This is a genomic window from Streptomyces sp. NPDC001348 (assembly GCF_053597535.1).
Genome location: NZ_JBSFIK010000001.1, coordinates 54676 through 149734, shown reverse-complemented (window position 1 = coordinate 149734; position 95059 = coordinate 54676). Strand labels below are relative to the sequence as shown.

Annotated in this window: 83 protein-coding genes; 52 read left to right on the top strand and 31 right to left on the bottom strand. The window is 71.9% G+C overall.

The features are described 5' to 3' along the window. On the bottom strand, positions 1-354 hold a 354-nt coding region (locus tag ACWC21_RS00705; RefSeq protein WP_450876630.1), incomplete at its 3' end, for an ABC transporter ATP-binding protein. Between the two features lie 133 nt (positions 355-487). Beyond that, entirely contained in the window at positions 488-1660 is a 1173-nt protein-coding gene (locus ACWC21_RS00700) for a PP2C family protein-serine/threonine phosphatase (RefSeq protein WP_450876628.1), read from the bottom strand. A gap of 163 nt (positions 1661-1823) precedes the next feature. Between ACWC21_RS00700 and ACWC21_RS00695 the strand changes: the two genes are divergently transcribed. Beyond that, a complete protein-coding gene (locus ACWC21_RS00695) occupies positions 1824-3077 on the top strand; it encodes a GNAT family N-acetyltransferase (protein ID WP_450876626.1) in 1254 nt (417 codons plus the stop codon). Positions 3078-3142: 65 nt separating this feature from the next. On the opposite strand, the gene ACWC21_RS00690 is transcribed toward ACWC21_RS00695, so the two are convergent. Next, positions 3143-3577: an ANTAR domain-containing response regulator gene (locus ACWC21_RS00690; protein ID WP_450876624.1), complete on the bottom strand. Its 435-nt coding sequence runs from the start codon at positions 3575-3577 to the stop codon at positions 3143-3145. A 470-nt stretch (positions 3578-4047) separates the two neighbouring features. On the opposite strand from ACWC21_RS00690, the gene ACWC21_RS00685 reads away from it, so the two are divergent. Genes ACWC21_RS00685 through ACWC21_RS00660 form a run of 6 tightly spaced genes read left to right on the top strand, consistent with a single transcriptional unit; the run spans position 4048 to position 13438 of the window. Beyond that, positions 4048-6564, top strand: coding sequence for a glycosyltransferase (locus ACWC21_RS00685; RefSeq protein WP_450876622.1), 2517 nt, complete (start codon positions 4048-4050; stop codon positions 6562-6564). Next, positions 6561-8264, top strand: coding sequence for an ArnT family glycosyltransferase (locus ACWC21_RS00680; protein ID WP_450876620.1), 1704 nt, complete (start codon positions 6561-6563; stop codon positions 8262-8264). The genes ACWC21_RS00685 and ACWC21_RS00680 overlap by 4 nt, the downstream gene beginning before the upstream one ends. Continuing rightward, positions 8261-9583: an alkaline phosphatase family protein gene (locus tag ACWC21_RS00675; protein ID WP_450876618.1), complete on the top strand. Its 1323-nt coding sequence runs from the start codon at positions 8261-8263 to the stop codon at positions 9581-9583. The genes ACWC21_RS00680 and ACWC21_RS00675 overlap by 4 nt, the downstream gene beginning before the upstream one ends. Beyond that, on the top strand, positions 9562-10767 hold the full coding sequence (locus tag ACWC21_RS00670) for a hypothetical protein (RefSeq protein ID WP_450876616.1): 1206 nt from the start codon (positions 9562-9564) through the stop codon (positions 10765-10767). Before ACWC21_RS00675 ends, ACWC21_RS00670 begins: the two co-directional genes overlap by 22 nt. Further along, on the top strand, positions 10764-11921 hold the full coding sequence (locus tag ACWC21_RS00665; protein WP_450876614.1) for an endo-1,3-alpha-glucanase family glycosylhydrolase: 1158 nt from the start codon (positions 10764-10766) through the stop codon (positions 11919-11921). The genes ACWC21_RS00670 and ACWC21_RS00665 overlap by 4 nt, the downstream gene beginning before the upstream one ends. Beyond that, on the top strand, positions 11918-13438 hold the full coding sequence (locus ACWC21_RS00660; protein ID WP_450876612.1) for a fibronectin type III domain-containing protein: 1521 nt from the start codon (positions 11918-11920) through the stop codon (positions 13436-13438). Before ACWC21_RS00665 ends, ACWC21_RS00660 begins: the two co-directional genes overlap by 4 nt. Before the next feature lie 28 nt (positions 13439-13466). Here ACWC21_RS00660 and ACWC21_RS00655 read toward each other — a convergent pair whose 3' ends face one another. Both ACWC21_RS00655 and ACWC21_RS00650 read right to left on the bottom strand, forming a co-directional pair. Further along, the gene (locus ACWC21_RS00655; protein ID WP_450876610.1) at positions 13467-14285 is read right to left on the bottom strand and encodes an Fpg/Nei family DNA glycosylase; all 819 of its coding nucleotides are present in this window, start codon (positions 14283-14285) and stop codon (positions 13467-13469) included. A gap of 466 nt (positions 14286-14751) precedes the next feature. Next, entirely contained in the window at positions 14752-15240 is a 489-nt protein-coding gene (locus ACWC21_RS00650) for a ribose-5-phosphate isomerase (protein ID WP_450876608.1), read from the bottom strand. A 225-nt stretch (positions 15241-15465) separates the two neighbouring features. Between ACWC21_RS00650 and ACWC21_RS00645 the strand changes: the two genes are divergently transcribed. Beyond that, positions 15466-16890, top strand: a complete 1425-nt coding sequence (locus ACWC21_RS00645) for an amino acid permease (protein WP_450876606.1) — start codon at positions 15466-15468, stop codon at positions 16888-16890. 69 nt (positions 16891-16959) lie between these two features. Here ACWC21_RS00645 and ACWC21_RS00640 read toward each other — a convergent pair whose 3' ends face one another. Beyond that, positions 16960-18888 carry a serine/threonine-protein kinase gene (locus ACWC21_RS00640; RefSeq protein WP_450877013.1) on the bottom strand — a complete coding sequence of 643 codons (1929 nt, stop codon included), beginning with the start codon at positions 18886-18888 and terminating at the stop codon, positions 16960-16962. A gap of 266 nt (positions 18889-19154) precedes the next feature. On the opposite strand from ACWC21_RS00640, the gene ACWC21_RS00635 reads away from it, so the two are divergent. Both ACWC21_RS00635 and ACWC21_RS00630 read left to right on the top strand, forming a co-directional pair. Then, positions 19155-19868 (top strand): LPXTG cell wall anchor domain-containing protein, encoded by a 714-nt coding sequence (locus tag ACWC21_RS00635; RefSeq protein ID WP_450876604.1) that lies wholly within the window; start codon positions 19155-19157, stop codon positions 19866-19868. A 61-nt stretch (positions 19869-19929) separates the two neighbouring features. Beyond that, positions 19930-21258 carry an FAD-binding oxidoreductase gene (locus ACWC21_RS00630; protein ID WP_450876602.1) on the top strand — a complete coding sequence of 443 codons (1329 nt, stop codon included), beginning with the start codon at positions 19930-19932 and terminating at the stop codon, positions 21256-21258. Here ACWC21_RS00630 and ACWC21_RS00625 read toward each other — a convergent pair. Then, a complete protein-coding gene (locus ACWC21_RS00625) occupies positions 21245-21823 on the bottom strand; it encodes a biotin transporter BioY (RefSeq protein ID WP_450876600.1) in 579 nt (192 codons plus the stop codon). The two genes, ACWC21_RS00630 and ACWC21_RS00625, sit on opposite strands and share 14 nt — an antisense overlap. Positions 21824-22266: 443 nt before the next feature. Here ACWC21_RS00625 and ACWC21_RS00620 point away from each other — a divergent pair, with 443 nt between their 5' ends. The 10 genes from ACWC21_RS00620 to ACWC21_RS00575 all read left to right on the top strand — a co-directional run bounded on the left by ACWC21_RS00620 (position 22267) and on the right by ACWC21_RS00575 (position 34384). Further along, the gene (locus tag ACWC21_RS00620; RefSeq protein ID WP_450876598.1) at positions 22267-23514 is read left to right on the top strand and encodes an ROK family protein; all 1248 of its coding nucleotides are present in this window, start codon (positions 22267-22269) and stop codon (positions 23512-23514) included. 168 nt (positions 23515-23682) lie between these two features. Then, positions 23683-24747, top strand: a complete 1065-nt coding sequence (locus ACWC21_RS00615) for an ABC transporter substrate-binding protein (RefSeq protein ID WP_450876596.1) — start codon at positions 23683-23685, stop codon at positions 24745-24747. Continuing rightward, positions 24744-25604 (top strand): ABC transporter permease, encoded by an 861-nt coding sequence (locus ACWC21_RS00610; protein WP_450876595.1) that lies wholly within the window; start codon positions 24744-24746, stop codon positions 25602-25604. The genes ACWC21_RS00615 and ACWC21_RS00610 overlap by 4 nt, the downstream gene beginning before the upstream one ends. Then, positions 25580-26296 carry an ABC transporter ATP-binding protein gene (locus ACWC21_RS00605; RefSeq protein WP_450876593.1) on the top strand — a complete coding sequence of 239 codons (717 nt, stop codon included), beginning with the start codon at positions 25580-25582 and terminating at the stop codon, positions 26294-26296. The genes ACWC21_RS00610 and ACWC21_RS00605 overlap by 25 nt, the downstream gene beginning before the upstream one ends. A gap of 168 nt (positions 26297-26464) precedes the next feature. After that, complete coding sequence (locus ACWC21_RS00600; RefSeq protein WP_450876591.1) at positions 26465-27799, top strand: LLM class flavin-dependent oxidoreductase; 1335 nt, start codon at positions 26465-26467, stop codon at positions 27797-27799. Between the two features lie 33 nt (positions 27800-27832). Then, positions 27833-28735 carry a TauD/TfdA dioxygenase family protein gene (locus ACWC21_RS00595; protein WP_450876589.1) on the top strand — a complete coding sequence of 301 codons (903 nt, stop codon included), beginning with the start codon at positions 27833-27835 and terminating at the stop codon, positions 28733-28735. A 121-nt stretch (positions 28736-28856) separates the two neighbouring features. Next, positions 28857-30233, top strand: a complete 1377-nt coding sequence (locus ACWC21_RS00590; RefSeq protein WP_450876587.1) for an amino acid permease — start codon at positions 28857-28859, stop codon at positions 30231-30233. 136 nt (positions 30234-30369) lie between these two features. After that, the gene (locus ACWC21_RS00585; RefSeq protein ID WP_450876585.1) at positions 30370-32550 is read left to right on the top strand and encodes an MMPL family transporter; all 2181 of its coding nucleotides are present in this window, start codon (positions 30370-30372) and stop codon (positions 32548-32550) included. 5 nt (positions 32551-32555) lie between these two features. After that, positions 32556-33749 carry a sensor histidine kinase gene (locus ACWC21_RS00580; protein ID WP_450876583.1) on the top strand — a complete coding sequence of 398 codons (1194 nt, stop codon included), beginning with the start codon at positions 32556-32558 and terminating at the stop codon, positions 33747-33749. Continuing rightward, positions 33746-34384: a response regulator gene (locus tag ACWC21_RS00575; RefSeq protein WP_389141545.1), complete on the top strand. Its 639-nt coding sequence runs from the start codon at positions 33746-33748 to the stop codon at positions 34382-34384. The genes ACWC21_RS00580 and ACWC21_RS00575 overlap by 4 nt, the downstream gene beginning before the upstream one ends. Positions 34385-34404: 20 nt before the next feature. On the opposite strand, the gene ACWC21_RS00570 is transcribed toward ACWC21_RS00575, so the two are convergent. Further along, the gene (locus ACWC21_RS00570; RefSeq protein WP_450876581.1) at positions 34405-35016 is read right to left on the bottom strand and encodes a histidine phosphatase family protein; all 612 of its coding nucleotides are present in this window, start codon (positions 35014-35016) and stop codon (positions 34405-34407) included. Between the two features lie 177 nt (positions 35017-35193). After that, positions 35194-36678 carry an FGGY-family carbohydrate kinase gene (locus ACWC21_RS00565; protein WP_450876579.1) on the bottom strand — a complete coding sequence of 495 codons (1485 nt, stop codon included), beginning with the start codon at positions 36676-36678 and terminating at the stop codon, positions 35194-35196. 136 nt (positions 36679-36814) lie between these two features. On the opposite strand from ACWC21_RS00565, the gene ACWC21_RS00560 reads away from it, so the two are divergent. Genes ACWC21_RS00560 through ACWC21_RS00545 form a run of 4 tightly spaced genes read left to right on the top strand, consistent with a single transcriptional unit; the run spans position 36815 to position 40370 of the window. Beyond that, the gene (locus tag ACWC21_RS00560; protein ID WP_450876577.1) at positions 36815-37630 is read left to right on the top strand and encodes a DeoR/GlpR family DNA-binding transcription regulator; all 816 of its coding nucleotides are present in this window, start codon (positions 36815-36817) and stop codon (positions 37628-37630) included. After that, entirely contained in the window at positions 37627-38655 is a 1029-nt protein-coding gene (locus ACWC21_RS00555) for a 2-hydroxyacid dehydrogenase (RefSeq protein WP_450876575.1), read from the top strand. Before ACWC21_RS00560 ends, ACWC21_RS00555 begins: the two co-directional genes overlap by 4 nt. 30 nt (positions 38656-38685) lie before the next feature. After that, positions 38686-40113, top strand: a complete 1428-nt coding sequence (locus ACWC21_RS00550) for an FGGY family carbohydrate kinase (RefSeq protein WP_450876573.1) — start codon at positions 38686-38688, stop codon at positions 40111-40113. Positions 40114-40163: 50 nt separating this feature from the next. Continuing rightward, positions 40164-40370: a hypothetical protein gene (locus ACWC21_RS00545; RefSeq protein ID WP_450876571.1), complete on the top strand. Its 207-nt coding sequence runs from the start codon at positions 40164-40166 to the stop codon at positions 40368-40370. A 3-nt stretch (positions 40371-40373) separates the two neighbouring features. On the opposite strand, the gene ACWC21_RS00540 is transcribed toward ACWC21_RS00545, so the two are convergent. Next, positions 40374-41036 (bottom strand): mycothiol-dependent nitroreductase Rv2466c family protein, encoded by a 663-nt coding sequence (locus ACWC21_RS00540; protein WP_450876569.1) that lies wholly within the window; start codon positions 41034-41036, stop codon positions 40374-40376. A gap of 137 nt (positions 41037-41173) precedes the next feature. Between ACWC21_RS00540 and pepN (ACWC21_RS00535) the strand changes: the two genes are divergently transcribed. After that, entirely contained in the window at positions 41174-43762 is a 2589-nt protein-coding gene (gene pepN / locus ACWC21_RS00535) for an aminopeptidase N (protein WP_450876567.1), read from the top strand. Between the two features lie 195 nt (positions 43763-43957). Further along, positions 43958-45007, top strand: a complete 1050-nt coding sequence (locus tag ACWC21_RS00530) for a hypothetical protein (RefSeq protein WP_450876565.1) — start codon at positions 43958-43960, stop codon at positions 45005-45007. Between the two features lie 83 nt (positions 45008-45090). On the opposite strand, the gene ACWC21_RS00525 is transcribed toward ACWC21_RS00530, so the two are convergent. After that, positions 45091-46278 (bottom strand): glycosyltransferase, encoded by a 1188-nt coding sequence (locus ACWC21_RS00525; protein WP_450877011.1) that lies wholly within the window; start codon positions 46276-46278, stop codon positions 45091-45093. Between the two features lie 159 nt (positions 46279-46437). Next, positions 46438-47265: an NAD(P)H-binding protein gene (locus ACWC21_RS00520; protein WP_450876563.1), complete on the bottom strand. Its 828-nt coding sequence runs from the start codon at positions 47263-47265 to the stop codon at positions 46438-46440. Positions 47266-47431: 166 nt separating this feature from the next. On the opposite strand from ACWC21_RS00520, the gene ACWC21_RS00515 reads away from it, so the two are divergent. Continuing rightward, a complete protein-coding gene (locus ACWC21_RS00515; protein WP_450877009.1) occupies positions 47432-47977 on the top strand; it encodes a TetR/AcrR family transcriptional regulator in 546 nt (181 codons plus the stop codon). On the opposite strand, the gene ACWC21_RS00510 is transcribed toward ACWC21_RS00515, so the two are convergent. The 5 genes from ACWC21_RS00510 to ACWC21_RS00490 form a co-directional block, all read right to left on the bottom strand. After that, a complete protein-coding gene (locus tag ACWC21_RS00510) occupies positions 47974-49131 on the bottom strand; it encodes a serine hydrolase domain-containing protein (protein ID WP_450876561.1) in 1158 nt (385 codons plus the stop codon). The two genes, ACWC21_RS00515 and ACWC21_RS00510, sit on opposite strands and share 4 nt — an antisense overlap. A 98-nt stretch (positions 49132-49229) precedes the next feature. After that, positions 49230-50987: a TIGR03767 family metallophosphoesterase gene (locus ACWC21_RS00505; RefSeq protein WP_450876559.1), complete on the bottom strand. Its 1758-nt coding sequence runs from the start codon at positions 50985-50987 to the stop codon at positions 49230-49232. 260 nt (positions 50988-51247) lie between these two features. Continuing rightward, entirely contained in the window at positions 51248-51715 is a 468-nt protein-coding gene (locus ACWC21_RS00500; protein WP_450876557.1) for an NUDIX hydrolase, read from the bottom strand. A gap of 9 nt (positions 51716-51724) precedes the next feature. Beyond that, positions 51725-52600 (bottom strand): pyridoxamine 5'-phosphate oxidase family protein, encoded by an 876-nt coding sequence (locus ACWC21_RS00495; protein WP_450876555.1) that lies wholly within the window; start codon positions 52598-52600, stop codon positions 51725-51727. A 2-nt stretch (positions 52601-52602) separates the two neighbouring features. Further along, positions 52603-53049, bottom strand: coding sequence for a VOC family protein (locus tag ACWC21_RS00490; RefSeq protein WP_450876553.1), 447 nt, complete (start codon positions 53047-53049; stop codon positions 52603-52605). A 117-nt stretch (positions 53050-53166) separates the two neighbouring features. On the opposite strand from ACWC21_RS00490, the gene ACWC21_RS00485 reads away from it, so the two are divergent. Then, the gene (locus ACWC21_RS00485) at positions 53167-53703 is read left to right on the top strand and encodes a CGNR zinc finger domain-containing protein (RefSeq protein ID WP_450876551.1); all 537 of its coding nucleotides are present in this window, start codon (positions 53167-53169) and stop codon (positions 53701-53703) included. A 30-nt stretch (positions 53704-53733) separates the two neighbouring features. Here ACWC21_RS00485 and ACWC21_RS00480 read toward each other — a convergent pair whose 3' ends face one another. Both ACWC21_RS00480 and ACWC21_RS00475 read right to left on the bottom strand, forming a co-directional pair. Further along, positions 53734-54501, bottom strand: coding sequence for a hypothetical protein (locus ACWC21_RS00480; protein WP_450876549.1), 768 nt, complete (start codon positions 54499-54501; stop codon positions 53734-53736). Between the two features lies 1 nt (position 54502). Then, positions 54503-55036, bottom strand: coding sequence for an RNA polymerase sigma factor (locus ACWC21_RS00475; RefSeq protein WP_450876547.1), 534 nt, complete (start codon positions 55034-55036; stop codon positions 54503-54505). Positions 55037-55426: 390 nt separating this feature from the next. Between ACWC21_RS00475 and ACWC21_RS00470 the strand changes: the two genes are divergently transcribed. Further along, positions 55427-56464 (top strand): aspartate-semialdehyde dehydrogenase, encoded by a 1038-nt coding sequence (locus tag ACWC21_RS00470; RefSeq protein WP_450876545.1) that lies wholly within the window; start codon positions 55427-55429, stop codon positions 56462-56464. Between the two features lie 63 nt (positions 56465-56527). On the opposite strand, the gene ACWC21_RS00465 is transcribed toward ACWC21_RS00470, so the two are convergent. Together ACWC21_RS00465 and ACWC21_RS00460 are read right to left on the bottom strand one after the other, a co-directional pair. Beyond that, positions 56528-56875 (bottom strand): type II toxin-antitoxin system PemK/MazF family toxin, encoded by a 348-nt coding sequence (locus tag ACWC21_RS00465; RefSeq protein ID WP_450876543.1) that lies wholly within the window; start codon positions 56873-56875, stop codon positions 56528-56530. Continuing rightward, positions 56862-57092, bottom strand: coding sequence for a ribbon-helix-helix domain-containing protein (locus tag ACWC21_RS00460; protein WP_450877007.1), 231 nt, complete (start codon positions 57090-57092; stop codon positions 56862-56864). The genes ACWC21_RS00465 and ACWC21_RS00460 overlap by 14 nt, the downstream gene beginning before the upstream one ends. A 107-nt stretch (positions 57093-57199) precedes the next feature. Here ACWC21_RS00460 and pepN (ACWC21_RS00455) point away from each other — a divergent pair, with 107 nt between their 5' ends. Then, a complete protein-coding gene (gene pepN, locus ACWC21_RS00455; protein ID WP_450876541.1) occupies positions 57200-59776 on the top strand; it encodes an aminopeptidase N in 2577 nt (858 codons plus the stop codon). A 65-nt stretch (positions 59777-59841) separates the two neighbouring features. Here pepN (ACWC21_RS00455) and ACWC21_RS00450 read toward each other — a convergent pair whose 3' ends face one another. Further along, positions 59842-61302, bottom strand: coding sequence for an FAD-dependent monooxygenase (locus ACWC21_RS00450; RefSeq protein WP_450876539.1), 1461 nt, complete (start codon positions 61300-61302; stop codon positions 59842-59844). A 115-nt stretch (positions 61303-61417) separates the two neighbouring features. On the opposite strand from ACWC21_RS00450, the gene ACWC21_RS00445 reads away from it, so the two are divergent. After that, the gene (locus tag ACWC21_RS00445; RefSeq protein ID WP_450876537.1) at positions 61418-61990 is read left to right on the top strand and encodes a TetR/AcrR family transcriptional regulator; all 573 of its coding nucleotides are present in this window, start codon (positions 61418-61420) and stop codon (positions 61988-61990) included. Positions 61991-62057: 67 nt separating this feature from the next. Here the strand turns inward: ACWC21_RS00445 and ACWC21_RS00440 are convergent, their stop codons facing one another. The 3 genes from ACWC21_RS00440 to ACWC21_RS00430 all read right to left on the bottom strand — a co-directional run bounded on the left by ACWC21_RS00440 (position 62058) and on the right by ACWC21_RS00430 (position 64706). Next, positions 62058-62318 (bottom strand): hypothetical protein, encoded by a 261-nt coding sequence (locus ACWC21_RS00440; protein WP_389141592.1) that lies wholly within the window; start codon positions 62316-62318, stop codon positions 62058-62060. A 63-nt stretch (positions 62319-62381) separates the two neighbouring features. After that, complete coding sequence (malQ, locus tag ACWC21_RS00435; protein WP_450876535.1) at positions 62382-64460, bottom strand: 4-alpha-glucanotransferase; 2079 nt, start codon at positions 64458-64460, stop codon at positions 62382-62384. After that, complete coding sequence (locus tag ACWC21_RS00430; RefSeq protein ID WP_450876533.1) at positions 64461-64706, bottom strand: hypothetical protein; 246 nt, start codon at positions 64704-64706, stop codon at positions 64461-64463. A 174-nt stretch (positions 64707-64880) separates the two neighbouring features. Here ACWC21_RS00430 and ACWC21_RS00425 point away from each other — a divergent pair, with 174 nt between their 5' ends. Genes ACWC21_RS00425 through ACWC21_RS00415 form a run of 3 tightly spaced genes read left to right on the top strand, consistent with a single transcriptional unit; the run spans position 64881 to position 67464 of the window. Continuing rightward, positions 64881-65414: a PadR family transcriptional regulator gene (locus ACWC21_RS00425; RefSeq protein ID WP_450876531.1), complete on the top strand. Its 534-nt coding sequence runs from the start codon at positions 64881-64883 to the stop codon at positions 65412-65414. Further along, entirely contained in the window at positions 65411-66109 is a 699-nt protein-coding gene (locus ACWC21_RS00420; RefSeq protein WP_450876529.1) for an ABC transporter ATP-binding protein, read from the top strand. Before ACWC21_RS00425 ends, ACWC21_RS00420 begins: the two co-directional genes overlap by 4 nt. Beyond that, positions 66109-67464, top strand: a complete 1356-nt coding sequence (locus tag ACWC21_RS00415) for an ABC transporter permease (RefSeq protein WP_450877005.1) — start codon at positions 66109-66111, stop codon at positions 67462-67464. Before ACWC21_RS00420 ends, ACWC21_RS00415 begins: the two co-directional genes overlap by 1 nt. Before the next feature lie 88 nt (positions 67465-67552). Here the strand turns inward: ACWC21_RS00415 and ACWC21_RS00410 are convergent, their stop codons facing one another. Next, positions 67553-68089 carry an HNH endonuclease gene (locus tag ACWC21_RS00410; RefSeq protein ID WP_450876527.1) on the bottom strand — a complete coding sequence of 179 codons (537 nt, stop codon included), beginning with the start codon at positions 68087-68089 and terminating at the stop codon, positions 67553-67555. A gap of 309 nt (positions 68090-68398) precedes the next feature. Here ACWC21_RS00410 and ACWC21_RS00405 point away from each other — a divergent pair, with 309 nt between their 5' ends. The 15 genes from ACWC21_RS00405 (at position 68399) to ACWC21_RS00335 (ending at position 88234) form a co-directional block, all read left to right on the top strand. Beyond that, positions 68399-69499: a mechanosensitive ion channel family protein gene (locus ACWC21_RS00405; RefSeq protein WP_450876525.1), complete on the top strand. Its 1101-nt coding sequence runs from the start codon at positions 68399-68401 to the stop codon at positions 69497-69499. Between the two features lie 82 nt (positions 69500-69581). Continuing rightward, positions 69582-70199, top strand: a complete 618-nt coding sequence (locus ACWC21_RS00400) for a Uma2 family endonuclease (protein ID WP_450876524.1) — start codon at positions 69582-69584, stop codon at positions 70197-70199. 201 nt (positions 70200-70400) lie between these two features. After that, a complete protein-coding gene (locus ACWC21_RS00395) occupies positions 70401-71612 on the top strand; it encodes an ROK family transcriptional regulator (RefSeq protein ID WP_450876522.1) in 1212 nt (403 codons plus the stop codon). A 74-nt stretch (positions 71613-71686) separates the two neighbouring features. Then, complete coding sequence (locus ACWC21_RS00390; protein ID WP_450876520.1) at positions 71687-73030, top strand: ABC transporter substrate-binding protein; 1344 nt, start codon at positions 71687-71689, stop codon at positions 73028-73030. Positions 73031-73032: 2 nt separating this feature from the next. Beyond that, positions 73033-73974: a carbohydrate ABC transporter permease gene (locus tag ACWC21_RS00385; RefSeq protein WP_450876518.1), complete on the top strand. Its 942-nt coding sequence runs from the start codon at positions 73033-73035 to the stop codon at positions 73972-73974. Position 73975: 1 nt separating this feature from the next. Continuing rightward, positions 73976-74869, top strand: a complete 894-nt coding sequence (locus tag ACWC21_RS00380) for a carbohydrate ABC transporter permease (RefSeq protein ID WP_450876516.1) — start codon at positions 73976-73978, stop codon at positions 74867-74869. 113 nt (positions 74870-74982) lie between these two features. Beyond that, positions 74983-76248 (top strand): 6-phospho-beta-glucosidase, encoded by a 1266-nt coding sequence (locus ACWC21_RS00375; protein WP_450876514.1) that lies wholly within the window; start codon positions 74983-74985, stop codon positions 76246-76248. Beyond that, positions 76239-77210 (top strand): N-acetylglucosamine kinase, encoded by a 972-nt coding sequence (locus tag ACWC21_RS00370; RefSeq protein ID WP_450876512.1) that lies wholly within the window; start codon positions 76239-76241, stop codon positions 77208-77210. Before ACWC21_RS00375 ends, ACWC21_RS00370 begins: the two co-directional genes overlap by 10 nt. Positions 77211-77345: 135 nt before the next feature. Next, the gene (locus ACWC21_RS00365; protein ID WP_450876510.1) at positions 77346-78791 is read left to right on the top strand and encodes a hypothetical protein; all 1446 of its coding nucleotides are present in this window, start codon (positions 77346-77348) and stop codon (positions 78789-78791) included. 14 nt (positions 78792-78805) lie between these two features. Continuing rightward, positions 78806-79810 carry a glutamate ABC transporter substrate-binding protein gene (locus tag ACWC21_RS00360; RefSeq protein WP_450876508.1) on the top strand — a complete coding sequence of 335 codons (1005 nt, stop codon included), beginning with the start codon at positions 78806-78808 and terminating at the stop codon, positions 79808-79810. 73 nt (positions 79811-79883) lie between these two features. Next, positions 79884-81215 (top strand): hypothetical protein, encoded by a 1332-nt coding sequence (locus ACWC21_RS00355; RefSeq protein WP_450876506.1) that lies wholly within the window; start codon positions 79884-79886, stop codon positions 81213-81215. Beyond that, positions 81212-83749, top strand: coding sequence for a tetratricopeptide repeat protein (locus tag ACWC21_RS00350; RefSeq protein WP_450876504.1), 2538 nt, complete (start codon positions 81212-81214; stop codon positions 83747-83749). Before ACWC21_RS00355 ends, ACWC21_RS00350 begins: the two co-directional genes overlap by 4 nt. 3 nt (positions 83750-83752) lie before the next feature. Further along, a complete protein-coding gene (locus tag ACWC21_RS00345) occupies positions 83753-85111 on the top strand; it encodes a PP2C family serine/threonine-protein phosphatase (RefSeq protein WP_450876502.1) in 1359 nt (452 codons plus the stop codon). Between the two features lie 99 nt (positions 85112-85210). Beyond that, entirely contained in the window at positions 85211-86593 is a 1383-nt protein-coding gene (locus ACWC21_RS00340; RefSeq protein WP_450876500.1) for a vWA domain-containing protein, read from the top strand. Between the two features lie 69 nt (positions 86594-86662). Further along, positions 86663-88234 carry an FHA domain-containing protein gene (locus ACWC21_RS00335; protein ID WP_450876498.1) on the top strand — a complete coding sequence of 524 codons (1572 nt, stop codon included), beginning with the start codon at positions 86663-86665 and terminating at the stop codon, positions 88232-88234. Between the two features lie 15 nt (positions 88235-88249). On the opposite strand, the gene ACWC21_RS00330 is transcribed toward ACWC21_RS00335, so the two are convergent. Next, the gene (locus tag ACWC21_RS00330) at positions 88250-89257 is read right to left on the bottom strand and encodes a methyltransferase domain-containing protein (RefSeq protein WP_450876496.1); all 1008 of its coding nucleotides are present in this window, start codon (positions 89255-89257) and stop codon (positions 88250-88252) included. Positions 89258-89342: 85 nt separating this feature from the next. Here ACWC21_RS00330 and ACWC21_RS00325 point away from each other — a divergent pair, with 85 nt between their 5' ends. Further along, on the top strand, positions 89343-89747 hold the full coding sequence (locus ACWC21_RS00325; protein WP_450876494.1) for a globin: 405 nt from the start codon (positions 89343-89345) through the stop codon (positions 89745-89747). A gap of 11 nt (positions 89748-89758) precedes the next feature. Here the strand turns inward: ACWC21_RS00325 and ACWC21_RS00320 are convergent, their stop codons facing one another. From ACWC21_RS00320 to ettA, 3 genes are read right to left on the bottom strand one after another with little or no spacing between them, the layout of a single operon-like run. Further along, positions 89759-90433, bottom strand: a complete 675-nt coding sequence (locus tag ACWC21_RS00320) for a hypothetical protein (protein WP_450876492.1) — start codon at positions 90431-90433, stop codon at positions 89759-89761. Beyond that, positions 90430-90840, bottom strand: a complete 411-nt coding sequence (locus tag ACWC21_RS00315) for an acyl-CoA thioesterase (RefSeq protein WP_450876490.1) — start codon at positions 90838-90840, stop codon at positions 90430-90432. The genes ACWC21_RS00320 and ACWC21_RS00315 overlap by 4 nt, the downstream gene beginning before the upstream one ends. 6 nt (positions 90841-90846) lie before the next feature. Further along, complete coding sequence (gene ettA, locus ACWC21_RS00310) at positions 90847-92511, bottom strand: energy-dependent translational throttle protein EttA (protein ID WP_450876488.1); 1665 nt, start codon at positions 92509-92511, stop codon at positions 90847-90849. A gap of 242 nt (positions 92512-92753) precedes the next feature. Here ettA and ACWC21_RS00305 point away from each other — a divergent pair, with 242 nt between their 5' ends. Both ACWC21_RS00305 and ACWC21_RS00300 read left to right on the top strand, forming a co-directional pair. Next, on the top strand, positions 92754-93266 hold the full coding sequence (locus tag ACWC21_RS00305; RefSeq protein WP_450876486.1) for an HAD domain-containing protein: 513 nt from the start codon (positions 92754-92756) through the stop codon (positions 93264-93266). Between the two features lie 194 nt (positions 93267-93460). Then, a complete protein-coding gene (locus ACWC21_RS00300) occupies positions 93461-93946 on the top strand; it encodes a hypothetical protein (RefSeq protein WP_450876484.1) in 486 nt (161 codons plus the stop codon). Positions 93947-94087: 141 nt separating this feature from the next. Here the strand turns inward: ACWC21_RS00300 and ACWC21_RS00295 are convergent, their stop codons facing one another. Continuing rightward, positions 94088-94993, bottom strand: a complete 906-nt coding sequence (locus ACWC21_RS00295; protein WP_450876482.1) for a serine hydrolase — start codon at positions 94991-94993, stop codon at positions 94088-94090. Positions 94994-95059: the final 66 nt, after the last annotated feature.

Sequence of the window (95059 nt, the reverse complement as noted above, 5' to 3'; positions counted from 1 at the left end):
GTGGCCGGCGAGACGGGTCGGCAGGACGACGTTCTGCTCGACCGTGAGGGAGGGCAGCAGGTTGAACGCCTGGAAGACGAAGCCGAGACGGGTACGGCGCAGCGCGGTCAGTTTGTTCTCGCTCATGCCCGTGATGTCCGTGCCGCCGAGGAGCACCTTCCCGCTGGTGGGGCGGTCCAGGCCGGCCGCGCACTGCAGGAACGTCGACTTTCCCGAGCCGGAGGGCCCCATCACCGCGGTGAAGGTGCCGTGCGCGAGGGTGAGGTCGATGCCGCGGAGGGCCTGGACGGCCGCGCCGCCCCGGCCGTAGCGCCGGGTCACTCCGTGCAGTTCTACGGCCCAGTGGCTTGGCATGGGGTCCTTCCCGTCCGTCGTCGAGCTGACGTCCCGACGCTACGGATCCGGAGGGCACCGGGACCATGAGGACGGCTGGCGGGTCCAGGCGGGGGAAAACCCCACTCCTCGCCGGTGGGAGGACCGAGCCGGCTCAGTGTGCCGCCGGGGAGGCCTCGCGGCAGATCAGCAGCAGCGCCCGGTCGTCGTTGACGTCCTTCGCCACCGCCTCGATGAGATGCCAGGCCGCCCCGTGGAAGCCGCCGGCGACATAGCGGTCGGCCTCGCCGGTCAGGCGGTCGATGCCCTCGACGATGTCGCGGTCGGAGGTCTCCACCAGCCCGTCCGTGAAGAGCATCAGCACGTCGCCCGGGCGCAGCGAGCCCTTCACCGGGTCGAACTGGGCGCCGTCGTACACACCGAGGAGCGGGCCCTCGGCGGCCTTCTCCTCCCAGCGCCCGCTGCCCGCGCTGAGCTGCAGCCCCGGGGGGTGGCCCGCCGAGTACAACTCGTAGTCCCCGGAGTCGAGATCCAGGACCAGGTGGATCGAGGTCGCGAAGCCCTCCTCCCAGTCCTGTCGCAGCAGGTAGCCGTTGGCCGCCGGCAGGAAGGCGTGCGGTGGCAGGGAACCCAGCAGCCCGCCGAACGCCCCCGACAGCAGCAGCGCCCGCGAGCCGGCGTCCATGCCCTTGCCGGACACGTCCGTGAGCACGACTTCCAGCGTCCGCCCGCCGTTCGTACGGGCCGCCACCACGAAGTCGCCCGAGAAGGACTGCCCGCCCGCGGGGCGCAACGCCATCTCCCGGTGCCAGCCCTGCGGCAGCTTCGGCAGCTTGCTCTGCACCCGGATCCGCTCGCGCAGGTCGAACAGCATGGTGCCGCCGCGCCGCCAGGGCACGCCCACCCGGCTGCGGAACTGCGCGGTGAGCAGGCCGAAGAACCCGCAGGCGGCGACGACCAGCACCACACCCGGCGTGACCCTGGACGGACCCTCGGTGTAGGGCCCCAGTTGCACCGACTCCACGATCAGCGCCGTGGCCGCCGCCGCGTACAGCCCGAGCAGGCTCGCGGGACGCAGCAGCAGACCGCCGGCCACGATCGGCAGTACCAGCGTGGCCGGTGAGCACCACACCGAGTTGGCGAGGGTCATCGCCGCGAGCACCGGGATGATCAGCAGCAGTCCGGCCAGCGCGATCCAGTCCGAGCCGTCGCCGCGGAAGTAGTCCACCGCGCTTCTGCGCACGCCGACGCGGGCCCGGTGCCACTGGATCTTCCACCGGGCCGTGAACGTCTCGGCCTTCGCGCGCCGTTCTCGTCCTGCTGCCATTAGTTCGGGACCCTATCCATCGGACCAGCCGCTTGGCACGGGAGGTCCGACTTATCCCCCGTCCGGGGCTCAACGTCACAGTCAACTTCACCGGATGCCGTTCCGCCGCAACCCTGCGGAAATTCGGTCGCCCGCTCCGAGAACGCGCTGGTACGCATGGTGCATGGGAACAGACCTTGCGAACAGCCCTACGGCGGTACCGCGGGCCCTGCGCCCGGGTGAATGGGACGAGTGGTACGACAGCCTGCTCCGGGCCTTCGGCGGGGTTCCGGAGGCCGCCGAGGAGCGGGAGTTGTGGGCTTCGCTCACCGAGACCGGACGTTCGATCGGTGTCTGGGACGGTGACGCGGTCATCGGCACGGCGTCGGCCTTCGACTTCCGGCTGACGGTGCCCGGCGGGGCCTCGGTGCCGGCCGCCGGGGTCACCATGGTCAGCGTGGCCGCCACGCACCGGCGGCACGGTGTGCTCACCTCGATGATGCGGCGTCAGCTGGACGACGTACGGTCCTGGGGCGCGCCGCTGGCGGTGCTGACGGCTTCCGAACCGGTCATCTACGGGCGGTTCGGGTACGGCGTGGGGACGTACCACGTCAACGCGCGGATCGACACGACCCGGGTGCGGCTGTCGGTACCGCCCGGCACCGACGGCGTACGGCTGCGGTACGCCGCGCCGGCCGACGTCCTCGACGCGTGCGAGGCCCTGTACGCCCGGCGGGTGCCACTGCGCCCGGGAATGGTGGCGCGGGCGCCCGGCTGGGAACGGCTGGTGCTGCTGGACCCGCCGAGTGAGCGGGACGGAGCGTCGCCGTTGCAGTGCGTGGTCGCCGAGCGGGGTGGGGAGTTGGTGGGGTACGCCCGCTTCCGCGTCAGGCCTGCCTGGGAGCCGGCCGGGCCCAGGGGGACGGTGTCGCTGGAGGACATGGAGGCGCTGGACCCGGCGGCGCACGCCGCGGTGTGGCGGTTCCTGTTCGGCATCGACCTGACCTCGGTGATCGACGCGCGACGGCGGCCGGTGGACGAGCCCTGGCAGTACCTGGTGTCGGACGTCCGGCGGTGCGAGCTGCTGGTGCGGGACTCGCTGCACGTGCGGCTGGTGGACGTGGGCGCGGCGCTCGAGGCGCGTACCTACCGGACGCCGGTGGACGTCGTGTTGGAGGTCGAGGACTCCTTCTGCCCGTGGAACGCCGGGCGTTGGCGGCTCATGGGGGATGCGAAGGGCGCGTCGTGCGCGCGGACCACGGACCCGGCCGATCTCGCCCTCACCGTGCGTGAGTTGGGGGCGGCATACCTGGGTGGTGTCTCGCTCGACTCGCTGGCGGGGGCCGGGCTGGTGCGGGAGCTGCGGGACGGTGCGCTGGCCAAGGCGTCGGTGGGGTTCGGGTCGGCGGTCGCGCCGTGGCTGCCGCACGGGTTCTGAAGGGTGGTGCAGAAGGCGTGGTGCCGGCCCACGGGCCGGGCAACGGAACGCACCGGCACACGGGGTCAGCCGCTGGGACCGGTACGGACGTGAGCGCGCGATACGGGTGCCGGGGGCTGGGGAGCCATCGGTGGCAGACCGGCGATCTGCTGGAGGACGTCGGCCGCCACCGCGCGGACCTTTCGTCGTTCCCGCTGGGATGTGGTGACGAGAATCCCGAAGGCGTCGACCTCGTCGCAGCCGTGCAGGACCATGAGTGCGCCCTTGGCGCGTTCTATGAGGGCGCGCCCTTCCAAGGCCTCCTTGAGCTGCTGGTTCTCGGTGCGCAGGGTCTCCAGCGCGGAGGGCGCCGCGGGCGGAAGGACGTCAGGGAAGTCTCGCCGCAGTTGCTCGCCGAGACTGGCCAGCGCCGACACCAGGACACCGACGGTCGCGACGACGGCCGCCATGCGCTCGCCTTTGTCCGATGTCTGACCGGCTTCATACGGGTCTGACTTCATGCGCACATGTTGGCCATAAATCACATCGGCGAACCAGTCTTCCCAAAGGGTTAATTTAGGTGTAACCGACGAAGGCCGGATTCCGGGCCAACACCCCCGGAATCATGCGTTCCGGCTTGGCTTTTCGTCTCGCGATTCTACGCAAATGGTGTCAAAGCGACCATCTTGCGTGAACGTTGTGGAAAATATTCACGGATTAACACCAAACACTCCACAAACACTGACGGGCACCGCTAGCCTCGTCCCGGCGTCGCACCCGCCCCCCACGTGCTTGCCGTCCACTGCTCCTGACCATGGACCAGGCGAGAACCGCGAAGGTTCTCAGCACGTTCCCCTTGCCGCGTCGAGACCGTACGCCGACAGGGGTCGCCGTACTCCTTCACGCCCGCTCACGGGACCCCGGAGACGTCGGCCGCTGCTGTGCTGCGCGGCTGTCCCGGTTCCCGCGTTCCCCAGGGGGGACCCCTCAGATGGCGCAACTGACCTCTGCACCCGTCGAAACCGGGACCGTCGAACTCGGTGGCGGACTCGATGCCGCCCCACCCCGGCTGACCCTCGTGATACCCACCCGAAACGAGAAGGACAGCGTCCCGCTGCTGCTGGCGCGGCTGGCCCCGGCACTGACCGGGCTCGACGCGGAACTGCTCTTCGTCGACGACAGCGATGACGAGACCCCGGGCGTCCTCGCCGCCCTCGCCCCGGACTGCCCCGTCCCCGTGCGGTTGCTGCACCGCCCGCCCGGTTCGCGCGGCGGCGGCCTCTCCGGCGCCGTCGTCGCCGGCACCCGGCACGCCAAGGGCGACTGGGTCCTGGTGATGGACGCCGACCTGCAACATCCGCCGGAGGCAGCGGCCCTGCTGGCGCGCACGGCGATGCGCGGCGGCGTGGACATCGTCGTCGGCACCCGCTACGCGGGCACCGGGTCGAGTGCCGGGCTGTCCGGCACGTCCAGACTGCTGACCTCGACCGCCACGACCCGGATGGTCAAGGCCGCCTTCCCGAGACGGCTGGCGACCGTCAGCGACCCGCTGAGCGGCCTGTTCGCGTTCCGCACCGACGCGGTGGACCTGAACAGACTCAACCCGCTCGGCTTCAAGATCCTGCTGGAGATGCTCGTCCGTCACCCGTCGCTGCGCGTCGCGGAGGTCGCCTACGCCTTCGCGCCCCGCGAGGCCGGCAACTCCAAGGCCTCCTTCCGTGAGGGTCTGGCCTTCCTCCGGCACGTGGCACGGCTCCGCCGCGACCGGCTCGTCGGCCAGCTCCGCGAGAAGCCCGCCGACCGCAGCGCACGACTTCGGCAACTGACGCGATTCCTGGGATTCGGGCTGGTCGGGCTCTCCGGGGTCGCGGTCAACACCGCCGCGCTGTGGCTGCTGTTCGACCGGTTCGGGGTGCACCATCTGGTCGCTGCCGCACTGGCCACCCAGGCATCCACCACATGGAACTTCCTCCTGGTGGAGGGTCTGGTCTACCGGGGCCGCGGCTCCGGCAGCTTCAAGGGCCGCGCGCTGCGCTTCTTCTCCCTCAACAACCTGCTGCTGCTCGGACGACTCCCGCTGCTGCAGGCGCTGGTGGTGTCGGGGCTGGGCGTGCTCACGGCCAACGCGGCCACGCTCGTCATGCTCTTCCTGCTGCGCTTCCTGGTCAGCGACCGCGTGATCTACGGAACAGGCGCGGCCAGGGCAGGCGGCCGCGACCCGGTACGGCTGCTCGTCGACCCCGGCCCGGTGGCCACCGCGGCGGGACTGCACCGCGCCGGCGGTCGCAAGCGGTCGACGTACCTGCCCTACCGCTACGACGTGGCCGGCACGGTCACGATCGGCTCCCAGATCCGCCTCCCCGAACTCGAGTTCTTCCGCGCCCAGTGGATCGCGGACGACGAGGTGGACATCGCCGTGCGGGTCGGGGACGTCGGCCGTCGGTCCCCGCATCGCCGGGCCTCGTTGACCCAGCAGGCGCAGCCCGCCGAACCGGCCGCGATCCGTTACGAGGAACACCTCGGACGCTTCGGCGCGAACTTCAGCGTGCGTCTGGGGAAGCAGATCAGGGTGGAGATCGGACCACTGCTGGCCCGCTCGCCGCACGTCGTCTACACCAACGTGCTCGAGGCGCTGCTCCGGTTCGTCCTGATCTCCCGCGGCCGTATGCTGCTGCACTCCGCGTGCGTCGAGCTGGACGGCGTCGGGGTGATGCTGTCCGCACTGACCGACACCGGCAAGACGGCGACCGTCCTGCGACTGCTGCGCGAGCACGGCGGGCGGTTCCTGTCGGACGACATGACGGTGGTGGACGCCGACGGCAACGCGGTGTGCTTCCCCAAGCCGCTGACGATCAGCTCGCACACCCTGCGCGCGGTGAACGCCAACGACCTGACCCACGCCGAGTGGCGCAGACTCAACCTGCAGAGCCGTCTGCACTCCAAGGGGGGCCGCTCGCTGGCACTCGCCCTGGCCCGCTTCAACCTGCCGATCATGGGCATCAACGCGGTCACCCAGATCCTGGTGCCGCCGCCGAAGTACAGCGTCGACCGGCTGGTTCCGTGCCGTATGGGCAGCACCACCAGGGTCGAGGAGCTGTTCGTCATCGAGCGCGGCATGCCCGGCCTGCGCGACCTCGACCAGGCCGAGGCGCTGGAGCGGATGCTCCTCAACACCGAGGACGCGTACGGCTTCCCGCCCTACCGCTACTTCGCCCCGGCGATCACCATCGGCGGGCTGACGTATCCGCAGCTCAAAGCGCTGGAGCGGGAGATCCTGGGCGGCTTCCTGTCCGGGGTGCGCACCCGGGTGCTGGCCTCGGACCGCTTCGGATGGGCCGACGAGATTCCCCGGCTGCTCGCCGAAGAGCGCGGAGGGACGCGTACGGACCTGAACGGCAGCACGCCGACGGCGGCCGCGCCGCAGCGGGCGGCCGAGGAGGAGGGGGCGCGGGCCGAGGCCTGGCCGCGCTGGGGAGTCCGCCTGGCCCCCGGGCCGATCGCGTCGTGAAAGAGCCCACCGAGTCGCTCGGTTCCCTCGAGACGGCCGAGGCCGGCATCGAGGGAACCGAGGTGAGGAGAACCACCGGGACTGCCGGGCCGGCCGACCCCCCTGGCCGGTCCGGCGCGGTGGTGGAGTCCAATGCGCCGGACTCCAGCACCCGGGAACCGGCCCGCACCGCCCGCCCCCGCGGCGGTGCGGGCCGGCCCGCTCGCGGCTCGGCGGCCCTGCTGCGGCTCGCCTCGGCGATACCGCTGACCGCCGTACTCGCCCTCGCCGCCGGCTTGCGCTTCTGGCGCCTCACAGCGGTGGGGTTCAACAGCGACGAGGCCGTCTACACCGGCACAGCCGCCTCCCTCGCCGGCAACAGCTCCCTCGGTTCCGTCTTCCCGGTGTTCCGGGCCCACCCGGTGCTGTTCCAGGCGCTGTTGTCACTGGTGCTGCGCGTCCACCTCAGCGACTGGACGGCCCGCGCGGTGCCCGCGGCCATCGGCGTGGCGGCGGTCGCCATGACGTACGGGCTCGGTGCCAGGCTGTACGACCGTACGGCCGGACTCGTCGCGGCGCTGCTGCTCGCGGTGATGCCGTACCACGTGGTGGTCAGCCGGCAGGTGCTGCTGGACGGGACCATGACGCTGTGCGCGACGGCGGCGCTCTACTGCGTCGTGCGTTTCGCCGAGTGGCCGGGCCGGCGGTGGTTGCTCGCAGCCGCCGGGATGATGGGCGTCACCGTGCTCGCGAAGGAGACCAGCGTCGTTCTGCTGGGCGGGCTGTACGCGTTCTTCGCCCTGACCCCGGCCGTACGGATGCGGTGGCGGCAACTGCTGCCGGCGCTGCTCGCGATGACGGTGGTGGCGGCGGCGTCGCCGCTGGCGCTGGCGCTGTCCGACCGGTCCCGCACAGGTGGCGCCTATCTCGTGTGGCAGCTCTTCCGCCGGCCGAACCACCCATGGACCTTCTACTTCACGTCCGTTCCGCCCGCCGTCGGCCCGCTGGTGCTGGTCGCGGCCGGCGCCGGGCTGGTCTGGCTGCGCCGGGAGAACACCTGGCGGGAGCGGCTGCTGGTGTGCTGGATCGGCGTCCCCATGCTGTTCTTCACCATCTGGCCGGTGAAGGGCTTCCAGTACCTGCTTCCCATCGCACCGCCGCTGGCGGTGCTGGCCGGCCGCACTCTGCGCCGTCTGCCGTCACTGCCCTGGCCGGAGATGCGGCGCGTCCGGCTGCCGCGTGCCGCGGCGGTGGCGCTGACCCTCGCCGTGGCGGCGAGCCTCGTCGTGCCCGCGTGGCAGCGGGTGGCCCCGTCCCATGACGGCACCTTCCTCGCCGGTTCCGGCGGGCTGCCCGGCGGGCGGGAGGCGGGAACGTGGCTGCACGTACATGTGCCGGAGGGCGCCCAACTGCTGGTGATCGGACCGTCGATGGGCAATGTGCTCCAGTTCTACGGACACCGCAGGGCGCAGGCGCTGTCGGTGAGCCCGGACCGCCGGAGCCGCAACCCTTCCTACGAGCCGGTCGCCAACCCCGACCGGGCGCTGCGCGACGGCGAGTTCCAGTACGTCGTGTGGGACTCCTACAGCGCGAAACGCACCCCCTTCTTCACCGGAAAGGCCCTGACGCTGATCAACCAATACCACGGGAGAGCCGTGTTCACCGCCCGAGGACAGGGCGGAAAGGCTCTGGTCGTCATCTACCAGGTGCGTGCCACATGAGGCGCAGGGCGGGAAGGCTGCTGCTCGCCGCACAGACCGCGGTGATGCTGGTCCTCGCGGCCGGCGCTCCCGCGGATGCGGAGGGCGCGCACCAGCCGAGAACCCCCGTACGGCACTTCGTCTACCTGATGCAGGGCGACCGGACCTTCGACCAGTACTTCGGAACGTATCCCGGTGCCGACGGCCTTCCCGCCGACACGTGCCAGGCACGTGACCTGGCCCATCCGCACAAGGAATGCGTCAAGCCGTACGCCCTGCACGGCAAGGCGGCACCGGCCGCGGCCCTCGCCGCGGGCAAGACCGTGATCGAGCGGCAGTACGACGGGGGGAAGATGGACGGCTTCGTGGCGGCGTACGAACGCCAGGGCCGGGACGGGGCCGCCGCCATGGGCCACTACGACCGGCGCGATCTGCCCTTCTACTGGAACGCCGCCGACCGCTACCGGCTCTTCGACCACTTCTTCGCCTCCGCCCGGCGGGGAACCCGGGCCAACCGCGCGTACTGGGTCGCGGGCGGCGCTGCGCTCTCCGGCCGCACGACGATCTTCGACCGGCTGCAGGCGGCCGGGGTGAGCTGGAAGTTCTACGTCGAGGACTACGACCCGAAGCAGACGTTCCGGCAACGCTCCAAGGGCGATCCGGCCACCCAGACGGTCCGCGTCCCGCTGCTCGACTCGCGACGGTTCGTGGACGACCCGAAGCTCCGGAGCCACATCGTGGACCTGAACCAGTACTACGTGGACCTGGAACACGGCAGCCTGCCCGCTGTCGCCTACATCGCGAGTTCGGGAGCGGGCGAGCGCTCGGCCCGTTCCGTCCCGGCGGGACAGCGGCTGGTGCGCAATCTGACCACACAGCTGATGCTCAGCGGCTACTGGAACTCCTCGGCGCTGCTGTGGTCGTACGACGGCTCCGGCGGCTGGTACGACCATGTCGCCCCGCCCCCGGGCTACGGCTTCCGTGTGCCGGCGCTGCTGGTCAGCCCGTATGTGCCCCGGGGCCGGGTGGACCACACCGTCTTCGACGCGACGAGCGCGCTGCGGTTCGTCGAGGAGAACTGGGGGCTGAAGTCGCTCGGCGGCCGGGACACCAAGGCGACCAGTCTCGGCCGGGCCTTCGACTTCCGGGGTGGACCACGACCGGCCGACCTCATCCCCGCCACGACGACGGCACCGGTCGCCCTGCGGCCGGTGCGGTCGGCGATGGTCTACGGCGTGTACGGCGGGGCAGTCGGCATCGCCGCCCTGCTGGTGCTGACTGCCGCGGTGGGGCAGCGGCTCACGAAGGGGGTGCGCTCATGGCGGCGCCGAGCACGGTGACGCCGGCCGGTCTCTGGCGCCGACGCGCACAGCGCGCGGCGGCCGTACTCGGCGCGCTCGTGATGGTGTGCACGGCGACCGGATCCGCTGCCGCGTACGTCGCCCTCGAGCGACGGCATCCGCACCGTGCTCCCGGGCCCGTCGCGCTCAAACGACCGCATCCGCACCGTAAGCCGTGGATGGTGACCGTGACCGTGCAGACCGTTCCGGTGCTCTCCCATGTGCGGTTCGTCTTCGACGGCACGCAGCTCGTCACGGACTCCCACGGCCAGGCCGAGTACACCGGATCGCACGACTTCGACGAGCACTCCCTGACGCTGGCCGACGCCGCAGTCAACACCGGGAACTGTCACTACCGCTTCGCCCGCTGGTTCGGCCAGCGGGACCCGGACCAGGCGTTCCGTCCGTCCGTCGAGGGGCTGCCGCTGCGCGCCGACTACACGGTCACCGCGGCCTTCTCCGCCCGCTACCCGGTCACCACCTCGTTCACCGACCAGCACGGCACTCCGGTCGCGGCAGGGCGGATCAGCTCGGCCACCATGAGGAGCGACACGGGAAGCAGGGTCGAGGTTCCGCCGGGCCATACCGTGTGGCTGGACGGACTGCTCCCCGTCTTCCGCGACAGTGTGCTCACTACGCGCACCATCTCGTACTCGCTGCAGAGCGTGATGGTGGACGGCACGAACACCGTCGACGCCGGCAAGCAGCGCTTCACCCCGGCGGCCTCGGGCAAGCCGGTCTTCGTCACGCAGTTCCACGACCTGACGATCACTGCCCACGACGCGATGCTCTCGGGCGCCACCGGTTCGGCGGCCAAGGTGACCATGCCGGACGGGACGGTGCGTACGGTCCCGTTCGGCAGGGACGGAAGGGCGACGCTGCGCGGGCTGCCCCGCGGCCATTACGCGGTCGACGTCAAAGCCGGCGGAGTGACGGCCGGCCAGGAGGTGCGGCTGTCGAAGGATCGTGCGGTGGACGTCCAGGTGATCGGCGACGAGGACCTGGTGGGCGTCGCCGTGCTCCTGCTGGCCACAGCGGTCGGGCTCGTGTTCGCCGGGCGGTCCGCGGCGCGCCGGGCCGCGGGGAGGACCAAACCCCGCGGGAAACCGCGCCTCCCGGAGGCGGGCGACCTGGCCGGGGAACCGCCCGGCGAGCCGTCCGGCGGGAAGGCGCTGCTGACATGAGACGCACCAGGACGGCAGTGGCCGTCCTCACCCTGCTGCTGGGGTTGCTGGGCGCGGTGCCCGGACAGGCCGCGGCGGCCGTCCGTTCCGGTGCGGGGGGCGGGAGCGTCCCGCTGCTCGCCTACTACTACCAGTGGTTCCAGCCGTCGTCCTGGCAGCGGGCGAAGACCGACTATCCGCAACTCGGCCGGTACTCCAGCGATGACACGGCGGTCATGCGCACGCACATCGCCTGGGCGAAGTCGGCGGGCATCAACGGATTCATCGTCAGCTGGAAGAGCACCCCGGTGAACAACCGGCGGCTGCGGCTGCTCATGTCCGTCGCGGCGACCGAGGACTTCAAGATATCCATCATCTACCAGGGCCTGGACTTCCGGCGTCACCCGCTGCCGGCGGCCAAGGTCGCGGTGGACTTCGCCTACTTCGCCAAGTCGTTCGCCGACAGCCCGGTGCTCTTCCGGCTGGACGGCAAACCGCTCACCGTGTTCAGCGGGACATGGGCGTACACGCACGCCGAGGTGGCGGGTATCACCCGGCCCGTGCGCGGCAGGCTGCTCGTGCTCAACACCGAGAAGAACGAACGGGGTTACGAGCGTCTGGCCGACGTCACCGACGGCGACGCCTACTACTGGTCGTCGGTGAACCCCGACACCAACCCGCGGCACGCCACCAAGCTCGACTCCATGGGCCGGGCCGCACACGACCACCACGGTTTCTGGGTCGCCCCCTTCGCACCGGGCTTCGACGCCCGGATGGTCGGCGGCAGCAAAGAGGTGCCGCGCAAGAACGGCGCGACACTGCGCGCCGAGTACACCGCCGCCGTCGGCTCGCACCCGGACGTACTGGGCCTGATCAGCTGGAACGAGTTCAGCGAGAACTCCTACGTCGAACCGTCCGTGGCCGATGGACGGCGCTATCTGGACGTGCTGCGCGAACTGCGCGGCGGGTCGGCCGCCGGACGGACGGCCACCCTCGCGAACGCGGCGCCCACGCCACGCCGGCACGCCGTCGCGCGGTTCACGTACTGGCCGAACCTGCTTCGGCTGGCCGGGTTCGCCACCGTCCTGGTGGCGGGGGTGACGCTGCTGGCCCGGCGTCGCCCGAGGAGCGGCACAGGCCGACCGGGAAGTCACACCGAAAGAAGCACGCCATGAGGAAACCGATCGTTTCACGGACAGGAGCCCGATCGCCGCGAAGACGCCTGACACAGGCCGTTGTTGTCATCGCCACCGGGCTCTGCACCGTCCTCGCCTTCACCGCCCCGGCCCACGCCGCGCTGCCCGGCGCCGACGCCCATCTCACCCGCGCTCCCTACCTCACCGACCTCACCACCACGTCGGTACAGGTCAACTGGGGGACCACCACACAGAGCAAGGGCAGCATCCACTACGGCCCGCTCGGCAACTGCTCGGCGTACGCGGTGACGTCCGGCAACTCCGGCTACCCGATGACGATCAACGCCGTGACCGAGTACCGCAATTCGGTGACCGTCGGAGGGCTGTCGCCGGGCACCACGTACTGCTACCGGGTGTACACCGGCGGCGGCGCTCCGGTGGACCTGCTCGGCACCCTGGCCACCCCCCGGTTCACCACCCTGGAAGCGGTCGGTTCCACCACGCCGTTCAGCTTCGCCGTGCTGGGCGACTGGGGCGACACCACCAACAGCGGCGTCGACGACGGCTCGGTCAACGTCAACCAGGCCGATGTACTGTCCCAGATCGGTCGCAGCGGGGTCCGGTTCGCACTGTCGGCGGGCGACGTCGCCTACCAGGGCGGATCGCAGACCAACTACGGCGACCTGAACCAGGCGGGCATCGACGTCAGCGCCGTCTTCGGCCCCCAGTACTGGGCACAGCCCGGCATGAGCGTCCCGATGTTCGCGGTGAGCGGCAACCACGGCCAGAACTCCACCTATCTGCTCAACTGGCCGACGGCCGCCGCCGCCACAGCCTCCGGCGGGACCTACGCCATGGTCGGCTACCCGTCGATCGACGGCACGAGCCCGGGCTCCTACCCGACGGCGTACTACGCGGTCGCCACGGGTGGGGTACGGATCTACATGCTGGACGCGGCCTGGGGCAACAGCAACACGGGCACCGCGACGGGTGGCACGTGCGGTTCGCACTGCGCGATCTACCAGGTCGACCACGACGCCCACTGGACGGTCTCCTCCGCCGAGTACCAGTGGCTGGCCTCCGATCTGGCCGCGCACCCGGGCGGTGTGAAGATGGCCGTCTTCCACTTCCCGCTGCGCTCGGACGACGCCACGGAGCCCGACGACAACTACCTCAACGTCTCCGCCGGGCCGTCCAGCCTGGAGTCGATGCTGCACGACAACGGCGTGGCCCTGGTGTTCAGCGGACACGCGCACGACTACCAGCGCAACACCGCACCGCCGGGCGGCGTGATCAGCTATGTCACCGGCGGCGGAGGCGCCAAGGCCACCCCGGTCAGGGGCGGCACGGGCTGTTCCGCCACCGACGCGTACGCCGTCGGCTGGTCGTACAGCAAGGCCAAGGGCTCGGCGTGCGGTGCGGCCCCGGTGCCGACCAGCGACGCGCACGTGTACCACTTCCTGAAGGTGACGGTCGACGGCAGTACGGTGACGGTGACGCCGACGGACTCCCTGGGCGGGACCTTCGACGTGCGGACGTACGACTTCTCGCAGTGACAGGGCCGGTCTGCCGGCGCCGGTGCTCTCAGGGGCGCTGGCAGGTCGGGCACCAGAAGAGGTTGCGGGCGGCGAGGCCGGCGGTGCGGATGCCGGTGCCGCAGATGTGGCAGGGCAGGGTGGCCCTGCGGTAGACGTACACCTCGCCGCCGTGGTCGTCGACGCGGGGCGGGCGGCCCATCGCCTCGGGGGTGTGCTCGGGGCGGACGGTGTCGATGCGGTTGTTGCGGACGCCCTCGTGCATGAGCTCGACGAGGTCGGCCCAGATCGCCCGCCATTGGGCGGGGGTGATGTCGCGGCCCGCGCGGTACGGGTCGATCCGGTGCCGGAAGAGGACCTCGGCGCGGTAGACGTTGCCGACGCCCGCGATGACCTTCTGGTCCATGAGGAGGGCGGCGATCGTCGTACGGCTGCGGGAGATCCGCCGGTAGGCGGCTTGCGGGTCGGCGTCCGGGCGGAGGGGGTCGGGGCCGAGGCGGTCGTGTACCGCCTGCTTCTCGGTGGCCGTGATCAGGGCGCAGGTGGTGGGGCCGCGGAGGTCCACGTACGAGGTGGCGTTGGCGAGGCGGAGACGGACGGTGTCGGTGGGCGGGGGTGCGGGGGCGTCACCGAAGGCGACCTTGCCGAAGAGGCCGAGGTGGATGTGGACCCAGTCCGTGTCCTCGGGGTCCCGGAAGCCGAGGAAGAGGTGCTTGCCGTGGGCTTCGGTGCGGGTGAGTTCCGTGCCGGTGAGCAGTTCGGCGGCGTCGGAGAACTTGCCCTGGGGGCTGGTGACGTGGAGGGGCGCGCCGGAGAAGTGGGCGGCGTAGTCGTGCGCCAGCCGGTGAATGGTGTGTCCCTCGGGCAAGGTTGCCGTCCCTTTCTCCGGGGCTCCGCCCCGGGTTCCGCCAGGGGCTGTCGTCCCTGGGCCCCGTTTCCACCCGGCCTTGGGCTCCGCCCCGCCCCCTGGGGGTTTCCCACCCACCCACCCGTGACAGCCAACTGGGAAGTCCCCCACCTGGGGCTCCGCCCCAGACCCCGGGGGTTTCCCACCCACCCACCCGTCTCGGACAGATGAGAAGTCGCCCCACCCTGGGGCTCCGCCCCAGACCCCGGCGGGGACTGCGTCCCCTGCACCCCTCGCGGGGCTCCGCCCCTGCACCCCCCGCAAGGCTCCGCCCCTGCACCCCCCGCAAGGCTCCGCCCCTGTACCCCCCGCGGGGCTCCGCCCCTGCACCCCGACGGCTCCGTCGGGACTGCTCAGCCCGTCCGGCGATTGCGGACGAGGCCGTTCAGGCCGAAGCGGGGGTCCGGGGGCGGCAGTCCCCGGTCGCTCAGTCCTGCTGGGGGTGGTGGGCCGGGATGGGCGGCAGGTCGCCCGTCGTCTCGTAGGCCGAGAGCATGTCGATCCGGCGGGCGTGGCGCTCGTCGCCGGAGAACGGCGTGCCCAGGAACGTCTCGACGAACTTGGTCGCCTCCTCCTGGGTGTGCATGCGCGCGCCCACCGCCACGACGTTGGCGTTGTTGTGCTGGCGGCCGAGGGAGGCCGTCTCCTCGCTCCAGGCCAGGGCCGCCCGGACGCCCTTCACCTTGTTCGCGGCGATCTGCTCGCCGTTGCCCGAGCCGCCGATCACGACGCCGAGGGAGTCGGGGTCCGCGGCCGTGCGCTCCGCGGCGCGCAGGCAGAAGGGCGGGTAGTCGTCCTGGGCGTCGTAGATGTGGGGACCGCAGTCGACGGGGTCGTGGCCCGCCGCCTTGAGCCATTCGACGAGGTGGTTCTTGAGTTCGAAGCCCGCATGGTCCGAGCCGAGATACACACGCATGGGACGAGTGTGACACGGGCGTTTCGGGGCAGCAGCACTCGGGTGCCGGGAGGGAAAAGTGTGAGTCAGACCATAGAACCTCAGGGGAACCTCAAGTAACGATCCGGAATCAAAGGTTCCCGAATTTCTTTGCCTCGGATTCACTGGACCGACTCGTACAAGGCCGCACAACGGCGTCCCCCCGCGTACGGGAAACCGCTCCACCGGCGCAAAGGAAATCCGTCCATGACCCCTGGTTCCGGACTTCAGGCAGGACTCAAGAACCGGCATCTGTCGATGATCGCCATCGGCGGTGTGATCGGTGCCGGACTGTTCGTCGGCTCCAGCACCGGTATCGCCACCGCAGGGCCCGGCATCCTCCTCTCCTACGCCCTCGTCGGCACGCTCGTGGTGCTGGTGATGCGGATGCTGGGCGAGATGTCCGCCGCCAATCCCACCTCCGGCTCCTTCTCCGCGCACGCCGACCGCGCGCTCGGCCGCTGGGCCGGGTTCTCCATCGGCTGGCTGTACTGGTTCTTCTGGGTGGTGGTGCTGGCCGTGGAGGCCACCGCCGGCGCCAAGATCCTCGCCGGCTGGATCCCCGCGGTCCCGCAGTGGGGCTGGGCGCTGATCGTGATGATCGTGCTCACCGCCACCAACCTGGTCTCCGTCGGCTCCTACGGCGAGTTCGAGTTCTGGTTCGCCGGGATCAAGGTCGTCGCGATCGCCGCGTTCATCGTGATAGGCGCCCTCGCCGTCTTCGGTGTGCTGCCCGGCGCGCACAGCGACAAGGCAGGCCTCGGCAACCTCACCGACCACGGCGGCTTCCTGCCCCACGGCCCCGGCGCCATCCTCACCGGTGTGCTGCTCGTCGTCTTCTCCTTCATGGGCAGCGAGATCGCGACGCTGGCGGCCGGCGAGTCGGAGGACCCGCAGAAGGCGGTCACCAAGTCCACCAACAGCATCATCTGGCGGATCGGCGTCTTCTACCTCGGCTCCATCCTGGTGGTCGTCTCCCTGCTGCCGTGGAACGACCCCTCCATCGAGAAGCAGGGCTCGTACGTCGCCGCCCTCGACTCGCTCGGCATCGCGCACGCCGGTCAGATCATGAACGTCATCGTGCTGACCTCGGTGCTGTCCTGCCTCAACTCGGGTCTCTACACCGCCTCGCGGATGGCCTTCTCGCTCGGCGAGCGCGGTGACGCGCCGAAGGCGTTCGCCCGGACCACCTCGCGCGGTGTGCCGATGACCGCGATCGTCTCCTCCGTCGTGTTCGGCTTCGTCGCCGTGTTCTTCAACTACAAGTACCCGGACACGATCTTCAACTTCCTGGTCAACTCCAGTGGTGCGGTCGCCCTGTTCGTCTGGCTGGTCATCTGCTTCTCGCAGCTGCGCATGCGGAGGATCATCCAGGCCGAGGCCCCGGAGAAGCTCGTCGTGAAGATGTGGCTGTACCCGTACCTGACCTGGGCCACGGCCGCGCTGATCGTGTTCGTCCTCGGCTACATGCTGACCGACACCGAGGGCCCGAACAGCGGGCGGACCACCGTACTGCTGTCACTGCTCGTGGCGGCGGTCGTGATCGTGGTCGCCGTGGTGAAGGAGAAGCTGGCCGCCGACCGCCGGCCGGTGGGGGGCGTCGAGACGGAGACCGACAAGGTGTCCGTCTGATCCGCCGGTACGTGTGAGCGTGCGAAGGGGAGGGAGGCCCTCGGGCCTCCCTCCCCTTCCTCCGTTTGTTCAAAGCACCGTGAAACTCTCCTTGACCGTGTCGTACGTCTGCACCGCCGAGCCCTCGTTCTCCGGCTGGTACCAGGTGTTGACCTGGTACGACTTCCCGTTCGCGTCGAAGCCGAGCAGCCGGGCGTGCCAGGGGACGCCCTTGAGCGTGAAGGTGTACTCCCAGACCACCGCCGGGTGGCCGTGGAAGGTCGTCTCCGCCAGGCGGATCTTGACGTAGTCCCGGCCCTGCCGGGCGTTCCGCTCGGAGGCACGCCAGGTGTCCAGCAGGTGGCCGCGGGCCAGGGAGGACTTGGCGACCAGTTCCTGGCGGCCGTCGGGAGAGGTGTAGTGCACCTCCGCACCGGTCTTCACGTCCCGTCGCCAGCCCTCCGGTGTCCGCCAGGCGTACCCGCCCGCCTCCCGGTGCGCGCCGGGCGGAAGGCTCCGCGGGCGGGAGGTGCCCTCGACGGTGGGTGACGGGCCGGCGGGTGTGGTGGAGGGGGCGGCGGAGGTCGCCGCGGACGTGGCGGGCGACGATCCCGCGTGTGCGTCGTCCCCCGGTCCGTCGGCCGAGGTGGCCAGCAGGACGGACACCACCGCGGCGACGGTGACCACTCCGAGAGCGGCGAGCAGCGCGGTACGACGGTGACCGTTGCGGGGGTCGGATCGCTCGCCCCGCTGGTGGTCGGCGGAACGGGCGCTCCGCGCGCCCGTCGCAGCGTGGTGTGCGCGGAGCTGGGTCACGGCCTGGGCGCGGTTGGGGGAGACACCGGGGCCGGCGCCTCGGACGGGTGGGCCTGCAGGGGCCGGGGCGGGCGCGGGCCCGGGGGCGGGTGCGGGTGCGGGTGCGGGTGCGGGCCCGGGGGCGGGTGCGGGCCCTGGGACGCCGGGCCCGGGGGCGGGCGCGGGCCCTGGGGCGGGTGCGGGCCCTGGGGCGGGTGCGGGCCCTGGGGCGGGTGGGGAGGCCGAGGCGGAGGCGGGGGCCTGCTCCGGCTCCGCCTCCGGGCCCGGCGTCCCAGGACCCGGGGCCGGCCGCAGCCCCGCCGCGTCGACGAACACCGGCGTGGGCCGCTCCTCCGGCACGGCCGCGGCCGGCGCCTCACGGGCCGCCGGGCCGTCCCCCGTCACCCGGAGGGTCGGCGTCGGGGCCGGGTAGGCCACCGGGCGCAGGGCCTCCTCGACCTCGGTCAGGTCCGGCCTGGTCGACGGTTCCTTCTCCAGGAGGGCGGCCAGGGTGTCGCGCAACGGACCGGCACCGGGAGGGAGTTCGGGTTCCTCGTAGAGGACGGCGTGCAGGGTGGCGAGGGTCGTGTCGCGGGAGAAGGGCGAGCGGCCGGCCAGGGCCGCGCACAGGGTGGCGCCCAGGGACCACACGTCGGACGGCGGTCCCTGGCGGCGGCCGGAGATGCGCTCGGGCGCCATGTAGTCGGGCGACCCGACCAGCATGCCGACCATGGTGAGCGCCTTGGCGTCCTGGATGGCCGCGATACCGAAGTCCGTGAGGACGACCCGGTCGCCGGCGGTCTCGACCAGGACGTTCCCCGGTTTGATGTCCCGGTGCAGCACGCCTCCGGCGTGCACCTGCCGCAGCGCCGCCACCAGCCCCAGCCCAATCCGTGCCGCCTCGCGCGGGCCGAGCGGCCCGTCGGTCGCCATGATGTGCTCCAGCGAGCGTCCGGCGACCAACTCCATGACAATCCACAGACGTTCGCCCGCGTCGACGACGTCGTAGACGCGGACCACGTTGGGGTGGTCGATCCGGGCCGTGGCCCGCGCTTCGCGCAGCGTGCGTTCCCGCCGGGTACGCGTGTCCTCCGCGTCGAGGCCGTCTATCCGCATCTCCTTGACCGCGACCTCCCGGTCGAGGATCTCGTCGGCGGCCCGCCACACCCGCCCCATTCCACCCTGGCCGATGCTCTCGGCCAGCCGATAGCGGCCCGCCACCAGTAACCCCGGAACACCACGGATCCCCGTGCGGCCCGCGTCTCCCGCGTTTCCCGTATCCCCCGCATTTCCTGCGCTTCCCGTATTCCCCGCGTTCCCCGTATTTCCCGTGTTCCCCGGCAATCCGCCGCACCCCCTCAACGACCGCCCCGTACGAAACACAATGGTCACACTTCGTGCGGTACCAGCATAGTGCGGAGAAATCTTGTGGTACCTCTTCAAGTACTGCGAATTCAGGCGCAGTTCCAGGGGGTTGCAAGGGGGCGAACATGAGTTCTCGTCGTAGTGCCGCGATCGCGGGATCGCTGCTCACGGCGTCTTTTTCGGCCGTGCTGGTGCTCACGTGCACGGCCGTGGCGGACGACCAGGGACCGGCAAGCGGTAAGGGGGGAAAGGCGGTTGACGCGGCGCCGGCGGGTGTCGGGCTGAGGACCACGCTGCCGTCCCGGATCTCCGTCGACAACAGCTCGCGGAAGACGGTGATCACCGCCACGGTGAAGAACGACGGAAGCAGGGACAGCGGTGCCATCGAACTTCTGGTGGTCGGTTTCGACGGACTGAAGGTCGACGACGTCAAGGGCTGCTCGGCGATCGCGGAAAAGGACCTGCCGAAAGGTTCGAACAGCGGCTTCTCCTGCCCGGTCGGCCCGCTCGCCGCCGGCAGGTCGAAGTCGTACGCGGTCGACGCCACGTACGACCTGGGCAAGAACGGGAAGATCTGCCTTCCGGTGCGGAGTTCCGACGGGAAGAAGACCTTCTGGCAGCAGGGACCGGTGCCGTTCGGGACGACCAATCCGTCACCGGACGCCCCGGCCACCCCGCTGCTGCTCGGCACCGACAACAAACCGGTGGGGCCGGCCGGCGACCAGCTGCCCAAGACCGGGGCGGGCGACGGCGTGCTGCCGCTCGGCGCGGTCGGCGGCGCCCTGGTCGCGGCCGGCGCGGCCGGGATGTGGTGGACCCGGCGACCGCGCCGGGACTGAGCCGGGCCGATGGCCGCATCACTCGACTTCGGCTTGAGGTGATGCGGCCATACTGTGCGCCATGACCTTCGTGGACGACACCGCAGACCTGCTCGCCCTCCGCCCCGACGACCCCGGCTACGACGAGGAGATCGCCGGTTTCCAGACCGGGTTAGCCCAGCGGCCCGACGTGGTCTTCCCGGTCTCCTCGGCCGACGACGTGATCGCCGCCGTACGGTACGCCGCCGCCGAGGGTCTGCCGGTCGGTGTGCAGGCCACCGGGCACGGGCTGCCCGACGCGTCGGAGGGCGGCGTGCTGATCACCACCCGGCGCATGGACCGGGTGACCGTCGACCCCGAGGCCCGCACCGCACGTGTCCAGGCGGGAGTGCGGTGGGGTCAGGTGGTCGCGGCGGCCGAGCCGTACGGGCTGGCGCCGCTCAACGGATCCGCGCCGGGCGTGGGCGCGGTGTCCTACACACTCGGGGGCGGACTGGGCGTCCTGGCCCGGCAGTTCGGCTACGCGGCCGACCACGTCCGTTCGCTGGACGTGGTCACGGCGGACGGCCGGCTGCGGCACGTGACCCCCGAGTCCGACCCCGACCTGTACTGGGCCCTCCTCGGCGCCGGGCACAACTTCGGCGTCGTCACCGAGCTGGAGATCGACCTCGTACCGGTGCGCACCGTCTACGGCGGCTCGCTCGCCTTCGACGGGCAGGAGGTGGACCCGGCGACGGTGCTGCGCGCGTACGAGGAGTGGACGCGGACCGTGCCGGACGAGCTGACCTCGGCCCTCGCCGTCATCCCGTACCCGGACGTGCCGGCGCTGCCGCCGCATCTGCGGGGGCGGTACGTCGTCTCGGTGCGGGTGGCCCACACGGGTGCGGACGGGGACGAACTCGTCGCCCCGCTGCGCCGGATCGGGCCGGTGCTCGGCGACTCGCTGCGGGAGATGCCGTACGCCGAGGCCCACACCATCTACAACGACCCGGACATCCCGAACGCCTACCACGGCGACAGCGCGGTGCTGCGCGAGCTGGACCCGACCGCCGCCGGTGAACTGCTGAAGCTCACCGGGCCGGGCGCGCCGGCCAGGTGCGTGGTGCAGGTGAAGCACCTGGGCGGGGCGCTCACCGAGCCCGCGCCCAACTCGGTGCCGTACCGCGAGGGGCGGTTCGTGCTGCAGCTGCTGGCCGCCGGCGACCGGGAGACGGCGCGGACGCTGCTGGACCCCGCCTTCGCGCTGCTGGCGGACGCCACCCTGGGCCGTTCGCTCAACTTCGCCTCGGGCGCCGGTGACCGGACCGAGGGGCTGTACGACGACGCGACGCGCAAGAGGCTCGCCGGTCTGAAGGCCCAGTACGACCCGGCGGACCTCTTCCGCAGGAACTACGCGATCAGCGCTCGATGAGCTTCCAGGCGGTGGGCAGCAGTCCCATCGCCAGGGCGGCCTTGAGGGCGTCGCCGATCAGGAACGGGGTGAGGCCGGCCGCGATCGCGGCGGACGCCGGGATGCCGGCGGCGTAGGCCAGGTAGGGGACACCGACGGCGTAGATGATCGCCTCGCCCAGGATCATCGTGCCCGCCGTGCGCCACACGCTGCGGTCGGCGCCGCGCCTGGCCAGCGCGCCGACCACGGCGGAGGCGAGCAGCATGCCGAGCACATAGCCGAAGGACACCGCGCCGGAGCCGGAGGTGCCGTCCGCGAACCACGGCACGCCGGCGACGCCCGCGAGCGCGTACAGCGCGAGGGAGAGGAAGCCGCGGCGGGCGCCGAGCGCGGTGCCGACCAGCAGGGCGGCGAAGGTCTGGCCGGTCACCGGCACGGGCGAGCCGGGCACCGGGACGGACAGCTGGGCGGCGAGGCCGGTGAGCACCGCGCCGCCCAGCACGAGCGCGACGTCGCGGACGCGCGAAGCGGGCAGCAGGTCGGCGAGGACTACGCCGGGGCGAGCGGTGGCGGTGGCGGTGCTCATGAGGACTCCGCGGAAAGTTGTGGGCAGGTGGGAACACCGTGACGCTATCCCGGTCACCTCGAGTCGATCACCGTCAGCGCTCGACAAAGGCTGGAACGAGGGCTTGGTGGGCTCCGGACAAAGGATGGCGCTTACACCGGGTACGGCGTGATACCGGTCACTGAGGCAGGGCGGTTTCGCTCACCTGACGGGGCGTCGGCCGACTGTGGGATCCCACCAAATGAACCCGAATGAACCCTACCGGTCTGGTGGGATTCACCTTTCCTGCCGTACCCTTCCAGCCATGGTTGCCCAAGCCCGGAACTTCACGTCGCGTCGCTACGTCGACCTGCGACGCCAGGGCACCGCGACCTGTCGCCGCCCCGGCTGAGGCGTGCGGAGCGGTTTCGGCACGCCTCGCCCCACGAGTCGTGTCGGCCCCCGTTCCTCAAGGACGGTCTCCCATGCCCCGTACCGCGGCACCCACCCTTGCCTCCCCCATAGCCCGCGCCGCCGACAGTGACCGGCGGCGTACCAGTGCCAGCGTCGTCCTGCGGTCCGTGCTGGAGCACGGGCCGGTGGCCCGCAGCACCATCGCACGGCTGACCGGACTGTCCCCGGCGTCCGTCACCGACTACTGCGCCCGCTTCACCGAACTCGGGCTGATCCGCGAGGCCGTCGCGCCCCGCCGTTCGAACGGGGTCGGCAGGCCTCATGTGCCGCTGGACCTCGACGACTCGCGGTTCGTGGTCGGCGGCGTGCACATCGCCGTGCCCTGCACCACGGTCGCCCTGCTGGACCTGCGCGGCCGGGTGCTGACCCGGCGGGAGCTGAAACACGAGCACACCGACCCCGGCCGGGTGCTGGCACGGGCCGCCGACGGGCTGACGGCGCTGCTCGCCGGGTCGCCGGGCACACGCCCCCTGGGGGTCGGTGTGGCGGCCGGGGGCTGGGTGGACCGGGACTCGGGGACGATCGTCGAGCACGCGCTGCTGGGCTGGCGGGACGTGGCGGTGCGGGAGGTGCTCGGCGCGCGCACCGGGCTGCCCGTCCATGTCGACGGGCACGCGCGGGCGCTGGTCAACGCGGAGCGGCTGTTCGGACGGGTCCGGGGCAGCACGAGCGTGCTGCACCTGTTCGTCGGCAACGTGGTCGACGCGGCCTTCGCCACCCAAGACGCGGTGCACCACGGGCCGCGTTCCCAGGCGGGCGCGATCGCACATCTGCCGATGCCGGGCGGCGGCGAGCCGTGCGACTGCGGGCGCGTCGGCTGCCTCCAGGCCGAGCTCGGCGAACGGACGTTGTGCCGGCGGGCCCGGGAGGCCGGAGTCATCGACGGGACGAACCCGATGCGTCTGGTCGGCGCCGCGGCGGCCGGGGACGCGGTGGCCACGCGACTGCTCGTGGAGCGGTCCGCGGCGACCGGGCGGGCGGCGCGGCTGCTGCTGGACGTGCTCAACCCCGAGACGCTCGTGGTGACCGAGGTGGGTGCCATGCACCGCGAGGACTGCCTGAACGCTTTGCGGGAGGCGGTCGGAGCGGAGCGCGCCGGGAATGTTTTCACGACGAGTTTCCCGGATACCGTGCTGGCCGTCGCGGGCGGATCCGTGGTTCTCGACGTGCTCTATCGGGACCCGCTGGGCCCTGAGCGGCAGCGCCACCTGAAGTCAGTTAATTCAGAAACTCCGAATGTTGACAGGCGGCGCTCATGACCGGGAACATCCTGGTCATGACCTGTCGCACCCTTTGTTGCTGACGTGTTGACGCGCCGTGAAGCGCGTATCTCCCCTGCGTGAATTCCCCCTTCCTCGGCCTTCTGCTGCCCGGAATTCCGCATGCATTCCCCTCTGCTTGCACAAAACAACTCAGGGAGCACTCCCATGTCTTCTCCGCCCGTTTCCGGCTTTGACCGCCGTCTGTTTCTCACCTCGCTGCTGGGCGCCACCGCGGCCGCCGCCGGACTGAGCGGATGCGCCGGCGGTGCCGCCGCCGACAGCGAAGGCGTCTCCACCAAGCCGCTCGCCGACAAGGTCCCGACGGGCACCAGCCTGAAGATCGCCTCGTATCAGAACACGCAGCAGTTGCAGTTCAAGCTGGCGAAGCTGCCCAAGCTGCCGTTCACGGTGTCGAGCTGGGTGAACCTGGGCGCCGGTCCGGACATCATCAACGCCTTCCGCGCCAAGTCCCTGGACCTCGCCAACAACGCGGGCATCCCGCCGATCCAGGCGCACTACCAGGGCTTCGCCGCGAAGATCGTGGCGATCGACATCACCCGCAAGCCCAACTACCTCTTCGCCACGAAGCCCGGCAGCGACATCCACACGGTCGACGACTTCAGGGGCAGGAAGCTCGCGTTCTCCCAGGGCCAGGCCCAGGGCGTCGTGCTGCTGCGGGCGCTGAGGCAGGCGGGTCTGAAGTACGGCGACGTGAAGCTGGTCCCGCTGACCAGCAACCAGTTCCTCACCGCCCTGCAGTCCGGGCAGGTGGACGTCGCCCCGCTCGCCAACAACCAGGCCCCGGCCTACCTGAAGCAGTACGGGAGGAAGGGAGCCCGCATCATCAAGACCGACGTCGTCGACCTGCTCAACCTGCTGTGGGCACCGCAGTCGGTGCTGAACGACCCCGCGAAGGCCGCCGCGATCGCCGCGTACATCCCGCAGTGGGCCAGGGGCCTGGTGTGGCAGTACGAGCACCCGGACGTCTGGAACGAGGAGTTCTACGTCAAGACGCAGAACCTGACCCTCGCCCAGGCCAAGGGGATCAGCGATCTCGCCAACAAGCCGCTGTTCCCGCCCAGCTGGGACGAAGCGATCAAGTGGGAGCAGGAGACCGCGGACCTGCTCGCCGAGGGCGGCTTCGTGAAGAAGTTCGACGTCTCCTCGCTCTTCGACCACCGCTTCGAGTCCATCGCGGCCAAGGCCGTACCCGCGGAGTACCGGAGGTGAGCGCCGTGACCACCACAGCGAGCGCGACCGCTGTCGCCGACGCCGAGGAAGAGGCCCACCGGGCCCACCGGGTCCGCCGGCGCCGCCGGCTGGCGCCCGGCCGGCGGCTGCCCGCCGCCCGGCTGATCGGCCCCGCCGTCGTCGTCGCCGTCTGGGCGATCGCCTCCGCCGCGGGAGCCCTCGACCCCGCCGCGGTCCCGGCGCCCTGGACGGTTGTGAGGACCACCGGCCACCTGTGGACCGCCGGCACCCTCCCCACCGATGTGCTGACCTCCCTCAGGCGGGCCGGGTACGGCTTCGCGATCGGCCTGACCGCAGGTGTCGTCCTCGCGCTCGCGTCGGGGCTCAGCCGGGTCGGGGAGGCGCTGATCGACGGGACGGTGCAGCTCAACCGGGCGATCCCGACCCTCGGTCTGATCCCGCTGTTCATCCTCTGGCTGGGCATCGGCGAGACCTTCAAGATCGCCATCATCGCGATCGTCGTCTACGTCCCGATCTATCTCAACACGCACGCCGCGCTGTCCGGCATCGACAGCCGGTTCGTCGAACTCGCCGAGGTCCAGGGACTGTCGAGGCTCGCGTTCATCCGCCAGGTCGTCATCCCCGGGGCACTGCCCGGATTCTTCGTGGGCCTCCGGCTCGGCGTCACCGGGTCCTGGCTCGGACTGGTGGTCCTGGAGCAGATCAACGCCACCAGCGGCCTCGGCTACATGATGTTCCAGGCGCAGAACTACGGCCAGACCGACGTGATCCTCGTCGGCCTGCTGATCTACGGCATCTTCGGCCTGATCTCCGACAGCGTGGTCCGACTCGTCGAACGGAGGGTGCTGTCGTGGCGCCGCACACTGAGCAGCTGACCCGCCCCACCGTCCAGCTCAGGGGCCTGACCAGGTCGTTCGCGGGCCGCACGGTCCTCGACGGCATCGACCTCGACCTGCCCGCCGGACAGTTCACCGCCCTGCTCGGACACAGCGGCTCGGGCAAGTCGACACTGCTGCGAGCGGTGGCGGGCCTGGACCACGGGGTCGAGGGCAGCGGGCAGCTCACCGCGCCCGAGCGGGTGTCCGTGGTCTTCCAGGACTCACGGCTGCTGCCCTGGCGCCGGGTCCTCGCCAACGTACTGCTCGGCAACGAGGGCAAGGACGCCGAGGACCGCGGCCGGGCCGCCCTCGAGGAGGTGGGCCTGAAGGGCCGCGAGCGGGCCTGGCCCGGTGAGCTGTCCGGCGGCGAGGCGCAGCGGGCGGCGCTCGCCCGCTCCCTGGTCCGCGAGCCCGAACTCCTACTGGCGGACGAGCCGTTCGGGGCGTTGGACGCGTTGACGCGCATCAGGATGCACCATCTTCTCCGGCAGCTCTGGGAGCGGCACCGGCCCTCCGTACTGCTCGTCACCCATGACGTGGACGAGGCGATCGTGCTCGCCGACCGGGTTCTCGTCCTGGAGCGGGGCCGCATCGGTCTCGACCTGACCATCGACCACGAGGTGCATACCCGCGGCGAGTACCGGTCGCGACTGCTCGCCGCGCTGGGCGTGACCGACGACTCCAGGTGACCGTCGGCTGCCGTGACCGTCCCTGGGGGCTTCCGCCCCCAGACCCCCGCTTCGGCCCTGAACAGGCCTCGTCCTCAAACTCCCCCAGAGGGGGCACCCCCAGACGGGCTGAATGCAGCCGGCCGGCGCTCGCAAGTCCTCCTTACTTGTCCGCAGCAAAGGACACCCATGCCCAGACAGCTCCACCTCAACGCGTTCCTGATGAGCACCGGCCACCACGAGGCGTCCTGGCGGCTCCCGGAGAGCGATCCGTACGCCCACGTGGACCTCGGCCACTACGTCAACCTGGCCCGGATCGCCGAACGCGGCACCTTCGACTCACTGTTCCTCGCCGACTCGCCCCAGCTCTGGGGCAACACCGCGCAGCGCCCGGCCGGCGCCCTGGAGCCGCTCACCCTGCTCACCGCGCTGGCCACGGCCACCGAGCACATCGGTCTGATCGCCACCGCCTCCACCTCCTACAACTCCCCGTACAACCTGGCCCGCAAGTTCGCCTCCCTGGACATCATCAGCGGCGGCAGGGCCGGCTGGAACATCGTCACCACCGCGGGCGCGGAGGCGGCCCGCAACTTCGGTCTCGACGCCGAGCCCGCGCACGCCGAGCGGTACGCCCGCGCCGCCGAGTTCCTCGACGTGGCCCTCAAGCTGTGGGACAGCTGGGAGGACGACGCGATCGTCGCCGACAAGGCCGCCGGAGTCTGGGGCGACGACGCCAAGGTCCATCCGCCCCGGCACAAGGGCACGTACTTCCGCGTCGAGGGCGCCCTCAACGTGCCGCGCTCCCCGCAGGGTTACCCGGTCCTCGTGCAGGCGGGCTCCTCCGCGGACGGCAAGGCCTTCGCCGCCCGGTACGCCGATGCGGTGTTCACCGCCCAGCAGACCATCGAGGACGCGCGGGGCTTCTACGCCGACCTCAAGTCCCGTACGGCGGCGGCCGGCCGGAACCCCGAGCACATCAAGGTGCTGCCCGGGATCGTCCCCGTACTCGGCTCCACGGAGGCCGAGGCGCGGGCGAACGAGCAGGTGCTGGAGGACCACATCGTGTACACGCACGGGGTGGGCCGCCTGGAGAGCCTGCTGCAGCTGGAGCCCGGCACCCTGGAGCTGGACGGTGCGCTGCCGGCCGACCTGCCTCCCGAGTCCGCCATCGAGGGCGCCAAGAGCCGCTACACGCTCGTGGTGGAGCTGGCCCGCCGGGAACGGCTCACCGTCCGGCAGCTGATCGGGCGGCTCGGCGGCGGGCGCGGGCACCTCACCTTCGCCGGGACGCCCGAGCAGGTCGCCGACCAGATCGAGCGGTGGTTCACCCAGGGCGCCGCCGACGGCTTCAACATCATGCCGGCCGTGCTGCCCTCCGGTCTGGAGGCGTTCGTCGAGCACGTCGTCCCGATCCTGCGCGCCCGCGGGCTGCTGCGCACCGAGTACGGCCCCCGCCGGACCCTGCGGGAGCGCTACGGCCTTCCCCGCCCCGCCAACCAGTACCTGACACCCGCGTTCGCCTGATCCATTCGCCTGACCCATCCGGAAGGACTCCCCATGACCATCGAGATCACCAAGGTCACCGCACGCATCGGTGCCAAGGTCTCCGGCGTCGACGTCTCCCGGCCGCTCGCCCCGGAGGAGGTCGCCGCGATCCGCGAGGCCCTCAACATCCACAAGGCGCTGGTATTCGACGACGTGCACCTCGACGACGAGGGCCAGCAGGCCTTCGCCCGCCACTTCGGCGACCTGACCACCGCCCACCCGACGGTCGGCGCCGTCGAGGGCGCACCGAACGTGCTGCCCGTGGACAGCGAGCGGGGCCGCGCCAACCACTGGCACACCGACGTCACCTTCGTCCTCAACCCGCCGCAGGCCAGCACCCTGCGCTCCATCACGATCCCGCCGTACGGCGGCGAGACCCTGATCGCCAGCTCGGCCGCCGCCTACCGCGACCTGCCCGAGCCGCTGCGCCGGCTGGCCGACGGCCTGTGGGCGGAACACACCAACGACTACGACTACGCGGTGCCCGACGAGGCGATCGACGAGGAGAAGGCCGCGCAGCGCGCCCAGTTCACGTCCATCAAGTACCGCACCGCCCACCCGGTGGTCCGCGTGCACCCCCTGACCGGCGAACGCGGCCTGTTCATCGGCGGGTTCGCGCAGCGGATCGTCGGCCTGTCGACCGGCGAGTCCCGGAAGGTCCTCGACCTGCTCCAGTCCTACGTCACCCGCCCGGAGAACGTCCTGCGCTGGCGCTGGTCGCCGAACCAGCTGGTCCTCTTCGACAACCGCATCACCCAGCACTACGCCATCGACAACTACGACGGGCAGCCGCGCCGCCTGAACCGGGTGACCGTCGCCGGTGACGTGCCGGTCGGCGTCGACGGCAAGGAGAGCTACGCGATCGAGGGCGACGCCTCGCACTACACGCCCGTACAGACACCCGTGGCCGCGTAACCGTACGCGCACCGTCCGTAGGACGGACGTCCGGATAGTGGGCGGCCTCTCCGCGCAAGGGGAGGGGCCGCCCACACTGTGGGCGTTTTTGCCCATCTATTGCACTGGACGAGCCGCGCCCATGCCCAGCACCACCGTCAAGACTCCGCCGGAGTCGGACACTTCCCTCTCCCACGGTCTCAAGCAGCGCCATCTGTCGATGATCGCCCTAGGCGGTGTGATCGGCGCGGGCCTGTTCGTCGGCTCCGGCGCGGGCATCGCCGCCGCCGGGCCGTCGATCGTCGTCGCCTACGCCCTCTCCGGCCTCCTGGTGATGCTGGTGATGCGGATGCTCGGCGAGATGTCGGCCGCGTACCCGTCGTCGGGTTCGTTCTCCGCGCACGCCGAGCGGGCGATCGGCCCGTGGGCGGGCTTCGCCGCGGGCTGGTCCTTCTGGGTGCTGCTGTGCACGGCGGTCGGCCTGGAGGGCATCGGCGCCGCGCACATCGTCACCGGCTGGCTGCCGGGCACCCCCGAGTGGGCCTGGGTGGCCCTGTTCATGGTGGTGTTCTGCGGCACGAACCTGGCCGCCGTCAAGAACTTCGGCGAGTTCGAGTTCTGGTTCGCCGCGCTGAAGGTCGGCGCGATCAGCCTCTTCCTGGTCCTCGGCGTACTGGCCGTCGCGGGCGTGCTGCCCGGCACCGACTCCCCCGGCGCCGCCAACCTCACCGACTTCCTCCCCAACGGCGGCGAGGGCCTGGTCGTCGGCCTGCTCGCCTCCGTGTTCGCGTACGGCGGCCTGGAGACGGTGACCATCGCGGCGGCCGAGTCGGAGGACCCGGTGCGGGGCGTGGCCGGTGCCGTCCGCACCGCGATGTGGCGGATCGCGCTGTTCTACGTCGGCTCGATGGCCGTGGTCGTCACCCTCGTCCCCTGGGACTCCCCTTCGGTCGTGGAGAAGGGCCCGTACGTCGCCGCCCTCGACCGGCTGGGCATTCCGGGCGCCGGCCAGCTGATGAACGTCGTCGTACTGGTGGCCCTGCTGTCCGCGATGAACGCCAACGTCTACGGTTCCTCGCGCATCGCCTACTCGCTGGTGCAGCGCGGCCAGGGCCCGCGGGTGCTGGCGAAGGTCTCCGGCGGGGTGCCGCGGATCGCCGTACTGACCTCCTGCGTCTTCGGTTTCGTCTGCGTGCTGCTGAGCTACTGGCGGCCGGACGACGTCTTCCCCTGGCTGCTGAACATGATCGGCGCGGTCATCCTGATCGTCTGGGTCTTCATCGCCGTCTCCCAGCTGCTGCTGCGCCGCCGCGTGGAGCGGGAGGCACCGGAGAAGCTGGCCGTCCGGATGTGGGCGTTCCCGGTACTGACCTGGGTGGCGCTGGCGGCCATGGCGGCGGTCTTCGTCCTGATGGCCCGCGAGCCCGGCACCCGAGTCCAGCTGTACTCGTCCGGCGGCATGACCCTGTTCCTGGCGGCGACCGGCTACATCCGGCAGCGGACACGCGCCAAGTCCTGACCTGCCCGAGGGAGACCCCCGTGAGGACGTGACTCACGGGGGTTTTCCCCTCCTCACGGGTCCACCGATCGGTGGACGCCGAGTTCAACCGGGTACCCGTGTCCCCCAACTACCTTGCACAGCAAGGCTGTGGGGCATGAAATCACTGACTGTGCGCATCGCGTGCTGGAGTGCGCGGCACCCTTGGAAGGCGGTGGTCGGCTGGGTGCTGTTCGTGGCGTTGTGCCTGGGTGTCGGCGGTGCCGTCGGCACGCACCAGGCGACGACCGCGGACTACCGGGTCGGCGAGGCGGGCCGTGCCGAGGCCATGGCGGCCGAGGGACACCTGGAGCGGCTGTCCACCGAGCAGGTGCTGATCTCGGCGCGCTCCGGCCCCCTGGACGACCGGGCCGCCTCCGCCGCGCGGAACCTCACCGCCCGGATGAAGCGGCTGCCCGAGGTCGCGGGCGTGGCCGCCCCGGTACGGTCCTCGAACGGTCGCCTCCTCATGGTCGAGGTGTCCGTCAAGGGCGAGGAACGGGACGCGAAGGACAAGGTCGGCGCCCTGGTCGCGCAGACCGGGGCCGTGCAGCGCGCCAACCCCGGGTTACTGCTCCAAGAGACCGGAAGTCCCTCCATCAGCAAGGGAGTCGACCAGCAGCGCGGTGACGACCTCGCTCTCTCCGAGAAGATCACGCTTCCGGTCACCCTGCTCACCCTGCTGGTCGCCTTCGGGTCCCTCACCATGGCCGCCGTACCGCTGCTGCTGGCGTTGTCGTCGATCGCGGCGGCCGTCGGGCTGGCGATGGTCACCTCGCACGTCTCGCCCGACGCGGGGGTCGGCACGAACGTGATCCTGATGATCGGGCTGGCGGTCGGCGTCGACTACACGCTCTTCTACCTCAAGCGGGAACGGGAGGAACGAGCCCGCTCGGGCGGCCGGTTGAGCAGCGAGGCCCTGGTGGAGCTGGCGGCGGCCACCTCCGGGCGGGCGGTCGTGGTCTCCGGGCTCGCGGTCGTCGCGTCGACCGCCACGCTGTACCTGGCCTCCGACGTGATCTTCTCGTCGCTGGCCACGGGCACGGTCGTGGTCGTCCTGGTGGCGGTGGCCAGTTCCCTCACCGCGCTGCCCGCGCTGCTGGTCCTGCTCGGCCGGCGTGCCGAGCGCCGGGCGCTGAGGCGGGCGGGGCGCGGAAAGCCCGCCCGGCGGCAGCGGGGCGAGGACGGCGGGCGGTTCTGGTCGGCGCTGCTGCGGCCCGCCGCCCGGCGCCCGCTGGCCGCGCTGTGCGTCCCGGTCCTCGCCCTGCTCGCCCTCGCCGCCCCGCTGGGCGGCCTGAAGATCACCGAGATGAGCCGGGACACGCACTCCCGGGAGATCCCCGCGATGCGGGTGTACGACCGCCTCAATGCCGCGTTCCCCGAGCACCGCGTCACCCACCAGGTTGTCGTACGGGCCACTGGCGCGCAGGAAGGTGACGTCACCGCCGCCCTTCGGGCGCTCGCCCGACGCGCCGCCCACGACCCGCTGTTCACCGGTGCGTCCCGGATCCGCACCTCCACCGACCACCGCACCAGCACCCTCGAACTCGGTGTGCCGTACCTCGGCAACTCCCCGCAGGCGTACGACTCCCTGGACCACCTGCGCGACACCTATCTGCCCGCCACCGTCGGCCGGATCACCGGCGCCGAGTACGGCGTGAGCGGCGACGTCGCCCGCTACACCGACTATCCGGCCCACCAGGACGGCAAACTCCCGCTCGTCCTGGGGGCGTTGCTGCTGGTGACCTTCGCGATGACCGTGTACACCTTCCGTTCCGTCGTCCTCGGCCTGATCGGTGTCGTACTGAACCTGCTGTCCGCGGCGGCGGCGCTCGGGCTGCTCGTACTCGTCTTCCAGCACACCTGGGCGGAGGGGCTGCTCGGCTTCCACTCCACCGGGTCGATCGGCTCGCGCGTGCCGCTGTTCCTGTTCGTCATCCTCTTCGGACTGTCCATGGACTACCAGGTGTTCGTGGTGAGCCGGATCCGTGAGGCGGTCCTCGCCGGCACCCCGACCCGGCAGGCGGTCCTCGAGGGGGTCCGCCGGTCGGCGAGCGTGGTGACCAGCGCGGCCGTGATCATGACGACGGTCTTCGCGAGCTTCGTCTTCCTCCACATCATCGAGATGAAGCAGATCGGCTTCGTCCTGGCGGCGGCCGTCCTGCTGGACGCGTTCGTCGTACGGATCCTGATCCTGCCCGCGGCACTGCTGCTGCTCGGCGAGCGCAGCTGGTGGCCGGTGCGACCGGCCTCGCGCACTCAACCCGCTCCCGACGGCGCACTGGTCGACGTACGTTGATCAGTATGACCGCCCTCGCCGAGCCCTCCGCCGACGCCTTCTGGGCCGTGTCGCTGCGCCGTTGGAACGCGGTGTGCTGGGTGCTGTTCGCCGCGATGGCCGTCGGGATCGCCGCGCTGGGCGGTTCCGGCCGGGACACCTACGCGGCGCTGGCGCTGCTGGCCTGCGTGGCGGTGAGCTTCGCGGTGCTGCACCGCTTTCCGGCGGGCCCCGTCGTACGGCCGCACGGCTACCTCGGGGTGCTGGTGACCGCGCTCGGCGGTCTGGCCTATCTGGGCTCCAGCTACGCGGCCCTGTTCATGGTGACGCTGCCGCACTACTGGATGTTCGGGCGGACCCGGCGGGCGTCGATGGCCTTCCTGGGACTGGCCACCGCCGGCACGCTCGCGGGCAGCTGGGTGCGCCAGGGCTGGTCGGCGGAGTTCTTCGGCGAGACGGCGGTGTCCACGCTGATCGTGGTCGCGGTGGGCGTGCTGATCGGGCTGTGGGCGCACTCGGTGGTCGAGCAGAGCACCGAACGCGCCCGTCTGATCGTCGAGTTGGAGCGCACCCAGGCCGAGCTGTCCGAGGCGCACCAGCGGCAGGGCGCGACCGACGAGCGGGAGCGGATGGCCCGGGAGATCCACGACACCCTCGCGCAGGGCTTCGCGTCCATCGTGGTCCTCGCCGAGGCCGCCCGGGCCGGGCTCGCCACCGATCCCGCCCGGACCGCCCGGCAGTTGCGGTCCATCGAGTCCACCGCGCGGGAGAACCTTGCCGAGGCCAGGGAGCTGGTCGGCTCGGGCAGGGAGCCGAGAGGCGCGGCGGCGGGATCCGTGGCGGACACCCTGCGCCGGATCCTGGCCCGGTTCGCGGAGGACACCGGGCTCACCGTGGAAGCCGAACTGGCCGACCTCGTCTGCGACCAGCCGACCCGGATCGCGGTGCTGCGCTGCACCCAGGAGTCGCTGGCCAACGTGCGCAAGCACGCCCGCGCCTCGACGGTGGGCGTGGTGCTGGCCCAGCGGCCGTACGGGGTGGAACTGGAGGTCACCGACGACGGCACCGGGTTCGTCGTCGAGGCTTCGACGGGATTCGGCCTCGACGGTATGCGCAAGCGGCTGGCGGAGCTGGGGGGCCGGTTGACGGTGACCAGTTCGGTCGGGGACGGGACACGGATCCTGGCGGTGCTGCCGTCGGACGGGGAGGGGGCGGCATGAGCGGGGACAGACTGCGGGTCGTCGTGGTGGACGACCACACCGTGATGCGGGCGGGGGTGGTCGCGCTGCTCGGCGGCGAGGAGGGCATCGAGATCGTCGGGGAGGCGGGCGACGGCCGGGCGGCCCTCGACCTGGTGGCCCGCCACGACCCGGACGTGGCCCTGGTCGACCTGCGGATGCCGAAGCTGGACGGGGTCGCCACGACCACCGAGATCGTCGCCCGCCACCCGCGCACCAGGGTGCTGATCCTCACGACGTACGACACCGACGCCGACATCGAACGGGGTGTCGAGGCCGGTGCCATCGGCTATCTGCTGAAGGACACCACCCGGGAGCAGCTCGCCGAGGCGATCCGGGCGGCGGCACGCGGAGAGACGGTGCTGGCGCCCCGGGTCGCGGAGAAGCTGGTCGCGCGGATGCGGCGCCCGGTGCAGGAGCCGCTGACCGCCCGGGAGACGGATGTCCTGGGCGCGGTCGCCGACGGGCTGACCAACGCGGAGATCGGCCGCCGCCTGGTCATCTCGGAGGCCACCGTCAAGACCCATCTGCTGCGACTGTTCGCCAAGCTGGACGTCAACGACCGGACGCGGGCGGTGGTGGTGGCGATGGAACGGGGGCTGCTGCGGCGGCCCTGAGCCAGGCCCTGATCCAGGCTCTACGGTTCGCAGGGCACGTTCAGCGACAGCAGCGACGTGGTGTCACCGTCGATGCGGACCTCGCTCACCGCCGCGTTCACCAGGCGCGGGAACACCCGGCGGTAGTCGGCCGGCGGGATGGACAGCAGCGAGCACAGCACCAGCCTCAGCAGGGTGTTGTGGGCGACGACGAGGACGCGCTCCCCGGGGTGGGCGGCGGAGGTGCGGCGCAGGGCGGCGGTACCGCGCCCGGCGGCGTCCAGGGGGTCCTCGGCGCCCGGGAAGGGGTGGGCGACCGGGTCGGCGCGGTAGGCGTCCGCCGCGGCGGGGTCCTCGGCCGCGAACTCGGCCAGCGTACGGCCCTCCAGTACCCCGAAGTCGCACTCCCTGAGGTCCGGTTCGCGCCGGGGGGTGAGTCCGAGGGCGCGGCAGGCGGGCTCGGCGGTGGCGACGGCCCGGGAGAGGGGGGAGGTGACGATCGCGTCGACCGGGTGCGCGGCGGCCCACCGGCCCAGCGCCTCGGCCTGGGCGCGGCCCGTGTCGGTGAGGGCGATGTCGCTGACCCCGGCGTAACGGTTCTCGGCGTGCCAGACGGTCTGCCCGTGCCGGGCCAGGAGGAGGGTGGTGGTCATCTGATCTCTTTCGTGGAAACCCCGCCCTTCAGGGCGAGGAGGAATCGAACCCCTGCGGAGAAGAGCAGGGGGCCGGTGTATGACCTCAACGGAGTACTCCGGGCGGGCAGCCGGCGACGAAGCAGGAATCCCTGCGGCGCGAGCCGTAGGAATCGCCCTCCTTCAGGGGGGAGGAAGTCAAGAGTCCGCAGTATCCCGGTCGAGACGGACGCGGGCGTGTGCGGCGACCGCGCCGGGCAGCCAGCCCCGGGTCCGGAGTTCGTCGACGAGGCGGGCGTACGGCTCGGTGAAGCGGGCTGTGCGCCCCGGGCGGGGTTCGACGACCGTGCGGATGCGGACCATGCGGTCGGTGACCTCGGTGAGCGTGGGCGCGGCGCCCGTGCCGTAGGCGGCCAGTGCGGCCATTCCCAGGGCGGGTTCGGTCAGTTCGGGTACTCGGGCGGGGCGGCCCAGGACGTCGGCGCGGAGCTGGTTCCAGTAGGCGCTGCGGGCGGCTCCGCCGGTGAGGGTGAGGGGGCCGTCGAGGGGGGCGCCGAGGTGGTGGAGGTAGTCCAGGCAGAGGCGTTCGGTGAAGGCCACGCCCTGCAGGAGGGCCGCCCACAGGTCGGCGTCCGACACGGGGTCGCCGAGGAGGAGGGCGGTGGCGTGCGGGGCGCGGAACGGGAAGCGTTCGCCGGGTGAGACGAGCGGGTAGGCGACCGCGTTCGACGGTTCGAAGGCGGCGGCACGGGCGTCCAGGGCGGCCGGGTCGGCGCGCGGGAAACGCGCGGTCAGCACTCCCGCGCCGACGCCGGAGGCGCCGCCGGGCAGCCAGCCCCCGTCCGGTGCACGGTGGTTGTAGACCACGCCCGCGGGGTCGTGGACCGGCTCGGCGGTGGCTCCCTTGAGCACCAGGGTCGTCCCGAGCACCGAGTTCCAGGCGCCCGTGCGCAGCGCCCCGGAGGCGATCTGTGCCGCGCACCCGTCGGTCATGCCGGCGACGACGGGTGTGCCGGCGGGGATGCCGGTGGCCTCGGCGGCGGCCGGGCAGACCTCGCCGAGGCGGGTGCCGGGGCGTACGACGCCGGGGAGCGCGTCCGCCGGGAGGCCGGGGACGTCCGGCCAGGTGTCGCGTCGGAGGTCGTATCCGGTCTTGAGGGCGTGGCTGGAGTCGGTGGGGACCGGGTGGCCGACGAGCCGGGCGTTGATCACGTCGGGCTGGTGGGCGGCCCGTGCGCCGCCGGTCCTTCCGCCGCCGCCCTTCGCGCCGCCGCCGGTCCTTCCGCCGCCGGCGTCGCGGAGCAGCCACAGCACCTTCGGCAGCGCCCAGGTGTCCTGCACCGCCAGCCCGGCGTTCCGCAGCCGCGCCGCCTCCGCCCAGGCGCGCCCGTCGTCGTACATCAGCGCGGGCCCGTCCGTGTCCGTCAGCAGTACGGTCCCGGAGGTGCCGCACACCGCGAGCCCGTCGACGTGGCTCACCCCGGGCAGTGCCTGCCGGGTGGCGGCGCACACCGCCTCCCACCACTCCCCCGGGTCCTGCTCGTGCCGGGGCCCGTCCCGCCGCCCGCGCCGCAGCGGCGCGGAGCCGCGGCCGACGGCCGTGCCGTCGCCCGTCACGAGGAGCGCGCGCACCCCCTGCGTCCCCAGGTCGATGCCCAGCCACGCCCCGGCCCCGGATCCCATCCCGACCTCCCACACATCGCGAGGTTTCCTGTGAACTTCCCACTCTGCACTGGGATTTCACCCTGCACGAGGGGTTGACCGCCTTCTTTCTCTGTTACACGCTCTGTTATCGGGTCGACTCGAGGTGTGGGAAGCGATGAGCACCAGCAACGCACAGCAGGGCCCCGCGGCCCGCCAGGCCGCCATGGCCGAACTCGTACTGGCCGACGGCTCGGCCACCGCGGCGGATCTGGCCGAGCGGTTCGGGGTGAGTCTGATGACCATCCACCGGGACCTCGACGAACTCGAACGGCAGGGTGTGGTGCGGAAGTTCAGGGGCGGTGTGACCGCCCAGCCGTCCGGGGTGTTCGAGTCGAACGTGCAGTACCGGCTGAAGACCATGCGGGCGCAGAAGGCGGCGATCGCCGAGCGCGCGCTGAGGTCGGTCGAGCCGGGCATGGCGGTGCTGCTGGACGACTCCACCACCGCGCTGGAGCTGGCGCGCCGGCTCCGCCTGGCCGACATCACCCCGCTCACCGTCGTCACCAACTTCCTGGAGGCGATCAACCTCCTCGCCGACCGGCGCGGCATCCGTCTGATGGCGCTCGGCGGCGACTACGACCCGCTGCACTCCTCCTTCCTCGGGGTGTCCTGCGTGGAGGCGGTGCAGCAGTTGCGGGTGGACGTGTGCTTCGCGTCGACGTCGGCCGTCCACGGGGGCCACGCCTACCACCAGGAGCAGCACATCGTCTCCGTGAAGCGGGCGATGCTCGACTCGGCGGCCCGCAACGTGCTGCTGGTCGACCACACCAAGCTGGGCCGGGTCGCCCTGCACCGGGTCGCGCCGCTGACCCGTTTCGACCTGCTGCTCGTGGACGACGGCGCCTCGCCCGAGGCGTTGCGCGACCTGGACGAACACAAGGTGCCGTACGAGGTGTGCGCCACGCGTCCGGAGGAGGGCGGGGACCGATGACCGGCGTCGACGGCGTGCGGGTCGTGGCCGCCGGTGACCACTTCGTCCTTCCGTCGCTGATCAGTGACGCGGTTCGCCGGGAAACCGCCTGCGCGATTCGGGAGTTGACCCTCGGCTGGCCGCTGGAGCCGTTCGGCCCGGTCGCCGAGGTCGGCGAGGCGAGCGACGCCGAGGACGAGCTGATCGACGCGCTCGCGGACGCGGAGGTGCTGGTCACCCAGATGGGTCCGGTGACCGCGCGCGTCCTGGAGGCCTGCCCCCGGCTGCGGCTGGTCGTGGTCTGCCGGGGCGGCCCGGTCAACGTCAACCTGGACGCGGCCAGGGCCCACGACGTCCGGGTGTGCTTCGCCCCCGGCCGCAACGCCGCCGCCACCGCCGAGTTCACCGTCGGTCTGCTCCTCGCCGCCCTGCGCCGCATCCCGCAGGCCCACGACCTGCTGGCCCGGCAGGGCAGTTGGGCCGGCGCGGCCTACTACACCTACGAGCGCAGCGGCCTGGAGCTGGAGGACCTGCCGGTCGGCCTGGTCGGGTACGGGGCGGTGGGCAGCCGGGTCGCCCGGGTGCTGTGCGCCTTCGGGGCGCGGGTGATGGTGTACGACCCGTATGTGCGCGGGGAGGTGCACGGGTTACGGCTGGCGTCCCTGGACGAGCTGCTGCGCCGCTCGCGGGTGATCACCCTGCACGCCCGGCTCACCGCGGAGACCCGCGGGATGGTCGGCGCCCGTGAGCTGGCGCTGCTGCCGCCCGGCGCGGTGGTGGTGAACGCGGCGCGCGGTCCGCTGCTGGACGAGGACGCGCTGTGCGACGCGCTGGAGAGCGGCCGGCTGTCGGCGGCGGCCCTCGACACCTACGCGGTCGAGCCGCTGCCGCCGCGTTCCCGGCTGTCGGCGCTGGCCGAGCGGGTCGTGCTGACGCCGCACCTGGGCGGGGCGAGCCGGGCGGTGGCGGAGAAGGCGGCGCGGATCGCGGCGGCGGAGGTGGGGCGCTGGGTGCGCGGGGAGCCGCTGGCGCACTGTCTGACGTGACGGTCGTACCGGCTCGGACCTGGGAGGGGCATGTACATCGGGATCGATGTGGGCACGTCCATGGTGAAGGCCGCCGCGTTCGACGGCTCCGGACGCCAGCTGGCCGTCGAGGCCCGTCCGGTGGGTCTGGAGCTGCGCGGCGGGAACGCGGAGCAGGACATGGCGGAGGTGTACGGGGCGGTCGTCGCGGTGCTCGGCGCGCTGACCGACCGGGTGCCCGAGCCGGTGGAGCTGGCCGGGCTGACCGGGCAGGGCGACGGGGTGTGGCTGGTCGACGCCGAGGGCCGGCCGGTGCGGCCGGCGGCCTCCTGGATGGACGGCCGGGCGCACGAACTGCTCGACCAGTGGCTGGCGGACGGCACCTTCGAGGCGGTGTTCCGGCGCACCGGGAGCGCCATGTTCCCGGGGTGTCCGGGCCCGCTGCTGGCCTGGTTCGACCGGTACGAGCCCGGGGCGCTGGACGCGGCGACGGCGGCCGTCTACTGCAAGGACATGGTCTTCCAGCGCCTCGCGGGCACGGCCCGGGCGGTGACGGACGTGTCGGACGCGTCGATGCCGTTCCTCGATCCGCGCACCCGCACCTACGACAACCGGGTGGTCGAGCTGCTGGGCCTGACCCACCGCCGGCGCCTGCTCGCCCCCGTCAGCGACCCGGTGGCCACCGGGCGGGCCCGCGGGGAGGGCCTGCCGGCCGGCACCCGGATCGCGAACGGCCCGTACGACCTGCCCGCGTGCGCGCTCGGCGCCGGTGTCACCCGTCCGGGTGACGGCCTGCTGATCGTCGGCACCTGCCTGGCGAGCCTGGTCGCCACCACCGACCTGGACCTGACCGGCGAACCGGCCGGCCTGTACATCTCCACCGACCGCCCCGGCCACCGGCTGCGGGCGATGCCCGCGATGGTCGGCACGGCGGCCCTGGACTGGGTGCTGTCCACGACGGGCGTGCACCACGACGAGGTGGACGCCCTGCTGGCGGACACTCCGCCGGGCGCGCACGGCGTCCGGGTGCTCCCCTACTTCGCGCCCTCCGGCGAGCGCGCCCCCTTCGTCGAGCCCCGGCTGCGTGCCGAACTCACCGGCGTCAGCCTGGAGTCCACCCCGGCCGACCTGATCCGCGCGACCTGCGAGGGCATCGGCTACGCGGCCCGGCACTGCCTGGCGGCGGCCGGTCTGACCGGGACGCTCGCGGTGTGCGGCGGCGGCACCCGCAGCCCCGCCTGGACGCGGCTGCTGGCGGACGTCCTGGGCCGCCCGTTACGCGTGGTCGAGGGCGAGGTGGGCGCCCGCGGCGCGGTGCTGGCGGCGGCCGAGCGGTACGGGGTCGCACTGGACGCGGACGCCTGGACCCGGCCGACGCTCGTCGTGGAGCCGGACGCCGACCGGGCGGGGTACTACGCGAAGGGCTACGAGGAGCACCTGGAGCGGCTGGCCGGGGCGAGGGGCCGGGCCCGGCGGTGACCGCGGACCCGCCCGCGCCGTTGGAGCCTGTGTCCTACGGAAGGCGGTCCATGGAGTTCAAGCGATGCCCGAGCTGCGGCGGCCCGCTGCAGGCGTTCCGCCCGCTCACCGACGAGGAGAAGGAACACGTCCGCAAGGAGAAGCCGAACCACCCGCCCGAGGCCTACGTCCGGTGCGCCCGGGAGGGCTGCCGCCGGTACCAGCGCAGCTGGAGCTGGACCGACGGCGGCTGGTTCCCCGCTCCCGAGGAGACCTGACGGTCAGAGGTTGCTGAAGTCCGGGCCCTTGGTCCGGCTCCGCTTGAGCTCGTAGAAGCCGGGGACGGAGGCGACCGCGAGGGTGCCGTCCCACAGGCGGGCGGCCTCCTCGCCCTTGGGGGCGGGAGTGACGACGGGGCCGAAGAACGCGATCTGCTCGCCGTCGGGGCCCGGCACCGCGATGACCGGGGTGCCGACGTCCTGGCCGACCTTGTCGATGCCCTCCTTGTGGGAGGCGCGCAGCTCGGCGTCGAACTCGAAGTCCTCCTGCTCGGCGTAGTCGATCAGGTCGGCGGGCAGGCCGACGTCCTGGAGGGCGCCCGCGATGGCCTCGAGGGTCGGGCCCTCGCCGTTGTTGTGGATACGGGTGCCGAGCGCGGTGTAGAGGGGGCCGAGGATGTCCTCACCGTGCTTCTGCCAGGCGGCGGTCACCACCCGGATCGGCTTCCACGCCTTGGTCTCGAGCAGCTCGCGGTACTCCTCGGGCAGCTCGTCCAGCCGGTTCTCGTTCAGCACGCCCAGGCTCATGATGTGCCAGCGGATCTCGATGTCGCGGACCTTCTCCACTTCCAGCACCCACCGGGAGGTCATCCAGGCCCAGGGGCACAGCGGGTCGAACCAGAAGTCGACGGGGGTCTTGCCGGAGGCGGTCGTGGTCTCGGACATGGCTCTCCTAGGAAAACAGGTCGTTTAGTCCTTCAACATAATGGCCGCCGACGTCATTCCCGGTGTCCGGCGTGAGACGCGCATGGCAGGATCGGTGCCGTTCAGCCGTACGTCCGACGATGAGGGAGCTGCCGCCCGTGCCCGGTGAGAATCTGTCCCGCGACGAGGCCCGGGAGCGGGCCGCCCTGCTGTCCGTCGACGGGTACGAGGTGTCCCTGGACCTGCGGTCGGCGGTCGGTGACGGAGACCCCGAGGACAGGGGGCCGCGCACCTTCCGCTCGGTCACCACCGTCCGGTTCCGCTGCAACGAGCCGGGCGCCGCCACCTTCGCCGATCTGATCGCCCCGAGCGTGAACGCCGTCACATTCAACGGCAAGGACCTGGACCCCGGTGAGGTCTTCGACGGCGCCCGGATCACCCTGGAGGACCTGGCCGCCGAGAACGAGCTGACGGTGGACGCCCGGTGCGCCTACTCCCGCACCGGCGAGGGCCTGCACCGCTTCGTCGACCCGGAGGACGGCGAGGTCTACCTCTACACCCAGTACGAGCCGGCCGACTCCCGCCGGGTGTTCGCGAACTTCGAGCAGCCCGACCTCAAGGCCCCCTTCCGCTTCGAGGTGCGGGCGCCCGAGGGCTGGACGGTGTGGAGCAACGGCACCGGCGAGCTCACCGACGGCGTCTGGCGTTTCGCGGAGACGAAGCCGATCTCGACGTACATCACATGCGTGGTCGCGGGCCCCTACCACTACGTGACGGACCTCTACACGCGCACCTTCGAGGACGGCACCCGGCTGGAGATCCCGCTCGGCGCCATGTGCCGCAAGGGTCTCGCCCCGTACTTCGAGGCCGACGACGTCTTCCTGATCACCAAGCAGGGCCTGGACTTCTTCCACGACCACTTCGACTACCCGTACCCCTTCGGGAAGTACGACCAGGCCTTTGTGCCCGAGTACAACCTCGGCGCGATGGAGAACCCCGGTCTGGTGACCTTCCGCGAGGAGTACATCTTCCGCGGGCGGGTGACGCGGGCGTCGTACGAGGGCCGGGCCAACGTCATCCTGCACGAGATGGCGCACATGTGGTTCGGCGACCTGGTCACCATGGAGTGGTGGGACGACCTGTGGCTCAAGGAGTCCTTCGCGGACTTCATGGGCACGTTCGCGAGCGTCGGCGCGACCCGCTTCACCGACGCCTGGATCACCTTCGCCAACCGCCGCAAGGCCTGGGCGTACCGGGCCGACCAGCTGCCCTCCACCCACCCGATCACCGCCGACATCCGCGACCTGCAGGACGCCAAGCTCAACTTCGACGGGATCACGTACGCCAAGGGCGCCTCCGTGCTGAAGCAGCTGGTGGCGTACGCCGGCCGGGACGCCTTCCTGGAGGGCGCCCGCCGCTACTTCAAGCGCAACGCCTACGGCAACACGCGCCTGGGCGACCTGCTGTCGGTCCTCGAGGAGACCAGCGGCCGGGACCTCACCGCCTGGGCGCGCTCCTGGCTGCAGACGGCCGGGGTCAACTCGCTGACCCCGCAGGTGCTGCTCGACGCGGAGGGCCGGATCGACGAGCTGGCCGTGCTCCAGGAGGCGCCGGAATCCCACCCGGAACTGCGCCCGCACCGGGTGGCGGTGGGCCTGTACCGGCGTACGCCCGAGGGTGCGCTGGAGCGGTACGCGCGCGTGGAGACGGACGTCGACGGGCCGCGGATGGTGGTGGCGGAGCTGTCCGGGGCGGAAGCACCCGAGCTCGTCCTGGTCAACGACGACGACCTCACGTACTGCAAGATCCGCTTCGACGAGGCCTCGCTGGCGGCGCTCCGGGAGCACCTGGGCGCGATCACCGACCCCCTGGCCCGCGCCCTGTGCTGGTCGGCGCTGTGGAACATGACCCGGGACGCGCTGCTGCCCGCCCGGGACTTCGTCGGCCTGGTGCTGCGGTTCGCGGGCCGGGAGTCCGAGATCGGCGTGGTGCAGATGCTGCACGCCTGGGCCGAGTCGGCGCTGGTCCACTACGCGGCCCCGGACTGGCGGCCGACCGGCGAGCGGCTGCTCTCCGAGGGCGCCCTGCGGGAGCTGCGGCAGGCCGAGCCGGGCAGCGAGCACCAGCTGGCGTGGGCACGGTTCTTCGCGTCGACGGCCACCGGCGAGGACGCCCTGACGCTGCTGAAGGACCTGCTGGACGGCACCGTCGGGATCGAGGGACTGGAGGTGGACCAGGAGCTGCGCTGGGCGTTCCTGGAGCCCCTTGCGGCGCACGGGGTGGCCGACGAGGGCGTACTGGCGGCCGAGCTGGCCCGCGACGACACGGCGTCCGGCAAGCGCCACCAGGTCCGCTGCCTGGCCGCGCGCCCGTCGGCGGCGGTGAAGGCGCAGGCCTGGGCGCAGGTGGTGGAGTCCGACGCGCTGTCCAACGCCCTGGTGGAGGCCACCATCGCGGGCTTCGACCGGCCCTCGCAGCGGGAGCTGACGGCGCCGTACGCGCAGAAGTACTTCGCGGCGATCGAGCGGGTGTGGTCCGAGCGGTCCATCCAGATCGGCATGGACGTGGTCCGGGGGCTGTTCCCGTCCTTCCAGGACTCGCCGGCCACCCTGGCGGCGACGGACGCTTGGCTGGCCGCGCACCCGGACGCGGCGCCCGCCCTGCGCCGGCTGGTGCTGGAGGCCCGGGACGACCTGGCCCGTGGGCTGCGCGGACAGCAGTGCGATGCGACGGCAGCCTTGGCCTGAGGTCGGCCGGTCGGTGACCGTTACGGAATTCAGGCAATCAGAGCCGTAACCCCTGGTCCGTACCCGAACGGACCAGGGGTTTTCCCTGTCTACTCGGCACCCGAACACCCGTCCTTTAGTGCCGGCTTGTCCGCATTCGTCGACGAGCGTGTAACAGGGGTTAAGAGACGGACGGGACACGGGAATCGGGAGATCATGACGCACAACACCCCGCTCTCCCCCCGCCCCCTCCGCCACCTCTCCGAGGTGCACCGCCGGGTGACGACCACGGCCCTGCTCCGCTCCCACGGCGTCACCGCCGCCGAACTGAACGAACGGTGCCGCCCCGGCGGCCCCTGGCAGTTGCTGCTGCCCGGCGTCACCCTGCTCCACCCCGGCCCGCCGACCAGCGAGGAGCGCCTGCACGCGGCGCTGATGTACGCGGCGAAGGAGCCGGCGCCGGGAGCACCGACGGCGGTGCCCGCCCAGCCCAGCGCGGAGGCCCCCCACCGTCCGGTGTACGCGGACGCGATGGTCACCGGCCTGGCGGCCCTGACCCTGCACGGCTTCACGTCGACGCCCGCGCTGCTCTCCCTGGACCAGATCGACGTCCTGGTCCCCCGGCTGCGCCGGCTGCGTTCCGCGGGCTACGTCCACGTCGTCCGCGCCGCCGACTTGCCCGCTCCGCGCCAGGTGACGGGCCTGCCGGTGGCGCCGGTGGCGCGTGCCCTGGCGGACGCGGTGGCCGGGCTCACGGACGCGGCGGTGGTGCGCGGGCTGCTGACGGAGGCGGTACGGGCGGGCCACTGCGAACCGGCCGCCGTGGTGCGGGAACTGACCCGGGCGAAGCTCCTCACCCGCCCGCACGTGGTGGGCGCGGTGGACTCGCTGCTCGCGGAGGGCCGGGCCGTCGCCGAGGGCCGCCTGTACCGGATGGTGCGCGAGCACGGCCTGCCCGACCCGGTCTGGAACGTCGACCTCCGCCTCGCCGGCGGCCCCCACCTCGGCGGCGTGGACGCCTACTGGCCCGAGCAGGCGGTCGCGGTGGAGCTGGACACGCGGGCGCCCCGGCAGGAGGAGGACGCGATGTGGTCCGAGTACGGCCGCAAGCGGGAGCACCTGGAGCGGCTGGGCATCACGGTCGTCCACATCACCCCGAAGAAGCTCCGCGAGTCCCTCGGGCAGCAGGCGACGGTCGTCCGCACGGCACTGATGGCCGCGGCGGACCGCGATCCGGCCGCGCACGTCGTGGTGCTGCCCCGGTAGTGGGGGCGGGACGGCACCAGGAGGGGAGCGGAGGGGCCATCGGACGGGTTCGGCGTCCGATGGCCCCTCCTCGTTGTCCGCGGCTACGCCACCCGCGCCCCGGCGTGGGACGCGTGGACCCGCTCGAGCAGCGCCGCGTACGCGGCGATCATCCGCGTACGGCTGAACCGCTCACGGCTGCGGGCCAGGACCGGGGCGAAGACGGCACGCCCGGCGACCGCGCCGGTCCAGCCCAGTGCGATGGCCCCCGGGTCCGCAGGCGTGACGAAGCCGTGCCCGGCGACGATGGACGCACTGTCGCCGACGTCCGTCGTGACCGGCACGGCCCCGCACATCATGCCCTCGATGAGGCAGAGCGGAGCCGCCTCCCCGGAGGCCGAGGTGAGGGAGACGACGTCGGCACCGGCGTACACGGCCTCCATGTCCCGCCGCACCCCGAGCAGGTGCACGCGCTCGCGGAGCTCCTGCTCGTCGGCCCCGAAGGCGCCGGCGATGTCCGCGCGGAGGGCCGGGTTGTCCTCGGTCATCCCGGCGCCGCACATCAGCACGTGCCCGCCGCCCTCACGCGCCAGCCACTGGCGGGCGGCGCCCAGGAAGAGGGGGATGTTCTTCATGGTGGCGTACCGGGCGGCGAAGACGACGACGGGCGCGGGGCCAGGGATGCCGAGCGAGGCACGGAACGCGGCCCGCGCCGCGGGATCGGGCCGGAAGCGCAGCAGGTCGACTCCGTTCGGAATCACGTGCAACAGCTCGGCCGGAATCCCGGCGGCCCGGTACGCCTCCCGGGTCGACTCGGCGCAGCACACACAGGCGACCACCGTGCCGTCGGCGATGGCGGCCTTGAGCTCGTCGAGGGCCTCGCCCTGGTTCTCGGGGTCGGACCGGTGCAGGCACACGACGACCGGCCGGCGCGGCAGGCCGCCCTGGTTCAGCAGCGCGAGCGGCTGCTCCTTGAGGGAGAGGATCACGTCGGCCTCGGCCATGGCGCGGGCCGTTTCGGCCAGCTCGGGTCCGCTGAAAACAGACGCCGCGACGGAGCCGTCGACCAGCCCGGCACTGCGCCCGAGTGACGTGACCTCGACACCACTCCCCGTGAGGGAGCGGTAACAGGTGTCGTCCTCCATGCGCTGCCGGGTGGCCTCGCGGTGCACCTCACCATGGATGCTCAGCACCCGGTGACGCTGCTGACCGCCCTCACCGAGCCCCAGCACCACATCACTGTGAACGATCCGGGCGCCGCCCGAGAAGAAGCCCTCGTAGACCGAGAGCACACGCAGTCCGTGCCTCGCGCGCACACGACCACCCGCCTTGCACAAGATCGAGCCATCCCCGCGAAGAGCGGGTTAGCCGATATGAGGCGGTACGGACGTTTCATACGGATGAACTGGACGTCTCGTATCGAAGTCGGCTCAGTTACACCCGCTCACCGTTCACCGGAATGCCGCGGCATTCCGTGCCGCCCACTGCGCGAAGGTGCGCGGGGCCCGCCCGAGGACTCGCTCCATATCGGGGCTGACCTGCTGTTCTTCCGGCAGGGGGGCGCCCAGCAGGGCCAGCGTGCCGGCCACCACCGGCGGCGGCATGAAGGCGGACATCTGCGCCTCGGCCTCCTCCCGCGTCTGCTCGACGAAGCGGACCGGCTCGCCGAGCGCCGTCGCCAGGGCGGCCACCCTCTCGCGCGGGGTCGTGGGCGCCGGGCCGGTGAGGGTGTAGGTCGCTCCGGCGTGTTCGGCGCCCTCCGCCCGGAGGACCGCCGCGGCCACCGCCGCCACGTCGTCGGGGTCGACGAAGGGCAGGCCCACGTCGCCGAAGGGCGCCGCCGCCGTGCGGTGCAGACGGACCGGCTCGGCCCAGGCGAAGGCGTTCGAGGCCAGGCCGCCGGAGCGCAGTACCGTCCACTCCGGACCGGACTCCCGCACAGCCGCCTCGAAGCGGGCGGCGTGCGCGTACACCTGCGGACGGGTGCCGGCGCCCTGACTGGAGAGGAGGACGAGCCTGCGTACGCCCGCCGCCTTGACCGCGCCCACAAGGCCCTGCGGATCCTCCCCCGCCACCAGCAGGAACACGGCCTCCGCGCCTTCGAGGGCGGGGCGCAGGCTCTCGGGGTCGCCGAGGTCGGCGGCCACCGCCCGGGCCTCCGGCGGGACGTCCGCCTCCTCGATCCGGCGGGCCACAGCGGTCACCCGCTCCCCCGCCTCCGTCAGCAGCCGCACCAATGTCCGGCCGACGTTGCCAGTGGCTCCCGTCACGACGATCATGTGACCCTCCCAGCGAATTAGTTAGTTGACTGACTTACTTCGTGGGTCAGAACCGTAGCACGAATCGCCCCGTAGAGTTAGTCGGGTGACTGACTCACTGAATCCGGAGCGGAATCCGGAACGGAATCCGAGAGTGAAGGCCGCAGGAGCCAAGCGGCGGCGGCTGATGGCCGCGGCGGCCGAGGTGGTGCACCGGCAGGGCGTCGAGCGGACCACGATCGCCGACATCGCGCGTGCCGCGGACGTGCCGACGGGGAACGTCTACTACTACTTCAAGACCAAGGACGACCTCGTCGCCGCCGCCCTCGCCGAGCACTCCCGGCAACTGGACGCCGTCACCGGCGAACTGGACCGGCTCACCGGCCCCCGGGAGCGCCTGAAGGCGCTGGTGGCCGGCTGGGTGGAGCAGCGCGATCTCGCGGCCCGCTTCGGGTGTCCGACCGGGACACTGGCCGCGGAGCTGGACAAGCGGACGGAGGGCGGGCTGGACGCCGAGGCCGGGAAGGTCGTACGGCGGCTCCTCGACTGGGTGGCGGGGCAGTTCCGGGAACTGGGCCTGCCCGACCCGGACGGACTCGCGCTGACGCTGGTGGGCGCGTACCAGGGCATGTCGCTGCTGACCAACGCCCTGCGCGACCCGGAGATCATGAAGCAGGAGGGAGCCCGGCTGATCGACTGGCTGGACTCCCTCCCGGACGCGGCGGAGCGCTAGCGGTCGCCGCAGTACTCCGCGTCGACCACCGCGTCGCTGTCCCCCGTCCAGTCCGCGTTGAAGTTGAACGCCAGGGCGTGGCGGCCGTCGGCGGTCGTGGTCGCCGAGGAGGAGGAGCCGTGGATGCCGCCGTCGTGGCCCCAGACGTGGACGCCGCAGGGAAGGGTGGTGTCCATCAGACCGAGGCCGTAGCGGATGTTGGGGGCGCCTTCGACGCGCACCGTCGTCTTCATCTCCTTCAGCTGCTGCGGAGGGAGGAGCCTGCCGCGCAGCAGGGCGCTGTAGAAGCGGGTGAGGTCGGCGGAGTCGGAGATCATCTCGCCGGCCGAGGAGGCGATGGAGGGGTTGAGCCGGGTCACGTCGTACGTGGGCCCCGTCGTCGTCTCCGCCAGCTTCCCGTAGGCGCGGCTGCTCGGACTCGGGAGGCCGGCCTTCGTACCGGGGAGGGAGGTGGCCGTGAGGCGGAGCGGGCCGATGACGCGGCGGGCGATCTCCTGCGCGTAGGAGCGGCCCGTCACGCTCTTGATCACCATGCCGGCGATCACGTAGTTGGTGTTGGAGTAGTTCCAGGAGGTGCCCGGCGCGAAGTCCGGCTTGTGGCGCATGGCGATGGCCACCAGCTGCCGCGGGGTGAGGGTGTCGTACCGGTGCCGGAAGAAGCCGTCCTTCGTGAAGTACGTGCGGGCGAAGTCCTTGTCCGCGGTGTAGTTGAAGATGCCGCTGGTGTGGTTCAGCAGCTGGCGGATCGTGATGCCGCGGCCGTCGTGGCCGTGGCCGTGCACCACGCCCGGCAGCCACTTCTCCACGGAGTCGTCCAGGGACAGGCGGCCCTCGGCCTCCAGTTGCAGCAGGACGGTGGCGACGAAGGTCTTGGTGATGCTGCCGACGCGGTAGCGGTCGGCCGCGGAACGCGGTGCTCCCGTACGCAGGTTGCCGACGCCGGCGGTGACGTGCCAGGCGCCCTGCGCTTGCCTCACCGTGCCGGTCACTCCGGGGACACCGGCCCTGACGGCCGCCTCGACCGCCTGCCGGGTGGCCGAGTGGCCGGCGGCCGCGGGGGCGGGGGCGGGAGCGGCGGCCAGGGCCGGTCCCGCCAGGGTCACCGACAGGGCGAGTGCGGCCGTCGCTCCCACGAGTGCCTTGCGTGCGTGCATGTCTTCCCCTAGCTGAACTGTGATGTCGAGCTCGGTCGCCGGGAGGGACACTACGCCGTGACGGCAGGTTGCCTGACTGTGGGACGGTTGAGTGCGTTTCAGCCCTTTTTCAGCACCAGCTCCGTGTTCCGGTCGGCGGCGTCGCCCGCCAGGCTCTTGCTGGCACCGGGGGCGTTGAAGGAGAGCTCGCGGTAGAGCGCGGCCAGGCCGGTCTGGGAGAGGTCGGTGAAGTCCGTGCGGCGGGGGGCGGCGGACTCGATCAGCGTGGTGAACAGGGAGAGGGTGCCGTCCTTGTTGTCGACCAGCTCGATGACGCGGGCGAGCTGGGGGTAGTCGACGTGGGAGGCGGTGGAGATCTCCCAGAAGGAGCGGTTGCCGGACGCCGTGTGCGGGGTGACGACGTTCTTGTGGATGTGGCCGTTCACCCAGGCCAGGACGTTGGCGTGGCGGGCGAGGAGCGACACCACCTCGGCGCCGTTGTGGCGGCGCTCGGACGGGCGGGCCGGGTCGGGCCGGGTGTTCGTCATCGTCTTGCTGGTGTGGTGGCTGAAGACGACGGCGTACGAGTCCTTGTTGTCGGTGAGGGTCTTGTCCAGCCAGTTCAGCTGCTTGGTGCCGATGGAGCCCTCGTAGTGGCCGCCCGGGTCGGTGGTGTCCAGGCTGATGCCGATCACGTCGTCGGAGATGCGGAAGGCGTAGTACTGGGTGCCGGCGTCCACGTTGACCGAGGAGTAGCCGTGACCGACCGGGCCGAGACCCTGGTTGGCCGGGTCCAGGTGGGCCTTGAGGTAGTCGGCCGGGGTGTAGGGGGCGCGCTTCTCGTCCGGGGTGACCGAGCGCATGGACCGGGCGTGCGCCTTGAGGAAGTCCCGGTACTGCACGCCCTTGGGGTCCTTGGCGTTCTTGATGGCGTCCTGCAGCTTCTTGGCCTCGGCGGCGGACACGCTCAGCAGCTTCCTGCCGCCGATGGCCGCCTCGGCGAGGTAGGAGTCGCCGTGCGAGCCGTAGCAGCCGAGCGGCAGGGAGTCGTGGTTGCCGACGGTCGAGTACCAGGGCAGGTTGAGGCCGGGGCTGCGGGCCTCGCGGATCGCGGCGGCCAGAAAGCCCTTCAGGTGCGGGAAGCCGAGCGACTTGTCGTTGTCGCGGACGGTGGAGTCGGGCTGCCAGTACAGCTTCATACCGCTGTTCTGGGCGCCCTCGTAGTGTCTGGGGTCGCCCGAGTTGGGGGTGATCCGGCCACCGGACATCACCTTCATGAACCACTCCAGCTCGGAGTGGGCGTTGTTGTCGGTGTTGTCGCCGGTGGTCATCACGAAGTGCAGCGGTGCGCCGGTGACGGGGGCGCCGCGCAGCGCGTTGACCCGCTCGACGAGCGAGATGGCGCCCTGCACGGTCAGCGCCTCGTGCGGGCGCCAGGCGTGCGGGTCGGTGGCGCGCAGGAACTCCAGGCGCAGCGGGTGCTGCACGTCCATCAGGTGCAGGTCGGTGAACTGCACGAACGCGGCGAGGGCCGTACGGCGGTCCGCCCGCCCGGACTTGGGCGTGGCCAGGTCGCCGCGCACGACACGCTTCCAGCCGGGGCCGTCGCCGAGGCGGCGGTAGCCGGAGCCGCCCAGGGGTGCGGCGACGCTCGCGACGGTCGTGCCCTTGGTGTACGGGGCGAGCGGCGGGGCAGGCGCCTTGCGGCCGTTGGCGACCGGTGCCTGTTCGGTCGTCGTGGTGGTGGCGGCGTGGCTGTCCGTCGGGCGCAGGGCGTATCCCACGCCCGCGGACAGTGACACCCCTCCGGCGGCGGCAAGGACGGTACGGCGGTTGACCCCCAGCGTGGAGCTGGCGACAGAGCGTATGCGCGACATGGCGCGATCTCCCCGAGTGCGAACTGCGTCGGCGGTGGTCGCGGGCGGTCGCTGTCGCGAACATCCCGCTCACTTTGGATCGTTGGCACTGGGGATGACCTGCGCGTGAACGAGACGGCAACGGGCAGCGCCGATCACCGTACGTGGATCACCGGGTACGGTGCGCGGTCATGGAGCGGTCCGCCGCCGTCCGGGAGGCGGTCACTCCGTGTTCATCTGCCGGGGTAGGTGAGGGACCCCGGGCCCGTCACCGGGTCCCGTCATCCGGTCCCGTCCGCCGCGGGCACCACCCGTCCCGCCGCCGGGCGTTCGCGCCACAGGCGCAGGGCGATGTCGACCAGCCGGACCCGGGTCAGACCGGGTACCGCGTCCAGGTCCTGCCATGCGGCCAGGTCGGTGGAGCCGTTCACCTCGTTGCGGAGTTCCCCGCCGGTGACGCGGCCCTCGTAGATGATCCGCACACCGTGGTGGTCGGTGAGCGGGCGCAGCGGCCGTCGCAGGACCCGGCGGGAGGAGTCCACGCCGAGGAGACCGGTCACCTCGATCCGGTAGCCGGTCTCCTCCATCAGTTCACGGTGGACGGTGTCGTACGGGTCCTCGCCGTGCTCCATGCCGCCTCCGGGCAGGACCCATTCGGGCGGACCGCCGGGTGCCGGGGACCGGGCGAGCAGGATCTGTCCGTCGCGGACACACACGGCGTAGGCCGCCACCCTCAACTTTCTCCGCATGGACGGACGTTAGCGCGCCACCTCCGGATTGGCGGGCGAGTATTCCGGCGGTGACCAGCGCAGGGGCAGCGCGGACCTGGTCTCGACGGCTTCCGTGAGGGTGAAGCGGACCCGGCGCTCGCCGTCCGCGTCGTACTCGGTGCGGGCCTCACCGGTGAGCTGGAGGGTGGTGCCCGTCGTCCAGTCCAGGATGAGCAGGCCGGCGCGGGGGTCGGTGAGCAGGTTGCCGAGGGTGAGGAACATGGCGTTGCCCGGGTAGTCCGGCCAGGTCAGCTCGCGCGGTGACGTGACACGGAGGAAGCCGGGGTTGCCGCCGCGGTGACTGGTGTCGGCTCCGTGGGCGTGCACGGTCGTGACGAAGAAGGTGTCCGCCTCGCCGATGAACCGCCGCTGGGCTCCGGTCAGTTCGCCGGTGCGGACAGGTGCGTGCGGGACGCGGTCGGGCACGGTCTCGTAGGTCTTCCTGCGCTGCAGGTACTTGGGGCAGTTGGAGAACACCTGCTCGGCCTCGACCGCGAAGCCCCGATCGGTCGGCCGGAGCCGGCCGTTGAGACGCATGCGACGGCGGGTGCGGGGGTCCAGGGCGATGGTGCCGACGGGGGTGTCCGGTGTGGTGAGGGCCGTCGCCGGGGCAGCACCCACGGCCACGGACATCCGGTGCGGGCCCGTCGCCCGCACGAACCCCGGGGTGCCCGACAGGGGCGTCGCCCAGACCCGGCCGTCGGCCGGTTCCGCCGCGCCGACGATCAGCAGCGGCTGGAGTTCCAGGAAGGCGGCGGCGACCGGTTTGATGCCGTTGCCGATGCTGCGGCCCACGTGGTCGGCGGACTCCCGGACGCCGACGCGGTCCTGCACCGCCCGTGAGCCGGGGTGGTAGACGGCCATGGCTAGAAGAAACCGCAGGTGGGGGCGGACTCGTGCGGGGCGGGCGCGTCCTGCGCACCGTGCGGTACGGAGATCTCCAGGCGGGTGCCGTCGGGGTCGTGGAAGAAGATGCCGCCGGAGGCCGCGCCCTCCCGGTGGGCGACCACGCCCTCGTAGGCGAAGTCGACGCCGTGCGCGCCGAGCACCCGCTGGTACTCCTCCACCCGGGTGAGGGACTCCGCGGTGAACGCGAGGTGGTGAAGGCCGGCCCGCGCCCGGTCGTACGGACCGTCGGCCTGCTGCCAGAGGGTGAGGACGGGGCTGTCGCCGCCGTCGCCCAGGAACGCGTACCGCCGGCCGTCCTCCTTCCCCTCGGTGAGCAGGGTGAAGCCGAGGAGGTCCCGGTAGAAGGCGAGGGAGCGGTCGAGGTCGGTGACGTTGAGGCCGGTGTGGCCGGTGCGCAGGGGCATGGCTGTCCTTTCGGCGGAATCCAGCAAGCTAACCGCTGTAAGTCCATTTAAGGGTTATAGATGGAGTGCGTCAACCGGTGACGTACCCTTGAGTGGTTAGTCGAGAAGGAGCCGACCATGCCCGCCGCCCGCGACCCCCGCCCCCTCACCGGTGAGCCCCTCGCGCTCGACCTGCTCAACACGCGCTGGAACCGCGAAGGCGTGACCCAGGACCTGCTCACCGACACCGAGGGGCTGGCCGTGTGGCTGGCGAGCAACGGGCTGGAGTACGCACCGGACGCCCGGACGCTGCGCCGGCTGCACCAGGCCCGCGACGCCCTCCGGGCGGCCGTCGACCGGTCTCCCGAGGAAGGGGCGCCGCTGGTGGACGCCGTGCTCGAGCACGGCCGCATCCGGGCCGGGCTCACCGCGGCGGGGCCGGTGGAGCGTGCCGAATTCGCGGACGCCTCATGGGGACCGGCCTGGCTCGCCGCCCGGAACTACCTGGAACTGCTGGACACCGCGCCGGACCGGATCCGTTCCTGTGCGCACGAGGCGTGCGTCCTGCACTTCTTCGACACCTCGCGGAACGGCACCCGCCGCTGGTGCTCGATGGCCGCGTGCGGCAACCGGGCCAAGGCGTCCCGCCACTACGCCCGCTCGAAGGACAACTGACCGGGCGTGCGGCGGACTTCCGCCCACCCCTCAGTCACAGGTGGTGGTCGTCGTGCCCGCGCGGGGTTTCGGCAGTTCCCGCACGAGGGCGGCGCGTTCGCGGGTGATCTCGGTGGCGCCGGTGAGCCAGCGGGCCGGCTGCGTGAGGCCCTTGTGCATGGCGGCGAGGACATGCTGGCCGGGCCTGGGGTCGGGCACGGTCTCCCGGGCCACCAGGACGGTCACCTCGTCCTTGCCCTTCTCGGGGACGTAGTGGCGGGTCACGCGCAGGGTGACGCGGTCCTCGTCGGTGCCGGGGATCCGCCGGACCTTCGTGATGTCGCCCTCGACCACGAGGTCGGCGCAGGCGAGGCGGGCGGGTCCCCGGGCGCTGCCCCCGGACACCGACTTGTCGCTCGCGGAGCCGCCCGACTGCTCGTCGATGCCGTTGTTCGACGTGACGAGCCAGCCCAGCCCCAGGAGGACGGAGGCGACGGCGGTGGTGACGAGCGCGCCGAAGGACAGTGTCCGCACCCCGGGGTGCCGGTACCAGCGCTCCCCGGCGGGTGCGTTCCGCGCCGCCGGGCGGGGGCGCGGCTCGGGGCCGGCCAGCGCGTCGCCGATGATCCCCAGTTGCTCCCGCAGCAGGGCCACGTCGGCCGTGGCCGCCCTGTGGTCGGCCATGAACGCGGCGTCGGCGCGGTCCCGGCCGGTCAGCGGCTCGCCGGCGAGCACCGCCCTCAGCGCGTCCAGATCGTCGGCGCCGTCGGTGCCGTCCGTGCCGTCGTAGCCGTCGTAGCCGTCGTGTTCGGCGGTCACGTCACACCACCTCGTCCTCGTGCAGGCGGGAGCGCAGGGTCCGTACCGCCGTGTGCAGCCTGCTCTTGACCGTGCCCTCGGGGATGCCGAGCTCCTCGGCGATGCCGCGCACCGGCAGGTCTGCGTAGAACCGCAGGACGAGGATCTGGCGCTGGGCGTCGGGCAGTTCGTCCAGGCCGCGGGCGACGGCGAGGGAGAGCAGACTGGTGTCCTCGCCGGAGGGATGGTCCGCCTGCCGGAGCGCGGCCAGGCGTTCGCCGAGCCGCTCCTGACGGCGTTTGGCGCGATGCCAGTCCATGGCGAGGTTGGAGGCGACGACCGCCGCCCACGCGGACACGTCACGCGGCGCCTCCTCACCCTTCGCGGCCCGTTCCAGCAGCCGCAGGCGTACCTGCTGCACCCCGTCCGGCAGGTCCGCCTGCGGTACGCCGCCCAGCGCGAGCACCGCCCGCACCCGGCGCTCCTGTGCCGCGTCCAGCGGGTCGGCCCCTGCGTGGTCCGCCCCCTGGCCGCGGCGGGCCCTTCTGCGCAGCACAGCCGCTCCTCCCCTCGCCGCGTTTCCCCTATGACGCCGGGGCCGGGCGGAACGTTCGGCGCGCCGCGGTCCTTTTTCGGCCCGGTGTCCGGCGGCTTTCCGGCCCCGTGTCCGGCGGCGCGGGCAGAGGCATACGTCACACCGCCGTGTGAGTGCCGCGGCGACGGGCAGGTGCCGGGCAGCACAGCTTCCGGCGCGCGGCGCCCGTCAAGGAAATTCCTCCAGCCCAGCGCGGCGCCGACGGCAGGACCGCAACCGGCCGCGGGATGATCGCGTCCCACCCTTCGGGCACGCGCGGCAAAGGATTGGACACGCGGGCCGGGGGCGACCGCATGATGGAAAGGCCCCGGCCACGCAGGGGGCACCCGCAAGCACGGAGAAGGAGTCGCAGTGAGGATCGGAATCGTCGGAGCCACCGGCCAGGTCGGCACGGTCATGCGCAGGATCCTTGACGAGCGCGACTTCCCCGTCACCGAGCTGCGGCTGTTCGCCTCGGCCCGTTCCGCCGGGACCGTCCTGGACGGCGTGACGGTGGAGGACGCGACGACCGCCGACTACACCGGCCTCGACATCGTCCTGTTCTCCGCGGGCGGCGCCACCTCCAAGGCGCTGGCCGAGAAGGTCGCCTCCCAGGGCGCCGTGGTGATCGACAACTCCTCGGCGTGGCGCAAGGACCCCGAGGTACCGCTCGTGGTGTCCGAGGTGAACCCGCACGCGGCCGTCAACCGGCCCAAGGGGATCATCGCCAACCCGAACTGCACCACGATGGCCGCCATGCCGGTGCTGAAGCCGCTGCACGAGGAGGCGGGCCTCGAGGCGCTGGTCGTCGCCACCTACCAGGCGGTGTCCGGCTCCGGGCTCGCCGGCGTCGCGGAGCTGCACGGGCAGACGCAGAAGGTCGCCGCCGAAGCGGACAAGCTCACCCACGACGGTGAGGCGCTCGACTTCCCCGAGCCGCAGGTCTACAAGCGCCCCATCGCCTTCAACGTGCTGCCCTTCGCGGGCAACCTGGTCGACGACGGCCTGAACGAGACCGACGAGGAGCAGAAGCTCCGCAACGAGTCCCGCAAGATCCTGGAGATCCCCGGCCTGAAGGTCTCCGGCACCTGCGTGCGCGTCCCCGTCTTCTCCGGCCACTCCCTCCAGGTCAACGCCCGCTTCGCCCGCCCGCTCAGCGTCGAACGCGCCACCGAGCTGCTCGCCGGTGCCCCGGGCGTCGCCCTCACCGACATCCCGACGCCGCTCCAGGCGGCCGGCAAGGACCCGTCGTACGTCGGCCGCATCCGCGGCGACGAGACGGTGGAGAACGGCCTGGCCCTCTTCATCTCCAACGACAACCTCCGCAAGGGCGCGGCCCTGAACGCCGTGCAGATCGCGGAGCTGGTGGCGGCGGAGCTGTCCGCCAAGCAGGACGTGACGTCCGACTAGGACCGGCCCGGCCCGGAGGGGCGGTCACCGCGAGCCGGTGGCCGCCCTTCGCCGTCCGTGCGCTCACAGCGCGAGGTGCCGCCGGAGCGCGGCGTCGATCTCCGTCATGCGCTGTCGCGGCACCGCGCCGACCCGGCGGAGCATCCGTTCCCGGGCGACGGCCCGCACCTGCTCGCACTGGGCCTTCGAGTCCTTGGGCAGGTGGCACTCGGCCGCGCTGAGGAGGACCTGGAACGACAGCACCCGCGCGGTGTTGGACGTCAGCGGCACCACGGTGATCACGCCTCGGCCGTGACGCTCGACCGACTGATTGGCACCGTCGTTGGAGACGATCACCGAGGGGCGCGCCCTGCTGGCCTCGCCGCCCCGTACCGGCTCGTAGTCGACCAGGTAGATGTCACCTCGCCTCATCGGTCAGCCCGTCCCCGCTGAGCCCGTCCCAGAACCCGGCGTCCTCGCCGGCGTCCCACTCGGCGAAGGCCTCTGTGTACTCGGCCTCCAGCTGGGCCGCCCGCAGCAACCCGATGGCGGCGTGTATCACGGCCGACCGCGACTCGGCCTCCGTTCTCCTCGCATACTCGTCGACGAAGGCGACATCCTCCTGCGGCAGGCTCACACTGATCTTCATACCCATGATGCTACCCACGGTAGGCACGAGTGAGCTACCCCACACCACCCCCGTCTCATGGAAGGATGGCCACACCGCCGAACTACGCATACCGAGGAGATGACCGCGTGCCTGGCACAAACCTGACTCGCGAAGAGGCGCGGCAGCGGGCGAAGCTGCTCACCGTTGACTCGTACGAGATCGATCTCGACCTCTCCGGCGCGCAGGAGGGCGGTACCTACCGGTCCGTGACCACGGTGCGCTTCGACGTGGCGGAGAACGGGGTGGAGTCGTTCATCGACCTGGTGGCCCCGACCGTGCACGAGGTGACGCTGAACGGCGATCCGCTCGACCCCGCCGAGGTCTTCAAGGACTCCCGGATCGCCCTCCCGGGCCTGCTGGAGGGCCGCAACATCCTGCGCGTCGTCGCCGACTGCGCGTACACCAACAGTGGTGAGGGGCTGCACCGCTTCGTCGACCCGGTCGACGACCAGGCCTACCTGTACACCCAGTTCGAGGTCCCGGACGCCCGCCGGGTCTTCGCCTCCTTCGAACAGCCGGACCTGAAGGCCACCTTCCAGTTCACCGTGCAGGCGCCGGACGGCTGGACCGTCGTCTCCAACTCGCCGACGCCCGAACCGAAGGACAACGTCTGGCGGTTCGAGCCGACGCCGCGCATCTCGACGTACATCACCGCGCTGATCGTCGGCCCGTACCACAGCGTGCACAGCGTGTACGAGAAGGACGGGCAGAGCGTGCCGCTCGGCATCTACTGCCGGCCCTCGCTCGCCGAGTTCCTCGACTCGGACGCGATCTTCGAGGTGACCCGGCAGGGCTTCGACTGGTTCCAGGAGAAGTTCGACTACGCGTACCCGTTCGAGAAGTACGACCAGCTCTTTGTCCCGGAGTTCAACGCGGGCGCCATGGAGAACGCCGGCGCGGTCACCATCCGGGACCAGTACGTGTTCCGGTCGAAGGTGACGGACGCGGCGTACGAGGTGCGCGCGGAGACCATCCTGCACGAGCTGGCCCACATGTGGTTCGGCGACCTGGTCACCATGGAGTGGTGGAACGACCTGTGGCTGAACGAGTCGTTCGCCACCTACACCTCCATCGCCTGCCAGGCCGCCGCGCCCGGCTCGCGGTGGCCGCACTCGTGGACGACGTTCGCCAACTCCATGAAGACCTGGGCGTACCGGCAGGACCAGCTGCCGTCCACGCACCCGATCATGGCGGACATCAGCGACCTGGACGACGTGCTGGTCAACTTCGACGGCATCACCTACGCCAAGGGCGCCTCGGTGCTGAAGCAGCTGGTGGCGTACGTCGGCGAGGACGAGTTCTTCCGGGGCGTGCAGGCCTACTTCAAGCGGCACGCGTTCGGCAACACCCGGCTGTCCGACCTGCTCGGCGCCCTGGAGGAGACCTCCGGCCGGGACCTGAAGACCTGGTCGAAGAAGTGGCTGGAGACCGCGGGGATCAACATCCTGCGGCCGGAGATCGTCACGGACGCCGAGGGTGTCATCACCTCCTTCGCCGTCCGCCAGGAGGCCCCGGCGCTGCCCACCGGGGCCAAGGGTGAGCCGGTCCTGCGCCCGCACCGGATCGCGGTCGGCCTGTACGACCTCGACGAGGCGAGCGGCAAGCTGGTGCGCGGTGAGCGCGTGGAGCTGGACGTCGACGGCGAGCTGACCGCCGTACCGCAGCTGGCCGGCAAGCGCCGCCCGGCGGTCGTCCTGCTCAACGACGACGACCTGTCCTACGCCAAGGTCCGTCTGGACGAGGAGTCCCTGAAGGCCGTCACCGAGCACCTCGGCGACTTCCAGGAGTCCCTGCCGCGCGCCCTGTGCTGGGCGTCCGCCTGGGACATGACGAGGGACGCGGAGCTCGCCACCCGCGACTACCTGTCCCTCGTGCTGTCCGGCATCGGCAAGGAGTCGGACATCGGTGTGGTGCAGTCGCTGCACCGGCAGGTGAAGCTGGCGATCGAGCTGTACGCCGACCCCGCCGCCCGCGAGGCCCTGCTCACCCGCTGGACGGACGCCACGCTGGCCCATCTGCGCGCGGCCGAGCCGGGCGGCGACCACCAGCTGGCGTGGGCGCGGGCGTTCGCGGCGACCGCCCGTACGCCGGAGCAGCTCGACCTGCTGGACGCGCTGCTGGAGGGCACCCAGACGGTCGAGGGCCTGGCCGTCGACACCGAGCTGCGGTGGGCGTTCGTGCAGCGGCTCGCGGCGGTCGGCCGGTTCGACGAGGCGGAGATCGCCGCCGAGTACGAGCGGGACAGGACGGCGGCCGGTGAGCGCCACGCGGCCACCGCCCGCGCGGCCCGCCCGACGCCGGAGGCCAAGGCGGAGGCCTGGACGTCGGTCATCGAGTCGGACAAGCTGCCGAACGCCGTGCAGGAGGCCGTGATCGGCGGCTTCGTGCAGACCGGCCAGCGGGAGCTGCTGGCGTCCTACACGGACCGGTACTTCGAGGTCGTGAAGGACATCTGGGAGTCCCGTTCGCACGAGATCGCCCAGCAGATCGTGATCGGCCTCTATCCGTCGGTCCAGGTCTCCGAGGACACCCTCGCCAGGACGGACGCCTGGCTGGCCTCCGCCGAGCCCGCCCCGGCCCTGCGCCGGCTGGTCTCGGAGTCCCGCGCGGGTGTGGAACGCGCACTGAAGGCGCAGGCGGCGGACGCGGCCGCGGCCGGCTAGGCCTTCGCGGTACGTACGCCCGAGGGGCGCCCGGCCGGTCTGCCGGGCGCCCCTTTCGTCACGGGTCACCCCACGTGGGCCGCGAGCGCCGCCTCGATCGCCGCCGGGCCGGCCGCGTCGTCCGCCCAGGCCACGTATCCGTCGGGGCGCACCAGCACGCTCGTCCGGCGCTCGCTCGCCCAGCGCGCCACGGCCAGCCGGTCCGCGCGCCCCGGCCCGTCCTCGTACTTGTCCGGGGTGATCAGTACGAACCGGCCGCCACGCAGGGCCTCGTGGAGGCGGCCCCCGTCGGCGAGGCGGACGTCGGGGACGCGGGTGCCGGTGAGACGGTGGGCCCCCTGGGGGGCGCCGTACCGGCAGCCGATACCGGTGACCTGGCCGACGGCCTTGCGGCGGGCCGGGCCGGCCACGCCGAGGAACGCGGTGAGGGCGGCCCGCAGCGCCAGCTCCCAGGGGCGCTTGGCCATGGCGAGGCGGACGATACCGCCGCTGCTGCGCAGTACCGCCCTGCCGACCGGGTGGCGCTCGGCCTGGTAGGTGTCGAGGAGGCTCTCCGGGGCGTGGCCGCCCAGCACCTGGGCGAGTTTCCAGCTCAGGTTGGCCGCGTCCTGCAGGCCGGTGTTCATGCCCTGGCCGCCGGCCGGGGTGTGCACATGGGCGGCGTCGCCGGCCAGGAAGACCCGGCCGACCCGGTAGGCGGGCGCCTGGCGCTCGTCGCTGTGGAAGCGGGACATCCAGCGGGCGTCGTGCATCCCGAAGTCCCGGCCGAGGGCGAGCCGGGTGATCTCCTTCACCTCCGCCAGCTCGAGGGGCTCGCTCTCGGGGACGTCGCGGCCGCGGTGCCAGCCGATCACCCGGTGGTAGCCGTCGCCGAAGGGGGCGATGAAGGCGAAGGCGTCACCGACGGCGTTGACGGTGAGCGGGGTGTCCGGCTGCTCCGCGAGCAGCACGTCGGCGAGGACGACGGAACGGATCACCGACCTGCCCGGGAAGGGCAGCCCGATCGCGTCCCGCACGGCGCTGCGCATGCCGTCGGCGCCGACGACGTACGCGGCCCGCAGCGTCTCGGTCCCTCCGGGTGCGCGGACCTCGACCGTGACGCCGTCCGCGTCCTGGGTCAGGCCGGTCACCTCGGTCTCGTGGCGGAAGTCGACGCCCGCCTCGACGGCGCGCCGCTCCAGGGCCTTCTCGACCTCGTACTGCGGCAGGACGAGCAGGTGGTTGAAGCGGGACGGCAGGGTGTCGAGCCCGAGGGTGAGGCGGCCGAAGAGACGGAGCCGGTCCAGGGGGCGGCCGACCGCCTCCAGGCCGTCGGCGAGGGCGCGGGCGTCGAGCTGTTCGAGGGTGCGGGCGTGCAGCACGAAGGCGCGGGAGAGGTTGCTGATCCGGTGCGGTCGCTTCTCGACCAGGGTGACGGGAACCCCGGCGGTTGCGAGGTCACCGGCGAGCAGCAGGCCGGTGGGGCCGGAACCCACGACGACGACGTCGCGGGCGGCGGTTCCGGTGGAGCCAGTGGTGCCGTTCATGAGGACCTCCTGGTGTGCCAACGCCTGTTGGTCAACGCTCGTTGGCAACGCTACTCCGGCAGCGAGATGGGGTCAACACTTGTTGGCCCACGCGCGTTGACCTACGCTTGCGCCCATGAATGCCAGCCCGGCACCGCGCCGCTCCGACGCCACCCGCAACGCCATCCTCGCCGCCGCGCGCGAACGCTTCGCCACCGACGGGTACGAGCGGGCCACCATCCGCGCGATCGCCAGGGACGCGCGGATCGATCCGTCGATGGTGATGCGCTACTACGGCAACAAGGAGGGGCTGTTCGCGGCGGCCGTCGCGCTCGACCTGCGGCTGCCGGACCTGGACACGATCCCGCGCGAGGAGATCGGGGGGGCGCTCGTGACCCACTTCCTCGACCTGTGGGAGGAGAACGAGGAGCTGACCGCCGTACTCCGGGTCGCCGTCACCAACCAGGCGGGGGCCGAGCGGATACAGGGCATCTTCCGGGACCAGCTGCTGCCCATGGCCCAGCAGGCCTGCCAAGACCCCGGGCAGGCCCCGGCACGGGCAGCGCTGTGCGCCTCGCAGCTGCTGGGCCTGGCGCTCACCCGCTATGTGCTGCGCTTCGGGCCGGCCGTGGCCCTGACCCGCGAGGAGATCACGGCCTGGCTCACGCCGACCGTGCAGCGGTATCTGACGGCGCCCGACCCCGCGTGAAGGGGGGCGCCGCGAAGCACGTCGAGGGCGCCGGCGTCACCGGCGCCCTCGACGGGAGTCGCGAAGGTCAGGCCTTGGCCTTGGCCTTGGAGTTGACGAGCTTCGCCTTGTCGGACTTGTCCAGCACCATCACCAGGCCGGTGATGACCGCGAAGATGGCGAGCGGGGCGACGACGTACAGGCCCAGCGTCTGCGCGACGTTCAGGGTCGGACCGGGGTCGTCGCCGTCGTCGCGGGTCACCGCGAGCGCGGGCGACGACATGAGCAGCATCATCAGCGTCGTACCGGCGGCCAGGGCGCCGGCGCGCAGGGCGTTCTTCTTGTCCACGGTGCAAAAGTAGCGAACGCCGATCGGCAGTGCGCGGCCGGGGTGCCCCAGGAGCCGCACCGCTCAGCCCTCCCCGAACACCGCGAGCAGCGCCCGCAGCCGCGCGGACCCCGTCAGTTCCTCCAGCGTCACCGGCCGCCCCTCGGCGTCGGCGATCGGCAGGCGCCAGTTCGGGTACTGGTCCCAGGTGCCGGGGAGGTTCTGCGGGCGGCGGTCGCCGACGCCGTCGGGGAGCCAGACGCCGAGCATGCGGGCGGGGGTGCGCAGCAGGAAGCGGTGGACGGCCTGGATCTCGGCCTCCTCCGCCTCCTCCGCCAGGACCGCCGTCCCGAGCAGCCCGAGCCGGCCCAGCACGGCCAGCCACTCCTGGCTGTCGGCGGCCGCCTCCGCGCGCTCCTGGGCCACCGGGCGGGTCAGCAGGCCGAGGGAGTCGCGGAGTTCGACGTGTTCGCCGGTGAGGCGGGCGGCGGTGGGCGGCAGGTCGTGGGTGGTGGCGGTGGCCAGGCAGTCCGCGCGCCAGCTCTCGGGCGGCAGCGGGCGGCCGTCACCCTCCCAGTCCCGTTCGAACCACAGCACCGAGGTGCCGAGCACCCCGCGCCGCTGCAGCGTCTCGCGCACGCCGGGTTCCACCGTGCCCAGGTCCTCGCCGATGACCACGGCCCCCGCCCGGGACGCCTCCAGTGCCAGCAGGGCGAGCATGGCCTCGGCGTCGTACCGGACGTACGTGCCCTCCGTCGGCGGCCGGCCCTGCGGCACCCACCACAGCCGGAACAGGCCCATCACGTGGTCGATGCGCAGGGCGCCCGCGTACCGGAACAGGGCGCGCAGCAGACGGCGGTAGGGGGCGTGCCCGGAGGCGGCCAGCCGGTCGGGGCGCCAGGGCGGCAGGCCCCAGTCCTGACCGCGGGCGTTGAAGGCGTCGGGGGGTGCGCCGACCGACATGCCGGCGGCGAAGTGGTCCTGCTGCGCCCAGGCGTCGGCGCCGCCGGGGTGCACGCCGACGGCGAGGTCGTGGACGATGCCGACCGGCATGCCGGCCTCGCGGGCGGCGCGCTGGGCGGCGGTGAGCTGTTCGTCGGTGAGCCAGGCGAGCCAGGAGTGGAAGTCGACGCGGTCGGCGAGGTCGGCGCGGGCACGGGCGGTCTCGGGCGAGCGGGGGTCGCGCAGCCCGGCGGGCCAGGCCTGCCAGTCGGAGCCGTGCACCTCGGCGAGGGCGTACCAGGTGGCGTGGTCCTCGAGCGCCTGGCCCTGTTCGGCGCGGAAGGCGGCGTAGGCGGCCTGCCGCCCCGGCCCGAGCGGGATCTCGCGCACTGCCTGGAGCGCCTGACGCTTCAGCTCCCACACCGCGTCCCGGTCGATCAGCGCGCCCTTGTCGAGCACCGAGGCGCGCAGTCGTGCGGCCCGCTCCAGGACGGCCCGAAGGTGCTCGTGGTCCTCGGCGTAGGCGTACTCCGGGACGTCCTCGACCCTCAGATGGACCGGGTCGGGGAAGCGGCGGGAGGAGGGCCGGTAGGGCGAGGGGTCGGTGGGGGCGCCGGGCACGGCCGCGTGCAGCGGGTTGACCTGCACGAATCCGGCGCCCGCGGTGCGCCCGGCCCAGGCCGCCAGCTCGGCGAGGTCACCGAGGTCGCCCATGCCCCAGGAACGGGTGGAGAGCAGGGAGTAGAGCTGGACGAGGAGCCCGAAGGAGCGTCCGGAGGGGGTGGGCAGCCGGGGCGGGGCGACGATCAGATGGGCCTCGGCGGTACGCCCGTCGGGGGCGGTGGCCCGCAGGCGGTGGACGCCCGGCGGGAGCTCGTCGGCGGTGGCCCGCGTCTCGCCCTGCTCGGTCTCCACGCGCAGCCGGGTGCCGGCGGGCAGGGCAGCGAGGGCGGCGGGACGGGCCCCGGCGTCGGTCCAGTGGACCAGGGTCGGCGGCAGCAGGCGTTCGCGCAGCTCGCGCTCCCGCTCGGCGAGGGCGGCGGCGGTGGCCCCGGGGGTGGCGGCGTCGACCCCGAGGGCGGCCAGGACGGCGACGACGGCCTCCGCGGAGGCCGTGACCGTGCGGTCCGGGGACGGACTGTAGGAGGTGGCGACGCCGTGCAGGTCCGCGAGCCGCGACAGCTCCTCGTCGAGGGGTGCGGCGTCGAGGGGTGCGGCCATCTACAACCCCGGGCCGTAGGAGTCCGGGGTCGGGTCGGACTCGCTGGTCAGCGGGGCGGCGTCGGCGAGCGGCGGTTCACTGGTGAGCGGCTCGGCCTCGGGCAGCGGCGGCTCACTCGTCAGCGGGGCTTCGGCGGAGGTGCCTTCCGCGCTGAAGAAGCTGGCGTACAGCTCCTGGGTGTCGGCGGACGGCTCCGCCACGGGTTTGGACAGGGTGGGAAGCGGTGCGTGTGCTGTCACGGTCACGGGGACCTCCTTGTGTGACGTCGGTACGGCGACGTCTGACGGGATACGGCAGGCCTACCCAGTGGAAGCGGCGGCAGACGTACCCAGGCCCAGGTGATGGATTCATCACGTCGGCGGACGAACGGACCGCGGCACTATTCACTCAGTACATGTACTCAGTGCATAATGATCTCCATGAGCACCCGGCACATCCTTCTGGGGCTGCTCGCTACGGGGCCGAGGCATGGCTACGACCTCAAGCGGCGCCACGACGAACGCTTCCCGCAGGCCCGTCCACTGGCGTACGGGCAGGTGTACACCACCCTGCAGCGCCTGGTCCGGGACGGCCTCGCGGAGGTCGACGGAACGGACGCGGACGGCGGACCGGAGCGCACCCTCTACCACTCGACCCAGGCCGGTGCGCGGGAACTGACCCGGTGGGCGGCCGCGATCGCCCCGCCGGCGCCCTTCGTGACGAACGAGATCTTCGCCAAGGTCGTCGTGTCGATCCTCGCGGGCGGCGACCCGGCCGCCTACCTCGGCGCCCAGCGCGCCGCGCACATGGAGCGGATGCGGGAGCTGACGGTCCTGAAAACCACCCCCGGCACCGATCTGGCGACCGTGCTCTCGGCGGACTACGCCCTCAACCACCTCGACGCCGACCTCCGCTGGATGAACACCACGGCGGCCCGGCTGACCACCTTGACCGCGGAGGTCGACGCAGCATGAACCACAAGGAGGACGCCTCGGTGCCGCTGCTGGCGGGCCGGGCCCTCGTCAAGGCGCACGGTGGGACACCGGCGCTGCGCGGCGCCTCGGTCGAACTGCGCGCCGGTGAGATCCTCGCCGTGACCGGGGCCAGCGGCAGCGGGAAGTCCACGCTGCTGCACTGCCTCGCGGGCATCGTGCGCCCGGACCAGGGTTCGGTGACGTACGACGGGCTGGGCCTGCGGGAACTGCCGGAGAAGCGGCTGAGCGAACTGCGCCGCTCCGACTTCGGCGTGGTCTTCCAGTTCGGGCAGCTGATCCCGGAACTGACCGCCGCCGACAACGTCGCGCTGCCGCTGATGCTGGCCGGATCCTCACGCGCCGAGGCGCGTACGCGGGCGGACGAATGGCTGGAGCGGTTCGGGGTGCGCGGGCAGCAGGAGCTGCGACCGGGTGAGATGAGCGGCGGCCAGGCGCAGCGGGTCGCCCTGGCGCGGGCGCTGGTGACCGGGCCCAGGGTGGTCTTCGCGGACGAGCCGACCGGGGCCCTGGACTCGCTGGCGGGCGAGCAGGTGATGACCGCCCTGGTGCACACGGCCCGGGAGTCCGGCACGGCGGTGCTGTTGATCACGCACGACGCCCAGGTCGCGGCGTACGCCGACCGCGAGGTGCGGCTGAGCGACGGGACCGTGGTGCCGGTGGGGGTGGTCGCGTGATCGCCGCGGACGTCCGTCTCGCCTGGCTGCTGACCCGGGGTTCGGACCGGGGCGAGTGGTGGCGGGTCGGGCTGACCGCGGTGGGGGCCGCGCTGGCGACGGGGTTCGCCCTCGCGGCCGTCGCCCTGGCCTCGCTCCGCGGGTACTACTCCGTGTCCGTCGGCAACGGGCTGCTGAACAGCCCCGGCGAGCGTTCGGGGGTGATCGTCTGCCTGCTGCTCCTGCTGGTGCCGGTGCTGGGCTTTCTCGGGCAGTGCGCCCGGATCGGCGCCGTGCACCGCGACCGGCGGCTCGCCGGACTGCGGCTGGCGGGCGCCACCCCGGGCCAGGTGCGCCGGATCGCCGCCCTGGAGACCGGGCTGGCCTGTCTGCTGGGCTCGGCCGTCACCACCGCCGTCGCGGTTCCGGTCCTGCTGAGCCGGTGGGACCGGCCCGACGCGGCGGCCGTGATCGGCATCGTGCTGGTCGCCCTCGGGGTGCCGGTGCTGGGCGCGGTGACGGGCGCGCTGGCGCTGCGCCGGGTGGTCGCCTCGCCCCTCGGGTGGGTGCGCCGGGTCCGGCCGGGCAGTGGGCGGGGGCCGGGGCTGGTCTTCACGGGCGGGGTGACGGCCGTGCTGCTGCCGGCGCTCTGGTCCGTCGTGAGCACCTCCGGCACCGACCGCGGGCGGATGCCGCTGACGGTCTTCGGCCTGGTCCTCTTCGTCGGCGCGGGCGCGGTGTGGCTGGCCGGCGGCACGGCCCGGCTGGTCGGGCGGCTGCTCGCGGCCCGGGCCCGTTCGGCGGCGACACTGATCGCGGCGGAGCGGCTGCGCGACGACCCGTGGGCGGCGTCCCGCACGCACGCGGCGGTGCTGCTGGTCACGGTCGTCGGCACGGGCTTCGTCGGCGTCCGCCAGGCGCTCCTCGCCGTTCTGCGCACCATGGACCGCCAAGGTCACCTGGGCATGAGCATGTCCTTCTACACGACGGGCATCGACCTGACGGCCGCCGCGATCCTCGTCGCCCTCGCCCTCACCCTCTCCGGGCTCGCCGTGGGCACCGCCGAGTCCCTGGGGAACCGCCGCCGCGGTCTGGCCGCGCAGGTCGCCGCCGGGGTGCCGCGGACCGTGCTCGGCCGGGCGCTACTGCTGGAGACGGCCCTGCCGCTGGCCCCCGCCGTCGCGCTGGCGGGCACGGGCGGCATGGCGATCGGCATCTGGTACGCCTCGGTCGCCCCGGACCACGTCGCACCGGCCGTGCCGTGGTCGGCGCTGCTGGTCCCGGTCGGGATGTACGCCTGCTGTCTGCTGGCCGCGGCCACCTCGCTGCCGCTGCTGCGCCGCTCGGCCCACCCGGCGGAACTGCGCCACGCCTGACCGCCGGGCGGGTGTCCGGCCCCGGGGGCACAGGGGACTCCCGGGGCCGCACCGCGCGCGTGCCCCGGGTGTGCGAAGGCCCGGACCGTCAGGCGGAGATGCCGTCGATCCGGGCCAAGGCGTCGTCCGCGCCGAACGGCTGCAAGTACGGCAGCCAGCGCGGGTCCCTATGGCCGGTCCCGATGATGCGCCAGGCCAGACCGGTGGGCGGAGCCGGTTTGTGGCGCAGCCGCCAGCCGATCTCGACCAGGTGCCGGTCGGCCTTCACGTGGTTGCAGCGGCGGCAGGAGGCCACCACGTTGTCCCAGGCGTGCTTGCCCCCTCGGCTGCGCGGGACGACGTGGTCGACGCTGGTTGCGACACCACCGCAGTACATGCAGCGGCCGCCGTCGCGTGCGAAGAGCGCGCGCCTCGTCAGAGGAACGGGCCCCCGGTAGGGAACCCGTACGAATCGCTTGAGCCGGACCACGCTGGGTGCGGGGACTGTGACGGTCGCGCTGTGCATATAGGCGCCGGATTCCTCGAGGGAGACCGCCTTGTTCTCCAGGACGAGGACGAGCGCGCGGCGGAGCGGTACGACGCCGAGCGGCTCGTACGACGCGTTGAGGACCAGGACATGCGGCACGGGTGCCTCCTTGGGCGTCGGCGGCGCGTGGCTCGCGCCGGGACGATCTGCAGTCAGTCTCCCCTCAGGGCTGGTGGAAGCGCCACCATCTCCCGGTAACGGGCTGGGAGTGTTTTCGACCACACCGCATTCATCCCCCGGATCATGACCTGTTCAAGCGCAGGTGAGCACGGTCTCTCCTTCACGGATCCGGCGATGGCACACACAATGCCCCGTTAGTGTGGTGGTTCTGCCCGTCCGGTGACCTTCCCGTGACCTCAGCGACATCTGCCGTCGCACCGGATGGTGTTGCACCTGGAGGTACCTGCCGTGTCCTTGCCCGCCGTCCTACTGGCCGCCGGTGCGTCGCCGTCGCCGTCCCCCTCGGGGTCGACGGCCACCGTGCCGTCGCTCCAGGACGCCCAGGAGAGCGCGACGAACGCCGCCAGCTGGGTGGAGCAGAACTGGTCGACCTGGCTGGCCATGGGTCTGCAGATCCTGCTGGTCCTGGTCGTGGCGGTCACGCTCAGAGCGGTGGTGCGGCGGGCGATCACCCAGCTCATCGACCGGATGACCCGGACCGCGCAGACGGCGGAGGGCAGCTCGCTGGGCGGGCTCCTGGTGAACGCCGAGCGGCGCCGGCAGCGCGCGGCGGCGATCGGCTCGGTGCTGCGGTCGGTGGCGAGTTTCCTGATCCTCGGCACGGCCGCGCTGATGATCCTGTCCACGTTCAAGATCAACCTGGCCCCGCTGCTGGCGTCCGCCGGTGTGGCCGGTGTGGCGATCGGTTTCGGCGCCCGCAACCTGGTCACCGACTTCCTCTCCGGCGTCTTCATGATCCTGGAGGACCAGTACGGCGTCGGCGACGTGATCGACGCGGGCGTCGCCTCCGGCGAGGTGATCGAGGTCGGGCTGCGCGTGACCAAGCTGCGCGGCGACAACGGGGAGATCTGGTACGTCCGCAACGGCGAGGTCAAGCGCATCGGCAACCTCTCCCAGGGCTGGGCGACGGCGGGCGTGGACGTCACCGTCAAGGCGAACGAGGACCTGGACCGGCTGAAGGCCACCCTCGACGAGGTCGCCGAGAAGATGAGCAAGGAGGAGCCCTGGAACGAGCTCCTCTGGAGCCCGATCGAGGTGCTCGGCCTGGACAGCGTGCTGCTGGACTCGATGGTGGTACGGGTCTCCGCCAGGACGATGCCCGGCAAGGCCCTGTCGGTGGAGCGCGAGCTGCGCTGGCGCATCAAGCGTGCCTTCGACGCGGCGAGCATCCGCATCGTGGGCGGCGCGACGGCCGTGGAGGACGAGGAGGCACCCGCGGACCCGACGGCCGCGGTGGCCGCGCCCGCGGTGTACGCCGACTCGGAATCCCCGCAGGCCGAGGCCACGACACCGATCGCTCCGCAGCGGTCGGGGGCGCCGGGGAGGTAGGGGGCGCTTCGGCCCGCTCGTTCGGGTGAACGGAGCGGAGAGGAAGGCCCTCGGCTCGTCCATGGGCCGCACACTGCCGTCCATGGACGCCGACACCCCGGACCTCATGTCCCGCCTGGAGCCCGTGGCCCTCCTGGCCGCGTACGAGGCGGCGTCACCGATGCCCGTGATCCCGGAGTACATCGAAGGCCGGGCGTACGTGCCTTCGGCGCCCCCCGACTACGCGCACAGCGACACCGCCATGGACCTGCTCTTCCAGCTCCGCGCGGCCGGCATCGCCCGCGCCGGAAGGGGAAACGGCTTCCGGTGCACCAACAGCACCGGAGCCACCACTGCGTTGCTCGTCCCGGACCTCTACGTGCTCCGCCGCCGCCCGAACGCGGCCGACGACGCGCACTACGCACGGCACGAGGGCTGGTACCCCGTCGACATGCTCGCCCTCGTCGGCGAGGTCACCTCCACCAACCACGAGACCGACACCGGCCCCAAGTACCGCACCTACGCAGCCGCAGGCATCCCCGTGTACGTCCTCATCGACCGCCACGCCAGGACGGCCCACTGCCACACGGACCCCGTCCTCCCCGGCGATGACCCCACCGAGGCCTACTACGCCACCGACACCAAGGTGGACCTCGGCGACCCGCTCCCCCTCCCGGCCCCGTACCCCACCCTCGACACGGCCCCGTTCCTCGCCGGCTGAACCGGCCGGAGGCCACCCGCCCCCGAGATAACGACTCTGTCGCCTCGGGGGCGATGTCTATTGACGCCCGCTTCGTCCTGGGCATACCTTCCTCCCACCCGGATAGGAAACTTTCCTAACAGTGATCACAACTGATCACCGGGTGGACGTGATCCCCAGGTCACTGGGAAGCTGGGCAGTTGGAAAGGCAGGTGTCGACCCATGGCAGGATCCGCCGGTACGCCGGGCACCCCGCGCGTCCTGCGCGCCATGAACGACCGCGCCGCACTCGATCTCCTCCTGGAGCACGGGCCGCTGTCCCGTACGCGGATCGGCAAGCTCACCGGCCTGTCCAAGCCGACCGCCTCCCAGCTCCTGGCCCGCCTGGAGGCGGCGGGCCTGGTCCTGGCCACCGGCACCAGCGAGGGCCGCCCGGGGCCCAACGCCCAGCTGTACGCGGTCAACCCCGCCGCCGCACACGCCGCGGGGCTCGACGTCACCCCGGGCCGGATCCGCGCCGCCGTCGCCGACATCACCGGCCGCACGGTGGGCGAGTACGAACTGCCCACCCCCGGCAGGCGTCCGGAACAGCCCGTCGTCCGGCAGGTCACCGACGCCCTCGACGGCGCCGTCAAGGCCGCCGGACTGTCCCGGGACGACGTCCACCGGCTGGTCATCGGCACCCCGGGCGCCTTCGACCCGGGCACCGGCCGGCTGCGCTACGCCTCCCACCTGCCCGGCTGGCACTCTCCGACGCTGCTCGACGAACTCGCCGCCGCGCTGCCGATGCCGGTCGAGTACGAGAACGACGTCAACCTCGTCGCGATAGCGGAGCAGCGGCTCGGCGCGGCCCGTGGCCATGGTGACTTCGTCCTGCTGTGGAACCAGGAGGGCCTCGGTGCCGCCCTGGTCCTCGGTGGGAGGCTGCACCGCGGCTGGACCGGCGGCGCCGGCGAGGTCGGCTTCCTGCCGGTGCCGGGCACCCCCCTGGTCCGGCAGGTGACCAAGGCCAACAGCGGCGGTTACCAGGAGCTGGCCGGCTCGCAGGCCATCCCGAGGCTGGCCCGCGAACTCGGCATCGGCGACGTGCCGGCGGGCCCGTACGCCGAGGCCGCCGCCGAGCTGGTGGCCCGCGCCGCCGACCATGCGGGCGGACCGCACCGGCAGCTGCTGCAGACCTACGCGACGCGGCTGGCCACCGGTCTCGCCTCCCTCGTCTCCGTCCTGGATCCCGAACTCGTCGTGCTCAGCGGCGCCTCCCTCACCGCCGGCGGCGAGGTGCTGCGCGCACTCGTCCAGGCGGAACTGGAGGAGCTGGCGGCGCCGCGCCCGCACCTGGTCGTGGGCGACGTCCGTGAACACCCCGTCCTGCGCGGCGCGCTGGAGAGCGCGCTCGCGACCACCCGCGACGAGGTCTTCGACACCTCGCGCTGAGCCCTCCCGCACGGCCCCCTCTCTTCCCGCACGGCCCTTCCCTCACCTCACCGCCCTTCCAGGGAGACCCCGTCATGCCCGAAGCCATACCCACTGTTGTCCGAAAGACGGCTTTTGCCCTTACCGCGTCGCTGGCATTGCTCACCACCGCGTGCACCGGCCAGTCGTCCTCCACCGCCTCCGACGACGCCTCGAAGGACACCACCATCAACTTCTGGCACGCCTGGAGCGCGCCGAACGAGGTGAAGGCCGTCAAGTCGCTGGTCACCGGGTTCGAGAAGGCGCACCCGAACATCCATGTGAACGTCGTCGGCAACATGACCGACGACAAGATCAACCAGGCGCTGCGCACGGGCGGCGACAGGGCGCCCGACGTGATCTCCTCCTTCACCACCAACAACGTGGGCAAGTTCTGCTCCTCGGGTGCCCTGGTCGACCTCAACCCCTTCTTCGAGAAGTCGGACATCGACCCGGCGAAGACGTTCCCGAAGCCGATGAACGAGTACACCCAGTTCGACGGGAACCGCTGCACGGCGCCCCTGCTCGGCGACGCGTACGGGCTCTACTACAACAAGACGGCGTTCCGGAAGGCGGGCATCAAGAACCCGCCCAAGACGTGGTCCGAGTTCGAGACCGACGCCAAGAAACTGACCATCGCTCAGGGTGACGGCTACAAGCAGCTCGGGTTCATGCCGGACTACCACGGCTGGGAGACCACCACCGAGCACTACTTCGCGCAGTTCTCCCCGACGTACTTCGACAAGAGCGGCAAGTCGAACCTCGCCGAGGACCCCGCGTTCCAGGCCGGTTTCACCCTCCAGAAGAAGCTCGTCGACGAACTCGGCGGATTCCAGAGGCTGGAGAAGTTCCGCTCCACGCTCGGCGACGAGTGGGGCCCCAAGCACCCCTTCCAGACCGGCCAGGTCGCCATGCAGCTCGACGGCGAGTGGCGGCTCGGCATGGCCCTCGCCACCAAGCCCGAGTTCCAGATCGGCGTCGCCCCGCTGCCCGTGCCCGACGACCAGGTGAGCCAGTACGGCAAGGGCTACATCACCGGCACCATCGCCGGCATCGCCGCCACCAGCAAGAAGCAGAACGCGGCCTGGGAGTTCGTCAAGTACATCACCACGAACACCGACGCGGTGGTCGGCTTCTCCAACAACCTGCACAACGTGCCCTCCACGCTGGCCGCCCTGAAGTCCCCGAAGCTGAAGTACGACCCGCGGTTCAAGACCTTCCTGGACATCGCCGCCAACCCGTACTCGAACACGAGCCCCGCGTCCATCAACGGCGGCGTGTACCTCACGACGATCCAGAACTTCGGATACGACTACGAGAGCGGCAAGGCCACCGACCTGAAGGCGGGCCTGAAGAAGGCCGCCGCGCAGATCGACACGGACATCGCGCAGGCGAAGTAGCGATGAGCGCACCCACGTTGAGGTCGAAGCGCCGCCGGTCGGCGCTGCGGACCCTCGCCTTCCTCTCGCCCTGGCTGATCGGCTTCGCGGTCTTCTTCGCGTACCCGATGATCTCCACGGTCTACTTCTCGTTCATGCACTACGACGGCTTCAAGCCGCCGACGTGGAGCGGGACGAAGAACTGGACGTATGTGTTCGAGCACTATCCCTACTTCTGGCCCGCCCTGCGCAACACCCTCTGGCTGGTGCTGATCATGGTGAGCCTCCGGGTCCTCTTCGGACTCGGGATCGGTCTCCTCATCACGAAGATCAAGACCGGCACGGGGATCTTCCGCACCCTCTTCTACCTGCCCTACCTCGCTCCGCCGGTAGCGGCCACCATGGCCTTCGCGTTCCTCCTCAACCCCGGTACGGGCCCGGTCAACTCGATCCTGGAGAAGATCGGCATCCCGGCTCCGGGCTGGTTCAACGACCCGAACTGGTCCAAGCCGGCCCTCACGCTGATGTTCCTGTGGGGAGTCGGCGACCTGATGGTCATCTTCATGGCCGCGCTGCTCGACGTACCGAAGGAGCAGTACGAGGCGGCGGAACTGGACGGCGCGTCCGCGTGGCAGCGGTTCCGGTTCGTCACCCTCCCGAACATCTCTCCGATCGTCATGTTCGCGGTCGTCACCGGCGTGATCGCGGCGATGCAGTGCTACACACAGCCCCTGGTCGCCGGAAAGGTCGCCTCGGGAGTGATCCAGGGCGCGGGCACCATGTTCGAGCCCGGCTACCCCGAGCACTCCACGCTCACCCTCCCCCAGCTCGTCTACAACCTCGGCTTCCAGCGCTTCGACTACGGATCGGCCTGTGTCGTGGCACTGGTCCTCTTCGCCCTGTCGATGGCGTTCACCGCGCTTCTGATGCGGCGCCGGGGCGGTCTCATCCAGGCAGGTGACTGACATGGCCCAAGTACTCGAGCGACCGGTGGAGTTGAAGGCACCCGACCTGCCCTCCGTGCGCGCGGCCCGCCGCAGGGCCCTCCTCGAGTGGATCGCGATCCACTCCCTCGGGGTCGCGGCCGCCCTCTTCTTCACCCTCCCCTTCGTGTTCGTCTTCCTGACCTCCCTGATGAGCGACTCGCAGGCGCTCAGCCGGGACCTGATCCCGCACACCTGGGAGTGGGGCAACTACCGGAAGGTCTTCGACACCCCCGGCTTCCTCACCTGGTGGAAGAACACGCTGGTCTACGCGGTACTGGGAACGGTCCTCACCGTCGTCTCGTCGGTCCCGGTGGCCTACGCGCTGGCCAAGTTCCGCTTCCGGGGTCGCAACCTCGTGCTCATGCTGGTGATCTCGATGATGATGCTGCCGCCGCAGGTCGTCGTCATCCCGATGTACCTGTTCTGGGCGAAGCAGCTCGACCTGTCGGGCACGCTCTGGCCCCTGATCATCCCGCTGGCGTTCGGCGACGCGTTCTCGATCTTCCTGCTGCGCCAGTTCCTGACCACCATTCCCAACGAGTACGTGGATGCGGCCCGGGTGGACGGCTGCGGCGATCTGCGCACCCTGCTGAAGGTCGTCCTCCCGATGGCGAAGCCCGGCATCGCCGCCATCGCCCTCTTCCAGTTCTTCAACGCCTGGAACGACTACTTCGGGCCCCAGATCTACGCCTCCGAAAATCCGGGCGCCTGGACCCTCAGTTACGGCCTGGAGTCCTTCAAGGGCGCGCACCACACCGACTGGAACCTCACCATGGCCGCCACCGTGCTGGTCATGGCCCCCGTGATCCTCGTGTTCTTCTTCGCCCAGAAGGCGTTCGTCGAGGGCGTCACGCTCACCGGAGTGAAGGGTTGACCCCACATGCTGTGCACTCCCGGGGGCCGCTGCCCCCGATTGCCGCTGCGCGGCGGGCCGGACCCCCGGCCGATGACCACCCTTCCCCGCACCCGGAAGCGAGGCAGTCTCCAGTGAAACTCACCGTGGTCGGCGGAGGGTCGACCTACACCCCCGAACTCGTCGACGGATTCGCCCGCCTCAGGGAGACCCTGCCCATCGAGGAACTGGTGCTCGTCGACCCGGCCGCCGACCGCCTGGAACTCGTGGGCGGCCTGGCCCGCCGGATCTTCGCCAGGCAGGGCCACGGCGGCCGGATCACCACCACCGCCGACCTGGACGCGGCCGTCGAGGGCGCGGACGCGGTGCTGCTGCAGCTGCGGGTCGGCGGACAGGCGGCCCGCGAGCAGGACGAGACCTGGCCGCTGGAGTGCGGCTGCGTCGGCCAGGAGACCACCGGCGCGGGCGGCCTGGCCAAGGCGCTGCGGACGGTCCCGGTGGTGCTCGACATCGCCGAGCGCGTCCGCCGGGCCAACCCGCGCGCGTGGATCATCGACTTCACCAACCCGGTCGGCATCGTCACCCGCGCCCTGCTCGAGGCCGGGCACAAGGCGGTCGGGCTGTGCAACGTGGCCATCGGCTTCCAGCGGAAGTTCGCCGGCCTGCTCGGCGTGACACCCGCCGACGTCCACCTCGACCACGTCGGGCTCAACCACCTCACCTGGGAGACCGGTGTCCGCCTCGGCGGCCCCGAGGGCGAGAACCTCCTGCCCAAGCTGCTGGCCGACCACGGCGACACGGTCGCCGACGACCTGCGGCTGCCCCGCCCGCTGCTGGACCGCCTCGGCGTGGTCCCGTCGTACTACCTGCGCTACTACTACGCCCATGACGCGGTGGTGCGGGAACTGCGCACCAAGCCCTCCAGGGCGGCGGAAGTGGCCGCGATGGAGAAGGAGTTGCTGGCGATGTACGGCGACCCGGCCCTGGACGAGAAGCCGGAGCTGCTCGCCAGGCGCGGCGGCGCCTACTACTCGGAGGCCGCGGTGGACCTGGCGGCGGCCCTGCTGGGCGGGACCGGCAGCCCCTACCAGGTGGTGAACACCCGCAACCGGGGCACGCTGCCCTTCCTGCCGGACGACGCGGTGATCGAGGTGCAGGCGGCGGTCGGGCCGACGGGTCCCGTGCCGCTGCCCGTCCCGGAGGTGGACCCGCTGTTCGCGGGGCTGGTCGCGAACGTGACGGCGTACGAGGAGCTGGCACTGGAGGCGGCGCTGCGGGGCGGCCGGGACCGGGTGTTCCGGGCCCTGCTGGCCCATCCCCTGGTCGGCCAGTACGAGTACGCCGAAGCCCTCACCGACCAGTTGGTCGCGCACAACCGGGAGCACCTCGCGTGGGCCTGACCGGGGGCGTGCTCGCCATCGACGCGGGCAACAGCAAGACCGACGTCGCGGTCCTGGCGGCGGACGGCCGTGTCCTGGCCACGGCCCGCGGCGGCGGGTTCCGCCCGCCCACGGTGGGCGTGCCGGCGGCGGTGGACGAACTGGCGCGGGCGGTGGCCCGGGCGTACACCGCCGCCGGAGTGGAGTCCGTCGCCCATGTCTCGGCGTGCCTGGCCAACGCCGATCTGCCGGTGGAGGAGGAGCGGTTGGCGGCCGCGCTGCACGCGCGCGCGTGGGGCGCGACGGTGGAGGTCCGCAACGACACCTTCGCCATCCTGCGCGCGGGTGTGGCCGATCCCCGGGGCGTCGCGGTGGTCTGCGGGGCGGGCATCAACTGCGTCGGCATGCGCCCCGACGGCCGCACCGCCCGCTTCCCCGCGCTCGGCCGCATCTCCGGTGACTGGGGCGGCGGGTGGGGGCTGGCGGAGGAGGCCATGTGGTTCGCGGCCCGCGCGGAGGACGGCCGGGGCGAGCCCACCGAGCTGACGCGTACGCTCCCGGCCCACTTCGGGCTCGGCTCCGTGTACGCCCTCATCGAGGCGCTGCACCTGGAACGCATCGAGCAGGTCCGGCGGCACGAGCTGACGCCGGTGCTGTTCGCGACGGCGGCCGGCGGGGACGCCGTGGCCGGCGCGGTCGTGGACCGGCTGGCCGAGGAGGTGGTGACCATGGCGACGGTGGCGCTGTCCCGCCTGGACCTGCTGGACGAGGAGACACCCGTCCTGCTCGGGGGCGGCGTCCTCGCGGCCGGGCACGCCCGGCTCGACGACCGGATCCGGGAGCTGCTGGCCGCACGGGCGCCGAAGGCGGTGGTCCGGGTGGTGACGGCGAGTCCGGTCCTGGGGGCGGCGCTGCTGGGGCTGGACCGGCTGGGGGCCGGCCCCGAGGCGGGGGAACGGGCGCGGGAACACTGGGAGACCTGAGCCGAGGGCCGGTACCACCCCGGGGAACCGAACGGAATCACGGCGCGTATTCATGAGCACGGGGAGGTGACAATGCTGCCCCCCGCTGCCCAATGTCAGCCCAGGCGGTGATACTGGTCGGCAAGCAAAATGACCATGGGGGAGGTCAAGGTGACAAACCCGCCGACGAGCAGCGCGGCGCCACCGGCACCGGCACGGCCACCGGTGCCGGCCCCGGCACCCGTCCCGGTACCCGCCCAGGCCCCGGCGCCCGTCCCGGCGCCGCCCCGCCGCACCGCGTTCGCCGAGGGCGTCGACCGGCTGCGCGCCGCCACGACCACCGAACCGGGGCGGCTGCGCGTCATCGGCGCCGTACTGGCCCTGCTGGTCGTCGCGTTCGGCGCGGTCGCGGCCTGGCAGGAGAGCGACCGGGCGGCCGCCGCCGACGACGTGCTGCACAGCAGCCAGCCCCTCAGCTCCGGCGCCGCCGACATCTACCGCTCCCTGGCCGACGCCAACACGGCCGCGTCCAGCGGTTTCCTGGCGGGTGGCCAGGAGAACGCCGACTCCCGCGACCGGTACGAGAAGGACATCCGCACCGCCGCCGCGGGGCTCGTCACGGCCGCCGCCGCCTCCGACCCGGGCTCCCCGTCGGAGGCGACGGTCACCAAGCTGAACAAGCTGCTCCCGGAGTACAAGGGCCTGATCGAGCGCGCCCGCACCTACAACCGGCAGGGCTATCCGGTGGGCGGCGCGTATCTGCGCTACGCCAACGAGAAGATGCAGAAGGAGATGCTCCCGGCGGCCGAGGATCTCTACCAGAAGGAGAACCAGCGGCTGAGCTCCGACTACGGGGACGCGACGCCCTATCCGTGGGCGGCGATCGCCCTCGGCGTCCTCGCCCTGGCCGCACTGGCCTGGGCCCAGCACCGCGAGTACCGGCGCACCAACCGCGTCCTGAACCACGGCCTGGTCGCCGCGACGGCCACCGCCACGGTGGCGCTGCTCTGGCTGGTCGTCGGCCACGCCGTCGCCCGCGCGGGCCTCGACGGCTCCTACGACCACGGCGTCCGCTCGCTGAACGTGCTGCACGACGCCCGCATCGCCTCCCTGAAGGCGCGCGGCAACGAGAACCTCAGCCTGGTCGCGCGCGGCGCCGAGACCATCGAGGTCGGCGACCAGACCTACGACGCCTACTACTACGACTTCGACAAGGACATGACCGACCTGGGCAAGGCTCTGGACCGGGCGGCGGAGCTCGCCGACGACCAGGCGGGCAGCAAGCCGGTCCAGGCGGCCGAGGGCAACATGACGGTGTGGAAGAAGCGCCACACGTCGGCCCGTTCCGAGGACGAGCACGGCAACTACGAGAAGGCCCTCGACCTGGTGATCGGCGCCAAGGGCGCCACCGGTGAGTGCTTCGACGCCGTCGACACCAACCTGAAGGACGCGCTCGCCCGCGAGCAGGACGAGTTCCAGCGGTCGGCGGGCGACGGCCGCGACGCGATGACCGGCCTGCCGGCCGGCGCCGCGGTCCTCGCCGTCCTCGGCGCCGCGGGCGCCGTACTCGGCATCGGCCGCAGGCTTTCGGAGTACCGGTGACAGGGGACGCGAACATGAACGCACGAGGAGTGCGGGCCGCCCTGCGCGGATGGGGCGGTGTGGGGGCGATGGCGGTCCTGTGCGCGCTGGCGCTGGCCTTCGTGCTGCTGTTGCCGCTGAGCCAGCCGCACGGCGCCGGTCGGGGCGTCGGCGGGCAGGGCGTCGCCACCGGCCGGCAGGCGCGGGCGGAGACCTGCCCGGATCCGGAGAAGCAGACGCTGTCCCCGTCGGGCGCGGACGGCCGGACGATCGACGCGATCAAGGCCCGTAAGGGCGACGACCGCAAGATCATCGTGGGTGTCGACCAGAACAGCTACCGCTGGGGCTACCGCAACCCCAACACCAAGGGCGCGGAGCTGGAGGGCTTCGACATCGACCTCGTCCACCGGATCGCCCAGGACATCCTCGGTGACCCGGACGCGGTCCAGTTCAAAGCCATACCCACCAGCCAGCGCACCGAAGCCGTCAGGACCGGCCGGGTCGACATGGTCGTCCGCACCATGACCATCACCTGTGACCGGCTCAAGGACGTCGCCTTCTCCGCCCCGTACTTCAAGACCGGTCAGCAGGTCCTCGCGCCGAAGTCGTCGGCCATCACCGGGTACGACGGCTCCCTGGCGCACCAACGGGTGTGCGCGGCCGCGGGTTCGACCGCCTACACCCGGCTGGAGGACGACAAGAAGGCCGGCAAGCTGGTCGCCGTCCCCAACCAGCTCGACTGCCTGGTACGGCTGCAGCTCGGCGAGGTCGACGCCGTCGTCACCGACGCCGCGCTCGCGGCCAGCCAGGCCGCCCAGGACCCGACGGTCGAACTGAAGGGCGCCCCCTTCACCACCGACTACTACGGCGTGGCCATGAAGAGGGACGCGATCGATCTGATACGCCGGGTCAACCAGATCCTGGTGGAGTACCGGTCGAGCGGCTGGCAGACGTCGTACGACAAGTGGCTGTCGGCCACACTGGGGGCGGACTCCGGCCCCTCGAAGCCACCTGCCCCGGAGTATCTGCGGAAGAGCTGACCGGGGCGTCGCGCAGGCGATCTTCGGGCATGAACTCCAGCAGACTTCGGGCGACGAGAGCGAGAGGTGATCGATGGGCGTCACGGACCCCGCCGGGCCGGTGATGGACCGGGACGAGGTGGACCGTGCGCTGGCGCGGCTCGGCGCGGAGCACGAGGCGATCGAGACCTCGCTGTTCGCCCTGCAGGACCACGCGGGCCGCAGACTCCTCGAAGGCGCCGAGCTCACCGGCGTGACGAAGGAGCGCTGGGAGGCCACGGAGGCGTCGATCACCCTGCTGTGGTCGTACTTCGACGCCTACACCGCCGCGTTGCGCACCGCCCGGGAGATCCGCGCCCGGCGCCGCTGGTCCAGCCGCGAGGACCTGGTGGAGCTGACCGAGTTGCTGCGCGGCGAGTCCGTCACGGTCCCGGGCGGCACGGCGGCGACGGCGAACGCGCCGACCCTGCTGTCCGGCACGGGCCGGCTCAGCGAACGGTTCTCCCTGACCGCGCTGGTGGACCGGATGAACGAGCTGTACGCGCGCTCGCTGGACACGGTCGTCGCCGCCGACGCGGTCTGGTCGGCGCTGCCCGCCCGGATCGATTTACTGGCCGCGGAGCTCCAGCGCACCCGCAAGCTGGCGCACTCGGTGGGCGTGCGCCCCGGCGAGCATCCGTCGGGCGACGACCTGGAGGGCATCACCCGCACCCTGACCGGGCTGCGCGAGCAGGTGGTGTGTGATCCGCTCGCCTTCTGGGTTCCGGCCGAGGGCAGTTCGGCGCCGGGCGGCGGCCGGCCGGACACCACGGTGTACGACCGTGAGGCCCGTGCCCTGGAGGACGTGCGCCGGGAGATCGACGCCGTACTGACGGTCCGCCAGGACGCCGAGCAGCGGCTGGTGAAGCTGAGGGACGTGCTCTCCCGTGCGGACCGCACACTCGCCGAGGCCCGCACCGCGCGCGTCGAGGTGCTGGCGAAGATCGCCGCGACGGAGGTGCCGGTGGTCAGCGGGCCGCCGACCGCGCTGCAGGAGCAGCTGGCGGCGGCCGCCGAGTACCGCAGACAGGCCCGGTGGCACCGGCTGTCCCCGCTCCTGGAGTCCCTGGAGCAGCAGGCGGAGGACGAACTGCTGCGCGCCCGCGAGTCGTTGACCGCGGTCACCGCACCGCTGGCGGTCCGCGCCGAGCTGCGCGGCCGCCTGGACGCGTACAAGGCGAAGGTCGCCCGGCACGGGCTCGCCGAGGACCCGTTCCTCGTCGAACGCTACGACGCGGCGCGCCGCATGCTGTGGAGCGCGCCCTGCGACCTGCGGGTCGCCGAACAGGCCGTCCTGCGCTACCAGCAGGCGGCGGCGGAACTGATCGGATCGCCGCGTGTGCCGGAGCAGGGCGGCCCCGAGGACCGTAGGGGGGAACAGGGATGAGTCAGGCGGAGCAGACGTGCCAGCGGCCGGACTGCGAGGGCAGTTACGAGGACGTGGGCGGCGGCGAGCTGTACTGCGACACCTGCGGTCTCGCCCCGGTCGTCAGCGCGAGCGGCATGGTGGGCTCACCGCCCACCGGGATCACCGGCGGCGGCAAGGACTCCCCCGGCAGCTCCAGCGCGCCCTCCAGCAGCCGTACGTCGTCGCACTCGGCGCCCTCGTCCAGGTCGCGCCGTTCGGTGTCCGGGCGGCTGTCCCGCTCCGTTTCGGGCACGTCGACGGGCCGCTCGGTGTCGGTGCGCAGCTCCGGCTCCTCCGCCGGGTCGTCGGCGCGCAGCAGGCTGGGCGCCGGGCTGGTCGCCGTCCCGGGGGTGCCACGGCCCGACCCGCGCGCGATGGTGCTGGAGAACCCGGAGGTGCCCGAGCGCAAGCGGTTCTGCTCGCGTTCGGACTGCGGAGCCCCGGTCGGCCGGGCGCGCGGTGAGCACCCCGGGCGCACCGAGGGTTTCTGCACCAAGTGCGGTCACCCGTACTCCTTCGTGCCCAAGCTGAAGGCCGGGGACGTCGTGCACGGCCAGTACGAGGTCGTGGGCTGCCTGGCGCACGGCGGGCTGGGCTGGATCTACCTGGCGGTGGACCGTGCGGTCTCCGACCGGTGGGTGGTCCTCAAGGGTCTGCTGGACACCGGTGACCAGGACGCGATGGCCGCCGCGATCTCCGAGCGGCGTTTCCTCGCGGAGATCGAGCACGCCAACATCGTGCGGATCTACAACTTCGTGGAGCACCTCGACCAGCGCACCGGCTCCCTCGACGGTTACATCGTCATGGAGTACGTCGGCGGCAAGTCCCTGAAGGAGATCGCCAACGCCCGCCGCACCCCGGACGGCAGACGCGACCCGCTGCCGGTGGAGCAGGCGTGCGCCTACGGCATCGAGGCCCTGGAGGCGCTCGGCCATCTGCACAGCCGCAACCTGCTGTACTGCGACTTCAAGGTCGACAACGCCATCCAGACCGAGGACCAGCTCAAGCTGATCGACATGGGCGCGGTGCGCCGCATGGACGACGACGAGTCGGCGATCTACGGCACCGTGGGCTACCAGGCGCCGGAGGTCGCCGAGGTCGGCCCGTCGGTGGCCTCCGACCTGTACACGGTGGGCCGCACCCTCGCCGTCCTCACCTTCGACTTCCAGGGCTACACGAACGTGTTCGTGGACTCCCTGCCCGACCCGGACAACATCGAGGTCTTCCGCCGGTACGAGTCGTTCTACCGGCTGCTGGTCCGCGCCACCGACCCCGACCCGGCCCGCCGGTTCGCCTCGGCGCAGGAGATGGCCGAGCAGCTCACGGGCGTCCTCAGGGAGGTCGTGTCCCTGCAGACGGGGCGGCCCCGGCCCGCGCTGTCGACGCTGTTCGGGCCCGAGGTGAAGGTCACGGACACGGAGCTGTTCCCCGGCCTGGACGGGGACGTGTCACGGCTGGGGACGAGAGCGGCCCGTGCGAGGGCCGGCGCCACGCCCGCCGCCCTGCCCGGCTCCCCCGCCCTGCCGCCCGGTTCCCCCGCGCACACGGCCTCCCCCGGCGGCGGCCCCGGCCTGGTCAGGCCCGTCGACACCCGTGTCGCCGCGCTCGCCCTGCCCGTTCCGCTGGTCGACCCGGCCGACCCCAACGCCGGTTTCCTGGCGGGCCTGATGACCTCCGCGCCGGGTGAGCTGATCGGCGCGCTCGCCGCGGCGCCGCAGCAGACGGTGGAGACCCGGCTGATGCAGATCCGCGCCCGGCTGGAGCACGGGGAGGCCGAGAGCGCGCTGATGTCCCTGGCGAAGCTGGAGGGGGAACGGCCCGACGACTGGCGGGTGGTGTGGTACCGGGGCGTGGCCGCACTGGTGACCGGCGACTTCGAGGGCGCCGCGCTCTCCTTCGACGCGATCTACGACGCCTTCCCCGGGGAGAGCGCGCCGAAGCTGGCGCTGGGCCTGTGCGCGGAGGTGCTCGGCCAGCTCGACAACGCCGCCGAGTACTACCGCCTGGTGTGGTCCACCGATCCGAGCCATGTCAGCGCCGCGTTCGGCCTGGCCCGCGTACAGTTCGCGGCCGGGGACCGGCGGGGTGCGGTACGGACGCTGGAGTCGGTGCCGGAGTCCTCCATCCACTACACGGCCGCGCGCGTGGCCGCCGTACGGGCGCGGCTCAGGCAGCGTACGGCGACCGCCGCCGACGCCCCTTTCCTGGACGACCTGACCGCCGCCGCGGCCCAGGTCGAGGCCCTGCAGGCGTACGGTCTGGACCCCTCTCGGCGCGAGCGGTTGTCGGCGGAAGTCCTCGGCAGCGCGCTCGACTGGATACTCTCCGGGGGTCAGGGCGCCCAGCCCGCCACGGGTGGCCGGGTGCTGCTCGGCAGCGGTCTGGACGAGCGGGGCCTCCGCTTCGGTCTGGAACGCGCCTACCGCACGCTGGCCCGGCTGGCGCCCGGCGGTGAGGAGAGGATCGACCTGGTGGAACGGGCCAACCGTTACCGCCCCCGGACGTGGGTGTAGTTGATGTCGCAGATGCCCCAGCAGGCCGCACTGTCGCAGTGCCCGAACTGCGCGGAGCCGCTCGAGTCGGACGACCGTTTCTGCGGTGTGTGCGGGTACGACCTGTCGGCGGTGCCCGCGCCGCCGCAGGACCACCCGACACTCACCATGAACGGCTCGGGCGCCTCCGGGCGGGAACCCGGCGGAGGCACCGCCTGGCCCGGTGTACCGGCCCCGGACGCCTCCGGCGCCCCGGCGGAGCTGCACCTGCCGCAGGATCTCCCGGGCACCGACTCCGGCGGCTCCCCGCTGCAACCGGGCACGCCCCCGCCCCCGGCCGCCCCCGCGCCGGCCCCGGCCGCCCCGGCCGCCGGTGTCCGCTTCGACCGGCCTCCGCAGCCCGACGACTACCCGCTGCAGGCCCCCGACCCGCGGGTGGCCGCGGATGCCGCGAGCGCGGCCGAGGAGGCCAAGGTGTGTGTGGCGTGCCGGGCGGGCCGGGTGGACAGCGACGGCTACTGCGAGAACTGCGGGCATGCCCAGCCCCGCGAACGCGACCATCTGGAGCAGGAGTCGGGCCCGGTCGCCGCCGTCAGCGACCGCGGTCTGCGCCACCACCGCAACGAGGACGCCTTCGCCGTCGGCCACACCGCGCTGCCCGACGGCTCGCCCGTGGCCCTGGCGATCGTCTGCGACGGGGTCTCGTCGGCGACCCGCCCCGACGACGCCTCGCTGGCCGCGTCCCGGGCGGCGGGCGAGTCACTGCTGGCCGCCCTGCCGCACGGCACCCACCCGCAACAGGCCATGCACGACGCGATCGTGGCCGCCTCCCAAGCGGTCAACGCCCTCGCGGACCAGCCCGCCGAGGCCCACGAGCAGGCCGTGCACCAGAACGCCCCGGCCTGCACGATCGTGGGCGCGGTGGTCGCCTCCGGGCTGCTGGTCGTCGGCTGGGTCGGCGACAGCCGCGTCTACTGGGTGCCGCTGGACCGCGCCGCGCCCCCGGCCCGGCTCACCGAGGACGACTCCTGGGCCGCGCAGATGGTGGCCGCGGGCCTGATGAACGAGGCGGAGGCCTACGCCGACGAACGCGCCCACGCCATCACCGGCTGGCTCGGCGCGGACGCCTACGAACTGGAGCCGCACACCGCCTCCTTCAAGCCGGACCGGCCGGGTGTGGTGGTCGTGTGCACGGACGGCCTGTGGAACTACGCGGAGACCGCCGGGGAGATGGCCGAGGCGATCCCCGTCGACGCCGCCGCCCGCCCGCTGCACGCCGCCCGGGTCCTGGTGGGTCACGCCCTGGACGGCGGGGGCCACGACAACGTAACAGTGGCCGTGCTGCCGTTCCCGGCGCCGCAGCAGGGGGCAGGATCGGCCTGAGGGGCCGCACACGGGGAGGCCCCGGCGGACCGGAGGGGACCGGTCCGCGTACTGTCATCGCCCACGGCGACGTGGGTTCGGAGGGGGATCAGAGCAGTCATGGCCAATTTCTCGAAGTCGAACGTGCCGCAGTTCTCGGTGGACGTGTACCAGAACGAGTACCTGCCGGAGGGCGGCCGTGAGGTCAACGCGATCGTCACGGTGACCGCGACCGGCGGAGGGACCATCGGGAGCGCCGTAGCGGCACCGCACCTGTACGGCCCCGGCCAGGGCCCGTCCGCCGCCGTGGCGATCATGGTCGACTCTTCGGGGTCGATGGACTACCCGCCGACCAAGATGCGCAACGCCCGCGACGCGACGGCGGCCGCGATCGACACCCTGCGCGACGGTGTGCACTTCGCGGTGATCGGCGGCACCCACGTGGCCAAGGAGGTCTACCCGGGCGGTGGCCGGGTCGCCGTGGCCGACGCCACCACCCGGGAGCAGGCCAAGCAGGCGCTGCGCCGGCTCAGCGCGGGCGGGGGCACAGCGATCGGCACCTGGCTGCGGCTCGCCGACCGCCTGCTGTCCTCGGCGGACGTCGCCATCCGGCACGGCATCCTGCTCACCGACGGCCGCAACGAGCACGAGTCGCCGGAGGAACTGCGGGCCGCCCTCGACGAGTGCGCCGGACGCTTCACCTGTGACGCGCGGGGCGTGGGCACCGACTGGGAAGTGAAAGAAGTCACAGGGATCGCCTCCGCGCTGCTCGGCACCGCCGACATCGTCGCCGACCCGTCCGGGCTCGCCGCCGACTTCACCCGGATGATGGAGACGGCGATGGGCAAGGAGGTCGCGGACGTCGCTCTCAGACTGTGGACGCCGGTCGGCACCACCATCAAGTTCGTCAAGCAAGTCGCGCCGAGGGTCGAGGAGTTGACCGACCGCCGTACCGAGGCGGGACCGCGGGCCGGGGACTACCCCACCGGCTCCTGGGGGGACGAGTCGCGTGACTACCACGTGTGCGTCGAGGTCCCCGCGGCCGGCATCGGCCAGGAGATGCTGGCCGCCCGGGTCTCGCTGGTTGTCCCGCAATCCGGGGGCACCTCCCGCTCGAGCGCAGCCGAGAGTGGGGGAGGAAGCGTGCGGAACCTGGGCGCCCAGGGCCTCGTACGCGCGGTCTGGACGGACGACATGACCGCCTCCACCTCGATCAATCCGCAGGTCGCGCACTACACCGGCCAGGCCGAACTGGCACAAGCCATCCAAAGAGGTCTCGACCTGCGCAAAGCGGGCGATTTCGACGGCGCAACGGCCAAACTGGGGCGGGCCGTTCAGCTCGCCAGTGCCTCCGGAAACGCGGATACTGCGAAACTGCTTGCGAAGGTGGTGGACGTGGTCGATGCCGCGACAGGTACTGTGCGACTGAAGACGAAGGTCGCGGAGGCCGACGAGATGACTCTCGAGACCCGGTCCACAAAGACTGTTCGTGTAAAGAAGTGACATAGGACTCTCCGGGGGACACCCCGGAACGACTCAGCAGGACCCTGCGAGAGAGGGGGAAGCGCCGACATGCCGACCTGCCCGAACGGACACCAGTCGGGTTCCGACGACTGGTGCGAGGTCTGCGGTCACCGCATGGCCGGTGCCGTACCTCCACCCCCGCCGCCGCCCCCGGGTGGCGGGTACGGGTTCCCGCCACCCCCCGGCCAGGGCGGCCGGCCCGGCGGGCGCCATCCGTCCTCCGCGCCGAACCCGGAACCGGAGCTCTGCCCGCAGTGCCGTACGCCCCGGGAGGGCGGTGCGCCGTTCTGCGAGGAGTGCCGCTGGAACTTCCTGACCAACACGGCCACCTCCTACACCCCGGCCGCTCCGCGCTCGCCCGCACCCGGCCAGGGCGCCCCCCGCTTCCAGCCGCCCGGCCCGTCGTACGGCGGCGGTGACCCGTACGAGTACGAGGGCTCGCGCCCGTCCCAGATGAACCGTCCCGCCGAGCCGATCCCGCCGAGCCCCTTCGGCAGTGAGCCGTCCGGCCCGACGCACTTCGGCGGCGAACGCTCCCAGCGCGGTCCCGGCCAGGGTCCCGGTCAGCAGGGCCCCGGTCAGCAGGGCTTCGGTCAGCAGGGCTTCGGCGGCGAACGCGGGCCCGGCGGGCCCGGTCGCCCCGGCCAGGGCGGGCCTGGTCAGGGCGGGCCTGGTCAGGGCGGGCCTGGTCAGGGCGGGCCTGGTCAGGGTCCCTCCGGCTTCGGCGGCGGTCCCCACCAGGGCGGCTTCGGTGGCGGTCCCGGCCAGGGCGGGCCTGGTCAGGGCCCCTCCGGCTTCGGTGGCGGCCAGGGCCCGGGTGGTCCCCAGCCGTTCGGCCGCGAGCCGTCCGGGCCGGCCGGTCGCCCCGGTCCGCCCAACCCGCCCGGTCCGCCCGGACCCGGTGGCTACGGCGGCGATCCGTCGCGACCGGTTCCCCCGCCGCCTCCGGGTCCCGGTGCCACGGCCGGTGGTCCGCCGTCCGCGTTCCAGCAGGCCGGTCCGCCGGCCCCGCCGGCCTTCCCGCAGGAGACCCGCCGCCCGCCGTCGGGCGGTCCGTCCTTCGGCGGCGGTGACGACGACTGGGTGATCTCCCCGCCGTCCGCCACGGACCCGTCCGGCCCCGGCGGCGGCTACGGCTACCCGCAGCCCGGTGCCGCCCAGACCCAGCCCGGCCCGGGCGGCGGCTACGGCTACCCGCAGGCGCCGCAGGGGCCGGCCACCTGGACGGCGACCATCGGCCCGGACCGCGAGTACTTCATGGCGATGATGCAGCGCTCCGGCCCGGAGGCCACGGGCCTGAACCTGCCCGCGTACTCGCCCGAGCAGCAGCGCACGCTCACCGGGAACCAGGTCACCATCGGCCGCCGCCGGCACTCCACCGGCGACACCCCCGACATCGACCTGTCGGTACCGCCGGAGGACCCGGGCGTCTCGCACCAGCACGCGGTGCTGGTCCAGCAGCCGGACGGCAGCTGGGCGGTCGTCGACCAGAACTCGACCAACGGCACCACGGTCAACGGCGGGGAGGAACCGATCCAGCCCTTCGTGCCGGTACCGCTGCAGGACGGCGACCGGGTGCACGTGGGCGCCTGGACGACGATCACCGTCCGGCGCGGATAACCGCGTACCGCGGAGTCACGGGAGGGGCCAGGTGTACGGCCCCTCCGGGTCGTCCAGCCACGCCCACTGGCGGTCGCCGTCCACCGTGACGCCGTACCGCTCGCGCGGCGGCATGCCCTCGCGCTCCCACAGCGCGTACGCCTCCCGGGGGCCGAGGGCGCCCCGGGCCAGCGCGAGCAGGAAACCGAACAGGTCCTGCCGGCGGGCCACGGCGGGCAGCCCCTCGAAGGACGCCGGACCCGGCTCGGGCCGGTGCCCGCCGCGCAGCGGCACGAAGTAGGCGGGCGTCGCCAGGAAGCGGCCCTCGGCGTGCCCGGTGTCCGCCACGGTCAGCGCGAGCAGGCCGGTGGCGAGCGGGGTCAGGACGCGTGCGCCCGGACGGCACTGGGCGAGCCAGGCGCGCGGCACTGACGGCAGGGCGCAGGTGGCGATGATCCGGTCGAAGGGGGCGCGTTCAGGGACACCGCGCGACCCGTCGCCGGTGACCACGGCCGGGTGGTGACCGGCGGCGGCCAGGTGCTGCCGGGCCGACTCGGTGATCTCCGGTTCCAGGTCGACGGTGGTGACCAGGTCGTCGTCGCCGAGCCGGTGGGCGAGCAGGGCCGCGTTGTAGCCGGTGCCCGCGCCGATCTCCAGCACCCGGTCGCCGTCGGCCACCCGCAGCTCGACGAGCATCCTGGCCATCAGCGAGGGCTGGCTGCTGGACGAGAGTAGTTCCCCGTCGCGCAGCCTGGTGGCCAGCGGAGCGTCGGCGTAGGCCCCGCCCAGCCAGCGTTCCCGGGCCTCGGGGTCCGGGCTCTCGCCCCACCTGCGTTCGTAGCCGCCGATGACGCCGACGTAGTAGTACGGCACGAACAGGTGCCGCGGCACCGCCGCGAACGCCTCCCGCCACACCGGGTCGGTGTCCCAGACCCCGCTCGCGTCGATCTCCCGCACCAGCGCTTCCCGCGCGGAGAGCGCGAGCGCGGCGAGTCCCTCGTCGCCGAGAGCGTGGGAGCCGGTGCGGCCGGTGTCGGAATCCATGCGTCCACTGTGCGGCGCGGGGCGGGCCGGGGCGAGTGGTCCTAGGACCTCGGTCCTCGGTCGGCGGGTCTGAGACCATGGGGGCGTGAAAGAGATTCGGCGCGGCACGCTTCAGGAGAAGACCTTCTACGAGCAGGTCGGCGGGGAGGAGACGTTCCGCCGGCTGGTCCACCGTTTCTACGAGGGGGTGGCACAGGACCCGCTCCTGAGGCCGATGTACCCGGAGGAGGACCTCGGCCCGGCCGAGGAGCGGCTGACGCTGTTCCTCGTCCAGTACTGGGGCGGCCCGACGACGTACAGCGACAACCGCGGCCATCCCCGGCTGCGGATGCGTCACGCCCCGTTCACGGTCGACCGGGCGGCGCACGACGCCTGGCTGCGGCACATGCGGGCGGCCGTCGACGAGCTGGGGCTGTCCGCGGAGCACGAGGAGCAGCTGTGGAACTACCTGACGTACGCCGCCGCCTCGATGATCAACACTGCTGAGTGAGCTGAGCCGGGTCAGCGCACGCTGACGCCCAGGGTCCCGAGTCCCGCCGTGCGTACGGCGACGGACCCGTACGGCGTGCGCAGCCTGAGCCACGCGCCGGAGGAATACAGTCCCAGGCCGCCCTCGCCGCCGGGTCGCAGGAACCCCAGCGACTGGGCCGCGTGCACGGCCCGCACCGGAAGGCCGGTGTCCGCGACCGTCCGGGACCAGATGTCCCGTCCGATCCGGTCGAGTTCGGCACGGGTACGCAGCTCGGGCGCCAACTCCTGCGTACGGGAGCGGAACTCGGCGACAGCGGCGGCGACCATGATGCACAGGGCGTCGGGGGCCGGCAGCCCCGGCTCCGCCCGCCATCCGCCGCGCGGCGGAAGGAGCCCCGCCCACGGTGGCCCGGTCACCGCGCCCGGCACGACGGCCGTGGCCGCCGTCTCGTCCACGGACTCGAGGAACTCGCCCGCGGACACGGTGACGTCCAACGTGACGTCCAGCCCGTCCTCGTACGGTTTCTCGAGCCGCACCGCGCGGATCGCCAGCACCTCGAAGGACGGCGGCCGTCCGAACACAGCGAGCGCGGTGCCCGTGGCCTTGAGGCGCACGACGGCCCCGCGGTCGTAGTGGATCAGCCGGGCGAGGAAGGCGACGAGATCGGCCGCCTCCCTCTCGTCGGCGAGCTGGAGCACCGTCATGCGGCGACGGCCTCCTCCTCGTCGTCCGTGTACCCCTGGAGGAACTCCCGCTCCTCCTCGGTGATCCGGCGCGGCCGCTGCGCCTCGAAGTCGAACGGCACGACCACCGTCGAGGCCCGTACGTAGACCAGGTCGTCGTCCTTCACCTCGTAGCTGATGGTGAAGGACGCGGCCTTGATCTCGGAGACCCACAGCTCGATGTCGACCGGGTGGTGCCGGTGGACGAGCTGCCGCTTGTAGTCGATCTCATGGCGCGCCACCACCGAGCCCTGCTTGAACTCCTTCTCCGGACGGTGCAAGAAGTTGATACGGGCCTCTTCCAGGTAGCGGATGAAGACCGCGTTGTTCACGTGGCCGTACGCGTCCATGTCCGACCAGCGCAGCGGGCAGCGGTAGATGTGGCGCAAGACCGATCAGCCCCGGGTCAGCTTCTTGTAGGTGGCGCGGTGGGGACGGGCGGCGTCCGGGCCGAGTCGCTCGACCTTGTTCTTCTCGTAGGACTCGAAGTTGCCCTCGAACCAGAACCACTTGGACTCGCCCTCGTAGGCGAGGATGTGCGTGGCGACGCGGTCGAGGAACCACCGGTCGTGGGAGACGACCACGGCGCACCCCGGGAACTCGAGCAGGGCGTTCTCCAGGCTGCTGAGGGTCTCGACGTCGAGGTCGTTGGTCGGCTCGTCGAGGAGCAGCAGGTTGCCGCCCTGCTTGAGGGTGAGCGCGAGGTTCAGCCGGTTGCGCTCACCCCCGGAGAGGACACCGGCCGGCTTCTGCTGGTCCGGTCCCTTGAACCCGAAGGCGGAGACGTACGCGCGCGACGGCATCTCGACCTGACCGACGTTGATGTAGTCGAGCTCGTCGGAGACGACGGCCCACAGCGTCTTCTTCGGGTCGATGTTCTCGCGGCTCTGGTCGACGTAGGAGATCTTGACGGTCTCGCCGACCTTGATGCTGCCGGAGTCGGGCTTCTCCAGCCCCTGGATCATCTTGAACAGCGTGGTCTTGCCGGCGCCGTTGGGGCCGATGACCCCGACGATCCCGTTGCGCGGGAGCGTGAAGGAGAGATCCTCGATGAGGACCTTGTCCCCGAAGGCCTTGTTGAGCTTGTCGACCTCGACGACCACGTTGCCGAGCCGCGGCCCCGGCGGGATCTGGATCTCCTCGAAGTCCAGCTTCCGCATCTTGTCGGCCTCGGCGGCCATCTCCTCGTACCGCGCGAGGCGCGCCTTGGACTTGGCCTGCCGTCCCTTGGCGTTGGACCGCACCCACTCCAGCTCGTCCTTGAGCCGCTTCTGCCGCTTGGCGTCCTTCTGGCCCTCGACCTTGAGGCGGGTGGCCTTGGTCTCCAGGTACTTGGAGTAGTTGCCCTCGTAGCCGTGCAGGCGGCCGCGGTCGACCTCGCAGATCCAGCCGGCCACGTTGTCGAGGAAGTACCGGTCGTGGGTGACGGCCACGACGGTGCCCGCGTACTTGGCGAGGTGCTGCTCCAGCCAGTTCACGGACTCGGCGTCGAGGTGGTTGGTGGGCTCGTCGAGGAGCAGCAGGTCGGGCGCCTCGAGGAGCAGCTTGCACAGTGCGACGCGGCGCTTCTCACCACCGGAGAGGTTGGCGACGGGCCAGTCGCCGGGCGGGCAGCCGAGGGCGTCCATGGCCTGCTCGAGCTGGGCGTCGAGGTCCCAGGCCTCCGCGTGGTCGAGCTCCTCCTGGAGCTTGCCCATCTCGTCGAGCAGCGCGTCCGAGTAGTCGGTGGCCATGAGCTCGGCGATCTCGTTGAACCGGTCGAGCTTGCCCTTGATCTCGGCGACACCCTCCTGGACGTTCTCCAGGACGGTCTTCTCCTCGTTCAGCGTGGGCTCCTGCATCAGGATGCCGACGCTGTAACCGGGCGTGATGAAGGCATCGCCGTTCGACGGCTGCTCCAGCCCCGCCATGATCTTCAACACGGTCGACTTACCGGCACCGTTCGGACCGACGACGCCGATCTTCGCCCCCGGCAGGAAGTTCAGGGTGACGTCATCGAGGATCACCTTGTCGCCGTGCGCCTTGCGCGCTTTGCGCATGGTGTAAATGAACTCAGCCAAGAGAAACCGTCCGGCAGCTTGAAATCTGGCAGTGGGCAGATACAGCCCATCTTGCCCGACCGCCACCCCTGGGCGGAAACCCGTATCGTCACGGGGCTCTGACCTGGGGCTTTTCCGCTGGCGGCTGAGGCTCGACTGTCACTGTCGGTCGCCGTTGGTCGGCCTCGGGCACCCTCGCACGGCCCACAGACGGCCCAGGAACGAGAGTGTCACTCCCCGCTTCGCCGGGCTATCGTGGCGCCGTGACGAGCGCAGCGGAGCGTCCCATCCTCTTCCTCGACGTGGACGGTCCCCTTATCCCGTTCGGGTTCTCACCCAGTCGCCTGTCGGCTCCCGCCTACGACTCTCAGGGCACCTCTCCCAACGGAAACCCGTTACTCGGACGGCTCGACCCCGACCTTGGGACGCGCCTCATGGCCCTGGGCTGTCAGCTGGTGTGGGCCTCGACGTGGATGGAAGAGGCGAACGAGGCCGTCGCCCCACGCATCGGACTGCCAAAGCTGCCCGTGGTGGATTGGCCGGACGTCTCCGCCGACGACAGCCCGCGCGGCCTGCACTGGAAGACCCGCCCTCTTGTCGAGTGGGCCAACCGCCGGCCGTTCCTCTGGGCCGACGACGAGATCAGCGCCATGGACCGCCTCTGGGTCGCTGCTCAGCACCCCGGGCCGTCGCTTCTCCATCGCGTCGACCCGACCAAAGGCCTCGTAGACGCCGACTTCTCTGCGCTCGCCGGTTGGCTTCGTACCGCTGCGTGAGCTGAGCCACACGACCAGGCGATTAGAAGATGCGGGCACGCCCTTGCCGCGCGTCCGGTTCGGTTGCCGCCGCCGCTATGACCAACTGTTGACGGCTATTGCCGTCTGTCTTCGCTGCCGTCATTTGCCGCCGCCGGCCACTCGTTGTCGCTTGTCGGCAGCCGACGCTGTGTCGGGAGTGAGAGCATGGTCCAGTGGACACGGCGTCGCAACTGCGCAATCTCATAGGTTCCTTGTCACGGGGAAGCGGCGTCTTCGGCCGGGTCGTCGCTGGGGCCGGCACATCTGTACCGGATCTCGTTCGAGAGGTGGCCGCAAAGGCGGAACGGGCCTGGAGGGACTATGCCGTAGCAGGGGCAGTCGGTCCTGACACGCCGGGAGAGGTCGAGGAGGCGCTCTCGCAGATCGACGGTCAGCGCGCTGTGGAGCTCCTGACCTACCTGGCGGCTGAGGACCTCGTGTTCCCGGGTACGCCACGCCGCGACCGCGCCCATGCACATCGAGCAGCTGAGCGGGTCGTGCGTCTGCTCGGGCAACAGTCTGCTTGGTACACCAATGTCACCGAACTCTCAGCCCAGGCACGCGCGTGGGACCCGGTCACCCTGCACACTTTCGACGGGGTCGTTGCGGGGATCGGCAATGGCTTCGTCGTTGTGTTGTTGCAGGTAGGCGAGGACTGAGTATCCCGCTGGGGAGAAACACCCCATCTTGCCCGACCGCCACCCCTGGGCGGAAACGCGTATGGTTCAGGGCCGCTGACCTGGGGCTCCGCAGCCGACGGCGGCCTGTGCGCCCAGTGTGCCTCTGGCGCCGAGCAGACTTCAGGCACCCGCGTCCCGCAACGCGGTGACGGCCCGCGCAGTGGCGGTGCCGATGGCGCGGCTGATCGCGGCGTCGTCCGAGCCCGGCTGGGACCGAGTGAACACAGCGGCGACGTAGCGGCTGCCGTCAGGACAGGAGATCACGCCGACCTCGTTGCGGATCACGCCGACCAGGCTGCCGCTCTTGGCCGCGACCCGTACTGGCAGCCGGAACCCGCTCGCGATCCGGTGCCGAGTCAGTTGCCTGGTCATCACGGCGCGCACCCGTTCGCACGCGGCTGCCGGGCCTGCCTGGTCCGTCCAGATCAACCGCAGCAGCTCGACCATGTCGCGAGGGGTGGTGCGGGTCCCCTGCGACGGGTCCAGGGCGCGGGAGGCAAGGAGTCTCTCGTCGGCCTGCGCCAGCTCGTCCGCCGACGCCCCGGCCGCCCAGGCCAGCGAGTCCTGCCAACTCGCACAGCCGAGGTCCTGGCCGATGGAGTCGAGCATGGTCTGCAGATCGGACTCGATCACGGTACCGGTGAGCCCGAGCCGAGCCGCTGTCGCGTTGAGCGCGTCGACGCCGACTCGCCGCAGCAGCGCGTCGGCGGTGTGGTTGTCGCTGATGGTCAGCATCAGGACGACCATGTCCCGCCATGAGAGCACGGCATCGTCGTCGAAGAGGGAGATCCCGACCGGACCGGGAGTCCGGTCGGCAGGACTCAGCGTCACCCTCTCGCGCGGGTCCAACCGGCCTTCGGCGAACAAGGTCTCCGCCTCCAGGGCGACCTGCACCTTGATCACCGAGGCCGGGACCACAGGCTCATCGGCGCTCAGGCCGACCTCGGCGCCGCCTTCCAGCGGCTGGACGCACAACGCGCCCTCACAGCCGACCCGTTCGAAGATCTCTCGGATGCCGCCCGTCACGGCATCGAGTCTCCCAGCACCGCTTCGGTCCCCGCAGACCGGTCGCCCAACCCGGCCGGAGAGCCT

Coding starts and splice junctions, on each gene's coding strand:
- ACWC21_RS00700 (WP_450876628.1), bottom strand. CDS start 1,660: ATGGCAGCAGGACGAGAACGGCGCGCGAAGGCCGAGACGTTCACGGCC.
- ACWC21_RS00695 (WP_450876626.1), top strand. CDS start 1,824: ATGGGAACAGACCTTGCGAACAGCCCTACGGCGGTACCGCGGGCCCTG.
- ACWC21_RS00690 (WP_450876624.1), bottom strand. CDS start 3,577: ATGAAGTCAGACCCGTATGAAGCCGGTCAGACATCGGACAAAGGCGAG.
- ACWC21_RS00685 (WP_450876622.1), top strand. CDS start 4,048: ATGGCGCAACTGACCTCTGCACCCGTCGAAACCGGGACCGTCGAACTC.
- ACWC21_RS00675 (WP_450876618.1), top strand. CDS start 8,261: ATGAGGCGCAGGGCGGGAAGGCTGCTGCTCGCCGCACAGACCGCGGTG.
- ACWC21_RS00670 (WP_450876616.1), top strand. CDS start 9,562: ATGGCGGCGCCGAGCACGGTGACGCCGGCCGGTCTCTGGCGCCGACGC.
- ACWC21_RS00665 (WP_450876614.1), top strand. CDS start 10,764: ATGAGACGCACCAGGACGGCAGTGGCCGTCCTCACCCTGCTGCTGGGG.
- ACWC21_RS00660 (WP_450876612.1), top strand. CDS start 11,918: ATGAGGAAACCGATCGTTTCACGGACAGGAGCCCGATCGCCGCGAAGA.
- ACWC21_RS00650 (WP_450876608.1), bottom strand. CDS start 15,240: ATGCGTGTGTATCTCGGCTCGGACCATGCGGGCTTCGAACTCAAGAAC.
- ACWC21_RS00645 (WP_450876606.1), top strand. CDS start 15,466: ATGACCCCTGGTTCCGGACTTCAGGCAGGACTCAAGAACCGGCATCTG.
- ACWC21_RS00635 (WP_450876604.1), top strand. CDS start 19,155: ATGAGTTCTCGTCGTAGTGCCGCGATCGCGGGATCGCTGCTCACGGCG.
- ACWC21_RS00630 (WP_450876602.1), top strand. CDS start 19,930: ATGACCTTCGTGGACGACACCGCAGACCTGCTCGCCCTCCGCCCCGAC.
- ACWC21_RS00625 (WP_450876600.1), bottom strand. CDS start 21,823: ATGAGCACCGCCACCGCCACCGCTCGCCCCGGCGTAGTCCTCGCCGAC.
- ACWC21_RS00620 (WP_450876598.1), top strand. CDS start 22,267: ATGCCCCGTACCGCGGCACCCACCCTTGCCTCCCCCATAGCCCGCGCC.
- ACWC21_RS00615 (WP_450876596.1), top strand. CDS start 23,683: ATGTCTTCTCCGCCCGTTTCCGGCTTTGACCGCCGTCTGTTTCTCACC.
- ACWC21_RS00600 (WP_450876591.1), top strand. CDS start 26,465: ATGCCCAGACAGCTCCACCTCAACGCGTTCCTGATGAGCACCGGCCAC.
- ACWC21_RS00595 (WP_450876589.1), top strand. CDS start 27,833: ATGACCATCGAGATCACCAAGGTCACCGCACGCATCGGTGCCAAGGTC.
- ACWC21_RS00590 (WP_450876587.1), top strand. CDS start 28,857: ATGCCCAGCACCACCGTCAAGACTCCGCCGGAGTCGGACACTTCCCTC.
- ACWC21_RS00585 (WP_450876585.1), top strand. CDS start 30,370: ATGAAATCACTGACTGTGCGCATCGCGTGCTGGAGTGCGCGGCACCCT.
- ACWC21_RS00580 (WP_450876583.1), top strand. CDS start 32,556: ATGACCGCCCTCGCCGAGCCCTCCGCCGACGCCTTCTGGGCCGTGTCG.
- ACWC21_RS00575 (WP_389141545.1), top strand. CDS start 33,746: ATGAGCGGGGACAGACTGCGGGTCGTCGTGGTGGACGACCACACCGTG.
- ACWC21_RS00570 (WP_450876581.1), bottom strand. CDS start 35,016: ATGACCACCACCCTCCTCCTGGCCCGGCACGGGCAGACCGTCTGGCAC.
- ACWC21_RS00565 (WP_450876579.1), bottom strand. CDS start 36,678: ATGGGATCCGGGGCCGGGGCGTGGCTGGGCATCGACCTGGGGACGCAG.
- ACWC21_RS00560 (WP_450876577.1), top strand. CDS start 36,815: ATGAGCACCAGCAACGCACAGCAGGGCCCCGCGGCCCGCCAGGCCGCC.
- ACWC21_RS00555 (WP_450876575.1), top strand. CDS start 37,627: ATGACCGGCGTCGACGGCGTGCGGGTCGTGGCCGCCGGTGACCACTTC.
- ACWC21_RS00550 (WP_450876573.1), top strand. CDS start 38,686: ATGTACATCGGGATCGATGTGGGCACGTCCATGGTGAAGGCCGCCGCG.
- ACWC21_RS00545 (WP_450876571.1), top strand. CDS start 40,164: ATGGAGTTCAAGCGATGCCCGAGCTGCGGCGGCCCGCTGCAGGCGTTC.
- ACWC21_RS00540 (WP_450876569.1), bottom strand. CDS start 41,036: ATGTCCGAGACCACGACCGCCTCCGGCAAGACCCCCGTCGACTTCTGG.
- ACWC21_RS00530 (WP_450876565.1), top strand. CDS start 43,958: ATGACGCACAACACCCCGCTCTCCCCCCGCCCCCTCCGCCACCTCTCC.
- ACWC21_RS00520 (WP_450876563.1), bottom strand. CDS start 47,265: ATGATCGTCGTGACGGGAGCCACTGGCAACGTCGGCCGGACATTGGTG.
- ACWC21_RS00515 (WP_450877009.1), top strand. CDS start 47,432: ATGGCCGCGGCGGCCGAGGTGGTGCACCGGCAGGGCGTCGAGCGGACC.
- ACWC21_RS00510 (WP_450876561.1), bottom strand. CDS start 49,131: ATGCACGCACGCAAGGCACTCGTGGGAGCGACGGCCGCACTCGCCCTG.
- ACWC21_RS00505 (WP_450876559.1), bottom strand. CDS start 50,987: ATGTCGCGCATACGCTCTGTCGCCAGCTCCACGCTGGGGGTCAACCGC.
- ACWC21_RS00500 (WP_450876557.1), bottom strand. CDS start 51,715: ATGCGGAGAAAGTTGAGGGTGGCGGCCTACGCCGTGTGTGTCCGCGAC.
- ACWC21_RS00495 (WP_450876555.1), bottom strand. CDS start 52,600: ATGGCCGTCTACCACCCCGGCTCACGGGCGGTGCAGGACCGCGTCGGC.
- ACWC21_RS00490 (WP_450876553.1), bottom strand. CDS start 53,049: ATGCCCCTGCGCACCGGCCACACCGGCCTCAACGTCACCGACCTCGAC.
- ACWC21_RS00485 (WP_450876551.1), top strand. CDS start 53,167: ATGCCCGCCGCCCGCGACCCCCGCCCCCTCACCGGTGAGCCCCTCGCG.
- ACWC21_RS00465 (WP_450876543.1), bottom strand. CDS start 56,875: ATGAGGCGAGGTGACATCTACCTGGTCGACTACGAGCCGGTACGGGGC.
- ACWC21_RS00460 (WP_450877007.1), bottom strand. CDS start 57,092: ATGAAGATCAGTGTGAGCCTGCCGCAGGAGGATGTCGCCTTCGTCGAC.
- ACWC21_RS00450 (WP_450876539.1), bottom strand. CDS start 61,302: ATGAACGGCACCACTGGCTCCACCGGAACCGCCGCCCGCGACGTCGTC.
- ACWC21_RS00445 (WP_450876537.1), top strand. CDS start 61,418: ATGAATGCCAGCCCGGCACCGCGCCGCTCCGACGCCACCCGCAACGCC.
- malQ (WP_450876535.1), bottom strand. CDS start 64,460: ATGGCCGCACCCCTCGACGCCGCACCCCTCGACGAGGAGCTGTCGCGG.
- ACWC21_RS00425 (WP_450876531.1), top strand. CDS start 64,881: ATGAGCACCCGGCACATCCTTCTGGGGCTGCTCGCTACGGGGCCGAGG.
- ACWC21_RS00420 (WP_450876529.1), top strand. CDS start 65,411: ATGAACCACAAGGAGGACGCCTCGGTGCCGCTGCTGGCGGGCCGGGCC.
- ACWC21_RS00400 (WP_450876524.1), top strand. CDS start 69,582: ATGGACGCCGACACCCCGGACCTCATGTCCCGCCTGGAGCCCGTGGCC.
- ACWC21_RS00395 (WP_450876522.1), top strand. CDS start 70,401: ATGGCAGGATCCGCCGGTACGCCGGGCACCCCGCGCGTCCTGCGCGCC.
- ACWC21_RS00390 (WP_450876520.1), top strand. CDS start 71,687: ATGCCCGAAGCCATACCCACTGTTGTCCGAAAGACGGCTTTTGCCCTT.
- ACWC21_RS00385 (WP_450876518.1), top strand. CDS start 73,033: ATGAGCGCACCCACGTTGAGGTCGAAGCGCCGCCGGTCGGCGCTGCGG.
- ACWC21_RS00380 (WP_450876516.1), top strand. CDS start 73,976: ATGGCCCAAGTACTCGAGCGACCGGTGGAGTTGAAGGCACCCGACCTG.
- ACWC21_RS00365 (WP_450876510.1), top strand. CDS start 77,346: ATGGGGGAGGTCAAGGTGACAAACCCGCCGACGAGCAGCGCGGCGCCA.
- ACWC21_RS00360 (WP_450876508.1), top strand. CDS start 78,806: ATGAACGCACGAGGAGTGCGGGCCGCCCTGCGCGGATGGGGCGGTGTG.
- ACWC21_RS00355 (WP_450876506.1), top strand. CDS start 79,884: ATGGGCGTCACGGACCCCGCCGGGCCGGTGATGGACCGGGACGAGGTG.
- ACWC21_RS00350 (WP_450876504.1), top strand. CDS start 81,212: ATGAGTCAGGCGGAGCAGACGTGCCAGCGGCCGGACTGCGAGGGCAGT.
- ACWC21_RS00345 (WP_450876502.1), top strand. CDS start 83,753: ATGTCGCAGATGCCCCAGCAGGCCGCACTGTCGCAGTGCCCGAACTGC.
- ACWC21_RS00340 (WP_450876500.1), top strand. CDS start 85,211: ATGGCCAATTTCTCGAAGTCGAACGTGCCGCAGTTCTCGGTGGACGTG.
- ACWC21_RS00335 (WP_450876498.1), top strand. CDS start 86,663: ATGCCGACCTGCCCGAACGGACACCAGTCGGGTTCCGACGACTGGTGC.
- ACWC21_RS00330 (WP_450876496.1), bottom strand. CDS start 89,257: ATGGATTCCGACACCGGCCGCACCGGCTCCCACGCTCTCGGCGACGAG.
- ACWC21_RS00320 (WP_450876492.1), bottom strand. CDS start 90,433: ATGACGGTGCTCCAGCTCGCCGACGAGAGGGAGGCGGCCGATCTCGTC.